Annotated in this window: 94 protein-coding genes and 2 tRNA genes; 38 read left to right on the forward strand and 58 right to left on the reverse strand. The window is 46.6% G+C overall.

All coding sequences use genetic code 11. From position 1 onward, the window contains the following. Nucleotides 1-226 precede the first annotated feature (226 nt). A complete protein-coding gene (gene gap, locus CR164_RS07185) occupies nucleotides 227-1,231 on the forward strand; it encodes a type I glyceraldehyde-3-phosphate dehydrogenase (RefSeq protein ID WP_110023246.1) in 1,005 nt (334 codons plus the stop codon). 379 nt (nucleotides 1,232-1,610) lie between these two features. Continuing rightward, nucleotides 1,611-2,231: a flavodoxin domain-containing protein gene (locus CR164_RS07190; protein ID WP_110023247.1), complete on the forward strand. Its 621-nt coding sequence runs from the start codon at nucleotides 1,611-1,613 to the stop codon at nucleotides 2,229-2,231. A gap of 129 nt (nucleotides 2,232-2,360) precedes the next feature. Here the strand turns inward: CR164_RS07190 and dnaJ are convergent, their stop codons facing one another. The 4 genes from dnaJ to prmC all read right to left on the reverse strand — a co-directional run bounded on the left by dnaJ (nucleotide 2,361) and on the right by prmC (nucleotide 6,556). Further along, entirely contained in the window at nucleotides 2,361-3,563 is a 1,203-nt protein-coding gene (dnaJ, locus tag CR164_RS07195; protein ID WP_110023248.1) for a molecular chaperone DnaJ, read from the reverse strand. 56 nt (nucleotides 3,564-3,619) lie between these two features. After that, nucleotides 3,620-4,204: a nucleotide exchange factor GrpE gene (locus CR164_RS07200; protein ID WP_110023249.1), complete on the reverse strand. Its 585-nt coding sequence runs from the start codon at nucleotides 4,202-4,204 to the stop codon at nucleotides 3,620-3,622. A gap of 116 nt (nucleotides 4,205-4,320) precedes the next feature. Further along, entirely contained in the window at nucleotides 4,321-5,382 is a 1,062-nt protein-coding gene (gene hrcA, locus CR164_RS07205; RefSeq protein WP_110023356.1) for a heat-inducible transcriptional repressor HrcA, read from the reverse strand. Between the two features lie 268 nt (nucleotides 5,383-5,650). Beyond that, complete coding sequence (gene prmC, locus CR164_RS07210) at nucleotides 5,651-6,556, reverse strand: peptide chain release factor N(5)-glutamine methyltransferase (RefSeq protein WP_110023250.1); 906 nt, start codon at nucleotides 6,554-6,556, stop codon at nucleotides 5,651-5,653. Between the two features lie 275 nt (nucleotides 6,557-6,831). On the opposite strand from prmC, the gene CR164_RS07215 reads away from it, so the two are divergent. Then, a complete protein-coding gene (locus CR164_RS07215) occupies nucleotides 6,832-7,572 on the forward strand; it encodes a DUF4412 domain-containing protein (RefSeq protein WP_110023251.1) in 741 nt (246 codons plus the stop codon). A gap of 50 nt (nucleotides 7,573-7,622) precedes the next feature. Beyond that, nucleotides 7,623-9,068: a proline--tRNA ligase gene (gene proS / locus CR164_RS07220; protein WP_110023252.1), complete on the forward strand. Its 1,446-nt coding sequence runs from the start codon at nucleotides 7,623-7,625 to the stop codon at nucleotides 9,066-9,068. Between the two features lie 242 nt (nucleotides 9,069-9,310). On the opposite strand, the gene CR164_RS07225 is transcribed toward proS, so the two are convergent. Beyond that, the gene (locus CR164_RS07225) at nucleotides 9,311-9,901 is read right to left on the reverse strand and encodes a peroxiredoxin (protein WP_110023253.1); all 591 of its coding nucleotides are present in this window, start codon (nucleotides 9,899-9,901) and stop codon (nucleotides 9,311-9,313) included. A gap of 233 nt (nucleotides 9,902-10,134) precedes the next feature. On the opposite strand from CR164_RS07225, the gene CR164_RS07230 reads away from it, so the two are divergent. Together CR164_RS07230 and CR164_RS07235 are read left to right on the forward strand one after the other, a co-directional pair. Beyond that, nucleotides 10,135-11,439, forward strand: a complete 1,305-nt coding sequence (locus tag CR164_RS07230; protein ID WP_110023254.1) for an NCS2 family permease — start codon at nucleotides 10,135-10,137, stop codon at nucleotides 11,437-11,439. 10 nt (nucleotides 11,440-11,449) lie between these two features. After that, nucleotides 11,450-12,307: a nitrilase-related carbon-nitrogen hydrolase gene (locus tag CR164_RS07235; RefSeq protein ID WP_110023255.1), complete on the forward strand. Its 858-nt coding sequence runs from the start codon at nucleotides 11,450-11,452 to the stop codon at nucleotides 12,305-12,307. Between the two features lie 115 nt (nucleotides 12,308-12,422). Here CR164_RS07235 and ispE read toward each other — a convergent pair whose 3' ends face one another. After that, nucleotides 12,423-13,292: a 4-(cytidine 5'-diphospho)-2-C-methyl-D-erythritol kinase gene (gene ispE, locus CR164_RS07240; protein WP_110023256.1), complete on the reverse strand. Its 870-nt coding sequence runs from the start codon at nucleotides 13,290-13,292 to the stop codon at nucleotides 12,423-12,425. 89 nt (nucleotides 13,293-13,381) lie between these two features. Here ispE and CR164_RS07245 point away from each other — a divergent pair, with 89 nt between their 5' ends. Beyond that, a complete protein-coding gene (locus CR164_RS07245; RefSeq protein WP_110023257.1) occupies nucleotides 13,382-13,954 on the forward strand; it encodes an SPOR domain-containing protein in 573 nt (190 codons plus the stop codon). A 30-nt stretch (nucleotides 13,955-13,984) separates the two neighbouring features. Continuing rightward, nucleotides 13,985-15,148 (forward strand): sigma-54 interaction domain-containing protein, encoded by a 1,164-nt coding sequence (locus CR164_RS07250; RefSeq protein WP_110023258.1) that lies wholly within the window; start codon nucleotides 13,985-13,987, stop codon nucleotides 15,146-15,148. 49 nt (nucleotides 15,149-15,197) lie between these two features. Here the strand turns inward: CR164_RS07250 and lnt are convergent, their stop codons facing one another. After that, nucleotides 15,198-16,829: an apolipoprotein N-acyltransferase gene (gene lnt / locus CR164_RS07255; protein ID WP_110023259.1), complete on the reverse strand. Its 1,632-nt coding sequence runs from the start codon at nucleotides 16,827-16,829 to the stop codon at nucleotides 15,198-15,200. Nucleotides 16,830-17,123: 294 nt separating this feature from the next. Between lnt and CR164_RS07260 the strand changes: the two genes are divergently transcribed. After that, a complete protein-coding gene (locus tag CR164_RS07260; protein WP_110023260.1) occupies nucleotides 17,124-18,227 on the forward strand; it encodes a bacteriochlorophyll a protein in 1,104 nt (367 codons plus the stop codon). A 75-nt stretch (nucleotides 18,228-18,302) separates the two neighbouring features. On the opposite strand, the gene CR164_RS07265 is transcribed toward CR164_RS07260, so the two are convergent. After that, nucleotides 18,303-18,704: a MerR family transcriptional regulator gene (locus CR164_RS07265; RefSeq protein ID WP_110023261.1), complete on the reverse strand. Its 402-nt coding sequence runs from the start codon at nucleotides 18,702-18,704 to the stop codon at nucleotides 18,303-18,305. A gap of 100 nt (nucleotides 18,705-18,804) precedes the next feature. Here CR164_RS07265 and CR164_RS07270 point away from each other — a divergent pair, with 100 nt between their 5' ends. Then, the gene (locus CR164_RS07270; protein ID WP_110023262.1) at nucleotides 18,805-20,562 is read left to right on the forward strand and encodes an ABC transporter ATP-binding protein; all 1,758 of its coding nucleotides are present in this window, start codon (nucleotides 18,805-18,807) and stop codon (nucleotides 20,560-20,562) included. Nucleotides 20,563-20,808: 246 nt separating this feature from the next. Here CR164_RS07270 and CR164_RS07275 read toward each other — a convergent pair whose 3' ends face one another. Together CR164_RS07275 and mutS are read right to left on the reverse strand one after the other, a co-directional pair. Beyond that, entirely contained in the window at nucleotides 20,809-22,236 is a 1,428-nt protein-coding gene (locus tag CR164_RS07275) for a B12-binding domain-containing radical SAM protein (protein WP_110023263.1), read from the reverse strand. Nucleotides 22,237-22,293: 57 nt separating this feature from the next. Continuing rightward, the gene (gene mutS / locus CR164_RS07280) at nucleotides 22,294-24,924 is read right to left on the reverse strand and encodes a DNA mismatch repair protein MutS (protein WP_110023357.1); all 2,631 of its coding nucleotides are present in this window, start codon (nucleotides 24,922-24,924) and stop codon (nucleotides 22,294-22,296) included. A gap of 232 nt (nucleotides 24,925-25,156) precedes the next feature. Between mutS and CR164_RS07285 the strand changes: the two genes are divergently transcribed. From CR164_RS07285 to radC, 5 genes are all read left to right on the forward strand, one after another. Further along, a complete protein-coding gene (locus CR164_RS07285) occupies nucleotides 25,157-25,594 on the forward strand; it encodes a hypothetical protein (protein WP_110023264.1) in 438 nt (145 codons plus the stop codon). Nucleotides 25,595-25,734: 140 nt separating this feature from the next. After that, nucleotides 25,735-26,019: a 50S ribosomal protein L21 gene (gene rplU, locus CR164_RS07290; RefSeq protein WP_110023265.1), complete on the forward strand. Its 285-nt coding sequence runs from the start codon at nucleotides 25,735-25,737 to the stop codon at nucleotides 26,017-26,019. A 45-nt stretch (nucleotides 26,020-26,064) separates the two neighbouring features. Further along, nucleotides 26,065-26,319 (forward strand): 50S ribosomal protein L27, encoded by a 255-nt coding sequence (gene rpmA, locus CR164_RS07295; protein ID WP_110023266.1) that lies wholly within the window; start codon nucleotides 26,065-26,067, stop codon nucleotides 26,317-26,319. 152 nt (nucleotides 26,320-26,471) lie between these two features. Further along, nucleotides 26,472-27,404 carry a malate dehydrogenase gene (gene mdh / locus CR164_RS07300; RefSeq protein ID WP_110023267.1) on the forward strand — a complete coding sequence of 311 codons (933 nt, stop codon included), beginning with the start codon at nucleotides 26,472-26,474 and terminating at the stop codon, nucleotides 27,402-27,404. A 375-nt stretch (nucleotides 27,405-27,779) separates the two neighbouring features. After that, entirely contained in the window at nucleotides 27,780-28,451 is a 672-nt protein-coding gene (gene radC, locus CR164_RS07305; RefSeq protein ID WP_110023268.1) for a RadC family protein, read from the forward strand. A gap of 450 nt (nucleotides 28,452-28,901) precedes the next feature. Here the strand turns inward: radC and CR164_RS07310 are convergent, their stop codons facing one another. Beyond that, on the reverse strand, nucleotides 28,902-29,183 hold the full coding sequence (locus tag CR164_RS07310) for a cold-shock protein (RefSeq protein ID WP_110023358.1): 282 nt from the start codon (nucleotides 29,181-29,183) through the stop codon (nucleotides 28,902-28,904). Between the two features lie 230 nt (nucleotides 29,184-29,413). On the opposite strand from CR164_RS07310, the gene CR164_RS07315 reads away from it, so the two are divergent. Continuing rightward, complete coding sequence (locus tag CR164_RS07315) at nucleotides 29,414-30,145, forward strand: SDR family oxidoreductase (protein WP_110023269.1); 732 nt, start codon at nucleotides 29,414-29,416, stop codon at nucleotides 30,143-30,145. Nucleotides 30,146-30,156: 11 nt separating this feature from the next. Here CR164_RS07315 and purH read toward each other — a convergent pair whose 3' ends face one another. After that, nucleotides 30,157-31,734, reverse strand: coding sequence for a bifunctional phosphoribosylaminoimidazolecarboxamide formyltransferase/IMP cyclohydrolase (gene purH / locus CR164_RS07320; RefSeq protein ID WP_110023270.1), 1,578 nt, complete (start codon nucleotides 31,732-31,734; stop codon nucleotides 30,157-30,159). 63 nt (nucleotides 31,735-31,797) lie between these two features. Between purH and purN the strand changes: the two genes are divergently transcribed. Continuing rightward, nucleotides 31,798-32,400, forward strand: a complete 603-nt coding sequence (purN, locus tag CR164_RS07325) for a phosphoribosylglycinamide formyltransferase (protein WP_110023271.1) — start codon at nucleotides 31,798-31,800, stop codon at nucleotides 32,398-32,400. Further along, nucleotides 32,397-33,068, forward strand: coding sequence for a radical SAM protein (locus CR164_RS07330; protein ID WP_110023272.1), 672 nt, complete (start codon nucleotides 32,397-32,399; stop codon nucleotides 33,066-33,068). The genes purN and CR164_RS07330 overlap by 4 nt, the downstream gene beginning before the upstream one ends. A gap of 43 nt (nucleotides 33,069-33,111) precedes the next feature. Here the strand turns inward: CR164_RS07330 and CR164_RS07335 are convergent, their stop codons facing one another. Next, entirely contained in the window at nucleotides 33,112-34,092 is a 981-nt protein-coding gene (locus tag CR164_RS07335; protein WP_110023273.1) for a glycosyltransferase family 2 protein, read from the reverse strand. A gap of 125 nt (nucleotides 34,093-34,217) precedes the next feature. Here CR164_RS07335 and nfo point away from each other — a divergent pair, with 125 nt between their 5' ends. Continuing rightward, nucleotides 34,218-35,072, forward strand: a complete 855-nt coding sequence (gene nfo / locus CR164_RS07340; protein WP_110023274.1) for a deoxyribonuclease IV — start codon at nucleotides 34,218-34,220, stop codon at nucleotides 35,070-35,072. A 423-nt stretch (nucleotides 35,073-35,495) separates the two neighbouring features. Here nfo and CR164_RS07350 read toward each other — a convergent pair whose 3' ends face one another. After that, the gene (locus CR164_RS07350; RefSeq protein ID WP_110023276.1) at nucleotides 35,496-36,368 is read right to left on the reverse strand and encodes a cell division protein FtsX; all 873 of its coding nucleotides are present in this window, start codon (nucleotides 36,366-36,368) and stop codon (nucleotides 35,496-35,498) included. 267 nt (nucleotides 36,369-36,635) lie between these two features. Here CR164_RS07350 and CR164_RS07360 point away from each other — a divergent pair. Both CR164_RS07360 and purF read left to right on the forward strand, forming a co-directional pair. Next, a tRNA-Ala gene (locus CR164_RS07360) sits at nucleotides 36,636-36,708 on the forward strand. A 248-nt stretch (nucleotides 36,709-36,956) separates the two neighbouring features. Then, nucleotides 36,957-38,459 (forward strand): amidophosphoribosyltransferase, encoded by a 1,503-nt coding sequence (gene purF, locus CR164_RS07365; RefSeq protein WP_110023278.1) that lies wholly within the window; start codon nucleotides 36,957-36,959, stop codon nucleotides 38,457-38,459. A gap of 2 nt (nucleotides 38,460-38,461) precedes the next feature. Here purF and CR164_RS07370 read toward each other — a convergent pair whose 3' ends face one another. From CR164_RS07370 to CR164_RS07415, 10 genes are all read right to left on the reverse strand, one after another. Continuing rightward, nucleotides 38,462-38,911 (reverse strand): TraR/DksA family transcriptional regulator, encoded by a 450-nt coding sequence (locus CR164_RS07370; protein ID WP_110023279.1) that lies wholly within the window; start codon nucleotides 38,909-38,911, stop codon nucleotides 38,462-38,464. A gap of 125 nt (nucleotides 38,912-39,036) precedes the next feature. Beyond that, entirely contained in the window at nucleotides 39,037-42,279 is a 3,243-nt protein-coding gene (gene ileS / locus CR164_RS07375) for an isoleucine--tRNA ligase (RefSeq protein ID WP_110023280.1), read from the reverse strand. A 164-nt stretch (nucleotides 42,280-42,443) separates the two neighbouring features. After that, complete coding sequence (locus tag CR164_RS07380) at nucleotides 42,444-42,668, reverse strand: hypothetical protein (protein ID WP_110023281.1); 225 nt, start codon at nucleotides 42,666-42,668, stop codon at nucleotides 42,444-42,446. 162 nt (nucleotides 42,669-42,830) lie between these two features. Beyond that, entirely contained in the window at nucleotides 42,831-43,637 is an 807-nt protein-coding gene (locus CR164_RS07385) for a DUF3298 and DUF4163 domain-containing protein (protein ID WP_110023282.1), read from the reverse strand. 112 nt (nucleotides 43,638-43,749) lie between these two features. After that, entirely contained in the window at nucleotides 43,750-44,328 is a 579-nt protein-coding gene (locus CR164_RS07390) for a hypothetical protein (RefSeq protein ID WP_110023283.1), read from the reverse strand. A gap of 465 nt (nucleotides 44,329-44,793) precedes the next feature. After that, complete coding sequence (locus CR164_RS07395) at nucleotides 44,794-47,079, reverse strand: tetratricopeptide repeat protein (RefSeq protein WP_110023284.1); 2,286 nt, start codon at nucleotides 47,077-47,079, stop codon at nucleotides 44,794-44,796. A 111-nt stretch (nucleotides 47,080-47,190) separates the two neighbouring features. Further along, nucleotides 47,191-48,216 carry a SphA family protein gene (locus CR164_RS07400; protein WP_110023285.1) on the reverse strand — a complete coding sequence of 342 codons (1,026 nt, stop codon included), beginning with the start codon at nucleotides 48,214-48,216 and terminating at the stop codon, nucleotides 47,191-47,193. 102 nt (nucleotides 48,217-48,318) lie between these two features. Further along, nucleotides 48,319-49,161 (reverse strand): hypothetical protein, encoded by an 843-nt coding sequence (locus CR164_RS07405; RefSeq protein ID WP_110023286.1) that lies wholly within the window; start codon nucleotides 49,159-49,161, stop codon nucleotides 48,319-48,321. 23 nt (nucleotides 49,162-49,184) lie between these two features. Beyond that, the gene (locus tag CR164_RS07410) at nucleotides 49,185-50,651 is read right to left on the reverse strand and encodes an arylsulfatase B (protein ID WP_204901798.1); all 1,467 of its coding nucleotides are present in this window, start codon (nucleotides 50,649-50,651) and stop codon (nucleotides 49,185-49,187) included. Between the two features lie 66 nt (nucleotides 50,652-50,717). Next, nucleotides 50,718-52,196, reverse strand: a complete 1,479-nt coding sequence (locus tag CR164_RS07415; protein ID WP_110023288.1) for a hypothetical protein — start codon at nucleotides 52,194-52,196, stop codon at nucleotides 50,718-50,720. Nucleotides 52,197-53,021: 825 nt separating this feature from the next. On the opposite strand from CR164_RS07415, the gene CR164_RS07420 reads away from it, so the two are divergent. Together CR164_RS07420 and CR164_RS07425 are read left to right on the forward strand one after the other, a co-directional pair. Continuing rightward, a complete protein-coding gene (locus CR164_RS07420; protein ID WP_110023289.1) occupies nucleotides 53,022-54,398 on the forward strand; it encodes a GNAT family N-acetyltransferase in 1,377 nt (458 codons plus the stop codon). After that, nucleotides 54,398-56,242 (forward strand): ATP-binding protein, encoded by a 1,845-nt coding sequence (locus tag CR164_RS07425; RefSeq protein WP_110023290.1) that lies wholly within the window; start codon nucleotides 54,398-54,400, stop codon nucleotides 56,240-56,242. The genes CR164_RS07420 and CR164_RS07425 overlap by 1 nt, the downstream gene beginning before the upstream one ends. A 293-nt stretch (nucleotides 56,243-56,535) precedes the next feature. Here CR164_RS07425 and CR164_RS13295 read toward each other — a convergent pair whose 3' ends face one another. The 7 genes from CR164_RS13295 to CR164_RS07460 form a co-directional block, all read right to left on the reverse strand. Then, complete coding sequence (locus CR164_RS13295; protein WP_204901800.1) at nucleotides 56,536-57,042, reverse strand: linear amide C-N hydrolase; 507 nt, start codon at nucleotides 57,040-57,042, stop codon at nucleotides 56,536-56,538. 17 nt (nucleotides 57,043-57,059) lie between these two features. Beyond that, nucleotides 57,060-57,644, reverse strand: coding sequence for a linear amide C-N hydrolase (locus CR164_RS13300; RefSeq protein ID WP_204901799.1), 585 nt, complete (start codon nucleotides 57,642-57,644; stop codon nucleotides 57,060-57,062). A 225-nt stretch (nucleotides 57,645-57,869) separates the two neighbouring features. Then, entirely contained in the window at nucleotides 57,870-58,601 is a 732-nt protein-coding gene (locus CR164_RS07440; RefSeq protein ID WP_110023292.1) for an SDR family NAD(P)-dependent oxidoreductase, read from the reverse strand. Then, nucleotides 58,598-59,374 carry a phosphorylase family protein gene (locus CR164_RS07445; RefSeq protein WP_110023293.1) on the reverse strand — a complete coding sequence of 259 codons (777 nt, stop codon included), beginning with the start codon at nucleotides 59,372-59,374 and terminating at the stop codon, nucleotides 58,598-58,600. Before CR164_RS07445 ends, CR164_RS07440 begins: the two co-directional genes overlap by 4 nt. Before the next feature lie 5 nt (nucleotides 59,375-59,379). Beyond that, nucleotides 59,380-60,375 carry a glycosyltransferase family 2 protein gene (locus CR164_RS07450; protein ID WP_161953502.1) on the reverse strand — a complete coding sequence of 332 codons (996 nt, stop codon included), beginning with the start codon at nucleotides 60,373-60,375 and terminating at the stop codon, nucleotides 59,380-59,382. Continuing rightward, nucleotides 60,372-61,382 (reverse strand): radical SAM protein, encoded by a 1,011-nt coding sequence (locus CR164_RS07455; protein WP_110023295.1) that lies wholly within the window; start codon nucleotides 61,380-61,382, stop codon nucleotides 60,372-60,374. Before CR164_RS07455 ends, CR164_RS07450 begins: the two co-directional genes overlap by 4 nt. Next, nucleotides 61,375-63,303 carry an acetate--CoA ligase family protein gene (locus CR164_RS07460; protein ID WP_161953503.1) on the reverse strand — a complete coding sequence of 643 codons (1,929 nt, stop codon included), beginning with the start codon at nucleotides 63,301-63,303 and terminating at the stop codon, nucleotides 61,375-61,377. Before CR164_RS07460 ends, CR164_RS07455 begins: the two co-directional genes overlap by 8 nt. Nucleotides 63,304-63,883: 580 nt before the next feature. Between CR164_RS07460 and CR164_RS07465 the strand changes: the two genes are divergently transcribed. The 3 genes from CR164_RS07465 (at nucleotide 63,884) to CR164_RS07475 (ending at nucleotide 66,211) form a co-directional block, all read left to right on the forward strand. Beyond that, entirely contained in the window at nucleotides 63,884-64,231 is a 348-nt protein-coding gene (locus tag CR164_RS07465) for a helix-turn-helix domain-containing protein (RefSeq protein WP_110023297.1), read from the forward strand. Nucleotides 64,232-64,234: 3 nt separating this feature from the next. After that, the gene (locus CR164_RS07470; RefSeq protein WP_110023298.1) at nucleotides 64,235-65,539 is read left to right on the forward strand and encodes a type II toxin-antitoxin system HipA family toxin; all 1,305 of its coding nucleotides are present in this window, start codon (nucleotides 64,235-64,237) and stop codon (nucleotides 65,537-65,539) included. A gap of 357 nt (nucleotides 65,540-65,896) precedes the next feature. Continuing rightward, on the forward strand, nucleotides 65,897-66,211 hold the full coding sequence (locus tag CR164_RS07475; protein WP_110023299.1) for a DUF4282 domain-containing protein: 315 nt from the start codon (nucleotides 65,897-65,899) through the stop codon (nucleotides 66,209-66,211). Between the two features lie 662 nt (nucleotides 66,212-66,873). Here CR164_RS07475 and CR164_RS07480 read toward each other — a convergent pair. Beyond that, the gene (locus tag CR164_RS07480; protein WP_239994491.1) at nucleotides 66,874-67,713 is read right to left on the reverse strand and encodes an IS3 family transposase; all 840 of its coding nucleotides are present in this window, start codon (nucleotides 67,711-67,713) and stop codon (nucleotides 66,874-66,876) included. A 23-nt stretch (nucleotides 67,714-67,736) separates the two neighbouring features. Next, a complete protein-coding gene (locus tag CR164_RS07485; RefSeq protein ID WP_110023301.1) occupies nucleotides 67,737-68,021 on the reverse strand; it encodes a transposase in 285 nt (94 codons plus the stop codon). A gap of 226 nt (nucleotides 68,022-68,247) precedes the next feature. On the opposite strand from CR164_RS07485, the gene CR164_RS07490 reads away from it, so the two are divergent. Beyond that, the gene (locus tag CR164_RS07490; RefSeq protein WP_110023302.1) at nucleotides 68,248-68,598 is read left to right on the forward strand and encodes an avidin-fold protein; all 351 of its coding nucleotides are present in this window, start codon (nucleotides 68,248-68,250) and stop codon (nucleotides 68,596-68,598) included. Nucleotides 68,599-69,658: 1,060 nt separating this feature from the next. Here the strand turns inward: CR164_RS07490 and CR164_RS07500 are convergent. The 11 genes from CR164_RS07500 to gpmA form a co-directional block, all read right to left on the reverse strand. After that, nucleotides 69,659-70,576: a nucleotidyl transferase AbiEii/AbiGii toxin family protein gene (locus CR164_RS07500; RefSeq protein ID WP_110023304.1), complete on the reverse strand. Its 918-nt coding sequence runs from the start codon at nucleotides 70,574-70,576 to the stop codon at nucleotides 69,659-69,661. Continuing rightward, nucleotides 70,573-71,184 (reverse strand): type IV toxin-antitoxin system AbiEi family antitoxin domain-containing protein, encoded by a 612-nt coding sequence (locus CR164_RS07505; protein ID WP_110023305.1) that lies wholly within the window; start codon nucleotides 71,182-71,184, stop codon nucleotides 70,573-70,575. The genes CR164_RS07500 and CR164_RS07505 overlap by 4 nt, the downstream gene beginning before the upstream one ends. 261 nt (nucleotides 71,185-71,445) lie before the next feature. Next, a complete protein-coding gene (locus CR164_RS07510; RefSeq protein ID WP_110023306.1) occupies nucleotides 71,446-72,279 on the reverse strand; it encodes a DUF4405 domain-containing protein in 834 nt (277 codons plus the stop codon). Nucleotides 72,280-72,292: 13 nt separating this feature from the next. Next, nucleotides 72,293-72,712, reverse strand: a complete 420-nt coding sequence (locus CR164_RS07515) for a c-type cytochrome (RefSeq protein WP_110023359.1) — start codon at nucleotides 72,710-72,712, stop codon at nucleotides 72,293-72,295. Between the two features lie 102 nt (nucleotides 72,713-72,814). Further along, the gene (locus CR164_RS07520; protein ID WP_110023307.1) at nucleotides 72,815-73,015 is read right to left on the reverse strand and encodes a hypothetical protein; all 201 of its coding nucleotides are present in this window, start codon (nucleotides 73,013-73,015) and stop codon (nucleotides 72,815-72,817) included. 425 nt (nucleotides 73,016-73,440) lie between these two features. After that, nucleotides 73,441-73,514, reverse strand: a tRNA-Val gene (locus CR164_RS07525). A 56-nt stretch (nucleotides 73,515-73,570) separates the two neighbouring features. Further along, on the reverse strand, nucleotides 73,571-74,887 hold the full coding sequence (gene clpX / locus CR164_RS07530; RefSeq protein ID WP_110023308.1) for an ATP-dependent Clp protease ATP-binding subunit ClpX: 1,317 nt from the start codon (nucleotides 74,885-74,887) through the stop codon (nucleotides 73,571-73,573). A gap of 14 nt (nucleotides 74,888-74,901) precedes the next feature. Beyond that, complete coding sequence (locus CR164_RS07535) at nucleotides 74,902-75,171, reverse strand: DUF4404 family protein (protein ID WP_110023309.1); 270 nt, start codon at nucleotides 75,169-75,171, stop codon at nucleotides 74,902-74,904. A gap of 17 nt (nucleotides 75,172-75,188) precedes the next feature. Further along, entirely contained in the window at nucleotides 75,189-76,664 is a 1,476-nt protein-coding gene (locus CR164_RS07540) for a glutamate synthase subunit beta (RefSeq protein ID WP_110023310.1), read from the reverse strand. 46 nt (nucleotides 76,665-76,710) lie between these two features. Beyond that, nucleotides 76,711-81,315, reverse strand: coding sequence for a glutamate synthase large subunit (gltB, locus tag CR164_RS07545; protein ID WP_110023311.1), 4,605 nt, complete (start codon nucleotides 81,313-81,315; stop codon nucleotides 76,711-76,713). A gap of 110 nt (nucleotides 81,316-81,425) precedes the next feature. Next, nucleotides 81,426-82,169, reverse strand: a complete 744-nt coding sequence (gene gpmA / locus CR164_RS07550; protein ID WP_110023312.1) for a 2,3-diphosphoglycerate-dependent phosphoglycerate mutase — start codon at nucleotides 82,167-82,169, stop codon at nucleotides 81,426-81,428. Between the two features lie 295 nt (nucleotides 82,170-82,464). Here gpmA and CR164_RS07555 point away from each other — a divergent pair, with 295 nt between their 5' ends. Further along, on the forward strand, nucleotides 82,465-83,730 hold the full coding sequence (locus CR164_RS07555) for a nitronate monooxygenase (protein ID WP_110023313.1): 1,266 nt from the start codon (nucleotides 82,465-82,467) through the stop codon (nucleotides 83,728-83,730). Between the two features lie 186 nt (nucleotides 83,731-83,916). Further along, entirely contained in the window at nucleotides 83,917-84,939 is a 1,023-nt protein-coding gene (locus CR164_RS07560) for a hypothetical protein (RefSeq protein ID WP_110023314.1), read from the forward strand. Between the two features lie 401 nt (nucleotides 84,940-85,340). Here the strand turns inward: CR164_RS07560 and CR164_RS07565 are convergent, their stop codons facing one another. Beyond that, on the reverse strand, nucleotides 85,341-85,799 hold the full coding sequence (locus CR164_RS07565) for a nucleoside deaminase (RefSeq protein ID WP_193525194.1): 459 nt from the start codon (nucleotides 85,797-85,799) through the stop codon (nucleotides 85,341-85,343). A gap of 111 nt (nucleotides 85,800-85,910) precedes the next feature. On the opposite strand from CR164_RS07565, the gene sucC reads away from it, so the two are divergent. Both sucC and CR164_RS07580 read left to right on the forward strand, forming a co-directional pair. Beyond that, nucleotides 85,911-87,086 carry an ADP-forming succinate--CoA ligase subunit beta gene (gene sucC, locus CR164_RS07570; RefSeq protein ID WP_110023316.1) on the forward strand — a complete coding sequence of 392 codons (1,176 nt, stop codon included), beginning with the start codon at nucleotides 85,911-85,913 and terminating at the stop codon, nucleotides 87,084-87,086. A gap of 717 nt (nucleotides 87,087-87,803) precedes the next feature. Next, entirely contained in the window at nucleotides 87,804-89,027 is a 1,224-nt protein-coding gene (locus CR164_RS07580) for a Coenzyme F420 hydrogenase/dehydrogenase, beta subunit C-terminal domain (protein ID WP_239994492.1), read from the forward strand. Here the strand turns inward: CR164_RS07580 and CR164_RS07585 are convergent. Continuing rightward, nucleotides 89,024-89,827 carry an SDR family NAD(P)-dependent oxidoreductase gene (locus CR164_RS07585; RefSeq protein WP_110023318.1) on the reverse strand — a complete coding sequence of 268 codons (804 nt, stop codon included), beginning with the start codon at nucleotides 89,825-89,827 and terminating at the stop codon, nucleotides 89,024-89,026. The genes CR164_RS07580 and CR164_RS07585 overlap by 4 nt on opposite strands. Before the next feature lie 117 nt (nucleotides 89,828-89,944). Between CR164_RS07585 and abc-f the strand changes: the two genes are divergently transcribed. Further along, a complete protein-coding gene (gene abc-f, locus CR164_RS07590; RefSeq protein ID WP_110023319.1) occupies nucleotides 89,945-91,894 on the forward strand; it encodes a ribosomal protection-like ABC-F family protein in 1,950 nt (649 codons plus the stop codon). Here abc-f and CR164_RS07595 read toward each other — a convergent pair. Continuing rightward, on the reverse strand, nucleotides 91,891-92,463 hold the full coding sequence (locus CR164_RS07595) for a nitroreductase family protein (protein ID WP_110023320.1): 573 nt from the start codon (nucleotides 92,461-92,463) through the stop codon (nucleotides 91,891-91,893). The two genes, abc-f and CR164_RS07595, sit on opposite strands and share 4 nt — an antisense overlap. 23 nt (nucleotides 92,464-92,486) lie before the next feature. Then, nucleotides 92,487-93,164: a uridine kinase gene (locus tag CR164_RS07600; protein ID WP_110023321.1), complete on the reverse strand. Its 678-nt coding sequence runs from the start codon at nucleotides 93,162-93,164 to the stop codon at nucleotides 92,487-92,489. 56 nt (nucleotides 93,165-93,220) lie between these two features. Between CR164_RS07600 and CR164_RS07605 the strand changes: the two genes are divergently transcribed. Continuing rightward, nucleotides 93,221-93,490: a hypothetical protein gene (locus CR164_RS07605; RefSeq protein WP_110023322.1), complete on the forward strand. Its 270-nt coding sequence runs from the start codon at nucleotides 93,221-93,223 to the stop codon at nucleotides 93,488-93,490. A gap of 146 nt (nucleotides 93,491-93,636) precedes the next feature. On the opposite strand, the gene hemN is transcribed toward CR164_RS07605, so the two are convergent. Continuing rightward, nucleotides 93,637-95,058, reverse strand: a complete 1,422-nt coding sequence (hemN, locus tag CR164_RS07610) for an oxygen-independent coproporphyrinogen III oxidase (protein ID WP_110023323.1) — start codon at nucleotides 95,056-95,058, stop codon at nucleotides 93,637-93,639. A 119-nt stretch (nucleotides 95,059-95,177) separates the two neighbouring features. On the opposite strand from hemN, the gene purE reads away from it, so the two are divergent. Continuing rightward, on the forward strand, nucleotides 95,178-95,702 hold the full coding sequence (gene purE, locus CR164_RS07615; protein ID WP_110023324.1) for a 5-(carboxyamino)imidazole ribonucleotide mutase: 525 nt from the start codon (nucleotides 95,178-95,180) through the stop codon (nucleotides 95,700-95,702). Next, entirely contained in the window at nucleotides 95,689-96,180 is a 492-nt protein-coding gene (locus CR164_RS07620) for a cupin domain-containing protein (protein WP_110023325.1), read from the forward strand. Before purE ends, CR164_RS07620 begins: the two co-directional genes overlap by 14 nt. 32 nt (nucleotides 96,181-96,212) lie before the next feature. Here the strand turns inward: CR164_RS07620 and CR164_RS07625 are convergent, their stop codons facing one another. The 8 genes from CR164_RS07625 to CR164_RS07660 form a co-directional block, all read right to left on the reverse strand. Continuing rightward, nucleotides 96,213-96,473: a sulfurtransferase TusA family protein gene (locus tag CR164_RS07625; protein WP_239994493.1), complete on the reverse strand. Its 261-nt coding sequence runs from the start codon at nucleotides 96,471-96,473 to the stop codon at nucleotides 96,213-96,215. 50 nt (nucleotides 96,474-96,523) lie between these two features. Further along, a complete protein-coding gene (locus CR164_RS07630; RefSeq protein ID WP_110023326.1) occupies nucleotides 96,524-97,000 on the reverse strand; it encodes a DsrE/DsrF/DrsH-like family protein in 477 nt (158 codons plus the stop codon). Beyond that, a complete protein-coding gene (locus CR164_RS07635; protein ID WP_110023327.1) occupies nucleotides 97,000-97,428 on the reverse strand; it encodes a M67 family metallopeptidase in 429 nt (142 codons plus the stop codon). The genes CR164_RS07630 and CR164_RS07635 overlap by 1 nt, the downstream gene beginning before the upstream one ends. A 30-nt stretch (nucleotides 97,429-97,458) precedes the next feature. After that, nucleotides 97,459-98,265 carry a HesA/MoeB/ThiF family protein gene (locus tag CR164_RS07640; RefSeq protein ID WP_193525195.1) on the reverse strand — a complete coding sequence of 269 codons (807 nt, stop codon included), beginning with the start codon at nucleotides 98,263-98,265 and terminating at the stop codon, nucleotides 97,459-97,461. After that, the gene (locus tag CR164_RS07645) at nucleotides 98,262-99,494 is read right to left on the reverse strand and encodes a PLP-dependent transferase (protein WP_110023328.1); all 1,233 of its coding nucleotides are present in this window, start codon (nucleotides 99,492-99,494) and stop codon (nucleotides 98,262-98,264) included. The genes CR164_RS07640 and CR164_RS07645 overlap by 4 nt, the downstream gene beginning before the upstream one ends. Beyond that, on the reverse strand, nucleotides 99,491-99,706 hold the full coding sequence (thiS, locus tag CR164_RS07650) for a sulfur carrier protein ThiS (RefSeq protein ID WP_110023329.1): 216 nt from the start codon (nucleotides 99,704-99,706) through the stop codon (nucleotides 99,491-99,493). The genes CR164_RS07645 and thiS overlap by 4 nt, the downstream gene beginning before the upstream one ends. Before the next feature lie 4 nt (nucleotides 99,707-99,710). Beyond that, nucleotides 99,711-100,628: a cysteine synthase A gene (cysK, locus tag CR164_RS07655; RefSeq protein ID WP_239994494.1), complete on the reverse strand. Its 918-nt coding sequence runs from the start codon at nucleotides 100,626-100,628 to the stop codon at nucleotides 99,711-99,713. A gap of 93 nt (nucleotides 100,629-100,721) precedes the next feature. Further along, nucleotides 100,722-101,132, reverse strand: coding sequence for an RrF2 family transcriptional regulator (locus CR164_RS07660; RefSeq protein ID WP_110023331.1), 411 nt, complete (start codon nucleotides 101,130-101,132; stop codon nucleotides 100,722-100,724). Between the two features lie 384 nt (nucleotides 101,133-101,516). On the opposite strand from CR164_RS07660, the gene CR164_RS07665 reads away from it, so the two are divergent. From CR164_RS07665 to CR164_RS07680, 3 genes are all read left to right on the forward strand, one after another. Then, the gene (locus CR164_RS07665) at nucleotides 101,517-102,803 is read left to right on the forward strand and encodes an NAD(P)/FAD-dependent oxidoreductase (protein ID WP_110023332.1); all 1,287 of its coding nucleotides are present in this window, start codon (nucleotides 101,517-101,519) and stop codon (nucleotides 102,801-102,803) included. A gap of 303 nt (nucleotides 102,804-103,106) precedes the next feature. Beyond that, nucleotides 103,107-104,300, forward strand: coding sequence for an aspartate aminotransferase family protein (locus tag CR164_RS07675; protein ID WP_110023363.1), 1,194 nt, complete (start codon nucleotides 103,107-103,109; stop codon nucleotides 104,298-104,300). Further along, nucleotides 104,287-104,514, forward strand: a complete 228-nt coding sequence (locus tag CR164_RS07680) for a hypothetical protein (protein ID WP_239994495.1) — start codon at nucleotides 104,287-104,289, stop codon at nucleotides 104,512-104,514. The genes CR164_RS07675 and CR164_RS07680 overlap by 14 nt, the downstream gene beginning before the upstream one ends. A 10-nt stretch (nucleotides 104,515-104,524) precedes the next feature. Here the strand turns inward: CR164_RS07680 and CR164_RS07685 are convergent. Beyond that, the coding region (locus tag CR164_RS07685; protein WP_146204147.1) for an energy transducer TonB at nucleotides 104,525-104,898 on the reverse strand (374 nt) is incomplete at its 5' end.

A 104,898-nucleotide genomic window follows, 5' to 3' on the forward strand; every position in this document is an offset into this window, starting at 1 on the left:
ACCAACAAGCACCAAACAAAAATAGCAATAAAAAGTGTTTCAGAATCAGGATATTTCATATAACGAAAATGCCATAACCATCACTTAGACTGCTTATCTTTATGGATATAAGCGCATTTGTTAAAATGTGCGAAATTTCTTAAAAAAAGATGAATATTTACCAATAGTTATCTTATTTTCCTGCGCAGGAAATTTTTCTGAACAAAACAAACCTGAGAACGTTATCATGGCAAAAGTAAAAGTAGGCATAAACGGATTCGGACGTATAGGACGCTTGGTATTCCGTCAGGCAATGACAAATGAAAAAGTTGAAGTAGTTGCAATAAATGACCTTTGTGATGCAAATACCCTCGCACATCTACTGAAATACGATTCAACTCATGGCATACTTGATGCAGATATCCAGGTTGAGGAGAATTCACTGATTGTCAATGGCTGCAAAATCGCTATCTGCTCTGAAAAAGATCCTGCACAACTTCCCTGGAAAGATCTCGGTGTTGACCTGGTTGTCGAATCGACAGGCATCTTCACAAAACGGGAAGGCGCTGCAAAACATATCACTGCCGGAGCGAAAAAAGTCATTATTTCAGCTCCTGCCAAAAACGATGTTGATGCGACAATCGTGCTTGGCGTCAATGACGATACTATTACAGGCAACGAGGAGATAGTATCGAACGCAAGCTGTACGACAAACTGCCTTGCACCTATGGTAAAGGTTCTCGAGGACAGCTTCGGCATCGAAAAAGGTTTCATGACCACTGTCCATGCATTCACCAATGACCAGCGAATCCTCGACCTTCCTCACAAAGACCTGCGCCGTGCACGTACGGCGATGACCTCGATCATACCAACAAGTACCGGAGCGGCGAAAGCTATCGGTCTCGTTATCCCTGAACTGTCCGGCAAGCTCGACGGCATGGCAATGCGCGTACCTGTTCCAGACGGTTCTGTCACCGACCTGACCGTCATTCTCAAAAAACCAACGACAAAAGAGGAGATTAACGCTGCCATGCAAAAGGCTGCTGAAGGCAACATGCGAGGAGTTCTTCAGTTCTGCACAGACCCCGTTGTATCTACCGATATCGTAGGCAACGCCAACTCCTGCATCTTCGATTCGCTGTTGACCATGGCCACGGGAAACATGGTGAAAGTTGTCGGTTGGTATGATAATGAACTCGGCTATTCCACAAGAGTCGTCGATCTTCTTGAGATCTACGCACATTTCGTTTAATCCAACCGAACAATATCGTAAGACTACAATAGCAGAGAGTGAAGGCTGCCTCGAAAGGGCAGCCTTTTCGTATTCCGAACAGGTAATCGTTTACAGCTCAGCTACCTTTCCTGGTTTTCATCCTCGCGCCTGACCTCTGAAATCCGAACATCTATTCCAACCATTGGCGGCAGACCTTTGTGACTGTCATCTTCTTTTGTGTAACTTCTTCGGGTAAACCTGTCAATCCAGTGATGCAGCAAATCAGCAGTTGAACAGGATCTCCGTTGTTGAGATTTAACCTCTAATATGTTATACTAAGTCATTACATATTGAAGTGTTCCAGTCACTCAGCCGCACAACCTTTGACATTGAAATCATGTCTAATTCTTCCCAACAAATGAAAGCAATTATCCTTTATGACACACGTTCTGAAGGCGGATCGACCGACCGGTTTGTCGAAAGCCTCGGAAAAAGCCTTGCAGAAACAGGAGCGTATGTGGAAAAAGGAAAATGCAAGGCAACCGCCGACTACAGTTTCATCCAAGACTTCGATGTCGTTATTATGGGAGCCCCTGTTTACTATATGCTGGTATCTTCTGAATTGCTTGGGTCTTTTTTCCAGAGTAACCTGAAAAAATATCTCAATAGAAAAAAAGTCGCCCTGTTTCTCACCTGCGGCAGCCCTGAACCAATGGCTTATATGATGTACCTGCCTCAGCTTAAGATGCATCTGGTACGCAATAAAATTCTTACGGAAAAAGTTTTTACTCCAGCCGAACTTTCCGACAATCAGGCTATCGACGATTACGTTGACAATATTTTACATGCCTATAAAAAAGCGCTTAAGACCCGTAATAACAACCTGATATGGGCAGATGACGCCCAAGAGTTACTTGCTCAGATACCATCATTTTTCCGGAACAGAATAAAAATTGCAACAGAAGAGTATGCAGAAGAAATGGGCTATCGAGAAATAACTGTTGCCGTTATTGATGAAGCCAAAGCCGAGCTTGAATAAGGGATAAGCGTCTGGGCATCTAGTCATGCCACGCTCGGCACTACATCCATATCAAAAAACAGGATGACACACGAGAGGCTGCCTTTTCGAGACAGCCTCTTTATATTCCTTTTCTGTTTCTACACTTTGCTATCCGAAGATATCACGGGCTTTTTCAAAAAAGCTCTTTTCATGGTCCGTTTTTTCATCCGGCACCAGATGACTCGACTTCTTCATCTCCTTGAGCAGTTCCTTGTCACGATGTGAAAGGTCCTTTGGAATAAAGACATTCACCCTTACAAGATGGTCTCCTCTGCCGGGAGATTTCAAATGTCCGATGCCTTTTCCGCTGATCCTCAACATGGTGTTCGGCTGCGTTCCCGGAGGCACTGTCAGCTTGACACGACCCTCGAGCGTGGGAACTTCGACCTTCGTTCCGAGAACCATGTCCGGATAACTGACGGGGAGGTTGTAGATGATATCGTCTCCTCTTCGGGTGAACAGTTTATGTGCAGCTTCTTCAATGACCACTATCAGATCACCGTTGGCACCGCCTCTCGGACCTGCGTTACCCTGCCCTCTGAGCGTAAGATAATTGCCGTCTTCAACTCCAGCGGGTATGTTCACCTTTACCGTCGTTTCCCCCTGCTTGATACCCTCTCCATGGCAGGAGGTACAACGATCCTTGACTACCCGTCCCTCACCACCACAGGTTGGACATGCCTTTATGTTGACAAACTGTCCGAACATTGTTTTTGACGCTTGCCGAACCTCACCAGTTCCCTGGCATGTTGAACAGGTCTCTAATTCTCCTGTTTTTGAACCCGTACCGTTACAGGCTTCACACGGGATCTGCTTTTTAATTTTCAGTGTTTTTTCAACACCCTTTGCGATCTCTTCCAGTGTAAGCTTCAAACGGATTTTCAGATCGCTTCCACGTATACCGCCCGAAGATCTTGACCTTCGACCTCCACCACTGAAGCCACCGCCAAAAACATCTTCAAAACCGCCAAACGGGGAACCGCCTCCTGAGCGTGCGCCTCCACCGAACATGTCATTGAAAGCACTGAAAATATCACCGAAATCGCCTGCCCCGGCGCCATATGCACCGCCCTGTGAAGAAGCGGACGAACCAACACCAGCATGTCCAAACTGATCATAACGACGACGCTTGTCATCGTTGCTCAGAATCTCATACGCCTCGTTTACCTCTTTAAAGTGCTCTTCTGCCTCGGTATTTCCCGGATTTTTGTCCGGGTGATATTTCATGGCAAGTTTGCGATATGATTTTTTGATCTCATCTTTGGAAGCCGACCGGGATACACCGAGAACTTCATAGTAATCTCTCTTCATCTTTTCTCAACTATTCCTTGTAGTATAACTGTTTTCTAAAAACCTCTCCCTGGCTGTTACTTCGCCACGACAACCTTTGCATGCCGAAGCACCCTGTCTCCCAGAATATAACCGGCCTGAAACTCTTCTATAATGGTATCAGGCTCAGCATCAGGATTATCGACCAGCGTAATGGCCTCATGAAAATTGACATCCATTTTCTTTCCAATAACATCGATCTTGCTGACACCTTTATCAGAGAGCCATTTAAAAAGGTTTTTCTGAAGCAATTCGACCCCATCAACGTAAGGACGAGCTTCTTCGGTCTTTTCAAGAACTTCAGGGGCGTGGTCGACGATACGGTTGACATCATCGATCACAGGAAGCAATTCTTTTATAGTTTTTTCCAAAGCTCTGGAGCTTGCCATTTGAGCCTCACGTTCTTTCTGACGACGAAAATTCTCAAAATCGGCAGCTTTTCGCATGAGTTCATCTTTAAGTTTCTCAGCTTGCAGCTTTGATTCGTTCAACGCATCTCCAAGCTCCTTAACCTTTGCGGCCAGTTCTTCAGACTGCTCGACAGCCTCTTTCGTTGCAACCGTTTCTTCATGCTTGATCGTTTCGTTATGCTCCGCTTTATGCTTTGCTGCTTTTTTTGTCATATGTGTATACCTAACGTTTTAATTGATTTTCTGAGCTGCACCCGAGCCATTGTAGCTTGTTTTTCAACCAGCTTGTTTCATACTTTCCGTCCATCAGCTCTTTGGGCTGCTGTTTTTCAGGATAAAGAATGTGACAGTCTATCAGCCATATAATTTACAAGCCTGACAACACGTTCGTAATCCATTCTTTTTGGACCGAGGACCCCGAGCCTCCCCATGGTATTGCCTACATAGTAAGGTGTCGTCACAACAGTGAAATCCTCTGCGGTAGACGCTGTGTTTTCCCGTCCTATCGAGATACTCACATCGAGTCCCGAGGTGCTGTTCGAAACAAGGTCATCATCTCTCTCAAAAAGAAGTTCCACCATACGGCTCTTATCTTCTATCATACAAACCAGATCGCGCACTTTCTGAGGTTGATCAAATTCCGGTTGATTGACAATATACTCCGTCCCTGCAATGTAAAGCCGTTCCAAAACCGGAGAATCATCGAAAAGGTTGTCCGCCGATCTGACGATCATATTCAACAGGGCTTTATCCTTATCGCAGTCAGCCAGGCGCCGGCTGATCGAGTTCCGAATTTCCGACAGAGTGAGCCCGGAAAGCCTCTGGTTGAGCAACTCGATAACCGAATCTATCTGCTGACGGGAGACTTCGAGATTGAGCTCCATGACAATGGTCCTTACGAAAAGCGACTGAATAGACAAAACAACCATTATTCTCGACGAACTCAACAGGATCATGTCCAAGCGTTCAAACAAAGCATTCGACAACTTCGGAGAGATGACAACGCTCAATTGCTGGGAGATGCTCCCTAAAACCTTTGCAACCGCTTTAAGAACCTCTGCTGAATCTTTCGGATCATAATTCAACTGCTTGAAGTTATGGTCGATCCGTTTTTTCTCTTCTTCTTCAATGCGCCGAACCCTCATGATAAGATCCACGTAGTAGCGATACCCCTTATCAGTAGGAACCCTACCCGCTGAGGTATGCGGCTGACTGATATACCCCTCATCTTCTAGATCGGCCATAACGTTTCTTATGGTCGCATCAGAAAGTCCGAGATTGTAGTTCTTCGCTATGTATCGTGAACCAACCGGAGCTGCATTAATGACATAAGCCTGAATAATAATGGACAGCACCTGGCGCTCACGTTCCGACAGGTCATGAAACATCATCATCAATACATTGAAACAGCTTTTTAATGACTAAACGTAAAAGTCGAGCTAAATTATCAAAAAAATTCAAAACAGTGCCCTCGTTCGGGCATTCTTATTAAAGAGATTCATTCAGCCCAGCTCTTATAAAACGCACAATTTAGGAAAAAACAATCTGATACGGTACAACCAGAAAAATAAATTTCGACTTTTTATAACAACACCGGTCATCTATTAATTTCATGTCGCCAACCCAAGCCAGCCCGGACTTAAGCCCTCTCATGCACGATCACTCCTCATGAATCTCCGTTAATATCCCTGAAAGCACTCTATCCCAACCTGAGTAATCCTTGTGTACCTCTATATCCCTGAAACCATGTGCACTGATAATTTCACGGACTTTTCCTGCACCCTCGGCATGCAGTTCAAAACAAAGCAATCCTCCCTGCTTGAGAAGAACCGAGGCGCTACGGGCTATTGCACGATAGAACTCAAAGCCGTCCGGTGTCGCCAGCGCCATTTTCGGCTCATGGTTTTTAACCTCCGGCTCCAGTTCTTCCCATTCCGGTTCCGGAATATATGGTGGATTGGAAAGCACCATATCATATATGCCCTCCACTTCATCGATAAATCCCGGACTCAACACATCGGCTTGCAGAAAGCGAATCCTATCGGCAACCCCATGCTTATTTGCATTATGTTCTGCAACCTCGAGCGCTTTTGCAGAAAAATCTACAGCGGTTATTATCGCATCCGGCAGCTTCAGAGCAAGCATAACGGCAAGACACCCGCTGCCTGTACCGATATCGAGAATTGTGGGCATTTCTCCTTCCGTAATACCGGCGGCAACCGCTCTGTCAAGAGCGTGTTCCAGAACAAGCTCGGTCTCGGGTCTTGGGATCAAGACGCGCTCATCGACCAGAAACGAATAACCGAAAAAAATCTGCTCTCCTGTAATGTACTGAAGAGGTTTTCCATTCAAGCGCTCCCTGCAAAGAGAACGAAATTTCTCGAGTTCACTCTGATAAACCGGGCGGTCATGCTTCAAATAAAGCTCGATTCTGTTTGATTGCATGACATAAGCAAGCAGAATCTCTGCATGCAAACGTGACGATTCAATGTCCTTTTCTTTAAAATGTTTTTCCGCTGCCTTGAGCAGATCTACGGTCTGCCATTGCCGGCCATTTTCCTGCATAGTTATTTTCCGATCAATTTTCCTTAATGATTACACGTTACGAGTGCTTGTATCGAATAGAGCTGTCGTCAAAGTTGAAAACCACTTTTTTTGTATAGACGAAGAATGCACCCTATGCCCTTTATTACCAATCAGCATAATCGCGAATGGAAAAAAGTACTGATACTTGCCCGGCAAACGCAACAGTTACTCATCGTTATTTAACCCAAACAGAATTCAAAAAAAAAATCATTAGTTTTGTATGCTTTTTATAAAGGCTTAAACCTGAAGGCACTATGAAGAAATTGTTTTACCCCGTCTTGATGGCAGTTATGTTTTTAAGCCTGTCACATGCTCCTGCCTTGGCAAGGTTCACTGGAACCATTGACATGAATTTGACCATGCCTAACGGTAAATCGGAAGTAACGTATCTTTTTGGCAATACGGCACAGCGGATGGATATGACCACGAAGCTGAACAAAGTCCCCGACTCGCTTAAAACAACGGTCATTACAAGCGCCGCACAGCCCGATCAGGCGGTTATCGTCAACCATAAAGCCGGCACTTACACAAAAGTCAACCTCAGAACTGCTGCCGAAAATGCAACGCTTGTTGATTTCGATTACGATTACAGAATTGAAAAAGCAGGAAACACGAGCATAAAGGGCTACAACTGTCAGCATGTAAAACTATTCAGTACCACCGATACCATCGACATGTGGTTAACGCGTGACATCGGCGACTTTAAAACATTCAGACTTTTGCAATCCCAGAACCCCCGCCTCTCCAATACCCTCCTTGCCAAAAAGCTCTCCGATGAAGGCCTTGACGGTTTTCCGGTTAAAATCATTCAGCAAAATGAAAACGGAACTCTTGTCATGGAGGTTGTCTCGGTACAACCGGCCGCTGTTGAGCCGCACGAGTTCAGTATTCCCGAAGGATACACCGAGATAGTCGACACACAGCAGCCCCTCAACCAAAAGCAGAAAGAGCACTTGAAAGAGCTCATGGAGAAAATCAAGAATTTCAAAGAGTAGGTTGTATATTCCCACAAAAGCTTTTCCGAACCAACAAAACATTCCGTTACGTGGCAGAAAAAATCACTTCGAGAGAAACCGACTACTCACAGTGGTACATAGACCTTGTTCGTTCAGCAAAACTGGCTGACTATTCCGACATAAGAGGTTGCATGGTCATCCGTCCCAATGGGTATGCAATATGGGAAAAAATGCAGGCTGCACTTGATCGCATGTTCAAGGAAACCGGTCATGTCAATGCATACTTCCCGTTGTTCATCCCGGAAAGCTATATCCAAAAAGAAGCGGATCACATAGAGGGTTTCGCACCCGAGTGTGCCGTTGTAACGCATGGTGGCGGCGAAGAACTCACAGAAAAGCTCTATGTTCGTCCAACGTCGGAAACAGTTATCTGGGCATCTTACAAGAAATGGATCCAGTCATACCGTGACCTCCCGCTCTTGATCAACCAGTGGGCGAATGTTGTTCGATGGGAAATGCGCACCAGGCTTTTTCTGCGCACTGCCGAATTTCTTTGGCAGGAAGGTCATACGGCGCATGCTTCCCCTGAAGAAGCTCAAGAAGAGGTACTCCGTATGATCAATGTTTACAAAACCTTTGCTGAAGAATACATGGCCTTACCGGTGATTATGGGGAGAAAAACTGAAAGTGAAAAGTTTGCCGGAGCCGATGAAACCTGGTGCATCGAAGCAATGATGCAGGACAAAAAAGCGCTTCAGGCAGGCACCTCGCATAATCTCGGCCAAAACTTCGCCAAGGCATTCGACTGCCAGTTTCAAACAAAAGAAGGCAAACTCGAGTATGTCTGGGCAACGAGCTGGGGTGTGTCAACTCGCCTGATCGGAGCACTTATCATGGCACATTCAGATGATAAAGGACTTGTCTTACCACCCAAACTCGCTTCCCGACAGGTAGTCATTATTCCCATTCTCAGAGGAGATAAGCAGGCTGTTATCGAAAAAGCTCACTCCATATGCGAGGAGCTGAAAAAAAGCGGGATTCATGCCTTTGTCGATGATAGCGAGCAGAACTCACCGGGCTGGAAATTTGCCGAGTACGAACTGCAGGGAATACCGGTTCGCCTCGAGATCGGGCCACGAGACATCTCGAACAATATCTGCATCGCAGCACGCCGTGATACGGGGGAAAAACAAAAACTCGTGCTGGACGAGAAACTTGCCTCGTCGATCGCCTCCCTGCTCGAGACCATACAGCAGTCGATGTTCAAACAGGCACTCGACTTCAGGGAATCCAACACATTCGAAGTTGCATCTTACGACGAATTCAAGTCGTTGATCGACAAAGGATTTATCGTCGCTCACTGGGATGGAACGGAAGAAACTGAAGCAAAAATAAAGGAAGAAACCAAGGCGACAATACGTGTTTTACCGGAAACACCCGATTTCATTGATCACTACTCGATCAACGAGCCAGGTGCATGCATTTACAGCGGCAAGCCTTCCAAAAGAAAAGTTGTTTTTGCAAAATCGTATTGAGTACGATAAAGAGGCTGTCTCAAAAGCACTGCTTCACTGCTATCGGTCATCATGCATACGTTTCCTGTAGAAAGTCATGCCGCATCAAGTGCGGCATGACTTTCTTTGGAAGATGGATCCCCGGGTCAAGCCCGAGGATGACTACATAAAGATTCATTGTAGGACTATGAGACAACCTTTTACCGTCAGACATCGTGTAGTGATCAAATTGTCTGTCTTTCAGCCTATTCTGAATTGCTGCGTTATTCCGACCCGAAATACTCCTCAAGACCTTCGTTGGTCGGTTTCATCGTTTTGTCACCCTTGTTCCAGTTTGCGGGGCACACCTCTCCAAACTGTTCTGTAAACTGCAGGGCCTCGACCATTCTGAGCACTTCATCTACATTGCGACCAAGCCCAAGGTCATTGACAACCTGATAGCGAACGATTCCGTCTCTGTCGATAAGAAACAGTCCCCTGTAAGAAACGCCCTCTTTTTCCGCCAGCACATCGTATGCTATCGACGCTTCTTTATTTATATCCGAAAGCAAAGGATAGGTAACTCCTTCTATTCCACCTTGTTTGCGTGGTGTCTTGAGCCATGCATGATGCGAAAACTTCGAATCCACCGAACATGCCAGAACCTCTACGTTTTTATGCTGGAACTCCTCGAGCCTATCCTGGAAAGCATGCAGCTCCGTAGGACAGACAAAAGTAAAGTCGAGGGGATAAAAAAACAGTACGACATATTTTCCCTTATAATCCGAAAGCTTGCATGAATCGACAAACTTCGCGCCCTCAACAACAGCCTCCAGATCGAAATTCGGTGCTTCCCTGCCAACTAAAACGCCCATTGGTATCTCCTTTTTTTATGATGAATGAATTGATGAAACTGAAAACCGACAATAGATCAGCAAAAACAAGATAAATTTAGTCCAAATATAGTATTCAAACAAAGTAAAAGCAACACCTCCTCTTCGATTTTTCAAGTCCTCTCATCCTTTCGATCTCTTGACGAATATTCATATCTTGTTTTCAGATAACTTGTTACTTACTGTATCGGCAAAAACACTTATACCGGAAGTTTATGCGCACCTTTTTCGAGTTTGACCGTCATCAGGCAAACTTTTCACAGGAAATACTTGCCGGGCTGACGACATTTGTCACAGTCTCCTACATCATCATCGTCAACCCGGCTATCTTATCGGCAGCGGGAATCCCGAGGGAAGCCTCGATGACAGCGACGATTCTTACAGCGATTTTCGGTACTCTCCTGATGGGCATCTACGCAAAAAGACCATTTGCTGTAGCTCCCTACATGGGCGAAAACGCATTTATCGCCTATACGGTTGTCAATACTTTAGGATATTCATGGCAAACGGCACTTGCCTCGATATGTATCAGCGGAATTCTCTTTACCGCCCTTACACTCTCCGGCCTGAGAAGCTGGCTTTCAACAGCGATACCGAGCACGTTGAAACACAGTTTTGCCGTGGGCATAGGCCTTTTTCTCGCATTTATCGGTTTCAGTCATATGGGGGTCGTTGCATTAGGTGTCCCAGGAGCCCCGGTAAAAATGGCAGATATTTCATCGCTCCCTGTTCTTACCAGTCTGGCGGGGCTCCTGCTGATTTCGGTTATGCTTGCATTCAGAGTACCGGGCGCGATCCTGATCGGTATATTGCTGACAACCGGTGGACTGATTTTTCTCGGCACCGTGCCGTTTCCCGAAGCACTGGTAAGCCCCCCACCATCTCTTGCCCCGACCTTTCTCAATATTGACTTCCAGGGAGCTATGACATGGGGCTTCATCGGTGTCATAACAAGTGTTCTCGTAATGGACTTTGTCGATACAATGGGAACACTCATTGGGCTTTCATCACGAGCAAACCTCCTTGATGAAAACGACAATCTGCCCGAAATTGAAAAACCGATGCTTGTCGATGCCCTTTCAACCGTTGCAGCCTCATTCTTCGGCACGACCACGGCAGGCGTCTATATCGAATCAGCTGCCGGTATCGAACAGGGAGGAAAAACAGGATTTACTGCGATTGTCATAGCAGCATTGTTCGCCTTCGCCCTCTTTTTTTCCCCCATACTGACAATCGTACCTGCAAATGCTTACGGTCCGGCACTTGTGGTTGTAGGCATGTTTATGCTCCAGTCTGTTGCAAAATTCGATTTCAAAGATTACACGGAACTGATGCCGGCGTTCCTGACTATCACACTGATGATGTTCACCTTCAATATCGGCGTCGGTATAACTGCCGGATTTATTGCTTATGTTATATTAAAACTTTTAACTGGTAAAATCTCTTCAATTCATCCTGGCATGTGGATCCTGGCAGCACTTTCCCTGACATTCTATCTGTTTTATCCTTATCATTCATGACGCTAACACCATGCACAGATCAAGGTTGAGAATAGCGCAAACCGACTGCGTTCTCGCTAATTTCGAGGAAAACCTCGCCCAGCACAGAACGATGATTGAACAAGCCATAGACGACGATATCCATGCGATCGCTTTTCCGGAACTGTCTCTGACCGGGTACAATGTACAGGATGCCGCCCAGGATATCGCGCTGCATGTCGATGACAAGGCGTTTGACCCCCTGAAGGAACTCAGCCGGGAAATAACGATCATTTGTGGCGGAATCGAACTCAGTGATGATTATGGAGTCTACAATTCCGCGTTTCTTTTCGAGGACGGTCATGCTCAAAGTGCCCATAGAAAAATTTATCTGCCTACATACGGCATGTTTGAAGAACTGCGCTACTTTTCCGCCGGACAAAAAATCGAAGCCATAACATCGAGGAGACTTGGAAAAATAGGCATTGCCATCTGTGAGGACATGTGGCATGTTTCGGTTCCTTATCTCCTTGCACACCAAGGAGCAAAACTGCTTTTTGTGCTCATGTCGAGCCCTCTCCGTCTTACTCCGGGAGAAAAAAAACCAGCTATCGTCCAGCAGTGGCAACAGATAATCAGCACGTATTCATTTCTGTTCAGCTCGTACGTTGCCTGCGTGAACCGCGTAGGCAATGAAGACAGCTTCACTTATTGGGGAAATTCATCTGTTGCAGGACCTGACGGGACCCCCCTCGTAACAGCCCCTTTATTCAAGCAACACTGCATCGACACAATCATCGATCTCGACAGTGTAAAGCAGGCTCGCCTCCATTCTTCACATTTTCTGGACGAGGATTTACGGCTCTTTGCTGCAGAACTCCGTGACATCATGACCTGTCGACCGAATTAGCAGCACCCTATAAAGTAAAGATAACGGAAGGTTACACAAAAAAAACAGTACCTCCTCCTTTTGGAATCGGTGGTGTTCAACAAGCATAGCCTTTTTCAGCGTCTTTTTTACCGGTTCAACTTCTCTGTATCATCTTGAATGAAGGTGGTGTGAGGCTAGCCCTGCTTTTGTCACCGAAAGCCTGCATCGCTTTCTCAGCTGCATCTTGCCGGTCAAACAATCCGAATACTGCCGAGCCACTTCCGGAAAGGCTTGCAAAAAGAGCACCCTCTTCAAGAAGTTTTTCTTTAGCCTGTCGAACAGAAGGATAATAATCGAAAACCACCGCTTCGAAGTCATTTTCAAAAGTCGGCAGAACGGTAAGATCCTTGTTTTCACACAGCTCAAAAACCATTTCCTTCAAATCAGGTACTTTCCTTTCAAACTTCGGATAAAAATTCTTGTAGGCCCATACCGTGGAAATATGTTCTTCCGGGAAAACCGTCACGATGTGGAATGGCAGAGAACGCTCGAGATCCTGCAGTTGTTCACCGATGCCCGAGGCAAATACAAGCCCCGATGATTCGAGAAAATAGGGAACGTCCGCACCGAGTTTCACCGCAAGAGCATGGAGATCATCCGAAGGAGCATGAATCCCCCACAGGACGTTCAGCACTCTCAGAGTTGCCGCTGCGTCACTGCTCCCACCCCCGAGGCCCGCACCGAAAGGAATGTTCTTGGTGAGACGGATAGTTGCTCCTTTTGTCATTTCAGCATAATCACGCAGAGCAGAAGCAGCCTTGAGACACAGGTTGTTATCGTCTGATGGAAGGTCGAGGTTACTGCACGTCATTGACAGTTCATCGGCAGATGTAAACGTCAGTTCATCATACCAGTTGACAGGAGCAAAAACGGTTTCAAGCATATGATAGCCGTCAGGACGTTTACCGGTGATAAGCAAACCGAGATTTATTTTTGCAAAAGCTTTTACGGAAATATGCTGCATGGGAACTGATTGCTAAATTGGCAGGTGGTTATTTTTTTTACGTGAATATTTACCATATTGCCTGAAAAAGGGAGGCATTGCAAACAAATATGTTTACGATCTTGTTGAAAACGTCACTGTTCGTTCTTCTGCTGTCCATCGGCTACCAGATGTTACCGGCAACATCCCTTGCCGAGAGACAAACTATGGATTATAGAGCCCAGATCATTCAGTATGTGGAGCAAGATAAGGTTTATTTGTTAGAAAATCTGCGATCTAAAGTCACGAATAAAGCAGAGCAGACAATCATAGATGCGCTGCTTACCGAAGACGGTCCACAGGCTGCTCGCCTTTTCCGCAAACAGCTTCAGGATTATCCCGATCCTGCTCTCGATTCGTTGAGCAAAGCCCGCCTTGCGGCTTATCAATCGGCTCTATCCTCAACCAGTGGCACCCGCACAACTGCACTACAAACATCATTCATACTCCAGTTCGGCAGCTTCGGCTCACTGGAAAATGCCCGCGAGCTCGCAAATCGCATCGCGCCGTACACACCGGTCACCATTTTCCAGGAAAAAGGCTTGCACAAGGTCCGGACACAAAAAACTTTCGGAACAAGAAAGGATGCCGAAACCGGAGCAAAAAAACTTCCATTTAACTCGTTTATCGTACGGGTAAACTAAGAAGATAGCATACCAGTCCTAAATCAGACGATGAGCAAAACAATCGATTTTCTTGGTGAATCCGCTCCAATCCAACAGCTGAAACATCTTGCCCTTCAGGTTGCACAGACCGATGTCACCGTTTTGATAACAGGAGAAACTGGATCAGGAAAAGAAGTTCTTTCCCGTTTCATCCACGGTCATAGCCGGAGATCACATAAAAACTTCATTCCTGTCAACTGTGGTGCTATCCCCACTGGAATTCTGGAGTCCGAACTTTTCGGACACGAGAAAGGTGCGTTTACAGGTGCCATCCAAAGCAGAAAAGGTTATTTTGAAAGCGCAAACCAGGGCACCATTTTTCTTGATGAAATCGGCGAAATGCCTCTCGAAACCCAGGTCAAACTGCTGAGAGTCATAGAAACAGGCGAATTCCAAAGGGTTGGCTCATCGGAAACTATCCACACCGATGCACGACTCGTCGCAGCCACGAACAAAAACCTGCAACAGGCCGTTGCAGCGAAAAGCTTCAGGGAAGACCTCTATTTCCGGCTTCACAGTGTAGAACTGCACCTTCCTCCGCTTCGAGAAAGAGGAAAAGATATTCTGATACTTGCTGAGCATTTTATCCGTCATCTCGAACGCAAGCACACCATTTCCTTTGAAGGCTTCACGAACGATGCAGTAGAAATGCTTCTCAGGTATAACTGGCCCGGCAATGTGCGCGAACTGAAAAATCTCCTTGAATCATTGCTGATTCTCGAAAAAGGGAAACAGATCACATCGGAAACCCTTGACAGGCACCTTGTGCAAAGAAGCAGAGACAAAGGACTGGTTCATGACCCCGAAAAATCGGAAAAAAACGAACTGAACCTCATCTACAACAGCCTGATAAGACTTCACCAGGAAATAAACGAGGTCAAACAGTTGCTTCAGCAAAAAGAGAACTCGCACGAAGAACCTTCAAAAAAACCCCTGCTTCTTCCACCTCCTCTACCCGAACAACGAGAGAGGCTGGCCTCCACCGAGGATACCCTTGAACCCATCAATAAAGGAACCGAAATACTTCCTCTCGAGGCAGTTGAAAAACAAGCAATAGCCGAAGCCCTTGAAGCCTACGACGGCAACAAACGCCAAACAGCGAAAACACTCGGGATCAATGAGAGAACACTGTATAGAAAAATCAGAAAATACAGACTCGACCGCGAAGATTGATATTTATTTTAAAACCGGGTCATGAATCAATGGACATTATGAACATAATTCACCGGTCATTATCGCCTGATTTATGTCGACCGAAAAATGCAATCAGCAGCAGTATTCCCGAAAAACCTGTAGCTGTTTGTGGTATGAGGTTGGGGTAACGTGTATAAAAAGTCATCATATCGTTTCGCTCCACTTCAGCGGTAAGAAACCGTCTTTCCCACCAGGGAATATCAGCATACACACGCCCGTACTTGTCGATAAATTGTGAAACGCCGGTATTTGCACAACGAGCCATCGACCGACGGTTCTCGATACATCGAAACCTGGCAATAGCGGCATGTTGATAAGGCCCGTATGACTTTGCATACCAGCCGTCATTCGTGACGACCGTCAAGAACTCTGCCCCTCTTTTGACGAATTCGGCAACAAGACCGGGAAAAATAGATTCATAGCAGATGACGTTCGACGTTTTAACAGTCGCTCCCGAATCCGTAATGAACTCCATAATTGTCTTGTCGCTGCCTTTCCCCCAACTGCTTATCCCGGCAAGAGAGAGCGTAAAGTTATCCATCCATGGCGCGTATTCCATATACGGCACCCTCTCTGCAAACGGCACAAGCTTCATCTTACGGTATATTTGCGGCAGAGCATCGCCTCCTTCTGTTATCAGCATCGAAGCATTGAAGGTTTGATAATAACGCTTTTCCTCTGGATTAAACTTGTAAAGAAACTCCTCTCCCGACACTTCGGCCTCCGTGTAATAGACGATATCCGAATAGCCACTGAGGAGGCTCCCCCCCCATTGCCTTATCCTTGATTTAAGAAATTCGTAATAGGAACGGTTCTTTTCATCGAGAATACGAAAAGGTATCGCGGTTTCAGGCCATAGCACAAGATCTACACTGTTTTGCGACATTGCCCGATCCGTCAAACCGAGGTAGATAAGCATGATATCCTGACTGGAATATTTCTGCCATTTTTCAACCGGATCGATATTTGGCTGGATAAGAGACACTGTTACCACGGGACGGGGGTGCCGCAAATCATGATTTGAAAAAACCAGAAGAGTGTACCCAAGGGGAAGCACTATCATCGATACCAGCGATACAGCATGAACAAACACCTTTTTACGATACTTGAACCGGAACCATAGGTCAACGACGATGACGTTGAAACACATGAGCCAGAAACTCACCCCCCAAACTCCGGCAATATCGGCATATTGAATCATGGGATTAAGCTGTGCTTGTGAATTCCCGAAAACAAGCCAGCCAAACGAGAGATCCTGACGAATATAGAGCCACTCCCATGCAACCCATAAAAACGGCAGGCTGAACAAAGCAAAACGGTATCCCCGATATTTCTTGAGGACAAAAAAAAGTAAAAGGGGTACTGTTGAAAAGAAAGCCTGTGCAATGATAGTGAGTAGCCCGCCGGGCAAGGTTGCAAGAGAAACCCACCACAGTGCTATGGCACAAAAGATCAACATCGTAGAATAAACACGGTTGAAATACCGCTTAAAAGACAAATCACCGTGCAGGCAAATAAGCAAAGGAACCAAAGCAATCCATGCAAGCAGCTCAAAGCGAATAACAGGATATGACGGAAACGAAATCCCCAGCAAAATACCGCTCAGCACAGGCAGAAAGTAACCGGAAGAGTCACCACAAGCTTCAGCAGATCGTAGCATGCCTTTTTGTTTTATTTCAAGACAAAAGATGGCTCAAAAATAGCAAAAACCGTAGACAAACCACGAAAGAGGAAAAATGTAACGAAGTGTTTCCAGATTGCAGAAAAACAAAAGCGTCATATCTGGTTGACATAAGGAGAAAAACCGCTGGATCGAAAGGGATGAAAGAGGTATATTTTCCTTTATTTATTTATTTTTATTCTTTAAATTTGTTTCAAGTTGTTATATAACAGGAATTACCAGCAATAAATTTCCTGCTGAAATTTCTCAACGCCACCAAAAAGGAGATTCATTATGGCTCTATTCGGCACTAAAGACACTACAACCGCCCATGCTGATTACGAGATTATTCTCGAGGGTGGTTCAAGCTCCTGGGGACAAGTGAAAGGCCGTGCTAAAGTCAATGCACCAGCTGCACTTCCTCTGCTGCCGGCAGATTGCAACATCAAGATCGACGCAAAACCTCTTGACGGACAGAAAGGCACAGTACGGTTCACCACTGCCATCGAATCAATTGTCGATAGCACGAAGAATACGCTTAATGTCGAAGTCGATATTGCCAACGAAACCAAAGACAGAAGAATCGCTGTTGGTGAAGGCAAGCTTTCAGTAGGTGATTTTTCCCACTCGTTTTCTTTCGAAGGTTCAGTAGTCAACATGTACTACTACCGTTCAGATGCCGTTCGCAGAAACGTGCCGAATCCAATCTACCAGCAGGGACGACAGTTCCACGATATCATGATGAAAGTTCCTCTGGAAAACAATGATCTTATCGACACATGGGAAGGATTTCAGCAGTCGATCTCAGGCGGTGGCGCAAACTTCAACGACTGGATTCGCGAGTTCTGGTTCATCGGTCCAGCCTTTACAGCTATCAACGAAGGTGGTCAACGCATTTCCCCGATACAGGTAAACAACTTCGGGGTTGAAAGTGGCGAAAAAGGCCCGGTCGGTGTATCAAGATGGAAGTTCTCTCATGCCGGATCAGGCATTGTCGACTCAATTTCCCGCTGGTCCGAGCTTTTCCCTGTTGAACAGCTCAACAAACCGGCATCTATCGAAGGTGGATTCCGTTCCGATTCGCAGGGTATCGAAGTCAAAGTAGACGGAAACCTCCCTGGAGTTTCACGAGATGCAGGTGGTGGTCTTCGCAGAGTTCTGAATCATCCGCTTATTCCTTTGGTTCATCACGGTATGGTTGGCAAGTTCAATGACTTTACCGTTGACGCTCAGCTGAAAGTAGTACTTCCAAAAGGCTACAAAATCCGTTACGCAGCTCCTCAGTTCCGCTCGCAGAATCTTGAAGAGTATCGCTGGAGCGGAGGCGCTTATGCACGTTGGGTAGAACATGTCTGCAAAGGCGGTACAGGGCAGTTTGAAGTACTGTATGCACAGTAACGAAACTGTTTGAAAATATGACATCAAAAGCCGGCGCGAAGATCGTCGGCTTTTTTTATTTGTCATCCTCGGAGCCTAACCCAAAAGTTGCAGAATCTCTTCGATCTCCCCCTTGATTTCCTGCAAAAGTTCTCCCCTACGCTGATGAGCTATGGCATGATTTTTCTTTTCATGACCAATCTGTTTTCGCAACTTCAAGATTTCCTCGGTTTTCTCGTCAGTATCGGTATCGGTACTCTCCCCTTTGACTATCAGCGAGGCTTTTTCAAGCTTATATCCTTTTTCATAAACAAGCCCTTTGATCGTCAGAACCATGGCAATATCCTTGTTAGTATACCGCCTGTTGTCCCTTGTGTCTCTAGCAGGATTCAATTCACTGAAAAACCTTTCCCAGTATCTCAGAAGGTAAGCGGGAACCCCGGTGATCTTACTTACCTCTCCAATAGAGTAATAGCTTTTATTCGACTCGAATGGCATGACTTTCATTTAAGAAATTGTACTCCCTAAAAGGCGTCCCTCTGTAGGCTTTTACATCCTCTTATTATACATTACATCCGTGAGATCAAAAACATGAGCGATGAAAAATCTGTTACGGCTGAAAAAATATCTCCTCAGATATAAGCGTAAAATGCTTTATGGCATTGTTTGTATCATTCTGACAAACATTTTTGCCGTATTCGCCCCCCGCTTTATCGGCAATGCAATCGATGTACTGGAAAGCCCTTTCGTCATGTCGGATGTTCTGAGCAACGTCGGGCTCTATATACTTTTTGCCGCTCTTGGCAGCATATTCCTCTTCCTGGTTCGCCAGAACATCATCGTAGCTTCACGCATTATCGAGTTCGACTTGAAAAACGACTATTATGCTCATTTACAAACTCTTTCCAGAAATTTTTACAATAAAACCAGCACGGGGGAGCTGATTGCACGAGGAACAAATGATCTTAATGCTGTCCGGGATTTCCTTGGCCCGGGAATCATGTATTCCATTAATACATTCTTCCGCCTTTTCTTTGCCGTCATCGCAATGCTGACCATTTCACCGAACCTCACGTTGCTCGCACTTCTTCCAGCCCCCTTTTTCAGTTATGCTGTCTATAGAATAGGAAAATCGATCCAGAAACGAACGAAAAGCATCCAGGAAAGCTATGCCGATATAACAGCACTGTTACAGGAAAATATTTCAGGTATCCGCGTGATCAGAAACTACACGCGAGAATCCCATGAAACAGAAAAGTTTGAAAAAATCAACCAAACTTATTTTCGCAAAAACATATCACTGGCAAAACTTCAAGCATTGTTCTTTGCCATCTTAACCGCTCTGCTTGCACTCTCCCTCATCCCGGTTATCTGGGTAGGCGGGATCAATGTCGTGAACGGAACCATGACAATCGGTGATATCGCCCAGTTTGTCATTTACGTCAGCATGCTCAGCTGGCCGATTATTTCTATAGGATGGGTTACTAACATTATCCAGAAAGCATCTTCAGCCCAAACCCGCCTCAATGAAATTTTCGATGCGAAACCAGATATTACCGACAGTCTCGCAATGGAAGATTTACCGGAGAACGTTCGTGGCCGAATCGAATTCAGAGACGTTTCATTCCACTATCCCGGAAATGAAGAACAAGACGTTCTTTCCAATATTTCGTTCACTATCGAGCCAGGCAGCAAGGTTGCCATTGTCGGAGCGACAGGTTCAGGAAAAACCTCATTGGTGAACCTCATCCCCCGCCTTTATGATCCGCAAAGCGGTACTGTTTTATTTGACGGGAGGGATATAAGAACCATACCGCTTGCCAACCTGCGTCAGCATATCGGCTTCGTACCTCAAACGAATTTTGTTTTTTCCGACACCATAGCCAACAACATCGACTATGGCGTCACCACGAACTCCGATCATCTGGACCATATCATCGAAGCGAGCCGGATCGCTAACCTTTACGATGATATCATGGATTTTCCGGATGGTTTCGAGACCATGCTGGGCGAAAAAGGCATCAACCTTTCAGGCGGACAAAAACAGCGCACCTGTATTGCACGTGCACTTGCCTGGAAACCTGAACTCCTGATACTCGACGATGCCCTTTCAGCCGTAGACACCAGCACCGAAGCCGGCATATTCGAAGCTCTGCTTGAAAAACTACCTCACACAACTCTGCTGCTTATCAGTCATAGAATCTCGACCGTCAAAAACTGTGATCGAATCATCGTCCTTCAAAATGGCGGGATAGCGGAAACAGGATCGCATGAAGAACTATTGGCAAAAGAAAACATCTATGCCGAACTCTACACACAGCAGTTACTCGAAGATGAGATCCAGTCGATAAACTGAAGAACCTCCATACAGTTATTGCTCACCTCGATTTCTTCGTTGTCCCGACTTTTCGGGATCGAAATCCTCATCGAAGCAGTCTCAAAAGCACTGCTTCATGACGACCAGTCGCCATGCATACGTTTCAGGCAAAGAATCATGCCGCACTCGATGCGGCATCCATACTGACTTTCCTCACTCCCCCCATTCCCGATTACCCATTACCCATTACCGATTACCCATTACCGATTACCCATTACCGATTACCTATTCCCCATTACCTATCTCCAGCTCCTCCTTCTGACGGTTAAGGTCTTTCCGCGAAAGGTTGTACATGTGCACATAAAAGAGATTGAACATGAGAACGGCACTTTTGAGCGTAGGTGCGTTGACCGCTCGCTGAAATGCCCGTTGTACCGTAAAGACCCGCTTGGTTAAAGCGGTATAACTTGGAATGAACGTTTCAATCGGTATTTTTTTCGGACGGTAAAGCATCTCCTGACCCCAGGAAAAACGAAAAGCATCATGATCATCACGGTCGTGCAGCAGCCGTTGCTCATCCGCCAAGCGTTCGAACACTTCAGTTCCGGGAATTGGACGCAGCAGATTGATACCCGGCACATCTATTCCGGTCTTGTCCAGAAACTCCACTATGGCATCAGGCTGCTCGAGGGTATCCTCGTCGAGGCCGTAAATAAAACTGCCGTAAACACATATCCCCGCTTCACGGATATTGCGAATACATGCAGCCTGACGGTCGGCAGGGTTGTGAAATTTATGATGTGCCCTGTTACTCTCTTCGGCGAGACTTTCAATACCGACAAGCAGTGCACCACAGCCTGACCGGGAAAAAACATCGAGCAAACGACTGTTTTCACCAAGTTTGGTTGTAGCCTGTCCCACCCAGCTAATGTTGAACGGAATCAGTTCACGAAAAAGATTTTCCGCATACTCTTCATCAGCGTTCACCGTATCGTCGAGAAAAAAGAATATTCTCTTATCCTTTTCGAGAAAACCTTCAACTTCCCGAACCACCTCACAAATATCCCGATGCCTGATTTTATGACCGTTCATGACATGAACATTGCAAAAATCACAACTGTAAGGACAACCACGGGTAGTCTGTACAACATTTGTAGTAAAATAATGATGAAGGTCCAACGCATCTTTTTTTACCTTGTGGCCACAGGAAAGATCGGGCTGTTCATCCACGCGATACTCTTTCCGCAACGTTCCATTTCGAAGATCTTTGAGAACAGTCCGCCATATTTCATCAGCCTCTCCAATAACAAGTACGTCTCCATGAACATAGCAGCGTTCAGGAAAAAGTGTAACGTACGGACCACCCAAAACAACGTTGAACCCTTTTTCCCGTAAAAGTGCAGACAGTTCGAAGGCCGGTTTGACCGCTCCGGTCTGGACACTGATTCCTATAAGATCCCACTTTCTGTCAAGTGGAAATGTTTCAAAACGAAGATCGCAGATATGCTGTTCGATACCGGGTTCGTCGACTGAACTGAGAATCATCAGGGAAAGAGGAGGAATAGCGAATTGCGCCCGCTTTATGACGTTTTTAAGAACGCTATCCTTTATGCCCCGAAGAAAACCGGAATGCTCTGATTCACCGAGAAGAGATGGGCCGTCAACACCACTGTCAGCAGGCACAAAAACAAGCAGTACTGATAGTTTACTCATTCTGAGCTACACACCATTTCAATTTTCGCATTCCACCTCTTGCCGACCATGTCCATCTTATTTTCCTGCAAGATCCTGAAGCTTTTTCAGCTCTACAATAGCTTCGATCGGCGTAAGGCGATTGATATCGATCGCATCGATCGCATACTTCAACTTTCGTTCTTCCTCTTCAAAAAGATAGATTTGACGGGGTTGCATTTCCTGAATTTCAGACCCCTGTGTCCCTGCTGGAAATGCGATATCCCTTCGTTCCATACCCGAAAGAATTTCTTTGGCTCTCTTGATGACTTCGGATGGCATACCCGCCATTTTTGCAACCTCGATACCGTAGCTGTTATCGGACGCACCCCTGACGATTTTTCTGAGAAAAACCACCTTATCGGCGGTTTCGACAACCGTGGCATTGTAGTTACATATGCCCTCAAAACGATCTTCCAACTCGGCAAGCTCGTGGTAGTGTGTGGCAAACAGTGTCCTTGCTTGTATGGTGTTGTGAATGTATTCGCTCATAGCCCAAGCAATGGACATTCCATCATAGGTACTGGTCCCCCTGCCGATTTCATCGAGCAAGATAAGGCTTTTTTCCGTCGCGTTGTTAAGGATATTAGCCCCTTCATTCATTTCTACAAGAAAGGTACTTTCCCCGGAAGCAAGGTTGTCCGATGCACCCACCCTTGTAAAAATCCTGTCGACAAGCCCTATTTCCGCAGCATCGGCAGGAACGAAACAGCCAACTTGGGCAAGCAAAACAATAAGACCGTTTTGACGGAGAAACGAGCTTTTTCCAGCCATGTTCGGACCGGTAACAATCAACATGCGTTGTTTTCTGTCGAAAAAGCAGTCATTGGCTACATAAGGCTCATCAACTCCGAGAATACGTTCAAGCACCGGATGACGGCCATTGGTGACAGACAAATTCCCATGTTTTTCAACTTTCGGCTTAACATATCGATATGCTTTCGCACAACATGCAAAGGAGTACAGACAATCAAGTTCGGCAACGATTTCAGCATTTTGCTGAATATGCAACGCCTCGGAAGCAACGTTCATGCACAGCTCACGGAAAAGTTGCTGTTCGAGCAACTGACTCTTTTCCTCCGCGGTCAGAATTTTTTCCTCGTACTCTTTCAATTCCGGAATAGTGTATCGCTCCGCATTAACAAGAGTTTGCTTCTTTTCATAGTAACCGGGAACCTTGTTACTGTTTGCTTTACTGACCTCGATATAGTAACCAAAAACCTTGTTGTATTGTATCTTCAGAGTGGAAATTCCGGTTTTTCCACGCTCCGCCTGCTGAATTTCCATCAAACTGCCCTTGGCATTGGAAGAAACCGAGCGCAGCTCATCGAGTTCGGAGTTATATCCGGTTCTGATATAACCGCCATCACGGAGTGTCGCTCCGGCATCCGGATCGATCGCCTGTTCGATGATTGTTGTTATTTCAGAGAGTTGAATCAGATCTTGTGAAAGTTTTCGAAGTTTGGAACTTTTCGAATCGCTTAGCAATGCTTGGAGATCGGGTATTTTTTCAAGAGCCGCCCCAAGGGTGCGAACTTCTCGAGGCATGCTTCGCAAGGTCGCGATTCTTGCCAACGCTCTTTCAAGATCGTTGATCCCCCCAAGTATCTCACCCAAGGTGGTACAAACAGCTGTCTCTTCATGGAGCGCTTCGACAGCATCGAGCCTGAACTGTATTTCCTCGATTCTTTTGAGGGGACGCAAAAGCCAGCGCCTGAGCAGCCTTGCCCCCATCGGATTACGGGTATGATCTATAACCTGAAGCAAACTGCCGTTAATCGATCCATCCTGCATAGAAGAGATGATTTCCAGATTTTTCTTGGTCTGAAGATCGAGCATCATATGATGCCTGCTGTCAACCAGAGCAACCCTGGTGATATATTGCAAACGATTTTGCCGGGTTTCCTCAAGATATTGCAGCACAACCCCGGCCGCAACCTGGGCTGCATAGGCCGCTTCGATGCCGAATCCTTTAAGAGAATGGGTTTTAAAATGTTTTGCTATTACCTGCGATGTGTTTTCTTCGCTGAACATCCAGTCATCCAGCATGGTAACAACCACTTCTGAAGGCAATATTTTTTCGATAGTCTCTCTAAAAACCTTCTCTCTTGAAGCGAGAAGAATCTCTGAAGGTTGGATAGACTGCAGCATATCCGCAACCTGGCCGAGCGATACATCAGCAATCCTGAATTCTGCAGTTGTCACATCGATAAAGGCAATTCCAGCACGCTTCTCACGCCCTTTCTTCAAAAAAGCCAGTGCACAGAGATAGTTATTGTGCTTGTCTTCAAGGATTTCATCACTGTAGGTCACTCCTGGCGTGACAATATCCGTTATTTCACGTTTCACAAGCCCCTTTGCTTGCGAAGGATCTTCGACCTGATCACAGACGGTAACCTTGTATCCTTTTTTAACCAAACGAGCTATGTACCCGTCGCAGGCATGATGCGGAAAACCTGCCATGGGAATATCCGCAGCAGCCCCGTTCGACCGGCGGGTCAAGACAATGTTGAGAGCATCTGAAACCTTGCGCGCATCATCGTAAAACGATTCATAAAAATCACCGACCCTGAATAGCAATAAATATTCGGGGTAACGCTCCTTTACCTCGAGATATTGACGCATCATCGGTGTTTCGTTACCACTTTTTTTCCGCTGGGTCACCTTCATGGATTTCATTGCTTTCTTATACCGTTTATCCCCTTTTCATGATTGATCAAGCTAATTCAGAGCACTAAAAAAAACAAGAACCTTACAACCGGAACACGTAGCGTAAGCAATGTTTATACCGAACAGACCTCATTGTTTTTTCTATATTCAAGGTTTATCAAGGTTGTCTCATAAGCCTCGAATACAAGGTATTGTAACTATCCGGATTTCACCATTGTTAACGACATTCACCATGGATTGGCACGCCATTCTCCGCTTCATTCACGTAACCTCGTTTGCAACCTGGTTCGGCACCGTGTTTGCGTCCCTCTTTTTTTTAAAGACGCTCGAGCCGAAGCTGACCGGCTCGGACAATGATCCGGGCGATTACCCCATGCTCCTGCAGACCTATATCAAACTTGAAACCAAAGTAGCCGATGCAGGTTTTAAAACAGCGATTGTTTCCGGCCTCTTACTCGCATTCTTTTTCCATGGATGGACTGTCGGCATTATGATAAAGGTGGGAATAATCGTTCTTCAGGTTGCTTTGACCATGGGCTATATCATTAAAGCCATTCAGCCTTTGCAATATCCCTGCAGCCGCTCCGACTATAAAAAATGGTACAATCTTTTTACCATTTCCCTGACTATGTTCGCCCTGGTACTGTCGGTAACTTTCTTTCTCCTGTAAAGCAGCTTGGTATCGACCGGTAAATACCCGAATTTTCATGACTGAAGTGAAAGAAGTGAACCCGATATTATCCATTTGAAATAATACATCGATTACCATATATTGCAGATCTATAATTCTTAATCTAACACAAAAGCATAATGCAGGCACTGATAAAGATTTCGGACAAGCAGTACTTGGTTAAAACCGGTGACAAACTGTTCGTTCCACATCAAAAAGCTGAAGTCGGTAACATCATAGACATCGAGCCTTTAGCGCATATTGACCAGGAGAAGACATCGACAGAACCTTCAGGTAACATCCAGCTGAAAGTGCTCGAGCATCTTAAAGACGAAAAAATCGTCGTCTTCAAGAAGAAACGCAGAAAACGCTATCAAAAAAGGAACGGCCATCGTCAGTTGATGACTCAGGTTGAGGTTCTTTGACATCGATAGTACTCATAACATTTTCAACAAAAATCATTTTGACTCATGGCTCATAAAAAAGGTGGCGGCTCAACGAAGAATGGCCGTGACAGTAACCCGAAATATTTGGGAGTTAAAGCATCGGGTGGCTCTCTTGTTTCCGCAGGCTCAATTATTGTTCGTCAGAGAGGCACTGTCTTCAAACCCGGCAACAATGCCGGAATAGGCAAAGATCATACGATTTACGCCCTTGTAGACGGCAAGGTTCACTTCAGGAACGGCCGTAACGACAAAAAACACATCGACGTACTGCCAGCCTGATTGTTTGTCTCGAAAACAAAATAAACGTATATTTCTAAAGCCGACCGTAAAAGGCCGGCTTTTTTTTTGCTTCATAATAAAGCTTGGAATTATCGCCATTACCTCCCTTCAATTGGCTGATATTCATACTGTAGAATTAAACGCAACATAATATGAAAATTACCGTTATTGGCGCAGGCCATGTAGGAGCAACTGCGGCCCACCGCATTGCAGAAAAACAACTCGCGAATACAGTAGTACTTCTCGATATCGTTGAAGGCATCCCTCAAGGGAAAGCTCTCGACATGTATGAATCCGGGCCGGTAGGACTTTTTGACACAATGGTCTTTGGTACTAACGATTACAGCGATACAGCCGATTCCGACATTGTCCTCATCACTGCTGGTTTGGCCCGCAAACCGGGAATGTCTCGTGAGGACCTGCTTATGAAAAACGCAGCCATTGTCAGGGAGGTAACCGATCAGGTTATGCAATACTCCAAAAATCCTATCATCATTATGGTATCGAACCCTCTTGACATAATGACTCATGTCGGATATGTCAGAAGTAAGTTACCGAAAGAACGGATATTGGGAATGGCCGGAGTTCTCGATTCTGCACGCTTCAGATCATTCATCGCCAAAGAACTGAATGTATCCATGCAGGATATCAATGCCTTTGTGCTGGGAGGACATGGAGACTCCATGGTACCTGTCGTCAAATACACAAGTGTTGCAGGAATCCCGCTGACGGAACTCTTGCCGCAGCAAACAATCGATCAGTTGGTTGAAAGAACACGCAAAGGCGGTGCTGAAATCGTCAACTATCTCAAAGACGGTTCAGCTTATTACGCACCTGCAGCGTCTTGCGTTGAAATGATCGACGCCATCGTCAACGACCGCAAACGAATACTGCCTTGCTCGGCACTTCTTGAAGGCCAGTACGGCATCGACAATATTTTCATCGGTGCCCCTGTAAAGCTGGGGAAAAACGGTATCGAACAAATTCTTGAAATCAATCTCGATAAGCCTGAAATCGAAGCGCTGCGGAAATCCGCCGCGATTGTTGAAGAAAATTGTAACAACCTCGCCCCGTTACTTGCCTGATCCGAAGCAGCACAAAACGATATAATAATCAGCGATAAAAATAAAAAGCGTCCCGGTTTCCCGGGACGCTTTTATTATGAACAGGTGTCCCCCATTACACCTGTTCTACTCCACGGGCGTGGAGCATTGCATATAGTTATACAAATAACGTGCCAAAAAAAACAAAAAAAGATAAACGCTTAAAAAACAAACACATAACAACAAACCGCCCAATAAAAACACTTTTGCGTTTTACGAAAATTCGTCTCATAATAATACACGCTCTCATTCTGAAATGACTCATGCACAAACAATACACCATTATTCCGTCAAACATATTACCCGAAATCCTATATTCAGTATACACACAGTTCCGCAAAGCAAATCCAGCGAAGAATGAGAATTCATGACCTCGATCCTCATGACCGGCCAAGTGAACGCTTCTTACACTCAGGCGCATCAGCCCTAAGCTCAGCTGAACTTCTGGCACTTATACTCAAAACCGGAACCAAAGGGAAAAATATTTTGGAAACCTGCAATGAACTCATGAGCAGTTACGGTCTTGAGAAACTTGCCGATCTTTCAATGGGTGAATTGCAGGAAAACGAAGGAATAGGGCCTGCAAAAGCAATGCAGATAAAAGCTGTCTTTGAACTGCACAAACGTCTTCATTTCAGACGCAACGCCAACAAAAGGGTACGTTCGGCAAGAGACGTTTTCGAGTATATGAACGGAAGAGTACCTGATGAAAGTAAAGAGCACCTGTTTTTACTGCACCTGAACACGAAAAACCAGATCATGCGCCATGATCTTATCTCGGTTGGAACACTGAACGCATCATTGATTCATCCGAGAGAAATTTACAAATCAGCCATACGGGAAAGTGCTCATGCGATTATCCTGGTCCACAACCATCCATCCGGGGATGCCGAGCCAAGCAATGCGGACAAGCAGGTAACCTCTTTACTGAAAGAGGCCGGATCGATAATTCAGATCGAGCTTCTCGATCATGTCATAACAGGCAAGGACACCTGGTTCAGTTTCAGAGAGCATTCACTGCTTGCATGAAAACGATCAGAAAAAAACGCAAATTTACAACGCTCATGACGAGCCTCATAAGGGTTGCTGAAAAAAGAAGGGAGACACATTATAGACTGGGACAATTCTTCAACTTAACAAGCAGGCATTTTGGAAATAAGAGCAATTTCAAATATTCCCCTGTCACTCAGGTATTAGAACCCACATTAGCAAGGCATCGTATCTTCACCTGTAACCATAACTGCAAACAAAGCAGCATAGTGCCGGCGAAAGCCTTTAAAGAAGAACTTCCAAAGCTTAAACAGGCGACTTTTATTAATCGTATCTCTCGACCGTAATACCACAGCCGAGAGAAAACCGTTCCAGAGTCATGGTACACTGGTTCTAACAGCAACATAGAAACACATCGAAAAAACATACTTGAATTTTCATAGCATTTCCAGTCGTGCTAAAAAGAAAAGCGATGTAACCTTGAGTCATTTACTGACCGGGAACACCCTCACCAGGACGCACGAAAGCTTGAGGCTGAGGCTGAACAGTTACGTTTCCAGCGCAAATCTCACAGACGTTCTTTGCCTGTAGCCCTTTCTGCGTCTGATCAACTTCAAACTCAACTTCAGCGTCCTGATTCAGTACCTTGAAACTCTGATCGGAAACAATTGCGGAAAAATGGACAAAAATATCTTCTCCGCCATCAGGGTTAACAATAAAACCATAACCCTTCTTACCATCGAACCACTTTACTTTACTTTTCCTTTGCATGATGAAAATTGGGGATTTATCCTTAAAGGAAGATGCCGTTGCAAACAGCATCTTGGGGGTAGCTTACACTATGAATATAGGTTAATTGTCAAGATGTAACAACATTTTCGGCTCTTTTTTCGATGTTAATACATCGAAACCAAGATCAATCCTTTGTGGAAACATAAACTAAACCGTACTATAACAATACTTTAGAAAGAAAAAATCAACAATAATTCAAAAATTCGACTATGCAAGACATTATCCTGCTCACCGGGGCTGGCAAAGGTATCGGAGAGGCAATTGCCCTCGACTTCTCCCAAAAATCACAAAAAAATCCCTCTTTCAACCCTGTTCTGATTCTCTGCTCACGCACTTATAACGATATTGCAAAGCTTGCAGAAAAATGCAGAGCACTCGGAACACAAGCTGTTCCGATAGAAGCCGATATAGCAGACCTTGACGACATCGACCACCTGATTGAACAAACGACTGAAGAGTTCGGCACTATTGACTGCCTGATCAACAATGCCGGCGTCGGACGGTTCAAGGATCTGAAGGAAATGACAGAAGATGATTTTGATTATATCATGTCGGTAAACATGAAAGGCACTTTTTTTCTGACACAGAAAGTATTTTCCATCATGGAGAAACGACGCTCAGGCCATATCTTTTTCATCACCTCTGTAGCAGCGGAAATGGCATTTAAAAGTTCGTCGGTTTACTCGATGTCCAAATTCGGCCAGAAAGGGCTCGTAGAAGCACTCCGCCTTTACGGAAGGGAGTGTAACGTCAAAATCACCAATGTGATGCCGGGAGCTGTCTATACGCCAATGTGGGGAGAAGCCGCAGAAGAACTCAAACCGTTCATGATGATGCCTGAAGATATCGCCGGTCCTGTTGTCGACGCATACCTTCAGCCATCACGGACGTCAGTGGAAGAAATTGTTCTCCGGCCTGTCGGAGGGGATATCAATAGCTGAACTCATACCACTTAATGCTTGAAATGCCGCATCGAGGTAAAAACCATCGCCAGGTTATGATCATCCGCCGCAGAAATAACCTCTTCATCACGGATAGAGCCCCCCGGCTGAATGACAGCGCTGGCACCTGCCTCGGCAGCGGCAAGCAAACCATCGGCAAAAGGAAAGAATGCGTCCGATGCAACTGCCGAACCTTTCAACTCGAGACCGGCTTCAGCAGCCTTTGAACGGGCAATCTTCGCCGAGTCAACACGAGACATCTGACCGGCACCTACACCAAGAGTCTGACGGTTCTTTACGTAAACAATTGTATTTGATTTCACATGTTTGCAGATTTTCCAGGCAAACATGAGATCATCAAGCTCTTCGGACGAGGGTTGGCGTTTTGTAACAACTTTCAAATCTTCACGTGAAACGATCCGACTATCCCTATCTTGCACCAGCATGCCGAACTGGGTTGACTTGTATTCTATAACATCTTTCGGCAAAGGTTGTTTCTGGAGAAGAAGACGCCTGTTTTTCTTTTTCTGCAGAAGCTCAAGCACTCCGTCCTCATAGGAAGGCGCAATGAGAATTTCGGTAAAAATCTCATCGACCGCTTTTGCTGTCTCCATATCAAGCGGTTTGTTGAATGCGATGATACCACCGAAAGGAGACTGGGTATCTGTGGAAAACGCTTTGCGATAAGCATCGACAAGCGCAGAAGCCTGAGCAACGCCGCAGGGATTGGTATGCTTTATGATCACCACTGCCGGATCTTCACCACTGAACTCCTCGATCAGTCCGGTTGCCGCAGCCGTATCAAGCATATTGTTATAAGAAAGGGCTTTACCGTGCAGCTTCTCAAAATACTCACCAAAAGACCGGGAACATTCCCCATCATTCATACGATAAAAACCGGCTTGCTGGTGTGGATTTTCCCCATAACGCATATCAAGCTCACGCTCGAGCTTCAGGGATGTCTTATCTATCCCGGAATCTTTGCCTCCGTTCTCGATTCCAGTCATATACCCGGCGATTGCACTATCATAGCGAGAGGTCAGCTCGAAAACCTTTCTTGCCAGTCTGAGCCTTGTTGAACGGGTCGTCGCCCCACTGTTCATACGCATCTCCTCCAAAACAAGAGCATAATCGGCACTGTCGGTGACAACAGTTACCGACTCGTTATTTTTAGCCGCGCTCCGAAGCATCGAAGGTCCGCCGATATCAATGTTTTCAATTGCATCTTCAAATGTGACATCAGGCTTTGCAACCGTTTCCTCGAATGGATAGAGGTTGACGACAACCATATCGATAAACCCGATACCATTCTCTTCAGCCTGTACAATGTGGTCGGCATTGTCACGTACAGCAAGCAATCCGCCATGAATTTTCGGATGCAACGTTTTCACACGTCCATCCATGATCTCCGGAAATCCCGTAATGGTTGAAATAGATGCGGCAGGAACTCCTGCGCTCTGGATTGTTCGCAACGTTCCACCGGTTGAAAATATTTCAACCCCCATGGATGACAATTCCCGGCAGAAATCCACGATACCGGTTTTATCGGAAACTGACACTAATGCACGTTTGATAACAGGATCAGACATTTGTAGATTAGGTTGATATGGTTAAATCTCAATAAATCGTCAATGTAATCAAATATCCAATAAATGGCCAACCGTAAAACCCGTCTGGCGGCTTTCTGTTCAGGTACCGGTTCGAACTTTCAGTCTCTGTACTATGCTATCGATGAGCGCCGTCTACCGGCTGAATTTTCCCTCTGCCTCTCCAACCGTTCAGAATGTGGTGCAATCGTTTTTGCCAGACAGCATGGCATACCGACAGTTCATCTCTCCGAAAAGCAGTACGATACACACGAAGAATTCGCAGCTGCAATGCTCACATCACTCGAAGAACATGCAATCGAATACATCCTGCTTGCCGGCTATTTGAGAAAAGTACCGGAAACCGTAGTCAATGCTTATTCCTTCAGAATCCTCAACATCCATCCTGCATTGCTGCCCGATTTCGGCGGCCCGGGCATGTACGGCATCAATGTTCATAAAGCCGTGCTCGAAGCCGGCAGTAAAGAGTCCGGAGCCACCGTGCACTATGTTGACCCGGAATACGACAAAGGTCCTATTGTGCTCCAACGAAAAGTCCCTGTCGAACCCGGAGACACTCCGGAATCACTCGCGGCACGAGTCCTCAAATGTGAGCACCAGCTCTACCCCGATGCTCTTGAAAAACTCCTTATCGCAGAGGAATTATGAGTGAAACCCTGCTTGTCAATGAAATATTCCTCTCCATTCAGGGTGAATCGACCTACGCCGGATGGCCCTGCATATTTACCCGCCTTTCGGGATGCGACAGCTCTTGTACCTGGTGCGACACCCGCTACGCCTCAGGTAAAGAAGGCAAAAACATGACCATCACCGAAATAATCAACCAGATAGAGTCTTACGACACTCCGCTTATAGAAATAACAGGCGGAGAACCGCTGTTGCAGGAAAACGTCTATGCGCTCATGCGGCAACTTTGTGATCGGGGCCATACACTGCTGCTCGAAACCGGAGGTTTTGTTCCTGTCGATCGCGTTGATCCTCGGGTCCATAAGATAATAGACCTGAAAGCACCTTCGTCGGGGGAAAGTGAAAAAAACTGCCTGAAAAACATCGAATATGTCATTGCATCTTCAGTTCTTCAGAAAAAAACTTTTGAGTTTAAACTGATCATCGCTTCCCGACAAGATTACGAATGGGCAAAAAACCTGCTGAGCAGCTGGGGCCTGACCGATCACTGTACAGTGCTCATGGGTACGGTTTTCGGCAGGCTGGATCCTGCAGAACTTGCAAAATGGATCCTTGAAGATCACCTCCATGTAAAGCTGCAGCTTCAACTGCACAAATACATCTGGAACCCGGACACACGAGGAGTGTAGCATTCAAAACAAACGCAAAAAGACAGGCCTCGGCATCCTTTTTTTACCTCTTCTCCTCTTGAACGTTCATCGTTTCCCTGACAGTATAATGAAGGGTTCTGGATGCATCACGGGTCAACATCTCACCCAGGAGTCCGATAGAGAAAAATTGTACAGCCAGAATGATGAGAAGAATACCCAGAAAAAGAATCGGACGGTTCACAACCGCCTCATTGAAAAAAACTTTTCCTATCGTCACATAAAGGCTGATCCCGAAACCTACAAGAAAACTTAAAAGACTCAACATACCGAAAAAGTGCATCGGCTGCCGTAGGTAACGAGTGATGAACAGCACCGTAAGGAAATCGAACAGACCCGGAAAAATGCGTGAAGTACCGAACTTGGTTTTGCCGAACCTGCGGGGATTATGTTTCACAGGAATCTCCGATACCCCGAAACCGTTCCATCGCGCAAGAACCGGAATATAGCGATGCATTTCACCGTACAAATCGAGCGACTGTATAACTTTTTTGCGGTATGCTTTCAAACCGCAGTTGAAATCATGCAGCGCAATTCCGGTAAACAGCCTGGTTGTCATGTTGAAAACTCTCGAAGGAATTGTTTTGGATAACGGATCGTTACGCTCTCTTTTCCATCCACTTACAAGATCATAACCTTCCTGAAGCTTTTCGATAAGACATTTGATAGCAAAAGGATCGTCCTGTAAATCAGCATCGAGCGTAACAATATACTCCCCTTCCGCATACTTGAAACCCGCCGAAAGTGCAGCGGTCTTACCGAAATTTCGTTGTAGAGAAACCAGCTTAAGCTCGGGTTTGCGCACAATCTCTTCACGGATAAAATCCAATGAGCCATCCGTCGAACCATCATCGATCATCAAAAGCTCAAATGAAAACGGCTGCTTAAAAAGACCTTGCAACTCCTTATCCGACATGGCCTCGAAAAGCTGGTCGAGGAGCAGGGGCAAAGACTCCTCTTCATTATAGAAAGGAACGATAACGGAAAGAAGAGGAGTTGGCTGCATGGCATTTTTTTGTTAGATATGGTGTGCTGAAAAAAAATGTACACAATAGGATACAAAAACAGTAAGGAATAAAGAGCTCGACAGCCCTTTTTCCCATAGTTCTGAACGCTAAATCCATCACCATAATGCGACACATCGGGGCACATGTCAGTATTGCAGGCGGAGTAGAAAACGCGCCTCTTCGCGCAGAGAAAATAGGAGCAACCGCTTTTGCCATGTTCACCAAAAATCAACGCCAGTGGAAAGCCCCCGCTTTGACAGAAGAAACAGTACGTGCATTTGCAAACAATTGTAAAACCTGCGGTTTCGACCCTTTATACATTCTGCCACATGATAGCTACCTGATCAATCTCGGCAGTCCGAACATTGAAAAGCTCAACCGTTCGCGCCTGGCATTTATCGACGAAATGAAGCGCACCGAAGCACTTGGACTGATAAACCTTAACTTTCACCCTGGAAGCCATCTGCGGGAAATCCCGGAGGAGCAGTGCCTTGAGACAATCGCGGAATCTATCAACCAGGCTCTGAAAGCCACAGCAAAGGCAAAAGCAGTGCTGGAAAACACCGCCGGTCAGGGGTCCAATCTCGGCCATTCTTTTGAACAGCTTGCCTTTATCATTGAAAGAGTTGACAATAAGGAAAGGATTGGTGTCTGCCTCGACACCTGCCATCTTTTTGCAGCAGGCTATGATTTACGAGACAAAACAGCTGTCGCAGATACATTTTCCTTGTTCGATGCGTCAATAGGCATTGATTATCTGAAAGGCATGCACCTCAACGACGCAAAGTTAGAGCTGAACAGCAGGCGTGACCGTCACGAAAGTATCGGCAAAGGAAAAATCGGGATTGCAGGTTTTGAAGCCGTCATGCAGCATCCTGCAACCAGAAACATCCCGCTGATTCTTGAAACCCCGCAACCTGAAATCTGGCCTGAAGAAATCGCCCTCCTTTCGAGCCTGGAGAAACATGATGCACCTTGAAAAATTTCCCGGATTTGAGTAGAAATGAACAATGACCGATGAAACGTTTTCCAACTGAAGCCAATATTATCTGTGGATCCACCGACTTTCCTGCTACAGATATATCGAATTGGATGCTGCGCTCTTACAAAATCCGAACATCCATTTCACAGGGCGACATGCTCCCCCCTCATCTTGTCATCCTCGGGCAAGCGAAGCGCGACCCGGGGATCCATAAGACACATCCTCTCTTGACCTTTACCTTCTCACTTTGGCATTCCCGGGTTTGACCCCAGAATCCATCATCCACCTCGCCGGCCAGGATTGATCCCACATCTCTGTTATATCCGAACATCCATTTCACAGGACGACATGATCTTTCGTGCAGAAAAGGCTCCATGAACCGGTTACCGGCTTCCCTTGGCTCGTGGTCCGCACTGAAACTCATGCTTTTCGCAGATATTTCCTCACCGACAAGGTGCTTCCGAAAATGCCCAGAAAAAAGCCGAGACCGATAAGAACCGGGTAAACCAGAAAAGTAGAAGGATGAAGAACCTCATATATTCCTGGCTCATAACGCAGAAGCAGTTGGTCCGATAACAGATATATTGCAAGTGAGGCAAACCCTCCTGCCAGTACCCCTTGAATCCCTCCCTCGATGACGTAAGGAGCGCTGATAAACCAGTTAGCTGCTCCAACCAGACGCATGGTCTTGATTCTCTGCTGACGGGAATAGATCGCGAGACGAATGGTATAACCAACCAGAACCACTGTCGCTATGGCGATGAGAATGCCGGTCGCTGCTGTAAGAACGGTAAAGAGACGAGCATTATCTTCGAGCTGTTGCAGAAAAACTTTGTTGTACCGAATATCGAGTGAAGGGTCAAAAGCTTTTATCGAAGCGACAATAACCTGAAGGCTGTCGGGCCCAGCATAACGAGGCTGAAGAAGAACTTTCGCTGAGCGAGGAAGGGGATTTATACCGAGAATCTCAACAATATCACGACCGAACTCCCGATTGAAAATGACTGCAGCACTGTCTTTTGAAACATATGTCACCTTTTTTACTCCATCCAGAGACTCGATGCCATCCTTGGATTTCTGCACCGCTTCATCTGAAGATGCATCGGGAAAAAACACCTCTATCTCGACTCTACCCCGAACTTCATCGATGATATCAAAAAAACTCAAGGAAATCGTAGCAAACAAACCAAGTAGTACAAGTGCAAAAAAGCCAACGACAATCGTTACCGCAGCAGGCAACTTTGCACGCAAAATACCGGAAAACCCCTCTTTGATCACAAAAAAAAGATTCATAGCCCCATAGAAATTCTTGTTTAAAATCCTGCCGATATTTCCGAAAAACGCGAGTAGTGCTTTTCATCCTGTTCAAAACAAGAACCAGGCATAAAAAACCTTTTGTATTTTTTCTCTAAAGTCGTCATACCTACCTGTAAAGTAGAAGCAAAAAACAATATGCACAATTTGAAAACCAGACTCACCCGGAAACTCGGATCAAGCAAGGAAAAAACAAAACCAGTTGGAAATAAAAGTTTTTTTTCTCATAATTAACAGCTATAAGTTGGGGCTATAGCTCAGTTGGTAGAGCATTTGCATGGCATGCAAAGGGTCAGGAGTTCGAGTCTCCTTAGCTCCACGAGTCACCGAACAGTCTCAAAAGGTTTATAAGCCGCTGCATCTTTTCTTTTTTGCAGTGGCTTTTTTCGTTAACATCGATTGCCATATTTTCAGCAAAAAGCACGCACTGCAGACAGAAATAACAAAGCGACGGCCCGTTCTGTTTAAACAGAAAAAATTTTTTATAATTAGCGCTTGTTATTTTACCTTCAATTGGCAACTTTAATAGCAGGAAATTCACAAAATCTTAACATTTGAAGGAGTCCTATGTGCGGCGTTTTCGGCGTATATAATTCTAAAACTCCTGCAGAAGATACGTTCTATGGGTTGTACTCTCTACAGCATAGAGGACAGGAAGCTGCAGGAATAGTTGTAGCAGAATACGACGAAAACAAACACAAGACTATATACCGCCAGCACAAAGGCATGGGTTTGGTCGCCGAAGTATTCAAAGATCCGGCAATATTCAAGAAACTACCGGGCCATGCGGCAATCGGCCATAACCGGTACTCCACGACCGGAGCTTCAAAGTCCACAAGCAACATACAGCCGTTTTCTCTGACGTACCGGTCGGGCAACCTCGCCATCGCGCACAACGGTAATCTTACCAATTCGCGTACATTACGCAAGGAGCTCACGGAGCGAGGCATTATTTTCCAGGCTTCATCCGATACCGAAATCATTCCTCATCTTGCAGCGCTCAGCAAAGAAAAGGAACCGGTTCATCAGATCTATCACGCACTCCGTCAAGTCAAGGGGGCGTTTTCTCTCGTCATCCTTGCCAACGATCAGCTGATTGCCGCCCGCGACCCCTATGGCGTCAGACCCCTGGCTCTTGGCAAAACCACCGACCCGGATACCGGCGACGCAATTTTTTATGTAGCCAGTGAAACCTGTGCGTTCGATATACTTTCAGTAGATTACGTAAGGGATATCGAGCCTGGAGAAATTCTGCTTATTGATAAGACCTCGATCAGAACCCATAAACCTATATCACTGTATCTGCCTCCTTCAAAAAGAAAAGCCCGCTGCATTTTCGAATATGTCTACTTCGCAAGACCCGACAGCCTTGTTTTCACTCATTCTGTCGATAAGATACGACGCAACCTCGGCAAAAATCTTGCCCGTGAGTCCATGGTCGAACCATCGAACGATGACAAGCACCAGATCGTTGTCAGCGTACCGGACTCATCCAATACAGCTGCTCTCGGTTTTGTGCGCGAAAGCAACAAGATATGCCGTCCGGCACGCTTCGAACATGGTCTGATACGAAACCATTACGTTGGAAGGACGTTTATCCAACCAGGCAAGCAGAGCAGAGAAATCAAAGTACGCTCGAAATACAACATTATACGCGGTGTTCTTCAAGACCGACAAATCGTCGTTATTGACGACTCGATCGTACGCGGGACAACAGCGAAAATGCTTATAAAGCTCATTCGCGAAGCGAATCCAAAAGAAATTCACCTGCATATCAGCTCCGCCCCGATAACCAACCCCTGCTTTTACGGCATGGACTTTCCAACAAAAGGCCAGTTGCTGACCTACCTGTTTGCCGACACGAAAGACCATGACGAAGAAGTCGAAAAAATACGGGAATACATCGGCGTCGATTCACTTAAATACCTGTCACTTCAAGGCATGCTGAATAGTGCGCCGAGATTTGAAAATGAAACTCAAAGCTACTGCACCGCCTGTTTCACCGGTGACTATCCGATTAGCATGGACGATGCAACAACTGACAAGGAAGAGTACGATAACGAAGAATAAATTTACCCTTTCTTCTTGTTTTCTTTGAACTCAATTCGAACTGAGGTATGGGGAACGGCTTCGAGGCGTTTTTTCGGAATAGGTTTGCCTGACTTGGCGCAAACACCGTAAGTTTTGTTTCTGATTCGTTCAAGAGCCTGATCTATATACCCTAAATATTTCTCGTCACGGGCAATAAACATGAATCGTTGCTCACGATCCATAGTTTCCGTGCCATGATCCGCCATATGCATGGAATAGTTCGAGTTGATCGAATCTTCCACGCTCTCCTCTGAAAGCGAGGAACGTAGAATATCGAGATCACGCAGTACCTCTTCACGACGCTTCAGAAGAAGCTGCTTAAAATGCTCCAACTCTTCATCCGACAAATAGGTATGAATGACTTTGGTAGGACCTTCAGGTATTTCTTTCTCTTTTTTACTGGTACTGGCTGTGCTGCTTTTTCTGGGCATGGTATCTATATCCAGTTTACTGGTTCAAGCTATACGGAGAACAAACCTATGATAAACGATTGTTACATGGCGGCTGCGAACAAAGACGATACTTTTATCTTTGGAAAAACACGGTAATTATAACATTAGCATTTGGATTTATCAAGCACTAAACGGCATAATTCACCGTTTATGCTTTCTTCCCGACCTTCCGAAACGGTATCGAAGGAAACAATATCAAGTGCCACGGCAAGTGTTTCCTGCTTGATATAATCGCTGTTCGCTTCAACTGCAAGCATAACCTTTTGGCTTCCGGCAACCTGTAATATAATTCTATCGGTAATTTCCAGGCCGCTATCTTTCCTGAACGCCTGAATCCTGCTTACCAGCTCTCGTGCAAGCCCGAGCATTTCCAGTTCGGGAGTAATTTCAGTATCGAGTGCCACCATAACGCCATGAGCATCATCGGAAGCGACAAGCCAACCTTCAATATCTTCACGGCTGATGATAACATCTTCACGCGTAATGACATAGCTTTGACCATCGACATCGAGCTCCAGAGCGCCCTTACCCTCAAGCAGAGAAATCTGCTTGTGGGTCAACACCCTTATAGAGTCGGCAATTTGTTTTACCGCCTTACCGTACCGGGGCCCAAGAGACTTGAAATCAGGTTTAGCCTTTTTACTAACCACCGAACTCTCATCCTCGATGTACTCGACCGTCTGTACATTGACCTCATCAATAATGATATCCCTTACTTTCTCATATTCCGCCCTGTCAGCAGTGTCATCAACAGCGAGCATGATACGTTTCAAAGGCTGACGAACTTTGATGGAAGCTCTTTCACGCATGGTACGGACCAGAGATGTAACAATCTGCGCTTTCTTCATCCGATGCTCGAGGGGCTTGTCTATTGCCTCTTTATCGACCGATGGCAGTTCACAGAGGTGCACTGATTCCCAAGACTCTCTGCCGGTGACCCCATTCAGGCTCATGTAGATCCGGTCGGCAATAAACGGCGTAAAGGGTGCCAGGAGTTTGGCCACCGTCTCAAGGCACTCGTAAAGCGTCTGGTATGCTGCGAGTTTGTCCTGTCCCATCTCTCCTTTCCAGAAACGCTTTCTTGAACGGCGTATATACCAGTTGGAAAGATCATCCACCGTAAAGTCATTGATCAACCGTATTGCACCGGTAAGATCATACTGCTGCATGCGTAACTCCACACCCGAAACCAGAGAATGAAGGCAGGAAACAGCCCATCGGTCCAACCCGGAACGCTCTGACACCGGAATGATATCCTCGACAAAAGTAAAACCGTCAACATTCGCATACATGACAAAAAAATTGTAACTGTTGACGAATGCACGGAAAAATTTGCGCTGCTCCTCCTCTATCTCATCCGGGTTGAAAGACTTCGGCCTCCAAGGAGGGCTGGACAACATAAGGTACCAACGCAGTGCATCGGCACCATATTTCTCCATCGTTTCAAACGGATTGACCACATTTCCTTTCGACTTGGACATTTTTTGACCATTGCGATCGAGAATATGACCGTTAACAACAAGATTCCGGTATGCCGGTTTGTCAAAAATCAATGTTCCGATGGCATGAAGAGTATAAAACCATCCTCTTGTCTGATCGACACCCTCTGCGATAAAATCTGCAGGAAATGTTTTCTCGAAAAGCTCTTTGTTCTCAAACGGATAGTGCAGCTGAGCAAACGGCATGGAGCCGCTGTCAAACCAGACATCGATCAATTCCGGTGTACGGTTGAACCGTTTTCCTTCCTTGATGAAATATATCCTATCGACAAACGGCTTATGCAGATCAAGCTCGACCAATCCTTCAGCAAGGGCATCGTCGAGGCGATACTGCTTTGCGCCGATATCGATAAACCCATCCTTCAGTTCCTCGACGGAACCAACGGCAAACACCTTTCCGGAATCAGGACCGTCTCCGATCACAAAATCATCTGCCACCCATATGGGCAGCGGCGTCCCCCAGAACCGTTCACGTGAAAGGGCCCAATCTTTATTTTCTTCAAGCCAGTTCCCGAACCTTCCGGCTCCGATTTCCGGAGGACACCAGTTGATATGGCGATTATGCTCTACCATCCGGTCGGCAATACTTGTGGTCCTGATATACCACGACTCACGCGCATAGTAGAGAACAGGCACATCATAACGCCAGGAAAACGGATAAGCATGCGTAATGGTTTCCTTTTTAAAGAGCTTTCCTTCTTCCTTCAACCGCCGGATAATCAACGGATCGGCATCCTTGAAAAACATCCCGTCGTATTCGGGAATCTCCGCTGTAAAGCAACCGTTTCGCGCAACCGGCTGCAGCATTGGAAGATCATACTTTTTCGAGAGTTCATAATCGTCCGCGCCGAACGCCGGAGCGATATGAACGATACCCGTTCCATCTCCGGTAGAAACAAAATCACCTTCGGCCACGTACCAGCATGGCTTCTCGGGGTGCGCCCAGCTAAACAACGGCTCGTACTCGATCCCGGCAAGCAGGCTACCCTTGAAAGAATCCAGAAAAACAAGCTCCTCATCCTCTCCCATTTGCTGCTCGAGCACCCGGAGACACGATTTGGCAAGAATATAGACCTCATCCTTCGGCGTTCTTACCTTGACATATTCAACATCGGGTCCGACACAAAGCGCAACGTTGGAAATCAGTGTCCAAGGAGTTGTCGTCCATACCAGAAAATATTCATCGGCATCTTTCACCTTGAACTTCACATAGACACTCGGATCCTTTACTTCTTTATATCCAAGCGCAAGTTCATGCGAACTCAACACGGTTTCAGATTTCGGATCCTGAGGGACGATCTTGTAATCCTTGTAAATGAGACCCTTATCGAAAATCGTCTTCAAGGCCCACCAGACAGACTCGATATAGTCATTGGTGCATGTTATATAAGGATCGTCCATATCGACCCAATATCCCATCAGCTCTGTCAACCTGCCCCATCCCTCGCGGTTATCGTCGATATGATGATAAACCAGTTTCTTTGCTTCGGCATTGAACTCACCGGCCCCGTATTCTTCAACCTGAGCCTTGTTTTTCAATCCGAGATTCTTTTCGACCGAAATTTCAACCGGCAGTCCATGGGTATCCCAACCGGCTTTGCGAGGAACCTTGTAGCCCTGCATCGATTTGAAACGACAAACAATGTCCTTGATCGTTCTGCTGAAAACATGATGGACGCCCGGTTTTCCATTGACCGTCGGAGGTCCTTCATAGAACGAAAAGATGTTGTTACCCGGTTTGTCAAGGCTTTTGTGGAAAATATCATGCTCTTTCCAGAACGCTAACACTTCAGCCTCAACGCTGCTGTAAGGCACGTTGGAAGGATACTCGGGAAATTTATCAGGCATTGTCTGTTTGCAGTCAATAAGAAGAAAAAAACTCGCTATCAATCAGGCATGGAATATAGCGCCGGAAAACAGTAAAGGCAAGCCCTTCTCAGATAAAAGGCTTGCCTTGGCAAAATTCAATATAGTACCTGGCTTTGACAGGCTTTTTCAGCCTATCGGCTCAGCTACTTACTGCCCTGATTATTATTGAGCGATTTACTGATACCTTCAAGTATCTGCTGAGCAACCGAGTTGACCGACTCAAGAGCCTGAACAAGCATATTGCCAACTGGAGTAAGGGTATTATCAAGAAGGGAACCTACACCTGTAAGGATAGTCGATACATCCCCCTTTATGGTTTGAGGACCACCTTCCTGCTGCTGTTCCTGGGATTTGATTTCTTCAGCCATGTACCGTTGGATTTTAAATTATGAATTTACAGCGATAGTAACCATTAAATGAATGGATTCAAAATAACACAATTATCAAAGCATTCAAAACCAGAGCAGGATTCTCTTTCCCTCTCGAAACGATGATAAAGACAAACGATCCGGTTATCAGTAACCCACCCCCTATAACTCCCTGAACTGCGGTTTCAAAATATTTTCCAGATCGCCATAAGGAAGATCTATTGTTGTCGGGCCAACCGCATAAGGAGCGATCTCGTAGTTATTGTAGAAAAAGGAAACGCCTTGGCCGGTCAACGCAAAGTTGCCGTTAAATTCGATAACGTTATCGAATAGCATACCTTTCTCCCCGTCAAGCCTGTCAGCTGGCGTTAATCCTTTCATCTCCCGGTATCTGCTATCGATCAGTTTATTCAAACGCTCTTCAAACCCCTGAACAAAAACATCATCGAGCCCGAGACGTGTTCCTTTAACCGCATCGAAAACAAAGAATTGCGTATAACTGTTTCCATGCGCTCCGCCAGTGAACGCGTAATAAGAAAGATCCACCGTCAAGAGACCTGACCGGTTCAGCAGTACAGAACCATCGAGATCGAACTGATACGGCCAACTGACCGAAAACTCTTTTTGAACCGATTCGTATTCAGCAAAAAATTCATCGGCAAGCTGCTCGATGGTTATATTTCCGGAATCATCCGGGGCCGCATTCACTGCCGAACTATCGGCAATCCAACCCAAAAGATAACTGTTGAAGGTTTCTGCGTGCTCACCATCTGAAAAAACCGGATAGCTGACCCTAAAGGAGGTTTTGTTCTCTCCCGCCGCCCCGTCAGCCTGGTAGATCTTTTCAACCGTTTTCATTTCATAGCCAAGGGCTTGAGCATCCTTTTCAATGTTTCCATTACATGCTGCAGCAAAAACAAGAAGAAGCCCGATGGCAACGACATACATGGATGGAGAAAAATTTTTCATAAGTGACCGCTGTTTAAAAGTGAAAGCATATTACATGATTGTTTTCCTGACTGATTACCTCGCACAAATAAAAAAACCAACTTCCTGAAACATGAAGTTGGCTTCTATAACGTTACTGCCTTGAATCCTTGAAACGCACTATCGTTCCATCCTCGGTCAGGACACAGACCCCCCGATGGTAACCAGCAGCGACATCGACTCTGTAATGACCATTTTTCTCGTTATAGGTCGAACTGAGGGGCGTAGCGCTTCCACGGGGAATATTCCAGAACCTTTCCGCCTCCTTTAATGCGACTCTTTTGACCTTGCCAGTTGCAGCGTGACGGTTCTTATCCCATTTGTTGCGCTGATTATGGCTTATACGAATATCACGTTCATCGAAGCCGGACTTATAGCCATGCCTGTAGGCCTTCGTATTGTTATAGTTGTTGCGTGCAGAATTATGCAGACCGTCGCGATAACCACGTTCAAACTCAGCCTTGTCACTGGAATTTTCATACCGTACACCATCGGGATAGTGACCATCATGGTGCGACAAAGCCGCTACACCAAGAATAGCTGCTGCCGCTACCGCAGCAACCGCGGCCTCTTGAGCACCATCCCCCTCTTTGGCGATGACAGGTAACGGATTGATCATCGAGATCGAAAGAATAAAAGCCGCAACGATATACACGTTTTTTTTAAAATCCATGGTATAGCCTCCTTTTGATTTGTTGAACGCTTTCCTGACCCGACACGTCGCTTTTCGGAAACATCTTCACAGATTCAGCCAACAGCTCTGAACATCCTTCGAGGACAGCAACCAATGCAACACCGACGCACTTGAATACACCTTGCTGTATCAAAGCTAAAAGACAGTAACTGCTTTTGGGATAGTGCTACTGGAACCTTTTTAACCGGCCAAGCTCTTGTTCCTGCAAAAAAACCGTAAAGAAAGCCCGGGCTGAACTTGCCCTAATATAAAGGAGGGGAAAAACGACAGAACGACTGCTTCAATAAGCTGTCTCCCGCTCTTATAAAAAGTAAAACGCGACTTCAAAAACATTGTCTATGCGAAATAAGTACCGTGTTTGCTTTTAACCGAAAAAGAAATGTATAAGTTTCGGTTTTCAGGAACCACCGTGAACCGGACATCGCTCTTTTTCGAAGATATGACTCACTGCAGCTTCCTTAAAAGCTCCTCAGCATCCCGGTGAACAGGAACCCGCTGGAGCAGGTAGCGGGCAAAATCTTTTGCTTTTTCGATTTCACCCGTATCGAGGTAGAAATTTGCCAGTGTCCAAAAATATTCCCGATTCAATGGATCAGTTTCGATCACCTGCATCAAAGCCTTCTCAGCCTTCTCCCATTGACGCATTTTCAGAAAAACAAGACCTTGGTTATAGCGAACTCGAGAATACTCAGGCATTCCATCAGCCGCTCTTCCCAGGTAAACTGCAGCTTCTTCGTATTCCTCGATTTCAGCGAGTAAAAGTCCGAGAGAGTAGGAAATAGCATATTGCTCAGGCCGCTCTTGGACCACCTCCCTGAGCAATTGAGCCGCCTTTTTATTCTCTCCAAGCTGGTTGTATTGCATCGCCAGATTTACCTTGGCCGGATAAAACTGTTTATCAATCTCCAATGCCGCCGAATAGTATGCGATAGCTTTCTCAGGCTCCCGCAACGCCATGGCCAGGTTCCCCAGGTTATAGCGCTGAGGAGCAAAATCGCTGTTGTAGATCATCGCCTCCCGATACTCTTCCAACGCAACGAAAAACTGCTCTTTATCGTCCTTTTCAATGGCACTTTCGGAAACCGATGCAAGCACCAGGGCAGCCTCCATACGCACTGCTTTTACCTTATCATACAGTCTGGGCACCAGAAACCTCAGCTTTTCCCCCTCCGGTAAATAACCGAGGTTACGAACACCGACATAACGCAGCAAAGCGTGGGGTGACTGTAACGCCTGGATGAACACTTCTGTAGTTTTCGATCCTGGATAATTTCTCAACAGAGACAAAGCCGTCGCCCTGACTATTTCCGGCAAAATCTCATCCTGCGCCAATTGATAAAGATTCTCACGTTGATCGGCTCCCTCTTGAACACCGGCAAACACTTCACCGTAATGAACCCCCTTTTTTTCACCGTACCACTTCGTATAGTGCTGATTAACCCACTCGATACTTTTATCACTGTGGCACCCGCTCGCCGAACAGGAATTCGGGGTACCGATCGACAGGGACAAATCCGGCCGCGGAATACGAAAGCTGTGGTCCAGCCTGTAGTCGTTTCCCATGTAGGTGCGACCGGGCATGTGACATTTTATGCACTGTGCCCCATCGTTGGGTTTCCCTTCATGCTCGAGCTTATGGAAGTGATGTGAAGGTGTTTCATACTGCTCTTTACGATGACACTGCAGGCAGAGATCGTTTTTCTCCTTACGCAGCTTGAGACTGTGCACATTATGACAGTCACTGCATTGAACTCCTTCCATGTACATTTTGGACTGGACAAAGGAGCCGTAGACATACACCTCCTCGAGAATCTGACCATCGGGATAGTACAATCCCTCATCGAGAAGAGACGGCACCATCTTGTCGAGAATATCTCCCTCGTCATGAAAATTATCACCAAGCTGATAACGCCGGGAGTGACAGGAAGCACACATGGCTATCTGCTGCTTATTGGTAACCTCAGAACTATTAACCTTCAACCCGTAATTCCTCTCTTTGTCTCTTGCCCAAAATGGAGCATTCGCCCATTTGACATGCTCCGAACCCGGTCCATGGCACGCCTCACAACCTACATCGATTTCAAACCATGTCGTAGCGTAACTGTTGGTTTCACTGTCATATTTTTTCTCCAGCCTGGTTGAATGGCATTCCGCACACATACTGTTCCAGTTTTGACCGCTTTTTGTCCAGTGGAGCCAGTCGTCATGCCCGGCTATCTCATAAGGCGGCAATCTGTACCATTTGTTTTCACGGGAGTCCCAGGCAATATTCAAGCATTGCAACTTCCCTCCGGGAAAGGGTATCAGATATTGTTGAAGCGGAAAAAAACCAAATGTATGAGTCACCTGAAAGGTATCCAATGTTCCGTCCGGCCCTTCCGTTTCAACAAAGAAAGAGGAACCCTCCTTGAAGAAACGACTGGTCACCCCATTAAAAGGATCCGTGAACTGAACATCGTCGAAATCTCCGAGAACCGTGCTCTCTGTAGCGATATCCATCGCCTTGTCATGATGAGAACCTTGCCAGTCATGATAGGCTTCTTGGTGACATTTGCGGCACGCAGAAGACCCTACGAAGCCGGGGTCTTCTTCAACCGAAGCCAAGAACCGATATTGCTCATTAGCCACATAGAGAACAACTGCCGCAAAAAGCACAGCAAAAGTAATAACAACCGCGAACTTCCAACTTCGTGTGCCGGCTTTCGACTGTTTCTTATCAGTTGACGGCATGAAAAAAACAATTTCTCTCTCTCATCCTACCTTGACGACAAGAATTAGAGCGGCAACAGGAAAAAACCGACACTAGAGGAGCGTGGAACCCATTTTCAAGATAAAAACAGATCAAAACTTGAATGCTATTGCACACATCGCGATATCTGTCTCGAAGCGATTCGTTGCATCCAAATCATGCAGCCATTTCGCAATAACAGTGATATCCTTTTCACCCACTGTAAACGTGTACTTGACAGCAGGCCCAAGCCCAAAGGCTTCTCCCTTAAAACCGCCGAGGGAATCCTTACCAAGCGATACCAGCAAGGCATTTGCCTGATCGAGGAGCGGACCTTCATCATCGGTTAGCTGCTTGTAATAATATCCATCCACTCCAATCGCAAATTTCGAGGAGAAATGCTGTGCCAAATGAAAGTCTACATGAAATTCACTGCCGGACTGGTAATCGGTATCCTCATTTTCCGAATTCACCATATATCCGGTAGTCAGTGAAACCTCGTGACCTCGTTTGGGGTGCATCCAGGTAAACGCAAAAAAAGGATTGAGAGTCCAGTAATTACGGCCAAGATTGAGAATTCGATCGGCATCGTACGATCCGGTAGGTGCATATAAAGAAAGTCCGGCGTTATAATTGAAATTCCCCTCTTTCCAGTTTAAAATCCCTGTCACACTCATATCGGCCAATCCGGATCTATTGGCCTTTCGCTCGGAAGGAAAAAGTTTTGCGACCTCCCCTGAAAGATCAGCATCGATCACAAGCGGAATGCTTAAAACAGCCCCGAACCTCCCGCCAAGAACACGTGAATCCGATAGATACGACAGCTTTGCCGTATTTAGCCAGACCTGTTGTTCAGCTTCCAGAAACACCGTGTTACCAAGTGTCGTAGGGCCGATTTTACCGTCAAGATATATCAGTTCATTCCGCAAATACCAACCTTTCGGCCCTATCATAGCCATGGCAAAATCACCTCGCGTGCCAGGAGTGTAATGACTTCCACCCCCTTCTCCTGCCCACGATGTTAGAGGCAGTGTCGATAAAGCGGCAAAAAGAAACACCGCACAAAGCTTCATAATGGAAACACTCATAGTATGCCGCAAAAGACGCACACGAGTACAGAGCGGAAATATGCTTTTCATTTTTTCACTTCTTTAAACCTTTAAATTTTTCCTTGTTTTTATAGTACACACAATCTCCACCAACAGCCCAACCTCTTCATGAAGAAAAGATGTTTGCCTTCGCTACATAGGAAGCAGGAATTTTACAGTGCCATTGACAGTCCACTCAGATCCGGAATAATTATCCTGGAAATTGTATTCCCCTCCCGCGCTTAACGTCACAGGAAGTTGGTCGAGTTTGACCAATTTACTGACCTTTATTCCGAGAGGAAGATTGGACCAGTCGCCCTTTTCCCAATCATAGGTAAAATTCATTTCCGAAAAACCAAGGGACCATTTGTTAGGCAGAGAAATGTTGACTATCGGCTGTAAAATCGATACCCTGACATCTTCCCTGTCACCGTCACCGTCACCGTCACCGGCAAAGGAAAAAACGTTTTGATTGAATACCCCCCATAAAAATCCAGGGTTGCGGGCGACAAACCCCATTGCCGGACCCGCCCCGAGTTTTCCACTGCCAAGCCTTTCATCGCCCGCGATTGGAATCGAACCGACTATACCGGCTCCCCACCTCCCCCAGGACTGATCAAAGGTTACCAAGTCGAAAACCACCATATCACCGACCCCTGTTTTTCCAGATGGACTATCGGTAATGAGGGGAAAGGTCACCCTGGTAATATGTTTAAGCTTGCCGGTCTTGAACGGCAAGCTCATACGGAGCTGAACGGTATTACCACGTCCGTTGTCGAGATTGTGGTAATCTCCACTGTACAGGTTCGACAAAGAAACACTCAACAGGGACGCTGTAGGATCATTAGCGGCCTGCTCCAGCGCCTGCGGCTCATCGGCAGCCGCAGGCAAACAAAAAAGAGGTAAGAAACCAATCACATACGCAAGAGCCCGCAGAGCGACGATAAAACGTCTCGAACCTTGCTTACAGTCCATTATCCCCCCTTTGTCATCCATTATATTTAACCCTTTGAAACCGGTTACTTCTGCTGAGGCAACACCGGCTTTTCTCCAGGCTGCCCGCTATCTTCATCACCATCATACTCCAGACTCGATGTCTTGTAATCCTGTTTGATGAAAGGCATGTACTCTGTAAAATACAGCGCTGCCGTAGCGTCTTTCGCATAATCATTCAGGCGGACGGCCAGTTTTTGTGCAATATCCGGATGCTGTCGTGCAAGATTGTTTTGTTCGCCCGGATCAGCTTCCAGATCGTACAGTTCTACACTGGTTGGCAATGACGCCCTGCTAATCAGCTTCCACTTGCCCTGCCGCACAGCGCCACGATGAAGCTCCGCGTTAATCAAGATATCTTCGTGAGGACTCGCACCTCCCTCGACGATGACCGGCCAGACGTTTTTACCGTCAACCGGTTTTTCACCATCGCTTTCACCGCCAACCAGATTTAACAGAGTCGGCCGCCAATCCACAATATGAACCACCTCGTCGGTAACGGCCGGTTTGACCTTCCCGGGCCAGTTGACGAAAGCAACACTTCTTACCCCGCCTTCATACAAACTGGCTTTGGAGCCGCGAAAAGGACCGTTGTCGGCCGGAGCAGGCTTGTCACCGGTTACTTGTTTCATCGTACCGGAATATCCGGACCCGGCGATACCACCGTTATCCGACATGAACAAAACCAGCGTATTCTCACGCAGCCCTTTCTTCTCGAGGGCCTCCATTACCCGTTCCACCGAGTCATCCAGGGCTGCAGCCATGGCCGCATAGGCTCTGCGGATCGGGTCTTTGATATCCTTGTAACGGTCGAGATACTCCTGGGGCGCCTGGTAAGGAGAATGAACGGCCAACTGGGCCATATAGAGGAAAAACGGCTCGTCACCCGACTGCTCCTCGATAATGCGAACTGCATCCCTGGTAATCAACTCGGTAAAATATTCCTTTTCATCGAGGTACTCACCATTTCTCTGCCAATCGGAAACACCGCTTGTTTCCTTGGTATAATAATCGACATTCCCGATGGTTGTTCCGTAGAAATAATCGAAACCCCGATTCTGAGGCCAAAAAGCCTCATCCGAATGGCCAAGATGCCATTTACCGACTGCATAGGTACGATAACCCAGCTGCTTGAGATCTTGCGCAATAGTACGCTCATCGGTCGGCAAGCCATAGTGCTGCCCAGGGGTAATGACGAACGACTGCAAACCATAGCGCATCGGGTATCTGCCGGTCAGAAAAGCAGCACGAGAAGGAGTACACATCGGCTGGCTGTAAAAAGACTCGAGCCTTGTCCCCTCTGTAGCCAAGCGGTCGATGTTCGGCGTTTTGATATCTTTCGCACCATGATACCCTACATCGCCCCATCCCAGATCATCGGCAATGATAATAACAATATTCGGTTTGCTTTGCGCGGCAAAAGCTGCCGGTGCGGCCAGCAGCAACAATAACAGCGCAACCGCTACACGACTGAAATGTTTTTTCATCGTCATCTTGTTTAACTCGTTTAAGGAATAGTTGTTACAATAGCCAAAGCCACTTATAACTACAGGTACACACTATTTGTTTCCTCCAGGGCCAAACTCCTTGTCGAATGCTGCAGCATCGGGGAAATATCTGGCCTTTGGCAAATACTCTCCCATCACTTCCGCTTCGGTTCCCGGTTCACAAACGAACTGAGAAGCTTGTTTAAAGCCTTCACTGGGAATCATGTGGCGAATGGCAATGGTCGTGAAGCCGTCACGTCCCGCCATATCTCCACGGCGCCCCCAATCGACCCATGCATGGCCGTTCTCCTGGGTCGCGTATTCAGGCCTGTCCTCAGGCTTCGAGACAATCACGCTGAAAGTACCATCCTCGCGTATGGGAATCATTTCATCGTTTACCCCCGAAGCAATCTGGCCGGTAACAAGATCGTTACCTGTGGTAATACTCCAGTAACGAAGATCTGTATCGGACTCATCCCACACCTCATTGTTCCAGTATGTACGAGGGGTTCTGGGCGCCTTTCCCGTAATCTGCAAAACCTTGCCAAAACTGTTATGGGCAAAAGCAACCATGTAACCGTTGTCTTTGTTGGCGGGGACATCAACCTCACCGCCACATTTTGAAGCCGGTTTCATTTTTTCACGCTCTTCGGGCGGCAGAAATTGCCCGAACACCGAATACTTGAAATCGAAGATCTTTTCAAAAACAGGCGGATTTTTTGCCGGTGCAGTCCAGGGATCGTTACAGAACTCTCCCTCTTTTGCCTCCGAGCAGGGATATTTCTTCCAAATGGCTTCCCAAGCCTTAATCGCTGTTGCCGAGTTGTTCAATCGCTGAGCCAGCATAAATGTCTGCTCTTTCGGATCACGGTCACACTCGAAAGGCTCCTCCGTTCCGTCAGCCCGGATGACTTTAACCGGTAAGGGAAGTTGTGCTCCACCTGTAGAATCGAGCTTATCATCATACTTTTGGTCTGGCAGGTAGGTACGATAACGCAGTTCAACATGACTTTGCAGATCTCCCTCAGGCACCCCTGCGTACAAAGTATTCGGTTTTTTTAACGATGGATCATCTGGCTCCTGTTCATTGACAATGTAAATGGTGTACCAGCGTTTATCTGCCGGAGTATCCCGGCTGGCTCCCTGACGGAAAGGATTGATCGACCCTTCATCAGGCGCGATTTCGAAATCCCGCAATGAAGACGTCGAAAATGACGATCCATACGATTGGATCGAGTTATACCTTGCGTGGCTGAATTGCCCTTTTAAGACAAGCGTTTCACCGGGCTTCAATAAAAACCGGGACATCCAGTACGATGCCGTACGATCCACGATATTGACATTCATGGGGCCGGCATAGCCCATTTCATGATAATTCCGGCCACCATAGTTTATCGGTTCTCCCCAGAAACAGGTAACATTGTCAACCGCAACGGCATATTCATCGACAAGAGGCTGTAGCTTTGGTTTTTCCTTTGCATTCGAACAGGATACACCAAACAAAAGGACAGATGAAGCAAGAAAGACAAGCGACTTGTTACGATTTTTCATTACTTTCTCCTTTTTATTTCAGTAATTTCACAAAAAAAACACTTCGCGATTTATTTAAAATCGCGAAACAATGAAGTTGACCTTTTCTCCCTGTTCCTGAAGGTAAAAGGTGTTGCCGATAGAAGCATCAGATAAAGGGGGATTTACGGGCAGTTTCCTCAATTTCAAAACTTAAATGGGACACAACCGTTGTGTGCACATTATCAACCATCGTCAATTCTCACTGAAAAAACATTGTTTCTATTATAGCTATTAAAGCATATAGTTACAATCAAAATCATAAATCCCTCAACGTCAGATTGAGGCCCCCTTATGGTACTATGACGATCAAAAACCTTGCTGCAATGAGCACGGCAAACGTCTCTCGAATCTCTTTGATGAAAGCCTAAAAAAACACTGCCTGACCGGAGAGCTTGTACTAAAACTATGAGGCTGGCCGCACAACACCATTTTCATCTCACTTCAGTACATACCCCGGCCGACTCTTTCGATTCAACCTCGGAGACATCCAATTATTTGGCCAGTCTACTCGATCAACGATGAGCGTCTTTATGAAACAGCTATAGCAGCATCTCTAAAAAGAGGTATATATCTTATATGTATATGAATACGTAATACGTACAAAAGAAACTCGATTTTTTTATTTTCTGAGCCTTGTTCAAAACTTTCAAAAATCTCAAACTCCATGGGCAGAGTGTCGTAACCATGAATAAAACCGTTCTCTACCTTTTAATTGAGAAGTACTGCCCAGATTAGATAACCTTGTGTAAACCCATATTAAACCTCTTGCAAGCACATATTACTTTCAAATAAAGAAGAACTGCCGTGATCAAACAGCCTGCATATGATACCCTTTATGGCGGCAATCCTCCGCATGGAATTAGTCAGCAACCTCTAATTATCAATGTGTGTCTCTCCGGCAACCTTGCGAACAGAAAGATTAATCCGCATGTCCCTGGGAGTATTCAGGAAATTACTGATAATGCCGCGGCAGTTATAGAAGCGGGAGCAAGCATTCTTCATGTACATGCCTATGATGCTGCAGACGAGCCGACATGGCGACCCGAAATCTTCGGTCGCATTTTTGAAAATATTCGAGCAGATCATCCGGATGCTGTACTGGTAGCAACGACGAGCGGCCGAATACATACGGAAATCGAGAAGCGTTCCGCCGTCCTGGAGCTGGATGGAAAAGCCAAACCTGACATGGCTTCGTTGACGCTGACTTCGCTGAACTTTCCTAAACAGGCATCCGTCAATGATCCTGAAACTGTTCAGGAGCTTTGTCTACGTATGAGATATCGCAACATCCTGCCTGAACTCGAGGCTTTTGATCTCGGGATGTTGAATTATGCCTTTTATTTGCAGCGCAAGGGATTGCTTCCCCAACGCTGCTATATCAATCTGCTGCTTGGCTCTTTAGGAACAGTGCCTGGCCGTGTATTGGACCTGGCAAACCTCGTTCGGGAGATTCCAGAGGGATGGACCTGGGCGGCAGCGGGAATAGGCCGTTATCAGCTGCCGATAAACACAGCCGCAATCACCATGGGAGGAAATGTGCGAGTCGGCCTCGAAGACAATCCCTTCTATAACTTCTCCGAACGCGAACCGGCAAGAAACGAAACGTTGGTCAAACGTATCGTGCGGATTTCCCGAGAACTCGGACGCACAATCGCGACACCGCAGGAGACGCGCGAACAATTACAGCTGGGCAATCGCAATAACTGGGAAGCCACGCAGGCCAAAATCCGCAAAATGAAACCGGAGGATATGGATGGGGTTATGGCAATACTTTCAAAATGGAACATGGCACCGGTTCAGGCAAGCCCTGATATTCCGGCACCCGAACGTGACCGAATCGATATTGACAACACTTTCGTTGCAGAGCTCCAGGGACAGCTTGTCGGGGTCTCTAGCTACATACTGCTTGACAAAACACATGCAGAAACAGCCAGCCTCGCGGTAGAGCCTGATTTTCTGGGTTGCGGAATCGGGTCTCAGCTACAGGAAACCCGACTGGCCGAGCTGCGGAACCGAGGCATCCATCATGTGCGTACGGAATCGGATCGACCTGACGTCATTCATTGGTATGTACATAAATTCGGTTATACAATTACCGGAACAAATCCGAAGAAGCACTCTTTCGGGGATCCCAACAGGGATCATTGGACCGTTTTAGAATTCGACCTGAATTCCAGATAATGCAAAGTACAATCACCACTCACCAGCAAGGTTACAGGTATGGACTGCGTCAGCCTGGCAATATCCTGACATTTTTCACTCGCTCTATTTCAAACAATGTTGATTTGGAGACAATAGACGACTGGTTGGCAACAAAACTGGAAGTAACAATAGAGCCTCGACCAGGTTATGTTTACAAAGTCAATGATGCAGAAGCTGAAAAGGTCGGAGCCCTTATGTGGAGAGTTCTCCTCCTCGGCCGTTATTTACAGCAAATTGCCGGTATTCCTGTTTTTGACCCAGGGCTTATTCTTGACGTCAGGAAAGATGACAAAGACCCTTCACAATGGCAGTCAAGAATTGTTGTTCCCATGCTGGATGGCATTCCTTTCAAGGGCATCGACCACACCTACAGTTCAGCTTTGAAGCTGATAATGCTGCTACAAAAACAAGGGCACCCATCGGGAGCTCCAATAACCATCTATAACGTCATTCAAAAAAAAATCCTGCCACCGTTGCGTTCAATGATAACCGCGGGTATTTCAACAATCCCTATTCTTCGGACAGCATATCGATGCCGGATTCCCTTTCGTCATATCGGGTCCGGGATATACCAGCTTGGCTGGGGCAGTAAAAGCCGTTTGATGGATAGAAGTTCAGTTGACTCGGACTCCGTTATCGGTGTAAAATTAACAACAAATAAGATTCTTGCGGCAAGTCTTTTGCGTGCAGCGGGATTGCCCGCCCCTGAACACATTCCGGTAAACAGCAGAGAACAAGCTGTTTTAGCGGCAGATAAGCTTGGTTGGCCGCTTGTTGTCAAACCGGCAGATAAAGAACGGGGAGAAGGTGTCACCGTCTCCATTACGAACAAGGAAAAACTGAGTGCTGCATATAAGAACGCAGCATCTTTTTCCAAGCAGATCCTTGTAGAACGTGAAGTGCCCGGTATATGCTACAGACTGCTCATTGCAAACAGCAAAATGCTTTACGCGATACGCAGAGGCCCTCGCTCAGTCGAAGGGGACGGAAAGCACACCGTTTCCGAGCTGGTTGATTCTGCGAACCGCAGGAACAAAGCAAAACCATCCTGGCTTCAGGAAAAACACTGTCCGCTAGACAAGCAAGCTCTGGAAGCCATGTCACTGGCAGGATTCTCTCCGGATTCAGTACCTGACAAAGGGGTACGAGTGCCCTTGCGTAAGATTGAGTCAACGGCCTGGGGTGGATATATTGAGGATGTTGGTGAACATGTACATCCCGACAACCGGGAAATTGCCGAAAGAGCTGCCCGGCTTTTCGAATTATGCAATGCCGGTGTCGACATCATCTCCAGTGATATAACCCAGCCGTGGCACGACAATGGAGCGATAATCAATGAAGTCAATTATGCCCCTTATTTTGGCGGGAATGATATTGCAAGGTCCTTAATCCCGGTTTACCTTGAGAAATTGATGAACGGCGATGGACGTATTCCGGTTGAAATCGTGGTTGGTTCGGATAAGGCTGTCGAAGAGGGAAGGTCCCGGCAAGAGTCGTTTATCCGGAGAAATGTTGACTGTTACCTGACGAGTCACAACCTTACGGTAACTCCTTCCGGAGAACACTTGACGTTCCCGTTCGAAAGTCTTTTCAACAGGGCTACGGCACTATTGAAAAACAAGAGTGCTGAAGCCTTGGTTCTGGTCGTTCAAACCGATGAATTCCTGAAAACAGGCTTACCCATCGATCATTTTGATCGGCTGATCCATATCGATAATGACATCATCAACTGGAATGATTCCAACAGGAAGATCAATTCTAACGTGCGACAAGAATTGCTTAAACTGCTACAATTTTTTGCTCAAAAAATCAACAAAAGCTAAGCAAACCGGGTAACCGTGAGAAATATCCTGCACAATTTGAAAAGTCGATTTTTAAAGAAATCGGAATCGGGAACATGGTTCATAAAGGCAAACAACCTCCTCAAAAACACAAAAAGCGCGAATTCACCACACGCTCTTGAATTGACACAACATTACATTTTCCATCATAGTCGATCAACCATTCGAAGAGAGGTACATATCGAAGATCAAGAGCAGTATTCCTGTCACAGATGTTTTTTTTGAACCTTATGCGGAAAAACTGACCGCTGCCCCCCTTATTCTTCATCCTTCGGCTACTTCACTGAAATCTCCCGAACCATGTGTTCCCTGCCGGTATCAACATCGATGACCTGCTGTTTGACGCTTTCGAAATCTATCTTTGTAAGATCGAGCATTCGTACCTGGCGATTATTCATCGTATGGTAATAATACCTTTTATTGCCGAGATCCGATACAGAGGTAATCTGGGTGGCACTCTCGATATCCTTCGGAATCTGCTCTCGAGGTACAACCGCTCCCAACGGGATGTTGAAACTATCCAGAATCCGGAAAGACTCGAATACGGCATCGGTCGCATTCGACAGGGGACGAACAGAAGTCGTGAGTGCAGCCGCCCGAATGAAGCGCGAGGGTGGCGTGAAGTCCCCCGGCATACCGACCATTCCCGATCCTGCTCCCAATGGCCCGAGCTGGAAGTTCTCGATGCTCAAGGGTTCGCTGGGTTTTGGTGTTAACTTGATGTAGTTTCGCAGGTTGGTAAGATGCCAGTCATAGGTCGGAGAATTCGTTATAATACCCAGAAAAGAGTCGTATACCTTTAACTGCCCCCATCGACGAACTCGATAACGATGCTCTCCCCGCCAGGATCAGCGACCTTCCAGTGGAACGGCAGCGCCGCACCTCCGAATCGTGGATCATCGACGTTCACGACAGCGACCGTACTGAGGTTCCTGCGCACCTCACCAACCGTCTGAAACGATGACAGCATCCATTGCATGAAGTCCCCGACGCTCATTGCGTTGGCCGCTTGTTTCGGATCATATTTCATGTAGCTTGCATAACCCGGCAGGTAGTACATACCGACATACAGCCCCTTCTCATTCATCCCGTCAGGCCCGTAAGATTGACCGTATGCCGTCATGGAGACAAAGCCGAAACGACTTTTCCAGCGTTTGCCGTTCGGTCCGTCTGGTGTTGATGCGGTGAATGTCTTGTTACGAGGAAAGACAGCAATCTTGTTGTGCTGGGCGTCGCTCGGCGCCCACTCCACGGTCCGGGCAACCACAACGGATCCATCCTTGCTTTTCAGAGAAATGCCGGTGCACGCATTGGTATGATCGTGAAAACCAAACAGGAGGCAGAACCCAACGATCGCAGATATCCAGAAATTTCTGTGTTGCATGGTTTCTTCTTTGATAGTTGCGGACTCATGAAAAACGGAGTTTGTTTCAAGCAAGCACATTATACTTCTAAAATACAACACACAAGCAACAAAAACACAGGAACAGAGAACATCTTATAGAGAAATCCGCAAAAACAAATACTCATCGCCACACAGTAATCCCGCACGTACTTTCGAAAACACGAAGAAAAGCGGCGGATAGCCACCATATTGCCCTTCAAGCAGTCAAGCCGAATCTCCACCATCGACTACCAACACCTGCCCTGTGATCCATGACGCTGAACCGGAAGTCAAAAAAAACACCGCTTCGGCAATATCTTCCGGTTTACCCAATCTCTGCAAAGGCAATGTTTCACAGATTCTTTTACGCTCCCTCACCGGGTCCTCACAACGGCTAAGATACTCTTCGAACATTTCCGTTTCCACAGCACCCGGGCAGACGCAGTTAACACGGATCGCAGGTCCGTGATCCCGGGCCATCGCACGGGTCAGTGAAATGATCGCCCCTTTTGTAGTTGCATAGGCAGCATTCCTGTTCGCACCCGAGAGAGCGAGAATCGAGCTGATATTGATAATCGATCCGCATTGCATATGCATCATCACCGCTTTCGTCAATCGGTAGATAGCCGTTAGATTCGTATCGAGCAACCGTTGCCAGAGCGCTTCAGAGGTGTCGGTTAAACTCGATGGTGACGGGTTGATTCCGGCATTGTTGACAAGTACATCGACATTGCCATCATCCAAAAATCCATCCAATGTGGTTTTGATCTGCGAGATGTCGGTCAGGTCACAGCATATACCCGTTACATTAAGAATATCATCACCGATGGAAGCAATATCCGGTTTGCGATCCAATCCAAAAACCCTGGCTCCAGCTCCTGCGAATTTGCGCACTGCAGCGAGGCCGATGCCGGATGCCGCACCCGTAATAATCACTTTCTTACCTTGCATCATCATTGTTCCACGTATCCGCGTACGGCATTGGTGAGATGCCGCACCACATTGTAATATACCTTCGTTGAAGGTGCAATGTCCCAGCTACCGTCAGTCCTGACCAGATCACTGATAAACACCAGTCCTGCAAGATTTTTTCCACGGCACTCAGCCACCGTGCAGAGTGCCGACAATTCCATTTCTATAGCAAGAACCTGCTGTTCAAGCAGCTCATTAATAAACATCTCTGTTTCCCGGTACAGCGCGTCGGTCGTTGCAACAGTACCTTGCCGGAACAACAGCCCAAGATCCTGAAGAGTGATTTTCAGGCGCTCTACGGACCCGGCCGCAGGCAAGGAATGTCCTGAACGTCCATAGTGCGGAGATGTCCCTTCGAATATCATGGCACGCGTAGCGAGAAGCAATTCTCCAAGCTGCATATCAGGGAGAAGTTTTGCCGTCGGATGCCCTGCCGGTCCGATCACAAGGAACTCCTCACAACCCAGAGCAATGAGTTCTTCCAATTGCACAGCAGCCATGGGCGCACCATGCATGCCGCGAGCCATAGCAAAAGAACGACCATCCTCAGGCGTAAAGAAATACAGCTGCATCGGGTTGGTTACCCCCAGTGTCAACGTGCGATGAGAATGAAGAGCTTTCATTTGACCAATGACATCAGGTACATAGCTGATAACACAATGGCGAGGAATAACAGGTAGTTCGAGGCTTTTTTCTCGAGAAAGGAGAAAGTCAATATAACGCTGTGCGGTAGTGATACTGGAATCTGGAACTGACATGCCATTCAAACGTTTGGGATATTAAAGCGCTCTTCGCAACAAAACTGTTCCCGGAGAATACCTGGAATCTTTGCTTCCAAGTCGGCCAGAAAGATTTTACGTTGCCGGGTTGGACTTTTCAACTGAGCCAGACGAAGCAAGTACAAAGCCGTATCGACAGGCGGATTAGAACGCTTCAGGAGCGCCAAAGCTAACTGGTCAAGCGCTTTTGCCTGACTTTTTGGCTCCTTTGCCTGAGGAAACCAGGATTCAAGTGGGAGCGCGGAAAAGAAGGTATAAGCCTGCTTATCGTTGAGCAGTCGCTTTGCTGCACGGTTTTTCGGGTCCGTTATCTGATTGCTGTGTTTACGATAAATCGCAACCTGCTGTGCAACATGCGCGATTTCATATTTACGTACCAGCCTGGACCAGAGTTCACGATCTTCGAGACCGTCAAAACTGCTGTCAAACCCACCGATATCTTGAATAACGCTACGTTCCGCGAGAGAAGCAGAAGGCGCGACGGGATTGCCACCCGGTACCATAAACTGTAGATACAAACCGGGTCTTGGCTTCGGAGGCTGAACCCGCGTTGGCTGAAAACGATCTTCTGCCTGGAAGTACTTGATGAAGTTTGCGTAGACGAGCTTAACCGGTTCAGCTGCAGATTGTAAAGCATGTACTAAAATCTCAAGACCTTGGGGAAGATAGCGATCATCCGAGTCCAGCAACGCCAGATATTTCCCTCGTGCACGGGAGATACCATGATTGCGCGCAGCGCTGATACCACCATGAGACTCATAATAATAGCGGATGCGTGCATCACGTTTACAGTATATCTCTGAAATCCGGCGGCTGTCATCGTTATCAGATCCATCATCGATAATAAGAAGTTCCCAGTTGTGAAATGTTTGTGCAAGAACGCTCTCGATGGTCTCAGCGAGATAATCAGCCCGGTTATAGACGGGCGTGATAATCGAAACCACTGGTTTCTTTGTACCTTCGCTTCTATCGATGGTCATGGTTGAAGCTCCGCAAACGGGTTTGCAGTGGGGTGCCACATTTGGCCGTAACGGTCCGGACATCCGGCGCAGAGAGGTTCGCAATCCGCCTGTACACGGGCACGGAAATGATGGTAAGCAGGACTGCTCCAGATCTTCTCGAAGTCCGTTTCGAACAAGTTGCCGAAATGTAGTACATCAGGATCCGGCTGCAAGCAGCAGGGCGAGACAAAACCGTCCCAGGTGACGTTGCAGCCATGCAATGGCCATCGGCAACGCCACGAGTAGTCAGGAATATCCATTGCAGGCGGCAGAAAACGAATACCAAGCCTTGATGCAAGGGCATGTGCTGATTGTGTCGCCTCTCTGTAGTATCCATAACCATTATCACCGGGACTTTCCTCGTCAAGATAGCCAGCCGGAAGAAAGCTTCCGTTGAGATTCTGCAGGTAAACTTCATCCAGACCAAGCTCCGCAGCAAGCCTGATTATCGAGCTTAGACTCTCAATAGCAGGCTGCACCGTAACCAGCGCAAACGCAAGACTGATATCCTCGTAGCCGCCGTTGTAACGCAGCTCAGCAAGTTCAGTAATGTTTGCAAGAACTTTTTTTATGGATAAACCGGGGCGGAGGCGACTGAAATCTGTTGCCTCAAGCGTGTCTACGGATAGGTTGATACGATTTATCCCCGAATCGAGCAGTGCCATAGCCTTTTTCATGCTCAACAAAGAGGCATTGGTAGTTGTGCCGACACGTGCCCCACACAAACGACTACAACGGATCATCGCTGGCAGATCCTTGTTCAGTAAAGGTTCACCGACACCCTGCAAATGGATGTGAGACACTTCCGGCAGGCGGTCAAGAACCTCTCGAAACCGCTCCAGACGCATATCTCCTTCCGGTCTGGCCCAGTGTGTCCGCCGGCAATAACCACACGTGAAATTGCAACGATTGGTCGGCTCTATCTGAACCCGTCGCAATACCGGTCGCCCATTGACATATACCTGTACAGATTCACGCTCAATCATTGTTTTCTTCGCTTAGAACCTGGATGGAAGCTTCGATCATTGAATCGAGGGATTCGAAAACGCGTACCTTGTCCCGAGCGAACAACTGTCGGCTGTATGACTGGAGCGGATGGTTTCTCACGAACCATATCTCACAATCATGCTGGCTGCTCAACAGTTCCATTTGCTTGGGCGTCTTCTCCCATTCATCCGGCCAACTGCCAAAGACTATCTTTTTAATAAATGGCAGCGCAAGCCCATCGGATTCAATCGCCTCGAGTTCGCCTGCAAGAAGCAACCCAGAAACAGATGGGTTGATAATGAGCATACGCGCTTCTGAAATAGAATCCTTACCTCCGTCACCGATGCGTTCCCTGCCAATGAATATGCCGTCCGTTGAAACACTTCCTAAACCTGACAGATCATGCCCACTGTTTTCCCGTATCCTCCGAATCACGTCTTCACGATCGGCCCCCAAAACCAACATCGACGGGATTCTGCCTTTTTTCGGGACATAGCTACTGAGCAATTGACCGTGAAGATGAGTAAGAATGGTTCCCATCTGCGGCTGGGCATTCACCTCGATAATGACGGCATCAGATTCCTGCCAGGACTTTTCGATATCATCCGTGATGAAATCGACCGCCGCTATATCCAGACGAAGCAGTGCTGCCGCCCGCTTGACCAAAGAGAGATAAGAAGGGTGAATATCATCTTTTTCAAGAATGATTACATCACCCCCGGTACTCACATTTGCAGCTTTTTTCAGGGCGACGAATCGCCCTTCCTGTGGAACAGAATCAAGGCGAAGCCCCTCCTGCTGTAACAACAAGCGTGCCTCTTCATCCACAGCAATCGGCTTCATGATCGAAAAACGACTGGAGGAACGTCTTGGATCGGTATTTGTCTTTTCAATAAGCTGTTCCACCGTTGCAACTCCGTTACCAGTAACCCCTGCAGGCTGTCGTTTCACGATAACGACACTTTCACCCCGAAATAGTGTGATACGAAATGCATGGCCTTTATGATGGCGCTCCAGCATGATATTCGTCGACAGCTTACCTGCCTGCTTGAATGCTGCGTAAACCTCGTTTTCGGTCCTCAAGTCGGCATATACCCCCTTACCCTGGTCAAGATCTGCCGGTTTTACCACTACAGGAAAGCCAATCCTGCCAGCCAAAGAGGCCGCTTCCGTCATATTTTTGACGCGTTTTCCCTCCGGCACAGGAATACCTGCGCTTGCCAATACCGAAGCGGTTAACAGCTTGCTTTTCGCATACTTCACAGCGATGAAGGGTGTTTCATCGGTAATGCTGCTGTTGAACCATCGCCCTCTGATTCCCCAACCATATTGAAATACACCTCCCGGTAAAGCGACAACAGGTATACCGAGAGTATCCGCTGCACGAATAAAACGGATATTGTTCGAACCACCGGGAGCGAGAGTTTTGAGCCTCTGAAAGAGCTGATCAAGCTTTTTGCCCTGCTTTGTTGACAGCTCCCTCTGTTCAGGCCCCATATTATTAAGCACCGACAGTAACCACTCGAGAACAAGTTTGGCAGCAAGCGGAATAAGCGAAGGAAAAAACATGGTAATGATCAGCTCAGTTGAGCCGGCTACCTTTTCACCGTTCTGACTACCACTGATAATCTTTGTTGAATTCAGTACCGGTATCCCGGCAGATTCTTGCAGCCCACCAACAGCATCCCCTATCATCCCGGCTAATGCATTACAATCTCCACCCTGCCCATCATCGATCTCCGACAGATGCTCAGGGGGAACATAAGGCCCGAGCAGCTGAACAAGTTGCCGGTTTATTCCGGCAAACTTTTGGGAATTCGAAATTCGAAGCCTGGCTGAGAGCGACGGTTGAGTCAACCCATGCATATAACCAGCTATGACTTCAACAGAATCACATGCTATTAAAGGAAAATTGCTCATCGTCAAGGCTTGTAGGCATTGTTTTGTAAACAGATTTGATTTCCTGCCTGTCCTTCCCTGCAGATATGCCAACTCAATGGGCATACCGACTTACCCTGAAATGGTCTGACCTTAACCTCAACAGTACGGCTCTTTCGTTCCGCAGGAGATTATTATTAATTAAATATAAATAATCGTCGATGGTATATGTCATTTATATTTATAGGACATCAAAACTTACATCTGCGTTTATTGTTGGCTTTATGCTTGATCACACCACCTACCTTGCTTCTTTTCTCTTTCCATAACACCTGACATGCTTTCCCCTGATTTCATTCATTTTCGCAAATATCGGGTTACCTATAACCCTGTCAATAGAAACGCTACATGCAACAGAAGCAACTGTAACGTACCTTAGAACCATAGGAGGAATAACAAAATAACTGATGAAACATTTTGTAAATTAATGAACGACGTATAATTCACTAAACGCATTTAACACAGATAACGAATGATAAATCACTCAAAAAATTTGACATCCTGCCTGAGAAAAGGTATATTTGAATGGTAATTCATGCATTGATCTGCAAATAACGGCATTATGACTGATAAATCACTCTCAAATTGGGTAGCATTGAGTGACAAGATGCTTGTTGGGCAAATAGGGGCTTTTGTGCGACACCACCGCCTGGAACAGAACAAAACCCAGAATACACTTGCTCATGAGGCCGGTATCAGCCGATCGACGTTGAGCTTGCTGGAAAGGGGCGAAACTGTCACCCTCGCGACCTTAATCCAGGTACTCAGGGTACTGGACCAGCTGCAGGTAATGGATGCCTTTGTCGTGGAACAACGCATCAGCCCTTTGATGATGGCCAAAATACAGAAAGAAAAAAGACAACGGGCCAGAGGAAAACAGGGCGGCGATACAACAAAACATGATTGGTAAGCAATGGATGTAGCGGAAGTCAGGATATGGGGAGAGCTGGCCGGAGCTGTGGCATGGGACGTTGCCGCAGGACTGGCTACATTTGAATATGATCCCCGATTTTCAGCAAAGGGGTGGGATCTGGCCCCACTGCAAATGCCCATATCCGCTACGACAAAAACGTTTGTATTTCCTAAGCTGCGTAAAAAAGCCGAGCCTGAACTGGACAGCTTCAAAGGATTGCCAGGATTATTAGCAGACGTTCTGCCTGACCGGTACGGCAATGAGTTGATCAACCTGTGGTTGGCCCGGCAGGGTCGCCCACAGAACAGCATGAATCCGGTGGAGATGCTCTGCTTTATAGGTACCCGGGGAATGGGTGCCTTGGAGTTCGAACCACCTGTTTGGAAAGCGAGAAAAAGAACCTTTTCCGTTGAGATCGAAGCGTTGGTAGATGTTGCAAAAAACATGCTTTCCAAAAAAGAAGCTTTTGCTACCAACCTGGATGCGGATGCAAATAAGGCAGTATCGGAACTTCTTCGGATCGGAACTTCAGCCGGCGGCGCAAGGCCGAAGGCCGTGATTGCTTACAACGAAAAAACCGGAGAAGTACGATCCGGCCAGACAAATGCCCCCAAAGGGTTCGAACATTGGCTCTTAAAGCTGGACGGAGTAAGTGACGTGCAACTGGGAACCTCTCACGGATACGGCAGGGTCGAAATGGCATACTATAATATGGCCCTTGCCTGCGGTATAATCATGATGCCATCCCGATTGCTGGAAGAAAACGAAAGAGCACACTTTATGACCAAGCGCTTCGACCGGGAAGGCGGATCAACGAAGCATCACATTCAGACATTCAGTGCATTAAAGCATTTCGACTACAACTCGGTCATGAGTTTCAGCTATGAACAACTTTTTCAAACCATGCGCGAACTGAAACTACCATATCCCGATGCAGAGCAGATGTTCAGGAGAATGGTGTTCAATGTGGCTGCCCGAAACTGCGATGACCACACCAAAAACTTTTCGTTCCGGTTGAAGCAAAACGCCAGATGGGAACTGGCACCAGCTTATGATGTTTGCCATGCCTATCAGCCCAATCACCGTTGGGTCAGTCAGCATGCTTTGAGCATCAACGGAAAACGGACGAACATCACGAAAAAAGACCTTTTAACCATCGCAAAATCCATAAATGTCAAAACAGCTGTAGAAATCATTGACGAAATCGATGCAGCGGTAGCACAATGGAAAAAATATGCCGATGAGGTAGCGGTTCCGCACAGCTTACGGGACCAGATCGCCAAAACCCTTATTCATGTGAGATAATGCTTTCAGGGTTCCCCTACCGATCATCACAATTCTTACGATCAGATTTTCGGTTTACGGATAGACGGTTCAAAAGCCATGAATATTGCCTGTTCCCCCCCCCTTCTTCATACCCTTCATAGTTCTCTGCAACATCAAAATATTTAACAGCGTTAACCTCAACAAAAAAAAGAACAGTGAAATATCACAGTATAATTTGCTCATCACAAAATTAACATGTAACTTTTTAAAACAATAAGCCACTCCATCTTTTAAGGTTAAGGTAAAATTCCCGAATGCCGACCGCCTGCATGAGAGGCTTTATGGTTCCACACACCGTAATCATCAGCCGCATCAACCCTTTATAAAAGGCTTATCATGAATGCTCATGGATTTTTTTCAAAGCTGTTTGACTTCACCTTCAAAGAGTTTATTACCCTACAGATTGTCAAGTACTTGTATATCATCGGTCTGGTCTTTGCAGGCATATCAGCTTTGGGTTTTGCCGGTGCAGGAATCTCGGATCTCCGATATGATGTTATAGCAGGGCTTGTCAAGATATTACTGTCTCCTTTTGCATTTGCTCTCACGGCAATACTTATCCGCCTTGTGCTCGAAGCACTGGTTGCGACATTTCGTATAGCCGAGAACACGACAAAAATTGTTGAAAACCAGGAGAATAAAGGGCTCTGATAGAAAATTGTTCAATAAAGCTTTGCCTCAGGAAAGTCCGGCACAGAAGATGATATCTGTCTTGACGGATTGCGGTTGACCCGGCCTCCAAAACCAGGGCCATTCTTTATAATGACAAGAACTTAACCCCCTCGCCACAAAACATTACTCACCGATGCTTGTATTCGCCACCTTTTGTTACCGGTTCAATAGAAATTGATGCCGGTTCAAACCAACTCCATGGCATTACTATTGTATCAACCCCTGAAACCCTCTCCCCTCTTCATGGTTCAACAGGCATCGCTTGATTGAAGCACCTTGTCTTTGTGCTGAACATCCAGAACCCGGACAATCTCCTGATTAGTAACCACCCGAATCACAAAAATCATTCTGTCACCTGAAACGAGCCCCGATCAACCACCATGGAGGGAAAACGGAATATTGCTTCATGAGATCGACATTTCGTGGCACTCCTGCGCAAGAAGCATATTATCCTTATAGAAAGGCCCTATGAGATGATAGCCCCACTCAAGCATCTCGAAACAAATTCGTTTCAAAGTGGTTTCATACAGTCTTCTTACGAGATCGAGTATGCCTAACAAGGAATTGCAGTCACACAGAAAAAAGGGAGGAGTGAGTTACTCCCCATTATTAGGACAGTTTTTTCGATAAACTAAGTTTGTTTAGGCTGCCTCCGAAGCCTGTTGTTTTTTATCATGGTAGACACTTTGAGGTACTTCTCCGTTTAATGATCGGTGCCGACGCTCTGTATTGTATTCATAGAACCAGTGGTTCAAGCCCTGATACAACTCCAGACCATCAGATGGCGGATTGAGATACAGGTATTCATGCTTGAGACTGCGCCAGAGCCGCTCGATGAAAACGTTATCAATAGCTCGACCTTTGCCATCCATGGAAAGCTTCGCCCCAACTTTGTCGATTACCGTTCTGGTGAATACCTCACTGGTGAACTGACTACCCTGATCGGTATTGAGTATTTCCGGCTTTCCGTGCACTCGGACAGCTTCACGGAAGACATCGGCGCACCAGGCAGCATCCATCGTGTTCGAGACCGACCAGTTGAGCACATACCTGCTTTTCAGATCAATAATGGCCATCAGGTACAGGAAGCCGTTCTTCATCGGCACATAGGTCAGATCGGTTGCCCAGACCTGATTACTGTTTGTGATCGGCAAGTTCTTGAGCAGATACGGATACACTCTATGCCCTGGTGCTGGTTTTGAGGTATTCGGCTTTGGCCCGATTGCTTCAAGTCCCATCAGCCGGTACAGGCGTCTGATACGCTTGATATTGACTTTGTAGCCTTTGTCCTTTACCAGCCACTCCCATATACGGTAGATGCCGTAGTAGGGTTTGTTCAGGTACTGCTCATCAATCAGACGCATCAATACCTGGTTCAGCTTTGTTGTCTTTTTCGGTTGATAGTACAAGCCTGAGCGGTGGATTGACAGCAAGTGACACTGGCAGCTAATGCTGAGTGTTTGATGTTCTTTCTCAACCATGGTGCATCGTTCTTGAACGGTTTTCAGCTCAACAACTTTTTTTTGAGAAAATCGTTTTCGATCTGTAACTGACCGATTTTTTGATAGAGCTGCGTTGCATCCTCTTCGCTTTGCTGCTGTTCCGGCTTACCAGAACGCTCAAACACTTCGGCAGCACGGTCAAGAAACTCACGTTTCCACTGTGCAATCTGGTTGGGGTGGATTTCATATTTCTGGGCAAGCTCGCTTGCAGTTAATCGCTCACTCAAGGCTTCAAGAACCACTTTGGTCTTGAACTCCGCACTGAATTTTCGTCTGCTTCGTTTCATAGTGACAGCAATTTACGGGTTTTCTTGCAACTATACTTGCTGTCCTATTTTTGGGGACTATTTCAATACGGCATACGTATAACTGATATAATAGACACGAAATCTTGCCTACAAACCAACATCCGATGCACTAATTCTGTAAGTGTGCACTATGTTATTCAGGGTAGTTTAGAATTTCTGTAATACAGTTAATAAATAATGTTATACGCTTAGGACAAAACAAAACATGAAATACAATCTTGACGGAAAAATTTTCCAATCAATCGAAAATACAGAAAATGGAGAAGTAAGCTCTGAAACCCTTTTTCACTATCATCAAGATGACAATATCATTTCTGCAGATTATTCTGGAGGAAGCATCATAAAAGGACACTTGTTGGGGAAAATGTCGGAAGATGGCACTCTGGAATTTACTTATCATCACATTAATCTTGAGGGGAATTTAATGCTTGGTAAGTGCACATCCGTTCCGACTTTATTACCAGATGGAAGATTAAAGTTATCAGAACAATGGCAATGGCTATCTGGGGACAAATCAATGGGAAAATCACAAATTATCGAAATTGACAGCGTATAACAAGGCTAATTCAGCCGACGCAAAAGATCGCGCAGCTGATTAGCAGCGTCAAGCACCCTATTTTAAAACTGCTGGTGTTTTATACTCAAGCCACTCAAACTTGCAAATCCTGCTCCTTGGCGAAGGCTCCCCCTTGGCTTTACTAAGAATATTCCATACTGAATGTGGATTCAGATTACAAACCACGGTTTTGGAGAGATACAGAAAGTTATGGCAGAGCCAATTCCTTACCCCTGTTGAGGTTTCAAACAGAAAACCGTTGTACTTCAAACGCCGGAACACCTCGACAAGTCGGTTTTGATTGCTAAGAAAGATGATTTTTCTGTCGATTGATCCTCCCTGAAGCAACCTTTTAAGGTCACTATAATCGCCAGCATCGAAGAATTTGCAGAGTTCTCGATAGAGTTCATCAAATTGATCTTGATCGAGAAGAATCCTGAGAACAGGGATGTTCTCCAACTCTTGATACGATCTTTTTGATCGTCCGTTCAACCGACCCCTTTGTTGTACAACATTTAGTAGTTCAGCGTATTCAGAATACCGGCTCTTTATCTTCCCGAGGAATGCTTTATCAGCCCTTCCGTAACGAGACCTGATTTCACCAAAAAGATAGTGTAACGCACGTGTGAGCGTTACAAAAACGCCCTGCAGGGTTTCATACCCTTCAGCCTGTTCATCGATGAATTCAGCGTTGTAGAGTTCCGAGGATCAGTATAGGTCAATCTCATTGCGTTGCCCTCCGGGGTAAGGGGCTAAATTTCCGCGTCGCATATACGTTGCAGAAATTGGCAAAAAATCGATCAATAACGATAAAAACCGGTTACCTGGGGTGTAGGTGAGAGTAGCCCTAAGCTGTTGATAATCAATGTTTAAAGGCTTTGTGGGTGATAGAGGAGTCGAACCTCTGACCTCTACCATGTATATTGGGACACACCAGAATAAGACAATATTTAATAATAATTTAGAGCACCGCCGCGATTTTTCGTGTAACAGTCGCGTAACAAAAATTTTACCAAAAACGATGAATAACAATCAACAACAAGCACGAACATTTCTCTGGCTATTCATGGCTTTTCTGCCATGAATCAGGTGCTATCCAAATATCCACAAACCTCTTTTTTACACCGATTGCCTCCACAACTGGAGCCAGAAATACCTGTAACTGCTGCACAACCTCGTCGAACATCTCAGGAACAGATTCATTCGGAAGCCGTTTCCTGAATGCCTTCCATTGCACTTGTTTTGCAGCAATGAAATCACTCGAAAAAGCAACCACAGGCAGAACAAGCTCTGTTCTGCGCTGTTCCAGCGTCTGCCTCATGGCGTCACAAAGACTCTTTCCTTGAAAATCATACTGCCTGGAAAGCATCCAGATATCGTAAAAGTCCTTCATTCTGCTGTTCAGGACACCATGTTTGATCATTGCCTCGAACTTTTCAGCTATTACACTTTCCCTGGTGTAACAATACAGCTCTGCTTCAGGAAAATCCAATAGAGAAGGTAATCTCTGTCTTGATGGATCGGGATAGACCCGGTCTCCAAAACCAAGATCAATCTGTATGATGATACGAGCTGCATCCAGCTCACCCCGAAACTTCACTCTCTGACCCTTATTTTCTGCACCTTCTGTTATCGGTTCAACGGAAATTGAGGCCGGGTCAAAATCAATGCCATCGTCACAATGCTCAGCGAGAATCTGCCTGATAACCCCCTGAATACTTTGTTCATCATTGCTGAGACGACCAAGCATATCTATGTCCATAGTCGGTCTTGCCAATGGCGTCTGCCATACCCTGAGCAGAAGAGCGCCTTTGAGAACAAACTGATCTGCGTAGGGAGAAACGGACAATCGATACAGAAACCGTTCCATGGCATAATATTGCATCAACTCCTGAAGCCCTCTCTTCTCTTCACGGGCTTTGTTCAACAGACGCCGCCTGACGGAAGCACCAATATTCCTGATTGGTTTTGCGGTCATAGCGTCGCTTCCAGGTAAGGCCTTATGACTGATGCTACTCGACACGTCTTTGCATGATCCATAAGGGCATTGAGGTCTTTCTGTTTTCTTTGCTGATAGAGTTTCAGCGATTCAAGTACTACATCCATACCGATGGTATTGCGAAATTTGAAACAATCCGCAAGGGTCTTTTCGGGACTGTAGATCCTCACCGGAACGCCATCAAGCATATGGGTTTCAATACCTGCAGAAAAGCATTCAAAGGAAAAGCGAAAAACAGTAACCGGCGGGAAATCAATTCTTGGTTGTTCGGCACCTTTTTCGAGTGCAATGGAAACTGCATGAGGAACCTGGGTGGTCATCTCATGAAATGAAAGGGCTGAAACAAGGCAGACTACACCTTTTGGCACTCTTATGGCAACTGTAACAAGATCAGGATGTTCAAGCGGCTTGCTGTCTCTGAGCTTATAAACACCTCGTGAAAGCTGCTCAAGTTCCCCACTATCTTTAAGCTGATAAAGGGTTCTGGGATGGATTCCCAGCCTTATCGCCTCCTGAGTACGGATTATCCCCCCCTGTTCCAGGATAATTCTTTTTGCCTTATCCGCAATTGTTGTTTTCTGAATCATACGAAAAAGGATATTTATACCATTCGATCCACACAAGTATAGTTATTATTATCCTTCCACACAAACCGACCAATACAGCTAATTTTTCCAATGGTAGGTGGTTCAGTTTGAAATGATCAAGTCCATCAAAACGGATCCTAAAATTCGATCATTTTTTTGAGGGATTGAAGAGGAGGGCAGAGCAGAGATATTTTCGATATCTCGGCAGGAATCGGGTATTCTGCGAATACAAATATTCAGACAGGAACAGAATAACGCAGCTTACCTGCTGATCATGGTTTCAAGCATCTTGCGCAATTCAACCATAGAAATCCTGTTATTATCAGCTATGGCCTTTAGCGTCATGCTCGGTTCCGCCTCGACACTTTTCTGGCGGAGAGCAAGTTGTAGCGAAACTGCTGCAATATCTGCTTCGTCTGCGACTTGCTGCAGGGTCTTTCTCCCCAGCCCTTCTGCAGGAAGTGTGTGTTTTCCGCTTTCAGCAGGAGCGATATGCTGATAGAGCTTTTCGGCAGTCGTGTTGTTTCTTACGGCAATTTCCGCAAGGGTTTCGTCAACCGATGTGACGCTGAAGCCTGCCTGTATGAGTTTTGTCCTCAGCAACTCCGCATCTCCTCCAAGACCCGGCTGACGGGCAAGCTCGACAAGCGTCATGGTTTCGGCATGAGGGACCGGTGGCTGTTTGTCCCGTTGTTCCCAGGAGTCTGAAACGCGGTTTCCGAAATCGATAATTGCCGAAAAAGGCTGGATGGCATAATAGGTTCCCACTCCGAACAAAAGGAAAAGGATGACGCTTGTGAACAGTTCTCTCGGGCTTTTCAGCCCCTCAGTCGTCTTTGCTTTCAGATAAGAAAGAAAAGCCTTCCAATTAATGAAAAAGAGATGAAATATTGAAAGAATGGCAAAGGCAAAACCAAAAACAGCATGCTGGTTTTGCCATCCCGTTTTCGTGAGTCCAAGCATTCGCCAGTCGGTCCAGTTCGCCACCCTGCCGGGTGGGGCAATATAGAGGATCACACCTGAAACAAGGAGCATAAAAAACGCTAGAACAAGCCCGAAACTGATGAATTTCCTCCAACTGAACGATTTTTTCACGTTAACCTCTCTATTACTGGTTTATTTGCTGCCTCATGCCGCCGCCGGCCCCCCTACCTCGTCTCATTGCAGGATCATACTGATCCCAGACCCATTCGGCTACAGCATTCAGTTCCTCATCGCTCAGCGGGATTGCAGGCATGAGCCCATAACGCGATATCGCCTGCACAGCGGCAGCTTTGTTGTGGTCAGGTTTTTTCAGAAATGCCGCCATATTGGCAACACCCTCCTCCTTTGTCGAGAATTTCAGATGATATAAATTGGCCAACCGCACGACCGGTGGTGCCGATTTCGGTGGAGGATTGACGGAATGGCAAACACTGCAGTTCTTGTTAAATACCTCTTCGCCATCAGGTGTTTGCGCTATTCCCTCTGATAGAGCAAGACCTGATACTACCGCCGTCAGGATACAAAAATATAGAACCTTTTTCATGATCGATCTCCCGCTTAATATTGTAACAGAATTGAAAAAATAGGAGTCAACGCAAATAAATGATCGCATAAAATAATTTAAGCATTTTTCAAGATGATTCTTTTACCACCTTTCCTGGAGCATCATTCTTTTCACTGCCTGAAGAATCACATAAACGGCCGATTTTCCGATTTTCATTTGTCGGGCTATCTCGGCAGCTCCGAAGCCTTGTTGTCGTTGAGCAAGCTTTTTTTCGATCAGTAGACCACCTACTGTTTCTCTGATTTTCTTTTCGACCGGGCACCACCCGTCTTTCCTTGTCATGCTGCATTCTACCCTACTGTATGCGACCCTGGTTTAACCTTGAAATACACGTGGCAAAAGTTGTTCAACATATTTCCCTTGATGTCGCCGTTACCGATCGGTTAATCCTATAAACTGAGATCGTGAGCTCGCCCTAACGCACAATTTCAGGAGAGCTTAGAGGTTTGAAATCAAATGCCTTATGCAAAGGAACCCACACCTTGATAATGTCAAGGTAACAGTTGTTTATGCAGCAATCGCACATAACTTTTATTAGTAATGACTTACTTGCAATTTATGAACGGGACAGCAGATTTTCGTGTAACAATGGTGTAACAAAAACAGCAAAAATAATACCTCAAAAAGCATTATTTACGTAGAATTGGAAGATTTTAACAGGCAAGAGAAAAGTCTGTAAGTCATTTACTTACAGACTTTTATGCGGGTGGGTGATAGAGGAGTCGAACCTCTGACCTCTACCATGTCAAGGTAGCGCTCTAACCAACTGAGCTAATCACCCGAAGGGCAAATAATATATCATTTCATCCGTGAAATGCAAAGCTACAACTGCCGAAATCAGGCGATTTTTTTCTTTTTGCCGTCTTCGAAATAAAATTCAGGCTCACCTTCTCCTGTAATCACCGCTTCGGTAATCACGCACTTCTGCACACCGTTCATCGATGGCAGCTCGAACATGATGTCGATCATGATGCCTTCCAATACGGAACGCAAGGCTCTCGCACCGGTTCCTCTTTCTATGGCTATTTCCACGACCTTGTCAAGCGCATTATCTTCAAAAACCAGTTCACACTCCTCCATTTCAAACAGCTTTCTGTACTGCTTGACAAGCGCATTTTTCGGCTCGACAAGTATGTTGCGCAGTGCTTTTTCGTCAAGTGGGTCGAGTGTGGAAATAACAGGCAGACGACCGATGAATTCAGGTATCAGGCCATATTCATGCAGATCGTCCTGGGATACTTCCTTAAGAATTTCAGGATCGGATTCAAGCTGCTGTGCCTTGACTTTCGTTCCAAACCCGATAGAAGCTTTTGCAACCCTGCGGCCAATGATCTTGTCAAGGCCTTCAAAGGCGCCGCCGCAGATAAAAAGAATATTTTTCGTATTCACATTGATAAGCTGCTGCTCGGGATGTTTTCTGCCGCCTCTCGGTGGTACCCCGACAACCGCTCCTTCGAGAATTTTCAACAGTGCCTGCTGCACGCCTTCCCCGGATACATCACGGGTGATGGAAACATTGGCTGATTTCCGGGCAATCTTGTCAATCTCATCGACATAGATAATACCCTTTTCAGCTCTTTCAAGGTTGAAATCGGACGCCTGCAGCAAACGGGCAAGAATCGTTTCGACATCGTCTCCAACATAGCCCGCTTCCGTCAGGGATGTTGCATCAACGATGGTAAATGGAACCTCGAGAAGGTTTGCCAGCGTTTGGGCAAGCAGAGTTTTTCCGGTTCCTGTTGGACCTATAAGTAGAATATTGCTTTTCTCAATCACTACATCATCGTCCTCATGCACCCATTCCTGCGACTCGATCCGCTTGTAGTGGTTATACACCGCCACAGCCAGTGATTTCCTGGCTCTTTCCTGGCCGATAACATACTGGCCGAGAGATTCCATAATGGATTTCGGAGAAATCAGACGTGGCTGAAAAGGCTGATTGCCTGCTGGTGCAGACGGTTTTATCGCGCTGATCTCCTTACGAAGGATTTCTACGGAACTCATGATGCATCGGTCGCAGATAAATGCATTGGGACCTGCAACCATGCTGTTCACCTCATCACTCCCTCTTCCACAGAAAGAGCACACCACGACGTCATTTCCGCCACCACCTGGCTTTCTTTTTCCTTTCATCCCGTCATTTTCCTTTGACATAGTAAGTCCTCCCCTTAAAAACCCATCCTTGCCAGACTGTCAAGAACGTGCTGTATTACAATCGATAGTTTGGGATGGTCTTCTTCAAAATGATCAAGAGCATTGCCCAAACGCTCTGTCAATCCATCCTGCTCATCTTCTATAACCACCTCTTCATGAACGAGTCTGCCGATATCCTTTTTAAGATCGGTCAGCACCTCTCCGGTGCGCTCATCAACCGTTTCGGTTTGTTCGAGCTCTTCGTGCAACTGCACGAGCAACTCCTGTAATCTCTGCTTTTCCATGCAAAAAAAAGTTATGGTCAAGGAAGGTTTGTACACCCCATCAGGTAACGATCACACTCCCGAGCTGCAGCGCGGCCTTCATTGATTGCCCATACAATCAGACTCTGGCCTCTGCGTGCGTCACCGGCAGCAAAAACTTTTACCATACTGGTTCTGAAGTCCCCATACTCAGCTTTTATATTGGAACGTTCTCCCTGCTCAACTTTCAACTGTTGTAATAACCCCTCTTCCGGCCCTAAAAATCCCATGGCAAGAAGAATCATATCCGCAGGGATAGTTTCTTCGGTTCCGAAAACAGGTTCGGGTATCCAACGCTCCTCTTTTTTCACCCATTCAACCTGACAGACTTCGATCCCGGTCAAATGCCCGTTAGTATCACCAAGAAGTTTTTGAGTCATGACGCTGTAACGGCGAGGATCGTCCCCTTGAACGGCTGCAGCTTCTTCCTGCCCGTAATCAACCTTGATGGTTTTAGGCCATTCGGGCCAAGGGTTATCCGGCTGGCGCTCCAGTGGTGGTTCGGGCATAATCTCGAGCTGTACAACACTTTTACATCCCTGACGGATCGACGTGGCAACACAGTCGGTTCCGGTATCACCCCCACCTATGACAACAACAGCTTTATCCTTTGCATTTATCTTCGGTTCATCGCCGTCCAGCACAGCTTTCGTGCTTGAACGAAGGTAATCCATAGCAAAATACACACCTTTATTGCCTCGGCCTTCAACATCGAGGTCTCTCGGCTTTGTCGCTCCAGTACAGAGAACAACCGCATCAAACTCTTCGAGCAGCTTTTCCGCGGAATAATCTTTTCCGACCTCAGTGTTCACAACAAAGGTAACTCCCTCTTCTTCCATGAGGTCGATACGTCGCTGAACAACACTTTCCTTATCGAGTTTCATGTTCGGGATACCGTACATGAGCAGCCCCCCGATTCTGTCGTCACGCTCAAAAACTGTGACGTTGTGTCCCGCTCTGTTCAGCTGATCTGCACAGGCAAGACCTGCAGGGCCCGAACCGACAATCGCCACGCGCTTTTCGGTCCGCTTTGCAACCTCACAAGGCTTTACCCAGCCCTGCTCAAAAGCGTGCTCGATAATGATGCACTCTATGTTCTTGATGGTCACCGGCGGCTCGATGATCCCGAGAACACATGAACCTTCACACGGTGCAGGACAAACTCGCCCGGTAAACTCAGGAAAATTATTCGTCTTCATAAGCCGCTCGAATGCTTCGCGCCAGAACCCCCTGTAGACATGATCGTTCCACTCGGGAATCAGGTTATGAATCGGACATCCCGATGTCATCCCGCTAAGCATAATACCGGTATGACAGTAAGGTGTACCACAGTCCATACAACGAGCCCCCTGCTCACGCAGAGCTTCTTCCGGCATTTCCTTGTGGAATTCTTTCCAGTCCTTTATACGCTCGAGCGGTTGCCTGTCTTCGGGGACCGCCCTCTCATATTCTAAAAATCCTTTTACTTTACCCATATACCACTTAATTCATTTAACAGGGTCCTGATGCTTTTTCTCTACCTCAGTTTCCGGAGACACGTGCCGGATCGTGAACATTCTTTTCGAATGCAGCCATTATAGCTTCATCACCGGCCATTCCTTCTTTCATGACGCTCTCCATGGCCTCCATCGCACGTTTGTAATCATGCGGATACACCTTTACAAAACGTTTTCTGGCTTCTTGCCATTCCTCGAGTATCCCTGCCGCAAGAGAGCTACCGGTATATTCATAATGCCGCTCTATCATAGCACGTAGTTTTGCTAACTCATGTTCATCGTCGATCTCATAGAGACCGACCATCTGGCAATTACAACGCTGCTCGAATGTTCCGTCTTTATCGTAGACAAATGCAGCACCGCCTGACATACCTGCCGCGAAATTCTTTCCTGTCGTGCCGAGAATAACAACCGTACCACCGGTCATATACTCACAGCAATGATCGCCGACAGCTTCGACAACTGCCTCGAGACCGCTGTTGCGGACACAGAAACGCTCACCGGCCATTCCGCGGATATAGGCTTCGCCGGATATCGCTCCGTAAAAGGCGACGTTGCCGATGATAATGTTTTCTTCAGGCGAAAAGGTTGACTGTTTTGGAGGATAGGTAATAATCCTGCCTCCCGACAAGCCCTTTCCAAGATAATCGTTTGCGTCACCTTCGAGTTCGAGCGTCATTCCCTTTGGAATGAAGGCACCGAGACTTTGCCCGGCTGAGCCGTAAAACTTGATATGGATCGTATCGTCGGGCAATCCCCCGCCACCATGGGCTTTTGTCACTTCATTACCGACAATGGTACCGACAACACGGTCTGTGTTGTGAATCGGGAGTGTCGTGTTGACTTTTTCTTTCCTCTTGATAGCCGGTTCACAAATTTTGAGAAGAGTTTTGATGTCGAGCGAATTACCTATCCCATGATCCTGTCGGGAAGTATTGTACAAGCTTTCGCCCTCTTCACCGGGTTCCGCTTTGTAAAGAATTTTCGAGAGATCGACCCCTTCGGCTTTCCAATGCCTGACAGCTTTTTTCATCTCGAGCTTTTCAGTACGCCCTACAAGCTCGTTAAGTGTCCGAACCCCCATCTCCGCCATATATTCGCGGACCCCTTCGGCAAGAAAACGCATAAAATTCTCAACGTGCTCCGGTTTTCCGGTAAAGTTTTTCCTGAGCTCCGGATTTTGAGTAGCAACACCTACCGGGCAGGAGTCTTCCTGACAAGCACGCATCATGATGCACCCCATAACGACAAGAGCCGTTGTGGCAAAACCGAACTCCTCAGCGCCAAGCAGCGCAGCGATGATGATATCCCGGGCGGTTTTCATCTGACCGTCGGCTTCAACGATTATACGGCTTCTGAGATTGTTGAGTACCAGGGTCTGATGCGTTTCAGCAAGCCCAAGCTCCCAAGGCATCCCGGCATGCATGATACTGGAGAGAGGAGAAGCCCCTGTACCACCGTCATGACCGCTGATCAGTACAACATCCGCGTGCGCCTTCGCTACTCCTGCGGCGATGGTACCAACCCCGACTGTTGAAACAAGCTTAACATTGATACGCGCTTTGCGATTGGCATTTTTAAGATCGTGTATCAACTGCGCAAGATCCTCGATAGAATAGATATCGTGGTGCGGTGGAGGAGAAATCAGCCCGACTCCGGGAGTTGAATGACGAGTCTTGGCAATCCACGGGTAAACTTTGGTGCCCGGAAGCTGTCCGCCTTCTCCCGGTTTCGCCCCCTGAGCCATTTTTATCTGGATCTCTTTCGCATTGGTCAGATATTCGCTGGTCACCCCGAAACGTCCCGAAGCAACCTGCTTGATTGCAGACATTCTCGAGTCACCATTCGACTCCGGCAGAAAACGATCGGTCTCCTCACCCCCTTCTCCGGTATTGCTTTTTCCGCCGAGGCGGTTCATGGCGATCGCCAGTGTTTCATGAGCCTCCTTGCTGATGGAACCGTATGACATAGCACCGGTTTTGAACCGTTTGACAATATTTTCCACCGGTTCCACCTCTTCAATCGGAACAGGAGTTTTGCTGAACCTGATAGCCATAAGACCGCGAAGCGTAAAGAGCTCTTCACTTTGTTCGTCGATCAGACTCTCATATTTCTTGAACATATCGTAATCCCCGGTACGGCATGCATACTGCAGTATGTGGATTGCCTCAGGGCTTAACAGGTGTCCTTCCCCATCGTGCCGCCATTTTCTTTCACCGCCACTTTCAAGCCCAGGGTCAACATCGTTTCCTGATACTGGAAATGCCGCTTCATAGCGCTTGCGAACCTCTTTTGCAATCAAGTCGATGCCGATACCCTCTATCCGTGAAGGAGTTCTGGGAAAATATGAATCCACAAGCCGTGAATTGAGCCCTACAGCTTCAAAAATCTGGGCGCCACTGTAACTCTGAACCGTTGAAATACCCATTTTGGCCATAGTCTTCACAACCCCTTTGACAATGGCTTTGATATAGTTTTTCACGGATGTCTCGGCATCCTGATTCGGAATCTGTCCTTTGTCAACAAACTCTCGAATCGACTCAAGTGCCAGATAGGGATTGATCGCCCCCACCCCGTAACCGATCAACAAGGCATAATGATGCACCGTTCTCGGTTCTGCAGACTCGAGAACGAGTCCTGTTTTCGTTCGCAGACCGGCATTGATCAGAAAATGATGAACCCCTGAAGCAGCAAGCAGTGCAGGAATAGGAGCGTGCATTTCATCAACCCCTCCCTTATCGGAAAGAATGATCAGGTTGGCCCCTTGAGTAATTTCCTGTTCGCATTGACGGCAGATATCCTGCATCGCGTTGTCGATCCCCTTACCGTCATCCTCGATCTTATAAAATATCGGGATGGTAACCGCCTTGAAACCCGGCTGATTTATGCTGCGTATCTTGTCCAGCTCTTCATCGGTAAGCACAGGACGATCGATTTTAAGCCTGTGACAGTTTTCTTCTGTAGGTTCGAGCAGGTTCCCTTCTGAACCAAGCATGACTATTGTCGAAGTAATGACCTCTTCCCTGATAGAATCGATCGGGGGATTGGTAACCTGCGCAAACAGCTGCTTGAAGTAATCATAAAGCAGCTTCGGCCTGTTCGAAAGCGCAGCAAGAGGGACATCGTGTCCCATAGACCCAACTCTTTCCACTCCGTTGGTTGCCATCGGAACGAGATGAAGAGCAATATCCTCCTGGGTGTATCCGTAAAGCTTCTGATGAGCCAATAGATCAAGCTTGCTTTCATCTTGCTTTTCAAGAGCATTGCCGGAAAGAGACTCGAGTTCCAGCAAGTGCTTTTGGAGCCATTTCGAATAAGGCATTTCCTTGGCGATTGTCTCCTTGATTTCTTCATCGGAGATAATGCGCCCTTGCGCTGTATCGACAAGAAACATTTTGCCTGGCTGCAAACGGTCTTTCCTGAGAATCCGTTCGGGCTCTATATCGAGCACACCGGCCTCGGACGCCATAACGACCAGGTCATCTTTGGTGATATAATAGCGTGACGGCCGTAATCCGTTACGATCGAGAATAGCTCCGATCTGAACACCGTCGGTGAAAGCAACAGAAGCCGGCCCGTCCCAGGGCTCCATCAAACAACTGTGATATTCATAAAATGCCTTCTTTTCTTCATCCATGTCGCTGCTGCCGTTCCATGGTTCCGGAATCAGCATCATCGCAGCGTGTGCCAGAGAACGGCCGCTTAACGCCAACAGTTCAAAAACATTGTCGAGGATGGCGGAATCACTCCCGTCCTCCATAATAACAGGCTTGATATGTTCTATACTGCTGCCAAACAGCTTGGACTCGAACATCTTTTCCCTGGCCTTCATCCAGTTGATGTTCCCTCGAAGCGTATTGATCTCTCCGTTATGGCTGAGAAAACGATATGGATGTGAGCGGTCCCAGCTCGGAAACGTATTGGTGCTGAACCTGGAGTGCACCATGGCGATGGCGCTTTTCACGTCGGAATCGTTCAGTTCAGGATAAAAAAGCGACACCTGCTCTGGAAGCAGCATTCCCTTATATACTATCGTTCGGTGAGAAAGACTGCTTATATAAAAATAATTGCTGCCAAGGAGCCCTGCGGTATACTTGACTCTTTTGGTAATCCTGCGCCGTATGACATAGAGCTTTCTGCCAAACTCCTCATCCGAAGCAATATCTTTTCCTTTACCGACAAAAAACATCTTGACCACCGGCTCCTGGGACTTTGCGGTTTTCCCCAGAGAATCGTTGCATGTCGGCACTTTTCTGAGGCCGAGAAATTTTTGTCCTTCTGCCTGAACCATCTGACGGCAGATATCCTCTATAGCCCTGCGCTGAGAAATATCAGGTGGCATGAATGCCATCCCAACGGCATAATCACCTTCAGAAGGAAGCTCGATTCCTCTCTCCTCACAGACCTTTCTTAAAAACCTGTCGGGAATCTGTAAAAGAATACCGGAACCATCTCCGGTATTGTTCTCGCATCCGCAAGCACCGCGATGCTTCATCTTCTCAAGCACTTCCAAACCTTGCTGCACTATCTCATGAGACCGTACACCTTTTATATTGGCCACAAAACCCACGCCACAGGCATCATGTTCAAAACGTGGGTCATAGAGCCCTGCTGCTTGCTTTGCTTTCATATCTCCAGCTACTTCTAATCTAAATTATTTACTAAAAAAGCGCTCTCAAATTTGAACTGGGGAATATAAACTTTTTCAAAGAATATCCCTGAGCCACCACTCCATCTCGACTACGCTTTACCTTGATTCGCTACCGCGTTGATTGCTTTTTGGAGTGCATCCTGATCACCCAGGTAGTAACTTTTCAAGGGCTTCAGATCATCATCGAGTTCATATACGAGAGGAACCCCGGTTGGAATGTTCAGCCCCACGATTTCCTCGTCCGAGATAGAGTCGAGATACTTGACCAGGGCACGTAGCGAGTTACCGTGCGCTGCGATAATAACTTTTTTCCCGGCCTTGATTTCAGGCGCGATTTCTTCAAGCCACAACGGCAGAACACGGGAAACGGTATCTTTGAGACATTCCGTCAAAGGAACATCATTCTCTGCAAGCGATGCGTATCGGGGATCGTTTCCCGGATAACGAGAGTCGGTCTTTTCAAGTGGTGGAGGCGGCGTATCATAGCTTCTACGCCAGACCAGCACTTGCTCTTCTCCATGCTGTTGAGCTGTTTCAGCCTTGTTCAGTCCCTGAAGCGCCCCATAATGGCGCTCATTCAGACGCCAATCCTTGGTAACCGGTATCCACATCAGATCCATTCCGTCAAGGACGTTCCACAACGTACGGATAGCTCTCTTGAGAACCGAAGTATACGCAATGTCGAAAACAAAACCCTCCTTTTTCAGAAGCTCCCCTGCGCTCCTGGACTCCTTTTCACCTTTGTCGCTCAAGTCAACATCATACCAGCCGGTGAAACGGTTTTCCCTGTTCCACTCACTTTCTCCATGGCGAAGCAATACAAGCTTTATCATGCCGCTCTCCTCCTTGTAAGACCATTGATTTTATTGAAGCGAAGGGTATTACCACCCTATTTTACCAAGTCGTATGAATGTAATAATCTTGAATACTTTTCTCAAACATTCTACCTCACCCTCCACTCCTTCCAGGTCAATCCGTACGCACAAAAGGCAAAAATTATAAAAAGAGCTTATGGTTTTATATGATGAAATATCCTATCTTTTGTTCTTTTGGCCCTATGGCCCAGTTTATTATCAAGTATTACAAGACCGACAAAAGAGAAGCCGGCCAAAGATCTGACAACGCAATATGAAAGTAGACAATTTCAGACTGCAACTTGGCAAAAAAGAATATACCCCGATCGTTATAGGCGGAATGGGAGTAAACATATCAACGACCGAGCTTGCTCTCGCAGCTGAAAAGCTGGGCGGAATTGGCCATATTTCCGATGCTGAAGTTTGTTTTGTCTGCGATCAGATACTCAGTACCTCATATACCACCCGTAAACGCAAGAAATACAGTTATAACGCTAACAACCCCGATAAATCAGATCTCCACTTCGATCTCGGTGAAGTTGCCGAAGCGCAGAAAATGTATGTAGAACATACTGTATCTCAAAAAAGCGGTAATGGTGCCATCTTCATGAACTGCATGGAAAAACTCACCATGCGGGATTCTTCCGAAACGCTCCGAACACGGCTTTCCGCAGCCATGGATGCCGGAATAGACGGACTGACACTTGCAGCCGGCCTCAACCTGCGTACACTTGATCTTATAAAAGACCACCCTCGGTTCCACGATGTAAAAATCGGAATTATCATCTCATCGTTACGTGCTCTGAAAATTTTCCTGAAGCGGGCTTTCAAGCTGCAACGAATGCCGGACTATATCGTTGTAGAAGGTCCTCTAGCTGGAGGACATCTTGGTTTCGGCCCTGAAGACTGGAAGTCTTACGACCTTTATACAATCGTAACAGAGGTGATTGATTTTCTAAAAAGTGAAAACCTGAACATACCGGTCATACCCGCTGGCGGAATCTTTACCGGCGGTGATGCCGTCAAATTCTTACTGGCCGGAGCCTCGGCCGTTCAGGTGGCAACGCGGTTCACCATCACAAAAGAGTCAGGTCTTCCGTATGAAGTCAAGCAACATTACATCAATACTGAAAAGGACGACATTGTTGTCAACACAGTCTCTCCTACCGGTTACCCCATGAGAATGCTCAAAAGTTCACCGGTTCTCAACTATTCGATCAAACCAAACTGTGAAGGTCTCGGTTACCTGCTTGACAACAAAGGTAAGTGCGGTTACATAGAGTCGTACTACAAAGCTCTCGATCTCAAGGAAAAAGGTCAACGCATGAAAATCACCGATCAAACCTGCCTCTGTACAGGAATGGCGAAATATGACTGTTGGACCTGCGGAGATACTACTTACCGGCTAAAAGAAACAACGAACCAGATGCCGGATGGAAGCTGGCAACTACCCTCGGCTGAAGATGTCTTTCAGGACTACCAATTTAGCGAGAACAACCAGATACAGAAACCTTCCGCTCAAGAAAAAGTCAATAGCTGACCGTTGATTTGGAAATATATGACCATTAGAGGAACTTCCGCTCAAGTCTGAAGATTTCTCACTTTTCCCATTTCATTTTTCGCTCTTCCTCGTCTTCTACCCCACTACCTCCAGCTAAGCGGGTTATTTACAAAAGAACTGTTACATTGGAATATATCAAGCACACAGCATTTCAATCAGGTCGCCATGAAAAGAAAGCTGAGGTTTCTGTTGACGACAGCGCTCATCTTCGTTCTGTCGCTTTTGCTGATTTTCCTTTTCAATCAGCTTTATTTCTTTGCTGCGCTTGTCGGCAACTTTCATCCTGTTGCAGGCTATGCTGTTTTCGGAACAGGAGCGATCATCTTTTGTGCTTTTGTTTTTTCTCTCATTGCACTCTGGAACCCTTTTCCTAAACCGGTTTTCCCTGAAAATGAAGCAGTACCATCCTACGCGGCCTATATACGTTACCTCGGAAAGTCTCAACTTGCACACCCCAAACACCCCGACCCATTCAAAAAGGAAAGAGACGAACGATGGATCAAATCCAATCACAAGCTCCTTGAAACCGATGCCCTGAACATCACAAAAGAACTGGCAATTAAAAACTTTTTTGTTGGAGCTTTAGCTCAAAATACATCTTATGGCACCTCGACATCGTTGACGAACAACCTCAAGCTCGTATGGCGCATCTACAAGCTTCATCATAAAAAACCATGCGGTAGAGACCTGCTTGCCCTTTATCGCTTCACCTATGGATCGCTTCCTCTCTCAGATTTCAATAAGGAAGAACTTCCCTCACACATCAAACCTATTATTCAATCCTCCTTCAGCAACACTCTTGCAACGCTCCTGCCAGGAGGAAATCTGCTGACTCCGCTGTTTCTCAATTTTTTCCTCGCCGGATCCACTAACACCTACCTCACCTGCCTTACCGGCATCATCAGCCTTCATTACTGTCAGGCTCTCTCGGAAGAAGATACGGCGGAAATCGTCCGTCAAAGCAATTTCGAGGCAACGTTTATGCTCAAAGAGATTGTTAAAGAATGCAATCCAATACTGTCAAAAACCATAAGCGACGCAGTTAAAAATGCCGGCATGGAAAGCCTCGACACCGTTCGACCACCAACTCCCGGAGGAAATCTGGCGCAGGATATCGTTTCTCATGTAGCACAATCGCTTAAAAACATCATTCGGGAAAACGTCGAGTCGGAGAAAGAAAAGCCGTAAAATCGGAATTCAGAATCCTGAAACCGGAATCCAGATCTCCATAGCTGTTGATTTGTTGAGTCGTTGAGCTGTTGAATTGAAATGAAAAGCAATGAGCAGCGAGTGCTGAACGATGAGTGTATTTAAGTTTTCAGTCCTTAGTTTCTTAGTGTTGAGTTCAGCAAGAGTAACTTGGTACTGGGTATTCGGGAATAGGGTTAAGACAAGGTAGGAGTATGGAGTAGTAGCGTTGCTGCAGGAGTAAGGAACCAGGAAAATAACCAATACCGAATGACTATTGCGTAATGGGGGAAGAACGGAAAAGGGAAAATAATAGTCGGCAGTAGCACAGAATAGTTTTTTCCCCAGAAAGGTAAAGGAATGAAAAAAATGCTCCTTTTTGACTTTTGCTCTTTGACTTTTTACTCTTGATCTCGTAGTCCGCGGAAAAACTCCTGCAGAAGACTTTGCGCCTTATGCTCGAGGATCCCTCCGTAAACCTCAGGTTGATGATTGAGACCGTGTGAAGAGACAACGTTCATGACTGTCCCGCATGCCCCCATTTTCGGATCATACGCCCCGAAAACCAATCTCCCGAGCTTTGTATTGACAATCGCGCCTGCACACATCGGACAGGGCTCGAGCGTCACGGCAAGCGTACAATCGTTAAGATATTTGCTTCCAAGGGTGGCCATCGCCGACGTCAAAGCAATCATCTCGGCATGGGCAGTTGCATCGGTAAGTTCCTCGACCTGGTTATGCCCCCTTCCCACAATATGGCCGCTTGCATCAAACACTGCAGCACCGACTGGAACTTCTTTTTTCTCATATGCCTTGATCGCCTCTCGGAAGGCTTGCTCCATAAAATATGAAAGATCCATTATCCTGATTGAATTTTATCTAACCGCTAATTTTTGCTATTATAAACCTTTTGTTTGCCAATTTCCAGGAGCACCCCTCCTATTGTGCTACTTTAACAAATATCCAAGAACATGAATATTCACGAATATCAAGGTAAGGACATCCTGCGCAAATTCGGAGTCTCCGTACCAAAAAATATCGTTGCTTTTTCCGCCGATGAGGCAAGACAGGCAGCAGAACAGCTGTTTGAAGAGCAGGAAAGCAATGTCGTCGTTGTCAAAGCCCAGATCCATGCCGGGGGGCGAGGCAAAGCAGGTGGCGTCAAGCTTGCAAAGTCTCCGGAAGAAGTTCATGATATTTCACGCCAGATGCTTGGTGCCACCCTGGTAACCCATCAGACCGGCCCGGAAGGTAAAGAAGTCAAGCGCTTGCTGATAGAAGAGGGAATGAATATCGAAAAGGAATTTTATGTCGGTATTACTCTCGACCGTGCAACCTCGAACAATGTTTTAATGGTTTCCACCGAAGGCGGAATGGAAATAGAAAAGGTTGCGGAAGAAACCCCTGAAAAACTGTTGAAAATCCAGATTCATCCCCTTCATGGCATTCAAGGGTTCCAGGCCCGTCAAGCTGCGTTTTTCCTTGGCCTTGAAGGTGAAAATTTCAAAAATGCCGTACGGTTCATCACTGCACTGTATACAGCCTATACATCAATTGACGCCTCTCTGGCAGAGATCAATCCGCTCGTCGTAACTAAGGAAGGCCGTGTTCTCGCTCTCGATGCGAAAATCAATTTCGATTCAAATGCCCTTTTCCGTCACAAGGATTTCCTTGAACTCCGGGATACAACCGAAGAGGATCCCTTCGAGGTCGAAGCCTCCAAGTCAAACCTCAATTACGTAAGGCTCGATGGCAATGTCGGCTGCATGGTCAACGGAGCAGGCCTTGCTATGGCTACAATGGACATGATCCAGCTTGCCGGTGGTAAACCTGCCAACTTCCTCGACGTCGGTGGCGGTGCCAGCCCCGAAACAGTAAAAGAAGGCTTTAAAATCATCATGAGTGATAAAAACGTTAAAGCAATTCTTGTCAATATATTCGGTGGAATCGTACGTTGCGACCGTGTTGCTGGAGGCGTCATAGAAGCCGCGAAGAAGGTTGGTCTGAACCTCCCGGTCATTGTACGGCTCGAAGGCACCAATGCGGAAGTCGCTCAGAAAATGCTTGATGAATCCGGCCTCAACCTTATCGCAGCAAGCGGGCTGCGGGACGCCGCCCAGAAAGTGAATGAAGCACTTGCAGGATAATTTTCCACGTTCGGCACATCATCCACACAATGAAGAGGCTGCCTCAAAAGAGCAGCCTCTCGTTTTGTAAGCAGACAATCATTTATAGTTATCAGCTACCCCCTCATCGGCATCATCCCCGGGCCTGGTCCGCGAAATCCTGAAAAAACTGTTTCCCGGGGATCCATCTTTGGTGAAAGCCCCATGAACACCGGATCACTATTGAAACTGAAACTTTTTTTTACAAGTCGGCATGACTTCAACAACCGGCGACATGCTTTTGAGGAAGCTTCTTTTGTTTTTTCAAAAAAAAACAAAAAGGCAAATCTTAATAGACTTAATAGAAACTTTTTGAAGAAAAAAAATCGGGAGGCAACCAGCTTTAGAGGCGCTTTCACGCCTCTTTCACCGGGCTCTAACAACAGATCAGAAAACACCAGAAAACATGGATCACGGTATCGAAGTATATCAACATGTACGTAACCTTATCATCAAAACACCGATCTGTTGCAGAACATCAAGCAGCAACACTAACCTAACCGGATAGTAAAAGCACCTGTTCCTACTCAAGCACTTTCATAACATTGGACGACCATTTCCCATGAAACTTGCGTCCTTTTTGAAAAAAAAATAAAAATGTTTTCTCTCCGTGTTAAATCCTTTAACTGTTTGACCAGTCAGCTAATTTTGTTTCCTTATACTTCGATACGTTGATAATCTGCTCATCTTTGTACAACAATGACGGAAACCGACAACGCTAACCCGGAAAAGGGCATCTGCAGTTCCTGTGGACTTTGTTCGATCAAGGAGTGGCCAATGCAGGAAAGCATACAGAGCTGCGTTTTTAAAAACGGATGGCTGGGAAAGAGAGAAAAAAAACTGTTCGGGAGAGAAAGAAAACCGGACAATCCGGAAGAAATGCGTTTCGGCATAGCGCAGGAAAGATTTACCGCACAGCTTAAAAACCCTCTTCCCGATGCTCAGTGGAGTGGCATTATCACCACAATAGCCCACAGGGCTTTTGAAAGCGGTATGGTTGAAGGAGTTGTGACTTTGCACCGAAGTGAGGAAAACCGTTTCTTTTCACAACCGGTTCTGGCTATGACAACCGAAGAAATCGACGCATCAAGGGGTAATAAACCGGTCCTCTCTCCAGTTCTCAGATCCCTGCAAACGGCTGTCAGAAAAAAGCTCAAAAAAATTCTCGTCATCGGGGCAGCCTGCCATATTCACGTTCTCAGGGATTTTCAGGAACGGTTTCCCTACCTGCAAAACATGGAGATCTATACCATCGGTATTCCGTGCGTCGACAATGTCCAGAGAAACCAGTTCAACTGGATTCTCGAAAGAATGTCGAAATCACCCGGCACAGCCTGCCACATGGAGTTCATGCAGGATTTTCGCATCCACATCAAGCATACTGACGGAACCGTAGAAAAAGTCCCGTTTTTCTCTCTCCCCGAAGAACTTTCGAATCCAGGCATCTTTCCTGAATCCTGTATGGGATGCTTCGATTATCTCAACAGCCTTTCGGACATCACTGTCGGCTACCTTGCAGCAAAGCTGCTCCCCGATCAGAACCGGCAATGGGTAATGGTGAGAACAGAGAAAGGCCGGAAACTGCTCGACCTTGTAAATGATGAACTCACACGCTACCCTGAAGAGGGCAAATGGGAATGCAAAAAGTTCATCCTGCAAAACACCGAACGGATCATTTCGAGCATGAAAGAGCAAAAGGCCTCATACTCTCCGGACAGAAAAATACCGGTGTGGGTCGGACACCTCCTTTCATGGATGCTCAGCATGTCAGGCCCGAAAGGAATCGGCTTTGCTCACTATTCGGTTGATTTCCACCTGATCAGGCATTACTATTATGTCAAATACAGATGCCCTGAACAGCTTACCGTGCTTGTTCCCCGTCACGTCCGGTCAATTCTTCAAGAATATGATCTGCCGCTTTAATCTTCAGATTTCCCGTTGAAAAGCTCCCTTCTCCTGAACGGCGCAAGCAACATTCTGGCGATAACCTTCGGCTTTGTCAGCCACTCGATTCTCGGCGAAGAAGCGGTGCTGAGCACCATTTTTTCACAAAGAAAAGCCGTAACGGTATCGACATCGTCTGCCATGATATTGTAAAACTTTCTTTTTTTCCTGGTTTCAGGAGAGTCACCGTGAAGCGTCTCGAGAAGCAGATCGGTAACAACCATACCGGGACTCAGCGTCCCGACCTGCACAGGTGACGAACCGGCTTCATTGGCAAACGCACGGGTAAAGTAGCGCAAGGCGCTTTTCGACGTTCCGTAAACCGACAAACCCTCCATCATGAAACCATCGCTGCCAAGCCCCTCCATGTTGAAGATTTTGCCCCGCCCTTGCTTCTGCATCTCAAGAAAAGGCACAACGGTGCCGTTTACAACGCCGAGCATGTTAACCCGGAGAACATCTTCGATTGTCGCCTGTTCCAGTTCCCAGACCTTCAGCGTGTCATGGGTAATTCCTGCATTGTTCACCCAGATATCGACCGGGCCGAATTTTTTTACCGCAACATCGAGCAGTGACTCCACATCACTCCTTTTCCCAACATCGGCAACGGTTCCGACAGCACTCTCGCCAAAAGCTGCAAGTTCATGAACCGCTTTCCGGACGCTTTGCGTTGAGGTTCCGCAAATTGTCACCTTGCAGCCCTTTTCCAAAAATCTTTTTGCAAGCCCGAAGCCGATCCCCCTCGTTCCACCGGTAATAACAACAGATAACGTACTCATGCTCTATAGGTTTTGTTTCCATGCAATATAGTATCCAATCCGTTAATGCTGCTTTCATGAATTATTGTATCTTTGCTCTCACTCGAAATTTTCCAGACACTACCGGATTCTGAGTCTATGCTTGAAGCGCGAAATATAAATCTGAGTGCCGGCACGAAAGACCTGCTGCTCAATACGTCTTTCCGTATCGGAAGCAAGGACCGTGTCGGCTTGGTTGGCCTCAACGGAACAGGAAAATCGACGTTACTTCGTCTTATAAACGAAACCGGTTCAGGCCACTCAATCATTTCAAACGGCCAGATCACCCGATCATCCGACACGACCATCGGCTATCTTCCCCAGGAAATCTCTTTTGAAGACGACCTGGAAAAAACCGCATTGCACTACGTACTTCAAGCCAATAAAAAACTGAACGAACTTTCAAATTCCATTGAAAAGCTGCAAAAAGAGCTTGCGGAACCCGATCAGGATCACGAAAGTCAACGCTATCATCGACTTATTGAAAAGTTCAGCGACGCGTCCCATGAATTCGAGCGTCTCGGTGGATATACCATGGAAGCCGAAGCAGAAAAAGTACTCAATGGGCTTGGTTTCAACCAGACGGATTTCCACAAAAAAGTAAGGGAGTTTTCCGGTGGCTGGCAGATGCGCCTCCTTATTGCCAAGCTTCTGTTACAGAAACCAACGCTTCTTTTGTTGGACGAACCCACCAACCACCTCGATATCGATTCCTTGAGATGGCTCGAAAATTACATGCTTGGTTATCAGCACAGCTGCATCATAGTTTCTCACGATCGTTTTTTTCTCGATAAAATCACAACGAGAACACTTGAGATCTATCTCAAGACCATCCATGAATACAAAGGAAACTACAGCTATTACGAAAAAGAAAAAGCTCAGCGTTTCGAACTCATGATGGCTAAATACGAAAACGATCTAAAAAAAATGGCTCACCTGAAAGCGTTTGTCGACCGCTTCCGCTACAAGGCGACAAAAGCCAAGCAGGCACAAAGCAGGCTGCGCCAGATGCAGAAACTTGAAGAAGAACTACAGGCCCCGGAGGAAGACTTGTCTGGAATCGCTTTCAGTTTCCCGAAGGCCAAACATTCAGGCAAAGAAGTGCTGAAGCTCGAACATGTCACGAAATCATGGCAGCAACCGGACGGCTCCATCAAGAAAGTGTTGAAAGAAATCGATCTTGAAATCCTGCGCGGGGACCGGATAGCCGTCGTCGGATCGAACGGAGCAGGCAAGACAACTTTTTGCAGGATCGTTTCGGGTGACCTCGACTACGAAGGAACAATGACTCATGGGCACAATGTTTCCCTTAACTACTTTGCCCAGCATCAGACCGAAAATCTCAATCCGGACAAATCGGTTCTTGAGGAAATGATGGATGCCGCTCCCGATGCACAATCTCAGCGGAAAGTCAGAGATATTCTGGGCTGTTTTCTTTTCAGCAGCGATAGTGTCGAGAAAAAAACAGCCGTTCTCTCAGGGGGAGAAAAATCAAGACTGTCACTTGCAAAAATTCTGCTGCAGGCATCGAACCTTTTGATCATGGATGAACCCACGAATCATCTCGACATGCGCTCCAAAGAAATGCTGATCGATGCTCTTGAAAACTACGATGGCACCCTGATGCTGGTCAGCCATGACCGCTATTTCCTCGACAGTCTTGTCAACAAGGTTATAGAAATAAAAAACGGTTCTCTTCAGGTATATCTCGGGAGTTACGGAGAATACCTTGAAAAAGCGGAAAAAAGCTGGGAAGAAGAGCGCAAAAAGGAACGTACCTCGCAGAAGAATAATTCCGGTATAAAAAAACCTGCCTCTATCTCTCGACAGAAACAAGTCCCGAACAAGCAGAATAATGCAAAAGCCGAAAAACTGGAAAAAAAGATCCACAGACTCGAAGAAGAAAAACTGGAATACGAAGCCCGAATGAGCTCAACGGATTTTTACTCTCAACCGGAAAAAGAAATACAAAAAAATATCGATCGATACCATGAACTTTGTACGGAAATCGATCGACTTTACAAGGAATGGGAATCAGCCATTTCCTAATCGATAATCGTCACACTGTCAGATTTTCTTGGCTCTGGTTCAGGCAAAGGCGCCGCACTGTAGCCAAACACCGCTGCCGAATATGGGTTGTATCCTTCCGGAAAAACAATCCCAAGCTCCCTGAATACAACCCGTCCTTTCTCTGTAGCATGAAGCATCATAACCGAGTGCATCCAGCACGAACCGATATCCATGGAAGCCGCAGCAAGCATCATATTCTGCATTGCAAGTGCACAATCATACTGGGGAGCTAGCGCGTTGGGATCACCTGTTACAACGATAAGAATCGGAGCATGGTAAAATACGCTGAAATCGTCACGTCGGGCAACCTCACGCAACGCATCAACATCTGACTCCAGAAAAACCGTTTTACAGGATGCATCGAGCTTATCCAGGAGAGCACGGTTGCGGATAACGGTAAAATGCCATGGCTGCTGATTCATCGCACTTGGTGCGTATCGGCCCGCCTCGAGAATCAACTCAAGCGCATCCAGATCCACCTGGTCCGGCTTGTATACCCGGACACTTCTGCGTTTGAGGATTGAACCGATCGTTTCATTTGTATTCATTCTTTCCTCACTTTAAGACATCGTTATTCATCCTCAATATCCACACATGACTCGAAAACATCGAAGTTGCAGTCTACATGGAGATCAGCGAGAGGTTTCAACGAACGCACATGATGATGCTCACGCTCAAGGACCTCCCAGCGATAACCATCTGCAGGCTCCTTACAACGTAACATCTGGTTGATTTTGGTCTTGTGATAGGTCAGATCGATAAAAACCCTGAGATCGATATCATCCGTTCTGATCGCGTATAATCCGTCTATGATCAACAACTGTATCTTACTGAAGTCGGTGAAAAGCTGGTCAACTTCTTCAGTAATAATATCGATGCAGGGTATGAACACCTGCTTGTCTTTCCTGAAATCGTCGATGTTGTCATGCAAAAGATTCCAGTCATATTCACCAAAACCGACGGATTTGTATTCGTTGCTTATCCGGTGCTCCCTTCGTTCGAGAGGAGGAACGCGATAATAGTTATCTGTATGAAGAATTTTAACTCGAATATTACAACCTTTCAGGAGAAGAGCAAGTGAATGAGCAAGTTCAGATTTTCCCGCTCCCGATTCACCTGAAATGGCAACCACAAACTTGTAACCCGGACTACTTTTTTCCAACTCACGTCTATCTACCAATACCCGCTCCATGATACTTTTCGCAGCGGATTTGTGCTGATCGTTGATCAGCAAGACATCACCTAACATATTTCCTTAACATTTGTGCGCCTCGTTTTGCAGGCACTGTTGGAAATATTGATTCTATGATAAAAGTAACAGTTTTTAGCTATGATTTCAATGAAGAAAAACATGTTTTAACCTCGATGAACAAAGAAAAAAATGAACGACAGCTTGCCCTGCTTTTCCCGAATACAAGAGCCTGTTTCAAAAGACAGTCGACAATGGTTGAAACCAACATGGTCACCATAGAAAAGCCATGCCGCTCTCTGAAAAAGAAGTTCGATTTTCACAGAATGACCAGTGGCATCCATAGAGGCATTCACAAAAGATGGATCCCCGGACAAACCCTGTGAAACAGTTGTTTTGAATTTCGCAGTTCAAGCCCATGAATGACAACCATGAGGGAGAGCTGAACTACTAACGATTATCTGCGTTAAATACGAGAGGCGGTCATTTTGAGACAGCCTCTTTCCTGAATCAGAAAAAACAATCAAGAAGATCAATCCACCTGCTGTGCTTCTTTAGCCTGTCGAGCCTTCTCGATATATTCTGCCTGTATATCCCTGGATACGTTGTATGCCTTTGAAAGGCTGTCGGACCGCCAAAGCCTGGCATCGAATGCCATGCAAATATTTCTGAGGAACGGAATACCGACTTCCGTAACACGAACGCCATCTTCATTCAGCTCGACCATGCCGTCATTCTGCATATCTTCGAGACGGAACTTCGCAACGTCGAGTTCGTCACAATATAATTTTGGATCATTCCAGGAAGTTTCCTGTTTGCACATCAGATTCAAAATGTGGCGACGCAGCACAAGATCCTCATCGGTCAGCAAATGACCGCGATGTAAAGGAAAACGGCCAGCGTTGACTTCACGTATGTAATCTTCATGGAAACGCTCGTTCTGGGCAAAAGCATACCAGGTATCACTTATCGAAGAAGAACCGAGAGCAAGCATCATCTGGGTGGTGTTTTCCGTATACCCCATGAAATTTCTGTGAAGAGTACCGTTTCTTGCCGCCTCATAAAGGGCATCCCCTTGAAGAGCAAAATGATCCATACCTATTTCATGGTAACCTATCGACTCGAGCATCTCCAGACCTTTATCATAAAGCTCCTGCTTGACAGCACCAACCGGTAAATCCTTTTCCTTGAACTTTCGCTGTCCTTCGTACATGTGCGGATTGTGACCATACGCATAAAATGCGATCCGATCGGGCTTGAGCTCCATTACCTTGGCAATCGTATCGGTAACAGTAGCTAACGTTTGCTTCGGCAAGCCGTAGACAAGATCGAAGTTGACCGATGTAAACCCTATCTCGCGCGCGATATCCACTTTTTCCCGAACCAGCTCAAAAGGCTGCAGCCGGTTGATTTCTTTCTGAACTATCGGATCAAAGTCCTGTATACCGAAACTCATCCGGCGAAAACCAACGCTGTAAAGCGCTTCAAGATGCTCCCTTGTGGTTGAACGCGGGTTTGTCTCAAAACTGAACATGTAATTGTCCATCCGGTTAACATGTTCATAAAGCCCGTCAACCAGCCTTACGAGATTATCCGGACTTAAAAATGTCGGAGTACCGCCACCGATATGCATCTCCTTGACATTCAGTGTGCCGGGGAAAACATCGAGGTACATTTGCCACTCTTTCAGCAAAGCATTGAGATAAGGTTCCTCAAAAGAGTGATCCTGCGTCCGATAAGCATTGCAACCGCAGAAATAGCAGTAATTTTCACAGTAGGGAATATGGATATACATACTGACACCGGTAGTGTCATTACTGTCATTGAAGCCTTTTACCATGGCTTCTTTCCACTGTTCCTGTGATACTCCGTCCGTACTCCATGAAGGAATGGTAGGATAACTTGTATACCTCGGACCGGGATTGCGGTACTTATCTGCAAGATTTGTTGCCATTGTAATCTTCCTCTACAATTGTTACTTTTCCTTTCTTGTACCCGTGAAAATACACAAAACTCTGCAAAATCATAAATAAAAGGACACCGCCACAGTGCGGTGACAATCAATTACTTGCTATGACAACTCCATCTAACGACTCATCTCCCCTGGTAGGCATCCTTATGGGTTCCGACTCCGACTTCGACATCATGAAAGAGGCGGCTTCCGTCTTCGATGAATTCAATATTCCTTATGAAGTTTCGGTTATTTCCGCACACCGTACCCCTAAAGAGCTCGAACGATATGCCACGAACGCAAAAGATAACGGCCTCAAGGTCATCATAGCCGGAGCAGGTGGTGCAGCACACCTTCCGGGCGTTACTGCAGCACTTACCGTACTCCCGGTAATTGGTGTGCCGATTTTCAGCAAAAAGCTCAACGGACAGGATTCTCTTTATTCGATCGTGCAGATGCCCGCAGGCATTCCGGTTGCGACAGTCGGCATCGATAACGCAAGAAATGGGGCCCTCATGGCAGTACAGATCCTTGCGCTGACCGACCCCTCGATTATGTCTTCCCTTGAAGGATTTCGGACCAAACTTGCGGAAGCATCCCGTATGAAGAACAGGAAAGTACAGGAAAGGCTCAATGCAATCAGCTGAATATTGGATTGAAAAACTCGATCTTTTTAACCACCCTGAAGGGGGCTTCTTTCGTGAAACGTATCGCAGCAAGACCTCTTACGAGTTTCGCAAAAGCCCGGTTTTTTCCGGAAACCGGGCATATTCTACAGCAATTTATTACCTGCTCACAAAAAACGACCGATCAAAGCTGCACAGGATCAAATCGGATGAACTATGGTTCTATCATACCGGAGCTCCCCTGACAGTCTATCTGTTCCATGATGTCGGCTTCATGTCAACATTGACCCTGGATCCGGGAAAAGGAACATTTCAAGGCATTGTTCCTGCAAACACGTGGTTCGGAGCAAGACATGAAACCGAATCCCCGGAAGCATACACACTAACAAGCTGTGTTGTCTCCCCAGGATTCGATTTCAGTGATTTCACTCTGGCCGACAGGGACTCGCTCACCAGAAAGTTTCCGCAGCATGCCGGGTTGATTGAAGACCTTACCTGAACCGGTAACCATTCTTTCCAGCCCCATCTTTATTATTTTCGGATCACCACATGGTAGAAAGCCCCGTCTTTGCGTATATCTTCGACACGATACCCCTGCTCCTCTGCCGTTCTCGGCACACTCTCCAGCGGCTCACCCTCCGAAAGCAGCACATCGAGGACATCACCGTCATTAATCTGTGAGAGTTTCAGTTTGACCTTAACCATGGTCATGGGGCATCGCTCTTTTGTAATATCGAGAGTATGCTGCATGATAATAAGCGCCTCCTTTATAAACCTTTCTTTGCACACCATTCTTGTTCGTCACAGACCGACAAGAGCCAAACATCCCGCGAAGCACCGGTTTAAATGAAAATGATATGTCCATCCTTGGATGCATCGAGAAAAGTGGCCACTCCCGCAACGTGCTTCACATGTTCATCGAGATCGTTCTTATCGATTCCGAGAATATGCATCGCCATCTCGCAGGCAACAAAATCAATATCCAGTGCTTTCGCCGCCTCTACCAGTTCATCGAGAGTCGCTACATTGCTTTTTTTCATCATACCGGTCATCAGGACCGGACTTGCACCCCCGAAATTCAACCTGCTTAACGGAAGATTCTTTTTTCCTCCCATGAGAAAATTAAAAACCTTTGCCAGCACCCCGCCTCCTATCCATGTCCGACCTGTTTTTTTCTTCAGGATGTTAAGCCCCCAGAAAGTAAAAAACATTTTCACCTCCCAGTTCACGGCCGCAGCACCTGTTGCCAGGGTAAATGCCGCCAGTGCCTTGTCAAAATCACCGCTGAAGCATACTATCGAGAGCTTTTGCCGTTCCATCACATCTCCCGGTTTTCCGATTCTTTATCCGACCTGTCAATGACGATAAGAGGTTCTTCACTTACCTCTTTTTTCACAATTCTGAATGCCCTGACCTCAGGGTCTACAGCAGCAAGAGAAACAATCACATAAATCATTCCGGGATCGAATGCAAGCCGAATGTCCTCTTGCGATGGCCTTGCCGGTGTTTCAGGATGACTGTGATAAACGGCAATGGCCTGTTGTTGTTTTTTCCGCATTGTCAGAACAGCATCAAACTGCTCTTTGGGATCGAAAGAAAAATGCTCGCCCGACTTATCCAAGTTGGTCAGATAATAGGCTTCAACTGCCGTCTCACCTTTGCCTCCCAGATATCCACACGCCTCCAGAGGCATTTCCCGACGGGCATGCTCAATGATCCTCTGATACACGCATTTGTAAATCTCCATGCTCTTCCTCCTGTTCCATCGGCTTCGAGGTCACCGTAAGTCACAGACCTGTTGCTCCTCATCCCGCAGTTCGGTAATGGAAGGATTTTCTGAACAAACTGCACATTTCGGGTTTCGCCGCAATGCCACCTTTCTGAAATTCATTGGCAGCGCGTCGAAGGTCATCAGGGCATCAGCCAGAATATCTCCCGCCCCTGTGATGAACTTTAACGCCTCTGCCGCCTGAATTGTACCGAGCATTCCGGCCACGGCACCCAGAACCCCTGCCTCGGAACAGGTTGGAATCATGTTTTTCGGTGGAGGTTTATGAAAAACGCATCGGTAACAGGCGCTTTGTTTCGGCAGCACCGTCATCGTTTGACCGTTGAACCTCAGAATTCCCCCATGAGAAAAAGGAATTCCTTTCATGACACATGCATCGTTTATGAGAAATTTCGTCGCAAAACTATCGGTACCATCGATGACGAAATCATAACCTTCTATGATTTCTTCAATGTTCGATGCATTGACGAATGTCTTTATCGATTCTACCTCGACATCGGGGTTTATGGCTTCCATCTTCTCTTTGGCAGACGATACCTTGGAAGAACCTACATCTGCCGTAAAATGAATGATCTGCCGCTGAAGATTCGACACCTCGACGACATCAGCATCAACAATACCGATCCTTCCGATACCGGCAGCGGCACAGTACATGGCCGCCGGAGCCCCGAGTCCACCGGCACCGATGATCATCACCTTCGAGTTCAACAGCTTCTGCTGCCCTTCGACTCCGACATTGTCGAGCAAGATATGACGGCTGTAGCGTTCCAGTTGTAACTGGGTAAAGTCTATCATATGTTTTTCAACCCCTGTTTTATATCATCTATCAAATCTTCCCAATCCTCTATACCGGCCGAAAGCCTCAGCATATTCTCGGCAATACCCATGTCCAAACGTTCCTCTACAGTGTACTCACCGAATATCGTCGAGGCAGGGTGTATGATCAGGCTTTTATTATCGTTGAGGTTCGTTGCCTTTCTAATAATCGCAAGGCTGTCGATAAAGCGAAAGCACTGTGCTCTATCTTCGAGCTCAAAGGAAACCAACCCGCCAAACAATCCCCTGAACTGCACAGAAGCAGCTGCATGATGCTTCGATTCCGGTAACCCCGGATAATTGACAGCTTTCACTTCAGGTTGTCCTGCAAGAAACCGTGCAATCGTCATTGCATTATCTGAACTTTGCCGGACGCGCAATGCCAAGGTTTCCAGACCGAGAGTGTTCAGCCAGGCATGATGCGGTGCCATACAGGAACCGCAGTTTCTGAAAACCTCTCTGCGAAGTTTTGCAAGGAAAGCAAACTGCCCGTACTGACCGCTAAGCGGAGAAACTTTCGGTGATTGGCCCCAGTCGAACAAACCGTTATCGATAATGACACCTCCAACCCCCGTTGCACCACCTGAAATATACTTGGTTGTTGAAACCACCTCCACCGCAACCCCGTAATCTCTGGAACGGAACAGAAAAGGCGTTGTCAACGTACCATCGAGCACAAGAGGAACCCCGAACTTCTCAGCGCAACCTGAAACAACGGAAAAGTCGACAACTTCAAGCTGAGGATTGGTTATCGACTCGAGATACAACGCCCGGGTATGTTCATCGATCTTACTTTCGATGGAACCAGGGTCGCTCATATCGGCATACCGTACTTCAAGCCCCCAATCCTTCAAGGTCTTCTCGAACAACGATATGGTGTTTCCGAACAGGTGCCGGCTTGACACGATATTGCTCCCGGCAGAACAAAGAGTCAAAATAACGTTCGTTATGGCAGCCATACCGGATGAAACGGCAATAACACCACGTGAATCAGTCAACACCCGCATTTTTGTTTCGAAATCCTCTACTGTCGGATTGGATATCCTGCTGTAGGTATGTGCAGGTAGCTTTCCCTCGAAAGCCTGCTGAATCTCGCTGGCATTATCGAACTCAAATGCAACGGAATCATACAGGGGAGGACGTAGCGATCCGTGTACATCCTTTTTAGGATACCTCGTGTGTAAAACCTTCGTGGTGAAACCTTTCATTCAGAACAGCCTCCTCCCATGAAGTATAAAAAATCAACTTCATCACCATCTCTGACAACTTTGGAATCAAAAGCATCCCGTTCAAGGAAATCACCATTGATCTGAACGGAAACCATGTCCGGCATTTCTACGCCCTGAAGAGCGAGCAACTCGGTTACCGTCATGGTTTCCGAAGTCAGTTCTTTCTTTTCACCGTTTATCGTCAGTTTCATAGTTTTATTTATTTATAGCTACACTCAAATACCTTTCTCCTGTATCGGGAAACAATGTTACAATCACAGCGTTTTCCAATCCTTTGTTCTTTATGTACTTCGCCGTTCCGCAAGCAGCAGCCCCTGATGAAATACCGGCGAGTATTCCTTCTTCATGGGCAATCCGTCGCATCCACTCCATCGCTTCACCATCCGTTACCGTAACCACGTCATCTACCAGCTCTTTCTCCATGATGGAGGGAATAAACCCTGCACCAATTCCCTGTATTACATGCGGCCCGGGAGGTTCACCACTCAAGGCCGCACAGTTTGCCGGCTCGACAGCGACAACCTTCGTTGTCGGCCGTTTTTGCTTGACTTTACGGGCAATCCCGGTTATAGTCCCTCCTGTCCCTACTCCGGCAACGATCACATCGACTTTCTCATCGGTATCCCGCAGTATTTCAACCGCGGTTGTTTTCTCATGAACCTCAACGTTCGAAAGGTTGTCAAACTGGCGGACAAGAAAAGAGTCATTCAGGGAAGCATGTAATTCTTCCGCCCTTGCGATTGCACCCTCCATTCCAAGGTGCGCCGGAGTAAGCTCGACATCAGCCCCGAAAAAAGCCAACAGCTTTCTTCTTTCAATACTCATCGAATCAGGCATAACCACAATCAACCTGTGCTTTCTGATAGCGGCAATGAACGCAAGGGCAATGCCGGTATTCCCGCTCGTGGCCTCGATTATCGTCCCTTCAGGGCCAAGTTTACCGCTCTCAACAGCGTTGTCGATCATGGCCAGTGCTGCCCGATCTTTTACCGATCCACAGGGATTGTACTGCTCAAGTTTTGCGAGAACCATATTCCTGTTTCCAAAAAGCCGGTCCAACGTCACAAGAGGCGTCTCTCCAACAAGTGCCGTTATGTCATTTACGTATTGCACAACCTTTTTAATCATTTAGAGTTACAGGCAGTCTATACACCAATAAATCAAAACCATGAAAGCAGGGTATACTACCAACCAACAGAAGCGCCTTCAGATATAGTAGATCCGTTTTTCAGCGTATCTTTTTTCCTGCTCGAGGAGCTCCTCGAGAGAAATGGAAAAATGCTCCCTGATATGGTCCTCGAGATTGCCGAAAACCTGCTCCACCGCATTGGTATCATATTGTGAAACAATGCCGAGCGGCCCTTCGAGAGCTTCGAGAATCGAAAAAACGGTAAGATTTCGTGGACTATCGAAAAGCTCATATCCGCCTTTATTGCCCCGAACACTTTTCACCAATCCGTTTTTCACCAACCGGTTGAAAATCTGTTCCAGATAATTTTTCGGAATGCCTCTCTGTTCAACAATCTGCCGTATCTGCAACCGGTCCTTGCCGAAACTATCCGCCAGATCAAGCATTGCTGCCAATCCATAATGTGCTTTTGCACTCAATGAAAACATAACCAACTATCTTGACTTTGTTTTATAGGTTAAATAAATAAAAATCAGGTGAAATAGTCAAGAATATTCATAAAAGAAAAGCCTCGAATGCAAATCGGCAGCGTAAAAGGCCTCATAAAACCGTTCGCAGGAAACCTCGATCAACCTGCCACTATACGAGCAGGCCTTTACCAAGAAAGAAAGGGTAACGGATAGAAAATTTTTTATTTAGGAAAATTACTCTATAATTAGTAGCGAAAGTTGACCATACCCTCTTCTCCTGTCATAGATTGTTAATAGTTGCGATGATGCAGGAAAGAGCAATTTGGAGAGATTTCTACCGGTTTTGGACAGAACATACATTTGAAACCGATCAATTCAGACGAAACAGCAGAGAACGAAACGATGAAGCATGTCGTGATCGTTGGTGGCGGCTTCGCCGGTATCAACGCAGCAAAAGAACTTGGGAACAGACGTGATATCAGGATCACCCTTATCGACAGAAAAAACTACCACCTGTTCCAACCGCTCCTCTACCAGGTTGCCATGTCGGCTCTTGGGGCTGGTGATGTTGCGGAACCGCTGAGGAACATGCTCTCCAAGTATAAAAACATCACTGTGTTCAAAGGTTCGGTCGAGAATGTCGATATGGAAAAAAAAATACTTCTGACCGACTTCGGTGAAATATCATATGACTATCTGATCCTCGCATGCGGTGTCAAACACCATTATTTCGGCCATGACGAGTGGGAAGAACATGCCCCCGGCCTGAAAATCATTGCCCAGGCAACCGAAATACGACGGAGGATCATGGAGGCCTACGAAGCGGCGGAAAGAACTGTAGACCCTGTTGAACGCAAGAAACTTCTCACGTTCGTCGTTGTTGGCGGTGGACCAACCGGCGTCGAGCTTGCCGGATCGATCGGTGAGATGAGCCGTTTTACACTCTCCAAATACTACAAACATATCGATCCGAAGCTCACGAGAATATTTATTGTCGAAGCAGCACCGAGGATTCTCGGTTCATTTTCTCCGAAGCTCGCCAGTAAAGCGACCAGAGCTCTCGAACAGCTGGGAGTACAGGTATGGACAAACAGCATGGTGACCGATGTCGATGCAAACGGCGTTCAGATCGGCAACGAACGTATAGAAGCAGCGACGGTGCTTTGGGCTGCAGGTGTCAGAGCGATAGAAATCGGTGGGAAAATGGGAGTGGAAACCGATCGTTCTGGACGAATTGTTGTTGAAGAAGACCTCAGCATATCCGGCTACCCGGAAGTGTTCGTAGGAGGTGATCAGGCACATTTTGCCCATCATACGGACGACCCGCTTCCCGGTATGGCTCCAGTGGCATCACAGCAGGGACGAACCATAGGAAAAAATATCCTCAACGAAGTCAAGGGTCGAACAAGAAAACCGTTCCGTTACAAAGACAAAGGACAGATGGCCACGATTGGCCGCAACAAGGCAATCGTGGAAATCGGAAATTTCAAGTTTTTCGGAAGTTTTGCATGGTTTACTTGGCTGTTGGTGCACATCTACTATCTCACTACGTTCAAGCATCGGGTTTTCGTATTGCTGCAGTGGGGTTGGTCCTACTTTACATTCGGCCATGGTGCACGTCTTATCGTCAACAAGGAATGGCGGTTCTATCCGGATCAAAAAAAGGTTAACGTCGAAGAAGAGAGCTGATAGATGCTATCGAAATGGGAAAGAACGGCAATGTTCGACAATTGCAAGCCAAAGGATGTGATACAATTGCTTTCATCGGTTATATTTCTTGGATTAGCGTCTTATATAGCTTTTTTCCTTGAAGTTCCGAACGGAGTACCACGCCAGGATCTATACATGATCGCCGCCTTGACAGGCAGTTACGGAATATGGAAACTGTGGAAAAGCATTTCAGGCTGCCGTTCAAAGTGAGTTTACAATACAACGTGAAACCTTTTGGACAATGAACAGTTTGTCAAAAAGGTCAAAATATCAAGTGGTTTTATGGTTTGCGAAATAAATAAAGAAACGGAGAAACAACTGTTTTTTCATAACTACTCACGCCTGCCTCTTGCCATAACTCATGGCGAGGGCACTTATCTTTATAGCTCCGATGGATCACGTTACCTCGACATGATCTCGGGTATCGGGGTTAATGCGCTCGGCTACGGTGACAAGAGAGTTGTCAATGCAATCACAGAACAGGCGCAAAAGATCATTCATGCATCGAATCTTTTCATGCTCGAACCCCAATTCAAACTTGCAGGAAAGCTTCTTGAAATCTCGGGACTGTCAAAGGTTTTTTTCGCCAACAGCGGCACAGAGGCAATTGAGGCCGCGATAAAGCTCTCGAGAAAATGGGCTCACTTGTCGGGCAGCATTGATAAAAAAGAAATCGTCTCCCTTTCAAACTGCTTTCACGGCAGAACCTACGGAGCGATGTCTTTGACGGCCAAGGCGAAATATCTTGAAGGTTACGATCCTCTTCTCCCCGGGATGGCGAATGTTTCATTCAATGACGTCGATAACCTGAAAGCAACTGTGAGCGATAGCACAGCTGCCGTATTTGTCGAGTTCATTCAAGGCGAAGGGGGAATTCACAAGATTTCTTCCGAATTTATCGATACCCTGAAAACACTTCGGGAAAAACACGATTTTTTGCTTGTCGCCGATGAAATCCAGGCTGGTTGTGGCAGAACCGGTAAGTTTTTCAGTTACATGCACTTCGATATCGAACCAGATCTGATCTGTCTTGCTAAACCGCTCGGCGGTGGCTTGCCGCTGTCTGCCGTTATCGGCAACAGCAAAGTCAAGAACGTTTTTGCAGCAGGCAATCATGGCACGACTTTTGGTGGTAATCCGGTAGCATGTGCAGCAGGGTTGGCGCTAATCAACGCTATTTATGATGATCATCTCATGGAACAAGCTTCCGCAACCGGAAAGCTTATGAGACAAGCGTTTGAAGCACTCGGCGAGAAATATTCCCAAATACGTGAAATTCGCCAATATGGCCTGATGATCGGCATAACCGTTAAACGTGAAGCCTCATATTATGTTCAGGAGGCATTGAAAAGAAAGGTCCTCGTCAACGCAACGAGCGGCGATGTAGTCAGACTTCTTCCTCCCCTGACCACAAGCCGCGAAGAAGCACAACAGTGTATCGATTGTCTCGATGAAATCTTCAGTGAAGAAACCTAAGAGCACCAAAAGCGGAAAAATTCCGATGCCGCTGGAAAAGATCAACTACTTTTTCATCGGTATCGGAATCGCCGTTATAGCTTTCAGTTACACCACGATGTATCTTGAAGAAAATAGCGCAAACGGTTTTTTTTCTCTCTACGTCAGTCCAGTACTACTGGTCGGAGCGTATGCATGGATACTTTTCGCATTGCTTTACAGGAAAAAAGCCTGATTTTTTTCCATTACCGCAACGTGAAGCGTATCGGCACAGCCAACCATACTTTGATCGGAGAACCATTCTGAATACCTGGCGAATACGTTGATTTCATAACACATTCAATCGCAGCTTTATCAAAGATCGTCTGATCAGAGGGAACTCGTTTCATAATCTGCGCCTTGATCGGCTCGCCCTTCTCTGAAATCAGGACACTGACAAACACCTTCCCCTCGATGCCCGCATGGCGTGCCATTTCCGGATATCTCGGTTCTTTTTTCCTGAGGAATGACGGCATGATTTCACACGGCACGAATACAGGACCGTCCCCGATACCGCCCTCGACACCCTGTGGCTGATGAATCGCCTTTCTGATCTCCTGCTGCGTCGCGAGCGTCTGTT

The organism is Prosthecochloris marina, assembly GCF_003182595.1.
GTDB classification, from domain to species: domain Bacteria; phylum Bacteroidota; class Chlorobiia; order Chlorobiales; family Chlorobiaceae; genus Prosthecochloris; species Prosthecochloris marina.

What these genes read in the sequence shown, in the direction of transcription:
- gap (WP_110023246.1), top strand. Translation starts at nt 227, where the DNA reads ATGGCAAAAGTAAAAGTAGGCATAAACGGATTCGGACGTATAGGACGC.
- CR164_RS07190 (WP_110023247.1), top strand. Translation starts at nt 1,611, where the DNA reads ATGAAAGCAATTATCCTTTATGACACACGTTCTGAAGGCGGATCGACC.
- dnaJ (WP_110023248.1), bottom strand. Translation starts at nt 3,563, where the DNA reads ATGAAGAGAGATTACTATGAAGTTCTCGGTGTATCCCGGTCGGCTTCC.
- CR164_RS07200 (WP_110023249.1), bottom strand. Translation starts at nt 4,204, where the DNA reads ATGACAAAAAAAGCAGCAAAGCATAAAGCGGAGCATAACGAAACGATC.
- hrcA (WP_110023356.1), bottom strand. Translation starts at nt 5,382, where the DNA reads ATGATGTTTCATGACCTGTCGGAACGTGAGCGCCAGGTGCTGTCCATT.
- prmC (WP_110023250.1), bottom strand. Translation starts at nt 6,556, where the DNA reads ATGCAGGAAAATGGCCGGCAATGGCAGACCGTAGATCTGCTCAAGGCA.
- CR164_RS07215 (WP_110023251.1), top strand. Translation starts at nt 6,832, where the DNA reads ATGAAGAAATTGTTTTACCCCGTCTTGATGGCAGTTATGTTTTTAAGC.
- CR164_RS07225 (WP_110023253.1), bottom strand. Translation starts at nt 9,901, where the DNA reads ATGGGCGTTTTAGTTGGCAGGGAAGCACCGAATTTCGATCTGGAGGCT.
- CR164_RS07230 (WP_110023254.1), top strand. Translation starts at nt 10,135, where the DNA reads ATGCGCACCTTTTTCGAGTTTGACCGTCATCAGGCAAACTTTTCACAG.
- CR164_RS07235 (WP_110023255.1), top strand. Translation starts at nt 11,450, where the DNA reads ATGCACAGATCAAGGTTGAGAATAGCGCAAACCGACTGCGTTCTCGCT.
- ispE (WP_110023256.1), bottom strand. Translation starts at nt 13,292, where the DNA reads ATGCAGCATATTTCCGTAAAAGCTTTTGCAAAAATAAATCTCGGTTTG.
- CR164_RS07245 (WP_110023257.1), top strand. Translation starts at nt 13,382, where the DNA reads ATGTTTACGATCTTGTTGAAAACGTCACTGTTCGTTCTTCTGCTGTCC.
- CR164_RS07250 (WP_110023258.1), top strand. Translation starts at nt 13,985, where the DNA reads ATGAGCAAAACAATCGATTTTCTTGGTGAATCCGCTCCAATCCAACAG.
- lnt (WP_110023259.1), bottom strand. Translation starts at nt 16,829, where the DNA reads ATGCTACGATCTGCTGAAGCTTGTGGTGACTCTTCCGGTTACTTTCTG.
- CR164_RS07260 (WP_110023260.1), top strand. Translation starts at nt 17,124, where the DNA reads ATGGCTCTATTCGGCACTAAAGACACTACAACCGCCCATGCTGATTAC.
- CR164_RS07265 (WP_110023261.1), bottom strand. Translation starts at nt 18,704, where the DNA reads ATGCCATTCGAGTCGAATAAAAGCTATTACTCTATTGGAGAGGTAAGT.
- CR164_RS07270 (WP_110023262.1), top strand. Translation starts at nt 18,805, where the DNA reads ATGAAAAATCTGTTACGGCTGAAAAAATATCTCCTCAGATATAAGCGT.
- CR164_RS07275 (WP_110023263.1), bottom strand. Translation starts at nt 22,236, where the DNA reads ATGAGTAAACTATCAGTACTGCTTGTTTTTGTGCCTGCTGACAGTGGT.
- mutS (WP_110023357.1), bottom strand. Translation starts at nt 24,924, where the DNA reads ATGAAGGTGACCCAGCGGAAAAAAAGTGGTAACGAAACACCGATGATG.
- CR164_RS07285 (WP_110023264.1), top strand. Translation starts at nt 25,157, where the DNA reads ATGGATTGGCACGCCATTCTCCGCTTCATTCACGTAACCTCGTTTGCA.
- rplU (WP_110023265.1), top strand. Translation starts at nt 25,735, where the DNA reads ATGCAGGCACTGATAAAGATTTCGGACAAGCAGTACTTGGTTAAAACC.
- rpmA (WP_110023266.1), top strand. Translation starts at nt 26,065, where the DNA reads ATGGCTCATAAAAAAGGTGGCGGCTCAACGAAGAATGGCCGTGACAGT.
- mdh (WP_110023267.1), top strand. Translation starts at nt 26,472, where the DNA reads ATGAAAATTACCGTTATTGGCGCAGGCCATGTAGGAGCAACTGCGGCC.
- radC (WP_110023268.1), top strand. Translation starts at nt 27,780, where the DNA reads ATGAGAATTCATGACCTCGATCCTCATGACCGGCCAAGTGAACGCTTC.
- CR164_RS07310 (WP_110023358.1), bottom strand. Translation starts at nt 29,183, where the DNA reads ATGCAAAGGAAAAGTAAAGTAAAGTGGTTCGATGGTAAGAAGGGTTAT.
- CR164_RS07315 (WP_110023269.1), top strand. Translation starts at nt 29,414, where the DNA reads ATGCAAGACATTATCCTGCTCACCGGGGCTGGCAAAGGTATCGGAGAG.
- purH (WP_110023270.1), bottom strand. Translation starts at nt 31,734, where the DNA reads ATGTCTGATCCTGTTATCAAACGTGCATTAGTGTCAGTTTCCGATAAA.
- purN (WP_110023271.1), top strand. Translation starts at nt 31,798, where the DNA reads ATGGCCAACCGTAAAACCCGTCTGGCGGCTTTCTGTTCAGGTACCGGT.
- CR164_RS07330 (WP_110023272.1), top strand. Translation starts at nt 32,397, where the DNA reads ATGAGTGAAACCCTGCTTGTCAATGAAATATTCCTCTCCATTCAGGGT.
- CR164_RS07335 (WP_110023273.1), bottom strand. Translation starts at nt 34,092, where the DNA reads ATGCAGCCAACTCCTCTTCTTTCCGTTATCGTTCCTTTCTATAATGAA.
- nfo (WP_110023274.1), top strand. Translation starts at nt 34,218, where the DNA reads ATGCGACACATCGGGGCACATGTCAGTATTGCAGGCGGAGTAGAAAAC.
- CR164_RS07350 (WP_110023276.1), bottom strand. Translation starts at nt 36,368, where the DNA reads ATGAATCTTTTTTTTGTGATCAAAGAGGGGTTTTCCGGTATTTTGCGT.
- purF (WP_110023278.1), top strand. Translation starts at nt 36,957, where the DNA reads ATGTGCGGCGTTTTCGGCGTATATAATTCTAAAACTCCTGCAGAAGAT.
- CR164_RS07370 (WP_110023279.1), bottom strand. Translation starts at nt 38,911, where the DNA reads ATGCCCAGAAAAAGCAGCACAGCCAGTACCAGTAAAAAAGAGAAAGAA.
- ileS (WP_110023280.1), bottom strand. Translation starts at nt 42,279, where the DNA reads ATGCCTGATAAATTTCCCGAGTATCCTTCCAACGTGCCTTACAGCAGC.
- CR164_RS07380 (WP_110023281.1), bottom strand. Translation starts at nt 42,668, where the DNA reads ATGGCTGAAGAAATCAAATCCCAGGAACAGCAGCAGGAAGGTGGTCCT.
- CR164_RS07385 (WP_110023282.1), bottom strand. Translation starts at nt 43,637, where the DNA reads ATGAAAAATTTTTCTCCATCCATGTATGTCGTTGCCATCGGGCTTCTT.
- CR164_RS07390 (WP_110023283.1), bottom strand. Translation starts at nt 44,328, where the DNA reads ATGGATTTTAAAAAAAACGTGTATATCGTTGCGGCTTTTATTCTTTCG.
- CR164_RS07395 (WP_110023284.1), bottom strand. Translation starts at nt 47,079, where the DNA reads ATGCCGTCAACTGATAAGAAACAGTCGAAAGCCGGCACACGAAGTTGG.
- CR164_RS07400 (WP_110023285.1), bottom strand. Translation starts at nt 48,216, where the DNA reads ATGAAAAGCATATTTCCGCTCTGTACTCGTGTGCGTCTTTTGCGGCAT.
- CR164_RS07405 (WP_110023286.1), bottom strand. Translation starts at nt 49,161, where the DNA reads ATGGATGACAAAGGGGGGATAATGGACTGTAAGCAAGGTTCGAGACGT.
- CR164_RS07410 (WP_204901798.1), bottom strand. Translation starts at nt 50,651, where the DNA reads ATGACGATGAAAAAACATTTCAGTCGTGTAGCGGTTGCGCTGTTATTG.
- CR164_RS07415 (WP_110023288.1), bottom strand. Translation starts at nt 52,196, where the DNA reads ATGAAAAATCGTAACAAGTCGCTTGTCTTTCTTGCTTCATCTGTCCTT.
- CR164_RS07425 (WP_110023290.1), top strand. Translation starts at nt 54,398, where the DNA reads ATGCAAAGTACAATCACCACTCACCAGCAAGGTTACAGGTATGGACTG.
- CR164_RS13300 (WP_204901799.1), bottom strand. Translation starts at nt 57,644, where the DNA reads ATGCAACACAGAAATTTCTGGATATCTGCGATCGTTGGGTTCTGCCTC.
- CR164_RS07440 (WP_110023292.1), bottom strand. Translation starts at nt 58,601, where the DNA reads ATGATGATGCAAGGTAAGAAAGTGATTATTACGGGTGCGGCATCCGGC.
- CR164_RS07445 (WP_110023293.1), bottom strand. Translation starts at nt 59,374, where the DNA reads ATGTCAGTTCCAGATTCCAGTATCACTACCGCACAGCGTTATATTGAC.
- CR164_RS07450 (WP_161953502.1), bottom strand. Translation starts at nt 60,375, where the DNA reads ATGACCATCGATAGAAGCGAAGGTACAAAGAAACCAGTGGTTTCGATT.
- CR164_RS07455 (WP_110023295.1), bottom strand. Translation starts at nt 61,382, where the DNA reads ATGATTGAGCGTGAATCTGTACAGGTATATGTCAATGGGCGACCGGTA.
- CR164_RS07460 (WP_161953503.1), bottom strand. Translation starts at nt 63,303, where the DNA reads ATGAGCAATTTTCCTTTAATAGCATGTGATTCTGTTGAAGTCATAGCT.
- CR164_RS07465 (WP_110023297.1), top strand. Translation starts at nt 63,884, where the DNA reads ATGACTGATAAATCACTCTCAAATTGGGTAGCATTGAGTGACAAGATG.
- CR164_RS07470 (WP_110023298.1), top strand. Translation starts at nt 64,235, where the DNA reads ATGGATGTAGCGGAAGTCAGGATATGGGGAGAGCTGGCCGGAGCTGTG.
- CR164_RS07475 (WP_110023299.1), top strand. Translation starts at nt 65,897, where the DNA reads ATGAATGCTCATGGATTTTTTTCAAAGCTGTTTGACTTCACCTTCAAA.
- CR164_RS07480 (WP_239994491.1), bottom strand. Translation starts at nt 67,713, where the DNA reads ATGGTTGAGAAAGAACATCAAACACTCAGCATTAGCTGCCAGTGTCAC.
- CR164_RS07485 (WP_110023301.1), bottom strand. Translation starts at nt 68,021, where the DNA reads ATGAAACGAAGCAGACGAAAATTCAGTGCGGAGTTCAAGACCAAAGTG.
- CR164_RS07490 (WP_110023302.1), top strand. Translation starts at nt 68,248, where the DNA reads ATGAAATACAATCTTGACGGAAAAATTTTCCAATCAATCGAAAATACA.
- CR164_RS07500 (WP_110023304.1), bottom strand. Translation starts at nt 70,576, where the DNA reads ATGACCGCAAAACCAATCAGGAATATTGGTGCTTCCGTCAGGCGGCGT.
- CR164_RS07505 (WP_110023305.1), bottom strand. Translation starts at nt 71,184, where the DNA reads ATGATTCAGAAAACAACAATTGCGGATAAGGCAAAAAGAATTATCCTG.
- CR164_RS07515 (WP_110023359.1), bottom strand. Translation starts at nt 72,712, where the DNA reads ATGAAAAAGGTTCTATATTTTTGTATCCTGACGGCGGTAGTATCAGGT.
- CR164_RS07520 (WP_110023307.1), bottom strand. Translation starts at nt 73,015, where the DNA reads ATGACAAGGAAAGACGGGTGGTGCCCGGTCGAAAAGAAAATCAGAGAA.
- clpX (WP_110023308.1), bottom strand. Translation starts at nt 74,887, where the DNA reads ATGTCAAAGGAAAATGACGGGATGAAAGGAAAAAGAAAGCCAGGTGGT.
- CR164_RS07535 (WP_110023309.1), bottom strand. Translation starts at nt 75,171, where the DNA reads ATGGAAAAGCAGAGATTACAGGAGTTGCTCGTGCAGTTGCACGAAGAG.
- CR164_RS07540 (WP_110023310.1), bottom strand. Translation starts at nt 76,664, where the DNA reads ATGGGTAAAGTAAAAGGATTTTTAGAATATGAGAGGGCGGTCCCCGAA.
- gltB (WP_110023311.1), bottom strand. Translation starts at nt 81,315, where the DNA reads ATGAAAGCAAAGCAAGCAGCAGGGCTCTATGACCCACGTTTTGAACAT.
- gpmA (WP_110023312.1), bottom strand. Translation starts at nt 82,169, where the DNA reads ATGATAAAGCTTGTATTGCTTCGCCATGGAGAAAGTGAGTGGAACAGG.
- CR164_RS07555 (WP_110023313.1), top strand. Translation starts at nt 82,465, where the DNA reads ATGAAAGTAGACAATTTCAGACTGCAACTTGGCAAAAAAGAATATACC.
- CR164_RS07560 (WP_110023314.1), top strand. Translation starts at nt 83,917, where the DNA reads ATGAAAAGAAAGCTGAGGTTTCTGTTGACGACAGCGCTCATCTTCGTT.
- CR164_RS07565 (WP_193525194.1), bottom strand. Translation starts at nt 85,799, where the DNA reads ATGGATCTTTCATATTTTATGGAGCAAGCCTTCCGAGAGGCGATCAAG.
- sucC (WP_110023316.1), top strand. Translation starts at nt 85,911, where the DNA reads ATGAATATTCACGAATATCAAGGTAAGGACATCCTGCGCAAATTCGGA.
- CR164_RS07580 (WP_239994492.1), top strand. Translation starts at nt 87,804, where the DNA reads ATGACGGAAACCGACAACGCTAACCCGGAAAAGGGCATCTGCAGTTCC.
- CR164_RS07585 (WP_110023318.1), bottom strand. Translation starts at nt 89,827, where the DNA reads ATGAGTACGTTATCTGTTGTTATTACCGGTGGAACGAGGGGGATCGGC.
- abc-f (WP_110023319.1), top strand. Translation starts at nt 89,945, where the DNA reads ATGCTTGAAGCGCGAAATATAAATCTGAGTGCCGGCACGAAAGACCTG.
- CR164_RS07595 (WP_110023320.1), bottom strand. Translation starts at nt 92,463, where the DNA reads ATGAATACAAATGAAACGATCGGTTCAATCCTCAAACGCAGAAGTGTC.
- CR164_RS07600 (WP_110023321.1), bottom strand. Translation starts at nt 93,164, where the DNA reads ATGTTAGGTGATGTCTTGCTGATCAACGATCAGCACAAATCCGCTGCG.
- CR164_RS07605 (WP_110023322.1), top strand. Translation starts at nt 93,221, where the DNA reads ATGATAAAAGTAACAGTTTTTAGCTATGATTTCAATGAAGAAAAACAT.
- hemN (WP_110023323.1), bottom strand. Translation starts at nt 95,058, where the DNA reads ATGGCAACAAATCTTGCAGATAAGTACCGCAATCCCGGTCCGAGGTAT.
- purE (WP_110023324.1), top strand. Translation starts at nt 95,178, where the DNA reads ATGACAACTCCATCTAACGACTCATCTCCCCTGGTAGGCATCCTTATG.
- CR164_RS07620 (WP_110023325.1), top strand. Translation starts at nt 95,689, where the DNA reads ATGCAATCAGCTGAATATTGGATTGAAAAACTCGATCTTTTTAACCAC.
- CR164_RS07625 (WP_239994493.1), bottom strand. Translation starts at nt 96,473, where the DNA reads ATGGTGTGCAAAGAAAGGTTTATAAAGGAGGCGCTTATTATCATGCAG.
- CR164_RS07630 (WP_110023326.1), bottom strand. Translation starts at nt 97,000, where the DNA reads ATGGAACGGCAAAAGCTCTCGATAGTATGCTTCAGCGGTGATTTTGAC.
- CR164_RS07635 (WP_110023327.1), bottom strand. Translation starts at nt 97,428, where the DNA reads ATGGAGATTTACAAATGCGTGTATCAGAGGATCATTGAGCATGCCCGT.
- CR164_RS07640 (WP_193525195.1), bottom strand. Translation starts at nt 98,265, where the DNA reads ATGATAGACTTTACCCAGTTACAACTGGAACGCTACAGCCGTCATATC.
- CR164_RS07645 (WP_110023328.1), bottom strand. Translation starts at nt 99,494, where the DNA reads ATGAAAGGTTTCACCACGAAGGTTTTACACACGAGGTATCCTAAAAAG.
- thiS (WP_110023329.1), bottom strand. Translation starts at nt 99,706, where the DNA reads ATGAAACTGACGATAAACGGTGAAAAGAAAGAACTGACTTCGGAAACC.
- CR164_RS07660 (WP_110023331.1), bottom strand. Translation starts at nt 101,132, where the DNA reads ATGTTTTCATTGAGTGCAAAAGCACATTATGGATTGGCAGCAATGCTT.
- CR164_RS07665 (WP_110023332.1), top strand. Translation starts at nt 101,517, where the DNA reads ATGAAGCATGTCGTGATCGTTGGTGGCGGCTTCGCCGGTATCAACGCA.
- CR164_RS07675 (WP_110023363.1), top strand. Translation starts at nt 103,107, where the DNA reads ATGGTTTGCGAAATAAATAAAGAAACGGAGAAACAACTGTTTTTTCAT.